The following is a 115,343-nucleotide window of genomic DNA, read 5'->3' on the forward strand; positions in this document are numbered from 1 at the left end:
CACCGAACTTGTGGAACCCTGCGCCAACGTAGACGCACCACGAGAGAATGGCGAGGCCGTAGGGGAACCCGACGTTGCTGAAGGTCGGGAGCATGAAAACGAAGAACTCGCCAAACCAGTTGTTGATCAAGAGGAACGAGAACAGGCCGAGTAGGTAGGGCAGGAAGCGCCGGTAGTCCTGGTGGAGGATGTCACGGGCGATTCCGTTGCGGACGAATTCGTAGATGTATTCGGCGAAAAACTGGCGCCTGGAGGGCTGCACCTTGAGACGACGCGAGGCAAACCACCACAACAGGACCACCAGCAGAGCAGCTATGACAGCCTGCCAGAAAGGCTTGTTCATCCAGGTGGGGGTGCCGGGGATGATGGGAGTGTCGAAAATGAAATCGTTGACACTCGGCGGGGTGTAGCCACCTTCGCCGCCACTCTCCAGCGGAAGAAGCCAGGGATTCACGTTCCGCTCCCGTATCGTTTGATGATCAGGTACGTGCTAGTCACCAAGCCCAGGACCAAGCCCAGTGGCAGCAACCAGGATGTCTTCCAGATTTGATCTCCCAGCCATCCTAAACCTCCGTAGAAGAGCAGGCCTGCCAGGATGTAACTGAGCACGGCCATCCCGTCCTCGGTGCCTCCTCGCTGCGAGGGCTCCTCATCGGGTTTTGGTCTGATGCCCATGTCGAGAGCGAGCCTATCGGAAAAGTCACTGGGCTTCATCATCGCAAACGCTAGTTCCGGCCCTGGTCATGGGCATCATAGATGGGCACTCGCTGCCTCGCGGCCACGACCACGACGCCAGTGGTCCAGGCAAGCACCGTGGCGACAACTGAACCAGCAAGCCAGTCCCTGTCGATTGCCGGGCCAAGTTGTGGATGAGCCATCGCAAGCCAGAACCCAGCCCCGATCCCCACCACCCGGACTGCATAGCTGGCGAGCACCACTCCCAGCCCCTGGACAGGCTCCAGTTCACATGCAACGACCTCAACCGCCTGTCCCACGGAGAAGAAGATGACCACAGCTGCAAACCCCAGGGCGGCCCCGATGAGCGCCTCACGCAAACCCACAGCGATGGCGGTTCCGCACACGGCGAACCCCGCGGCGTGACCCGCTACGAGACCACCCAGCATCATCTGTTTCGCCCGTCGGGTGGCTCCCGTCACCCGACGCTCACCCACGTCCCACCGCCGAGGAGCGCCGCCGCACAGGCACAATCGTGGCCAACAGCAGAAGCAGCACGAAAACGCCCAGAGTCCACCACGTGGCGGGGTGGTTCAGAAGGACAACACAGACCAGTCCACCTGCGATCACACCACCCCAGGCGCACATGATGAAAACAACGCCCCGCTGTGAGTGGCCACGAGCCACTAGTCTGTGATGAAGGTGCTGCTTGTCTGCCTTGAAAGGATGCTGGCCGCGGGCGGTCCGGCGGATCCACGCCAGGGTCAAGTCACTCAGCGGCAGTGCCATGGTCGCGAACGGCAACAGGATCGGCAGCAATGCCGGCAGCACGTCGTCATGATCTCGACTGAGGGCACTCGGGTCCACCTGCCCGGTGAAGGAGATGACGCTCATCGCCATCAGCAACCCCAGCAGCATGGAGCCCGCGTCTCCCATGAACATGTGGGCCGGCTGGAAGTTATGCCCCAGAAACCCCAGGCAGATCCCGAGGGTGGCGACCGTGAGAAGGCTCGCGGTGGTGGCGCGGGCGAGATCCTGTTCGTAGGCGAGTACATACGAGTACGCAAAGAAGGCACCCGCCCCGACCGCTACCAGCCCGGCAGCCAGTCCGTCCAGTCCATCAACGAAGTTGACGGCATTCGCGCAGAGCGCAATGAAGATCACAGTGATCAGGATGCTGCTGGCATCATCGAGGGCAACCACAGCATTCGGTAAGGGGATCCAGTAGATGCGGACCCCGCCGAGCACAGCAGCGCCGGCGGCAAGCACCTGCCCCCCGAATTTCACGATCGGGCTCAGCTCGAACATATCGTCGACCAGCCCGACTACGCAGATCAGGCTGCTGGCCAGAAGCACTGCCATGGCATCGTGGCCGACTGTTGCGAAACGGGACAGAAAAGGCATGTTGATGGCGAGTACCAGGCACACGGCCAGCCCGCCCAGCATCGCAAGCCCCCCGAAATAGGGTTTGGGGCTGGTGTGCACGTCTCGGTCCCGGACCCTCGCCACCGCATTCCAGCGCAATGCCAGCTGACGACACACCGCGGCCAGTAGATAGGTGGCCGCGGCGGCGACGAGCAGCACCAGTAGGTATTCGCGCATCAGTCAGCAGCCTGCAGTCCCGGCACCACCTCGCGGAGCGCATCGATACCGATGGCTCCCTGACGCAGAACACGTCCGTGTTCCTCACCGGTGAAATCAACGATGGTGGAGGCCTCACCACCTGGCGCATCCCCGCCATCCAGATAGACCGCCACCGCATCACCCAGCATGCGCTGGGCCTCTTCGGCAGTGGTTGCTGCTGATTGCCCGGAGAGGTTCGCGGAGCTAACGGCCATGGGGCCCGTGCGGCGCAGCAGAGCGCGGGCCTGGTCGTGACCGGGAACCCGCACCGCCACCGTGCCACGGGTATCCCCCAGCTCCAGGGGTAGGGACCGCTGGGCTGTCACGATGATGGTCAAGGCGCCAGGCCAGAACCGGGCCACCAGTTCCCTGGCGGGCTCCGGCACCGTGGCTGCCAAAGCCCTCAGCATCGAACTCTCCGCGATCAGCACCGGCGGTGGCATGTCACGTCCCCGCTGCTTCGCCGCCAGCAAACCCTTCACCGCCTCAGCATCGAACGCAGCGCACCCGATGCCATAGACAGTATCGGTGGGAAAGACGACACACCTTCCCGCCGCAACAGCCTCCCTCGCGGCCTCCAGGGAGCCGTCAGGATCAGCCTTGAGAGACAACGTCTTCGACCCGGTTTCGCTCACCCGCCAATCCTGCCACGTCTGGCGACAAGGTGCCGGGGCGCCCCGGCCAGGTCCCGTACCGTCCTGAGGCCGGTAAACCCCTCGGAAAACAGTGCCCTCACATCTTGCACCTGGGATTCGTCGTGCTCGACGGCAAGCAGTCCCCCAGGAACTAGGAGCCTGAGCGCCACGGCATGCACCACCCGGACGACGTCAAGCCCGTCCTCTCCACCAAACACAGCCTCCTCAGGATCATGAGTCACCTCGACCGGGAGCTGGCCGCGTCTGGAGCCTGGCACATAGGGCGGATTGGCCACCACCACGTCCACACGGGCATCAAGATCGTGAAAGGCTTCAGCCATGTCCTCCCGTCGGCAGTCGACCTGTAGTCTTTCGAGGTTCTGCAACAACCAGGGCCAGGCCTGGGGAGACCGCTCTACCGCATGCAAGACCAGACCTCCCCGTTCCTGCGCGAGACTACGGGTGATGGCCCCGGATCCCGCACACAGTTCCACAACCTGCCGACCTCCAGGCGGTAGGTCAGCTAGGTAGGTGAGTACCTCATCCACCAGCAGTTCGGTCTCAGGGCGTGGAATGAAAACCCCAGGCCCCACTGATATGACCTCGTAGCGGAACGGAGCCTGGCCGGTGATGTACTGGACCGGTTCCCCGGCAGCCCGCCTTTCCGCCAGCTCCGCTACCAACGCGCATTCTCTCCGCGAGACATCACGCAGAATCAGTTCCGCCGCATCACAGCCCAGGACATGGCACACTAGCCATCGGGCATCCGACGCGGGACTGGCCACGCCCGCGCCAGCAAGCCGCTCAGCAGTTTCCAGGACCAGATCCCAGGCTCTCATCGGTCCGTGCCGGATAGGCGTTCAGCTAGGTCGGCCTCAGCCAGTGCGTCGAGCACGGGTCCCAGCGCCCCAGCCAGCACCACATCAAGATTGTGGGACTTGAAGCCGATCCTGTGATCAGCGAACCGGTTCTCTGGGAAGTTGTAGGTACGGACCCGCTCAGAACGATCCACTGTGCGCACCTGCGACCTGCGGGCGGCAGAAGCCGCCTCAGCCTCCTCTGCTTCACGAATGGCAGCGAGCCTGGCGCGGAGGAGGCGCATGGCCTGTTCACGATTCTGCAACTGAGAACGCTCGTTCTGGCAGCTCACCACCACACCCGTGGGGAGGTGGGTGATCCGCACCGCGGAGTCTGTGGTGTTGACGCCCTGACCACCCGGCCCGGAGGAACGGAAAACATCGATCCGGAGATCAGATTCATTGATCTCCAGTTCCTCTGCCTCGACATCCGGCGAGACCAGCACACCGGCCGCGGAGGTATGGATGCGTCCTTGGGTCTCTGTGACGGGAACGCGCTGTACACGGTGCACGCCACCCTCGAATTTGAGCCGGCCATAGGGGCCGACACCATCGATGCTGCTTCCCTTGACAGCGACGGTAACGGATTTGAATCCCCCCAGATCTGTGACCTGCGAGTCCATCACTTCAAGATGCCAGCCGGCCTGCTCAGCATATCGCTGGTACATGCGCAGCAGGTCGCCGGCAAACAGCGCAGACTCCTCGCCGCCCTCACCGGACTTGATCTCGAGGATCGCATCGGCATCGTCGTTTGGGTCCCTCGGCGCCAGCAACCGGGTGAGCCGGACCGTGATTTGCTCAACACTCGCCCCAAGAGCATCCGCCTCGTCTGCAAAAGACGGGTCTTGGTCCGCGAGCTCGAGGGCAGTCTCATGATCCGCTACCAGTTGCCGGTAGCTGCTCAAAGCCTCGACTATTGGATGCAGAGCCGCATAACGACGGCCGGCCCGGCGCATCAGCACCGGGTCAGCGTGCGTCGCGGGGTCAGCCAGCTGTTCCTCGAGCCGATCATGTTCGGCGATGAGGGGGTCCGCGCTCTCAAACAATTCTGCTGTCTCCTTGGGAACCGCCAATAGTCCCGGCCCCGCCAGCTTAGTTCAGTGAAACCGCGATCTCACTTCTTCTTGTTCTTCGCGTACATGCGTTCGAAGCGGGCGACACGACCACCGGTGTCGAGGATCTTCTGCTTTCCGGTGTAGAAGGGATGGCACTCGGAACACACGTCGGCATTCAGTGTGCCCTTCTTCGAGGTACTGCGAGTGGTGAACGTGTTGCCGCAAGTGCAGTGAACCTGCGTCTCGACGTATTCGGGGTGGATACCCTGCTTCATGGTCTTCTCCTAGGTGTGTTGTTCCCCGGGTCGCCGCGCCGTGGGGCGGGCGTGAACCGGCACAGCGTGCAATTGTGCCAGCGGATGCTGCCGATTCAAAACGGACGCGGCAGCACCGGAGCGGGACGGCCTCAGCCCTCCTGGGCCGGGGTGGTCTTCAGGACACTCAGCAGGAATTCGTGGTTGTTCTGTGTCTTGCGCATCCTAGCCAGCAGTGTCTCCAGGGCCGCTTGGTCGTCGAGACCTGATAGGGCGCGGCGCAGTTTCCAGATGATGTTCAGCTCATCACGGCCAAGGAGCAGGTCCTCGCGGCGGGTTCCGGATGCGTCCACATCGATCGCGGGGAAAATCCGCTTGTCAGCCAGCTGCCTGGCGAGCCGGAGCTCCATGTTGCCCGTCCCCTTGAACTCTTCGAAGATGACCTCGTCCATCCGGGAGCCAGTCTCGATGAGCGCGGTCGCCAGGATCGTCAGAGAGCCACCGTTCTCGATGTTCCGGGCGGCGCCGAAGAATTTCTTCGGCGGATACAGCGCCGCAGAGTCGACACCTCCCGAGAGGATGCGCCCGGAAGCGGGAGCTGCTAGGTTGTAGGCCCGCCCGAGACGTGTGATGCCGTCGAGCAGCACCACCACATCATGACCGAGCTCGACGAGACGCTTGGCCCGTTCGATAGCGAGCTCCGCAACCACCGTGTGGTCCTCTGCGGGTCGATCGAAGGTGGATGCGATGACCTCGCCAGAGACAGTGCGCTGGAAGTCGGTGACCTCTTCCGGACGCTCGTCGACGAGAACCACCATTAGGTGAACCTCGGGATTGTTCGCGGCGATCGCGTTCGCGATGGTCTGCATCACCATCGTCTTGCCCGCCTTGGGCGGGGACACAATCAAACCACGCTGTCCCTTGCCGATGGGAGCCACCAGGTCGATGATACGGCCGGTCAGCTGAGTGTTGACAGTCTCCAGGCGGAGCTTCTCCTGCGGGTACAAAGGGGTCAGCTTCGCGAAGTCCGGGCGCTGCTTGGCCTTGTCGGGCTCATCCCCATTGATGGAGTCGATGCGCACCAGGGGATTGTATTTCTCCTTACGCTCCCCCTCCCGCGGGGTCCTGATGGCGCCTGCAATCACATCGCCGCGGCGCAAACCGAAACGACGTACCATCGCCAGCGGCAGGTAGGCATCATTCGGGCCGGGTAGGTACCCGGTGGTGCGCACGAACGCATAGTTGTCGAGGATGTCGACGATCCCAGAGACTGCCGCGAGTACATCGTCCTCAGAGATGGTGGGCTCGTTCTCGAAACGATCCATGCCACCGGAGCCGCGGCCGCGGCGGTTCTGGCGGTCACGGTTCCGGCGCCTCCGCCCGCGGCGGCCGCCCTCGTTCTCCTCCTCGAAACGTCCCGCTCCGGAATTGGTAGGGGCAAGCACCTGTGCTGTGGATGAGCCACCGGCCTGTCCCAGCGCAGCTGCCAGCCGTTCCCCCACTTCTTCGTTCGTGGCCTCCTGGGTGGCACGGTCGCGTTCCTTGTTGCGTTCGCGCCGGCGTCGGTTGCGGCTCATGCCTTCTCCCTCAGACCGCTGCTGCGTCTGGGGCGCCTCGGGCTCGGCCTCAGTTCTCGCGTTGTCCCTTACGTTGCCGCTGCCGGGGTTCTCAGGGGCCTCAACGGGAAGCTGGGGCTCGGATTCTGTCTTCTTGCGAGTACGGGCAGCACGGGTGGGGGCATCGGCCCTGGCAGAGACGTTTACTCCCCCGGAGATGGCGGCGATCAGGTCGCCCTTACGCATCACAGAGGTCCCCTTGATGCCCATCCCCGCTGCCATCTTTTTAAGCTCTGGGAGCCTCAGGTCTGCCAGGGAGTTTGAACCGGTTTCGGTCACGGATTGCCTTCCTTGCTCAGGAAACCGGCGGCGTCGGAAATTGCTCAGCCGGTGAAGTGTGTAGTCATGGTGCTCATCTCACGGTGGTAAAAGAATCCCCACCGGCGCCATTCAGATGACTGTAAAGAATAATAACACAAAACAGCCGCGTTCCTCCAACAGGCACCTTGGAAAAGCCCCAAGCCGTTCACACCGAAGTGGATTTGCGTCAGCCTCGATCCAGCTGGTCCAGCAGTTGGACACCTTTGCCGATCCCGAGATCACGACGGTGGAAGCCGTCATGCTCCACCGCGCCGGCCGCTTCCAGTTGTTCCGGAAGGCCTATTGCGAAAACCGTGGGGCCTGCCCCTGAGATGGTCGCCGGCACCCCTGAGGCCCGTAGCCGCTGCAGCAGCGCCCAGGAGCTGGGCATCAGCTCTGCCCTGTGGAATTGATGCAGGCGATCTCGTGTGGCGGCCAGCAAAAGATCGGGACGCTGTTCCAGAGCCAGCGGCAAAGAGGCCGCCGCGATTGCCTGCGCCACCGCGTCCTTTCGGGTGACCACATCCGGGAGCACCGCCCGGGCACCGGCGGTCCGCACCTCCAGATCCGGCACGAATGCCAGGCAGCGGAGCTCCCCTGCGGGCCGGAGCCTGATCAGTTCCACCTGCTCGCCATCAATCCACGCCAGGATCGCCCCGCCCCAGACAGCAGCACCGGCGTTGTCGGGATGCCCTTCGAGAAGACTGGAGATCTGGGTCAGCTCGGCCCGGTCGAGTTCCCTGCCGGGAAAGGCGATACCGTGAGCCAAGGCACAGCCCGCCACGATCGCGGCAGCGGAGGAACCCAGCCCACGTGAGTGCGGAATCGTGTTGTGGGCCCTAAGCACCAGCCCTCCTGGCGACGGAACATCCCACCGGCGCAGTGCATGCAGCAGCGACGCCAATACCAGGTGAGACTCGTCTCGCGGCACCTGATGGGCGCCCTGACCCGTTACCTCGACTCTGACACCGCCAGAGTCAGCCACCTCCAGATGCGCCTCGTCAAACCAGTCGACAGCCAGACCAGCACAGTCGAACCCAGGCCCCAGGTTGGCGGTTGTAGCTGGTACGCGGACGGTGAGTCTCACTTGCCCTCAATACGCATGTAGTCGATGGAGTCGCTGGTGAAGGGAGCCTCCCGCAGCGCCCCGATAACGCTTTGAAGATCCTGTTCCCGGGCATCGTGCGTCATGAGGTTCAGCACCGCAGTGAAGCCATCCGTGCGCCCGAGCCCTTCCAGGTAGGACTGCTGGCAGGTCTGGAGGGAGACCTGATGGGCTCCGAAGATGGTCGCGCACTTGGCCAGCACGCCTGGCTTGTCCTGCACCTGGAATCGGATGTAGTAGCGGCTGGTGGAGTCCCCTATGGGCGCCACGCCCCGCTTGGTGTAGCCAGTCCCGAGATGGCTCGCTGTGCCGCGAACCCGGTTCCGGGCCACGGTCACGACATCACCCATCACCGCGGAAGCAGTCGGGGCACCGCCTGCCCCCTGCCCGAGGAACATCAGCTGCCCAGCCTCGACCGACTCAACGAAGATGGCGTTGTAGGCGCCGGAGACGGACGCGAGCGGATGGGTTTTCGGAACCATCGCGGGATGAACCTTGACGATCACCCGGTCGTCCCCAGACAGCTTGGCCACGGCCAGCAGCTTGACGACGCATCCCATCTGGTCCGCGGCCGCGATATCGGCTTCAGTCACCGAGGAGATTCCCTCACAGAAGACCTCAGAGCTATGCACCTCGGTGTGGAAGGCCAGGCCCGCGAGGATGGCAGCCTTCGCCGCAGCGTCCTTGCCCTCTATGTCGGCTGTCGGATCCGCCTCCGCGAAGCCGAGTTCCTGGGCTTGGCGCAGAGCGACGTCGAAGCTCAGGTGTCCCGTCGTCATCTGGTCGAGGATGTAGTTCGTGGTGCCGTTGACGATGCCCATCACGGCACGGATCTCGTCTCCCACCAGCGATTCCCGAAGAGGCCGGATGATCGGGATTGCGCCCGCGACGGCAGCCTCGTAGTACAGATCGACACCATTTTTCTTCGCGGTCCTGCTGAGCTGTCCCAGGTCCTCAGCGAGCAGGGCCTTGTTCGCAGTGATCACGGACGCGCCCGCGTTCATGGCCTGCGTGAGCAGAGTCCGGGCGGGTTCGATACCACCGATGACCTCGATCACGAGATCCAGATCACCGCGCGAGACGAGACCGTGCACATCAGTGGTGAACAGCTCGGGATCGATCCCAGGGCGTTCGACGCCAAGCCTGCGCACGCCAATCCCCACGAGTTCCAGGGGCCGGCCGATGCGCTGCCGAAGTGGCTCTGCCTCCTGGGTCAGGATCCGAGCCACCTGGGAGCCCACAACCCCGGCGCCGAGCAGCGCCACCCTCAACGGCGAAGTCTCCTCAGCCATGCTCACTCCCCTACATCAAGTCGCATCAGGTCCTCCAGGGTTTCCCGCCTCAGCAGTGTCTGCACTTGTCCCTGGGATGCCGCCAGCAAAGGCGGTTTCGGCACCTGATTGTAGTTACTCGCCATGGATCGGCAATACGCGCCCGACCCCGGTACTGCGATCAGGTCCCCTGGTGCGATGTCGCGTGGCAGGAAAACATCGCGGATCAGGATATCCCCGCCCTCACAATGCTTACCCACCACCCGAGCCAGCACAGGATCGGCGTCGGAGGTGCGGTTGGCTAGAGCGCAGGAATATTCCGCCGCATATAGCGCAGGGCGAATGTTGTCGCTCATCCCCCCGTCAACCGAGACGTAGGTGCGGGAGCGCCCGTTCTCCAGCTCCACAGCCTTCACGGTCCCCACCTCGTAGAGCGCTACACCGGCCGGGCCACAGATCGCCCGCCCAGGTTCGATGCTGAGTTCAGGACGCCTCAGCCCGAAGGCCCGGCACTCATGATCGAGGATCTCATCGAAAGCACGTGCAAGCTCGGCGGTGGGCATCGGGGAGTCCGCCTCCGTGTAGGCGATACCGAAGCCGCCCCCAAGATCAAGCTCGGCGAGTTCCACTCCCGTCGCGACACGGAACTGTTCCGCCAGCCGCAACGTGCGACGGATCGCCACCTCGAAACCATGGGTCTCGAAGATCTGCGACCCGATGTGACTGTGGATTCCCCGGAGCTGTATCGACGAAGACGACTGGCAGCGCACGAGGGCCGCCAGGGCATGACCGCCCAGGATGGAAAGGCCGAATTTCTGGTCCTCGTGCGCGGTAGCGATGTACTCGTGGGTATGGGCCTCCACACCAGTGGTAACCCGCACCAGAACCTGGGCCGTTGCCCCAAGCTCCTGGCAGGCTGCCTCAATGCGATCGATCTCGTGAAATGAGTCGACGATGATGCGGCCCACCCCCTGCTCCAGTGCGAAACGGATCTCCTCAAGGGATTTGTTGTTCCCGTGGAAGCCGAGCCGCGCGGCTGGCATTCCCCCTGCAAGTGCGATCCGCATCTCCCCCATCGTGGTCACGTCGAGGCAGAGTCCCTCTTCCATCACCCACCGTGCCACTGTCCGGCTCAGCAATGCCTTGCCCGCGTAGTAGACACGCCAGTCGGCGAAACTGTCACGGAAAGCGCGGGCACGAGCCCGGAAATCCTGCTCATCGATCAGGTAGGCGGGCGTGCCGTGACTGGCGGCGACCTGCGACAATGCGACGCCCCCGATCACAATGCGTCCCTGTGCATCACGCTCGGTCCCTGCGGGCCATAGTTCTGACCGCAGCTGGTTGAGGTCCTCAGGAAGCGTCAGCCACTGCGGCCCCGCCTTGGCGACGTCGGCGTGGATCGAGCCAGCGATGTGAGCGTGAGTCATGGAGTCAAAGCTTGCCAGAAGGGACGTGCTGGTGCCGTTGAAACTCCGGTGCGCCGCGCGAAACAGCGGCCGGCTGCGTCAGCTGGTGTCTCAGCCATTCTCCAAGTTGCCGGGACACTTCGGGTTCGTGCTAGCCTTTCCGTCGTTGATGCCCCCGTAGCTCAGGGGATAGAGCACCGCCCTCCGGAGGCGGGTGCCGAGGTTCGAATCCTCGCGGGGGCGCTTCAGAGCCGGACCGGCCGGCGACCCTAGAGTCCCAGGGGGTCTGCGCTTGACCGCAACCATGCCTGCACCTGCTAGGCAGGGGTCCCGCATGAGGTGGGCCCTGGTCCTGACATCACTGTTCGCCGCCACCCGCGGCCTGAATGTCTGGTTGTGGCAGATCCCCCAAGTCTCCTTCGTACAAAACGACATCAGCTATTACGGCTTCTGGGTGTGGTGCCTGCTCGGCGATGGTAGCGGTAATCCCCAGTGCGCAGCGGCGCTCGCTGGCCCTGGGGTGATGACGGAATACCCACTGCCTGCAGTCTGGTTCCTACAGTTGCTCTACACGCTCGGGGGCGGCCCGCCCTGGACCCCACTGCTAGTGGGGATCATGGTTGTCGGGATCGTCCTCGCAGCGGTGCTGCTCTCCCGTGGGCATCGGCGACTGGCGTTCTATGGAGGCACCGCGCTCATCCTCCTCACCCTTGCCGTGTGGTTCGCCGCGGCGCTGCCCTACCGTTCCGGGGCCTTCAGCACATGGATGCCGGTCTTCGCTTTGTCGATGCTCCTGCTCGATGCGGTGGTCGCCGTCATGTTGTTTCGCCATGGCTCAGTGGGCGCCACGACGTTCTGGATCCTGTTCATCGGGGCCTGCGGCCCCATAGTGTGGTTCCGCTTCGACATGCTGACGGCAGCAGCCGTCGCTCTGGCCTGTTTATGGCTGAACCGGCACCCCACCATCTCGGGTTCCCTGATCGGACTCGGGGCCGCCATCAAACTCTGGCCGGCTCTGCTGATTACCCCCATTGCAGCTCCGTTGCGTCCCGGTGAGGGTCAGCGCCGCGTCACCGGTTTTGTGGCCGCAGGATTTGGTCTCGGACTCGCATCACTGTTACTCGGAGGCTGGGAACGTTCCATCTCGCCGGTAACCTGGCAGTCGAACCGCGGCCTCCAGATGGAGTCCGTCCCAGCAACGGCATTGATCTTCCTGCGTTCTTTCACCAAGGATCCCAGCTGGTCGATGAAACTCAGTGAGTACAACGCAATAGAGCTCTATGGGCCAGCTGTCGAAACCATGCTCAAGGTGTCGAGCATCCTGGTTGCCGGCTCGGTCCTGCTCACTGTGGTGCTCGCCTGGCGGCTGCTGCGCAACTTCCAGGCAGGTGACAAAAACCTGACGCAGGCAATCCTGCTGTCAGTGCTCGCTGTTGTGCTGGCCACCATCATCTCCAACAAGACACTGTCGACCCAGTACGTCCAGTGGCTCGCAGGACCCCTGGCGGCGTTGCTCGCGCTCAAGACCAGTCCCTGGCTACGACGTCCCCGCCGTGTACTGGCCATCGGGCTGATCATCGTCGCGATCCTGACCCAATACACCTATCCGTGGGGGACGTTGGGGATCATGGCGATTCCCAACGGCTCTGGTTTTGAGTCCTCCATCCTGATCGCACGAAATATTCTGCTGGTGTTCCTGACAGGACTCACAGCGGGCCTGGCATGGCGCGCCTCGTCTCGTCCTGTTCCCGGGCGCACTTGAAACCAGTGAAGTGCGCGACCCTACCCACAGAGTGGGGTTGAACATGCTGCTCAGATGTCGCTGGATGAGATAACACCCAAAAACACCCCCGTGTTGCAGGTGCGGCACTGGGAGCCGGGATGGCGCATGGGTATTTGCCGAGTCGGCTGATTCCCATTGGCGGGTCTGCAAGTTCGCTAAGCTGATCACTGGGCGAGGAAGCCTGACGCCCAAGCAGTAGTCTCAAGTAAGGGGATCGTGGCAGCAGCCACTGGCAAAGATGTCGACACCTGACTCAAACGACGCGTTCGGAGCAAACTCCTGGCTGATCGAAGAGATGAGGGAGGCCTGGGAGAAAGATCCATCCTCAGTGGATGAGTCCTGGCGGATCTTTTTCGCGGGAGATACCTCGACCACCGGGAACACATCAACCAAACCAGCAGTCTCAGACTCCCCTCCATCGCAGGAGCACTCCCCCGCTGCAAAGGAACCCGCTGCCACCCGCCAGGAGGGGAACCAGCCAACGGTGGAGTCCGTCAAACCCACCAGCGAGTCACCCTCCACCCCTGGGACTGGCGCAGGCCTATCGGCCAATGCACCCAACCCCTCGCTGCGGCCTGAGCCCTCTGCGGTCGCCCCCCAGCTGACAGTCCTTCGCGGCGCCCCGATGCGCACCGCAAAGAACATGGATGCCTCACTGAGCGTCCCCACCGCCACATCAGTGCGTTCAGTTCCCATGAAGCTCGCGATCGACCAGCGAGCAGCGGTCAACGAATTCCTGAAGACATCCAAGGGCGGCAAGGTGAGCTTCACTCACCTGATCGCCTATGCGATGGTCCAGGCCTTGAAGGCTGTGCCGGCGATGAACAACTCCTATGACGTGATCAATGGCAAGCCCACACTCATCGAGAATCCCACAATCAACCTGGGAATCGCAATTGACCTGAAGAAGCCAGATGGGACCCGCCAGCTTATGGTCCCAAACATCAAAGGATGCGAGAGGCTTAATTTCGCGCAGTTCTGGGCTGACTATGAAAAGATCGTAACCAAGGCGCGAGCCGGCGAACTCACGGTTGCAGATTTCGCAGGCACCACCGCGAGCATCACCAATCCGGGGGGAATCGGAACCAACCATTCCGTGCCGAGGCTGATGAATGGCCAGGGGATGATCCTGGGGGTCGGGAGTATCAGCTACCCGGCCGAGTTCCAGGGCACCTCCCTCTTCAGGGTCGATGATCTGGGGATATCGAAGGTAACCACGCTGACCTCCACCTACGATCACCGCGTCATCCAGGGAGCCCAGTCCGGGGAATTCTTGAAGATCATCCACGAGTTGCTGCTCGGCGAGCAGCGTTTCTACGACGAGATCTTCGAGGCACTGCGCATTCCCTATGAGCCACTGCGCTGGAGTGTGGATGTCTCCGCTCACCGAGAGAACCAGGTGGCCAAGCAGGGAAGGGTGCTGGAGCTCATCAACTCTTATCGTTCGGTAGGGCACCTGGTGGCGGACACAGATCCCTTGGAATACCGTCAGCGCTCACACGAGGATCTGCGGCTGGAAACCCACGGCCTGTCGATCTGGGACCTGGACAGGGAGTTCGCAGTCGGCACCTTCGGTGGGCAGAAACGGGTCTACCGGACGCTGCGCGAAATACTCGCCATCCTCCAGGACTCCTACTGCCGGACCGTCGCTGTGGAGTACATGCACATCGCGGATCCCCGGCAACGTGAGTGGTTCCAGGACCGTATTGAGGTGCCACGCCAGCCTCTCACTCATGAAGAGCATATGCATGCGCTCGACAAGTTGAACGAGGCTGAGGTTTTCGAAACCTTCCTGCAGACCAAGTTCGTCGGACAGAAGCGTTTCTCCCTGGAAGGCGGCGAGTCCGTCATCGTGCTGCTGGATGAGATCTGCCAGCAGGCTGCGAATGAACAGCTCGACGAGGTCTGCATCGGGATGCCACACCGTGGCCGCCTGAACGTCCTGTCGAACATCATCGGCAAGGACTACGCACAGATCTTCCACGAGTTCGCTGGCACCATAGACGTCTCTGGCACTGGTGATGTCAAGTACCACTTGGGCTCGGAAGGCCAGTTCGTCGCTAGCAACGGGGCCACCATCAAGGCCTCTGTCGCGGCGAATCCGTCGCATCTGGAGGCTGTGAACCCGGTGTTGCAGGGCATCGCGCGTGCAAAGCAGGACGTCATCGGGAATGACGACTTCCCGGTCCTGCCCCTGCTACTGCACGGGGACGCCGCCTTCTGCGGGCAGGGAGTCATCTTCGAGACCCTGCAGATGAGCCAGCTGCGTGGATACAAAACCGGAGGCACGATTCACATCGTGGTCAACAACCAGGTTGGTTTCACGACATCGCCCATCGAGTCACGCACCTCCACCTATTGCACGGACGTCGCGAAGGCCATCGCCGCCCCCGTGCTGCACATCAACGGCGATGATCCCGACTCATGTGTCCGGGCTGCGCGTCTCGCCTTCGCCTACCGGCAGCGGTTCCACAAGGACGTCGTGATCGATCTGGTCTGCTACCGGCGTCGTGGCCACAATGAGGGCGACGACCCGAGTTTCACCCAGCCGAAGATGTACGACCTGATAGAGCAGAAACGGTCCGTCAGGCGCCTCTACACCGAAGCGCTGATCGGCCGTGGGGACATCTCCATGTCGGATGCCGAAGACGTCATGAACAAGTTCCGGGCCCGGCTGGAGACCGTGTTCAAAGAGGCACGTGATGCCAAGAACTCCGCAGCAGTCAACGAGGAGTACACTCGCGTCCCGTACTACCCGGCGAAACAAGATCAGCGACTCACACAGATCACCCCGGAGATGATGCGCCGGATCAGTGAAGTGCACACGGTCTTGCCAGAGGGCTTCACACCCCACCCGAAGGTGCTGCCCCAACTGGAACGCCGGGCCGAGCAGATCCTCAACGGACCGGTTGACTGGGCCACAGCCGAGCTGCTGGCCATCGGCTCCCTGCTGATGGAGGGACACCCTGTCAGGCTGGCAGGCCAGGATTCGCGGCGAGGTACCTTTTCCCAGCGCTTCGCAGCCATCGTCGACCGGGTCACGAATGAGGCATGGGTTCCCTTGAAGCATCTCAGCGACGACCAGGCAACCTTCGACGTCTATGACTCTTTGCTGAGCGAGTACGCGGCGCTGGGCTTCGAATACGGTTACTCCGTGGCCAGGCCCAACGCCCTGGTGATGTGGGAGGCACAGTTCGGGGATTTCGCCAACGGAGCACAGATCATCGCAGACGAATTCGTCGTCTCCGGACAGGCAAAGTGGGACCAGAAATCCGGTGTGGTGCTGCTGCTACCCCATGGCTTCGAGGGCCAGGGACCGGACCATAGCTCCGCTCGTATCGAACGCTGGCTGCAACTGTGCGCAGAGAACGCATTCGCGGTCAGCCAGCCATCCACAGCCGCCAGCTATTTCCATCTGCTGCGCCAGCATGCCTACGTGAATTACCACCGGCCTGTCGTGGTGGCGACCCCGAAGTCCATGCTGCGGAACAAGATGGCCGCATCCTCACCGGAGGAGTTCACCACGGGCACCTGGCATCCGGTCCTGGACGACCCCACCATCACGAACCCCGCTGAGGTCACCCGTCTTTTGTTCTGTTCCGGCAAGATCCGGTGGGAGCTCATATCAAACCGTGAGAAGTTCGGTCTCGACGGCAAGGTGGCTATCATCTCGCTGGAGCGTCTCTACCCGTTACCCGGAGCCGAGGTGGCCAAGATCCTGGAGCGGTACCGCCACGTCACTGATATCCGGTTTGTCCAGGATGAGCCCGCAAACCAAGGCCCGTGGCCGTTCATATCGGTGCATCTGCCGAACTCGGTGGCAAACCACACCGACCTCCCATTCCGGCTGCGCCGGGTGGCCCGGCCTTGGTCCTCAGCTCCTTCCGTCGGTTCGCTGAGAGTTCACCAGCAGCAGACTGAGGATCTGATGAACAGCGCATTTGGGGCATAAGCATGATTCTGGGCACAGACTGCGGAATGCACTTTTGGCTGGTCAAACCCACAGGCAAAGGTGGTATTCATGAATGCCGTTGAGAAGCTGGCAGTACGCTACAAAGAGCTGATCGGCTCACCACCGGAGGGAATCTGGTTCGCTCCAGGACGGGTGAATCTGATTGGTGAGCACACTGACTACAACGATGGTTTTGTGCTGCCTTTCGCTCTGGAGCAACGGGCACTGGTCGCTGCGGGGCTGCGTGAAGATGCACGCGTAGTCATGCATGCCCTGGACCTGGGAGAAACCACAGAGCTATCGCTCCCCGAGCTCAGGCCTGGTATCGGAGGCTGGCAGGCCTATCTGAGCGGGGTGCTCTGGGCGCTCCGGGAAGCCGGCAACCAGGTAGGTGGGATCACCATGGTGCTCACCTCTGACGTGCCCTTCGGGGCGGGACTCTCCAGCTCTGCGGCAATCGAGTGCTCGGGCATGGCAGCGGCCTGTGACCTCTTCGGCCTGGACATCGCCCCCATGGACCGGGCCAAGCTGGCGCAACGCGCGGAAAACGTCTACGTCGGGGCGCCCACCGGCCTCCTGGATCAGGCCGCCAGCACATTGTGCCGCGCAGACACCGGGCTCTTCCTGGACTGCCGGACCCTGGAAACCGCCGAGGTGCCTCTACCGCTGCATGAGCAGGGCGTGGAGATCCTGGTGCTCGACACCCGCACCCCACACAGCCATGTCGACGGGGAGTACGGGGAACGCCGGGCTACCTGCGAGCAGGCCGCCCGGCTTCTTGGAGTCTCAGCCCTCCGCGACGTAACGGATCTTGAGGCTGCCCTCGCAGAGCTCCCCGACGAGCGAATGCGCAAACGAGTCCGGCATGTTGTCACAGAGAATGAGCGGACCCGGGCCGCTTTGGAGCTGGCCCGGGCAGGAAAGCTCAGCGCGCTCCCCCCTCTGCTCGACGCCTCCCATGCCTCCATGCGCGACGACTACGAGATCACAGTTCCAACAGTTGACCTGGCAGTGGAGACGGCACGGCATCACGGGGCGCTCGGGGCCCGGATGACGGGTGGCGGTTTCGGCGGCTGCATCATAGCCTGGTGTTCCCTCGGCCAAGCCGTGGGTATCGCAGATGCGATCCAGAACGCCTTCCGAGAGGCTGAATTCCGGGAACCGGCATGGTTCACTGCAAAACCCTCAGAAGGAGCCGGCCGGCTTGCCTGAGTGCAGATAATACATTTTCAAACTTTTTGTGGACTTGAGGGGTTGTCTAACTTTGCCGGGCGGAGTAAGTTCTATCCGCTCGAAAAATCATCTAGCCAAAGGAGTGCCGTTCATGGACTGGCGCCACAGGGCAGCCTGCCTGACTGAGGATCCTGAGCTGTTCTTCCCTGTCGGCAACACCGGCCCCGCACTCCAGCAGATCGAGGACGCAAAAAAGGTCTGCCAAAGCTGTGCTGTCAAGGACCAATGTCTCGACTGGGCCCTCGATGCCGGTCAGGACCATGGGGTCTGGGGCGGCATGAGCGAAGATGAGCGACGCGCCATGAAACGCCGGGCCGCCCGCTCAAGGGTGCGCGCCAGCTGAAGCCACGGAATACTTCCGCCATCGTCAGACAAGTGAGGGAAGCGCCAGGCGAGCACAGGTGCCTTGCCCGTCTGTCCGGTCCCCGATCTCAAGAGCCCCACCGAGGTCACTAACCAGGGTGGAGATGATCGCCAGGCCAAGACTGGTTTGGTTTCCCAGCTTGAAACCATCGGGCAGCCCCACCCCATTGTCGACCACATCGACGGTCATACCCTCTTCAAAGGTCTCGGGCCTCACTTCAATGCAGCCTTCCCCACCTTGGAGGCCGTGCTCGATGGCGTTCTGGCACAGCTCGGTGATCATCATCGCCAAAGAAGTCGCTGCGTCCGCCCTCACCTGACCGAAACTACCAACCCGGACTGCCCGGACCGACCCCGACGTCGCAGCCAGGTCCCCGACCATCAGGAGAATACGATCACAGACACCGTCGAAGGCCACATCCTCGTCAAGGCTGTGACTGAGCATGTCATGAACGACAGATATGGAGGAGACCCTGCGCATCGCATCACGCAACGCGTCACGTCCCTCCTCAGACTCGAGTCTCCGGGACTGCATCCGCAGCAGCGCGGCTACTGTCTGGAGATTGTTCTTGACCCGGTGATGGATCTCGCGGATGGTGGCGTCCTTGGTGACGAGCATACGATCACGGGTACGCAGGTCTGTGGTATCCCGGCAGAGTACCAAAGAGCCCATCTGCTCGCCCTGGACTGCCAGCGGCAGGACGACAACGCGCATGGAGGCCCGCGGCTGCTCGACGTCAAAAACGACGCTGCGCTGCTCCGCGAGGTCTGCCTGTATCGTCTGCCCCATCGACTCCACGCCCCGCATGACGCTCCGGATGAGAGTGCTGAAATCCTCATCAGCGACATCACCCTGAGCCCCGAGACGCCGGAAGGCAGTGATGGCGTTCGGTGATGCATAACTGATGCGTCCACCCACCTGCACTCGCAGCACGCCATCACAGACACGAGGTGCGAAAGCCTTGTCGGACACGGGGGCCAGCGGAAAATGTCCCTCAAGGATCATGCTGGTCAGAATGTCTGCTGCCTCGAGATAGTTCTCCTCCAGCAGGCCTGTGGCACGCATGCCCATCTGGTTTGTGTGACGCTCCAGCACCGCTATGCACCTGCCGCCCCTCAGCACTGGGATGGCCCACACATCCACGGGAATACCGGCGGACAGGGCATTGTCGCTGGTCTCGCTGATCTCATGACTGAGATACGCCACCATGACCTGATGATCCAGCTCATAGGCGATCTGCTCGCCTATGACGTCGTCCTCCAGCGCCGTCGGACCGGTCACAGGGCGGATCTGCGCGATGCAGGTGAAAACCTCACAGTCGGGGGCATCATCCTCAGGAACCCACAGCAGCAGATCCGAGAAGGACAGGTCACTGAGCAGATGCCACTGGCTCTGAAAGGCCAGGAGCCACTCATAGTCAGAAAGCTCATCGGGTGGCTGCGTCCTCACCATGGCCCTACTCTGCCATTGTCGTAGCTGGTGACGCTATGAGGCATCTGGCACAATGGGCCGTCGCAACTTGAAGAAGGAGGCCCCGATGGGCAAGACCGGTCGTAAACGTCGCGCACGTCGCAAGAACAAGGCCAACCACGGCAAGCGCCCTAACGCCTGAGCCGTAGGTACCCAGCGCCCCCGAACCCTCTGCGGTATGGGGGCGCTGGTCTTCCTGGGCTCTTGATCACTTAGAGAGGCAGAGCACCGTCAAACGATTGCGTAGGCCTGCTGGAGCGGCTGTGGCTGGCTGGCTACGGCGGATCATCCTGGTGATGGTGGATTCGATCTCGAAGCTCTCCATACATCGCTCACAAGCCTGGAGATGACGCCTGACTAGGTCTGCGTCAGTCTCAGGAAGTTCCCCGTGCAGGAAAGCATGGACTGCCCTGAGGGCTCGCATACATTCATCCATGTCGTCATGGTCGTGGGTGTGCATATCGGGGTCGGTCATGCCCTGGCACCTCCGATACCGCGGTCAGCGGCATACTCGGCCAGTGCTTTCCGCAGCTGTGAACGACCACGGTTCAGACGTGACATGACTGTGCCGATAGGGGTGTCCATGATGGTGGCTATTTCCTTATAGCTGAATCCCTCGACGTCGGAGAGGTAAACCGCCAGCCGGTAGTTCTCAGCCAGGTCAGCCATGGCAGCAGCCACAGCGGCATCGGGAATGTTCTCCAAAGCCTCCATCTCTGCGGACCGCAGGCCCTGCGAGTCATGGGATGCGGCCCGGGCCAGCTGCCAGTCCGTGACCTCCTCATCCCCACTCATCTGCGGCGAGCGAACTGCCTTGCGATAAGAGTTGATGTAGGTATTGGTGAGAATCCGGTACAGCCAGGCCTTCATATTGGTCCGGGGCTTGAACGAATCACGTCCCCGTAGTGCTTTCACATATGTCTCCTGCACTAGGTCCTCGGCATCAGCCGAGTTACGAGTCATCCGCAGGGCAGCCGAGTAGAGGCGGTCGAGGTGGCTCAATGCCTCATTCTCGAACGCAAACCCAAGTTCCGCGGTATCCAGGAGCGTGGCATCCGTTTCTTCCATCACAGAAGAACATACAGGTGTCCGGTCCCACGCCAAAGGGGGGTCTAGCAACAGGACTGGCCTCGTCATGCTGAGGAAACGCTGTAAGCACCGGGATTATTCCGTTCCGGAAGGAGAAACAAGTGTGGCCTCAGGTCGCCGACAATCCGCACCCGGTCGTTCCAACTGGGGCCCGCTATGGGTAAGTTTGATTACATGAGTCTGTTGCGCTTCCTCGCCCGTAGCCTTTTCGCCAGTGCCTTCGTCGCCGATGGCGTGCGCAAGGTCACCTCGCCAACGGAGTTGGCACCGGAAGCCGAGGCGTTCACGTCTCGCATAGCCCCCGTCGTGCAGCGAGTCGTGCCCTCCGGTTATTCCTCCCATGTACCTGATCGCGCTGAATCCTGGGTGCGAATCTGTGGCGCCGCCGAGGTCGTCGGCGGTGTGATGTTCGCCACCGGCATCGGCCGCAGGATCGGAGCATTGCTGCTTGCAAAGGCAAGCATCCTCAACATCGCGATGTCGCTTCCCGAGAAGGGGGCAGACCCTGACGAGAAGCAGGCACGCCGCCCTGAGGTGCTGAAGAACACCGCTCTGCTCGGTGCATCCATACTGGCAACCCAGGACTTGCAGGGACGCCCCAGCGCTTCTTGGCGTCGCAGGAATGTCTCCCGCCGGGGCCGCCGGACGAAGGCGTTGAAGAAGGCCCGGCAGGCGGTCAGCTCTTGACGGGTTTCCGCCTCAAGACGGTCCAGGCGGCCGTCCGGGGAACTGCTGAGGTGCCCGGTTCAAAGTCTGAGACGAACCGGGCACTCGTATTGTCTGCACTCGCCGAAGCCCCCTCAACGGTGTCGGGGGTACTCGACTCGCGTGACTGCGCCCTCATGATGGACGCGCTGCGTGGGCTGGGCGTGACTATCGACACACCCAGCGCAGGCACGCTACGAATCCAGCCTCCGGCGGGTTTCCGAGGCGTACCTGACGGTATCGACTGTGGCCTGGCAGGCACGGTGATGCGTTTCGCGCCGCCACTGGCTGCTCTGGCCGATGCCCCTACCCGCTTCTTCGGAGATGCACAGGCTACGAAGCGCCCAATGCTGGGCCTGCTAGATGGTCTCAGACAGCTGGGAGCAAAGATTGATGCCAACTCACTGCCCTTCACCCTCTCCCCCGGCCCTTTCGACGACGATGCCGAAGTGGCGGTGGATTCCTCCGCATCAAGTCAGTTCATCTCAGGAATGCTGATGATTGGGGCGCGCTTGCCTTCTGGTCTCCGGCTGCGGCATACCGGGTTGTCTGTCCCATCCCGGCCGCACATAGCGATGACCATCGACATGCTGCGCGCCCGGGGCGTACACGTTGATGAGCCTGACTCCTCATCATGGCGAATCCATCCTGGCCCCATCCGTGCCCTCGATCTGCGTATCGAGCCTGATCTGACAAATGCCGCTGCTTTCCTGGCGGCAGGAGCTGTCACAGGCGGCACTGTGACCGTGCCAGGCTGGCCCTCGTCCAGCCTCCAACCAGGTGCGCAGTTCCTGAATGTGGCTGAGCGGATGGGATGTGTCATTGTCCAGCACGACGACGAGGTGACTGTCACTGGTCCTAGCCGGCTGCAGGGCGTTGACGTGGACCTTCATGGCGCCTCGGAGCTGACGCCCGTCGTCACCGCGCTCGCCTCGGTGGCGGAAGGAAAAACCCGGATCAGAGGCGTGGCTCATATCCGTGGCCATGAGACTGATCGCCTGGCAGCGCTGACAGCCGAATTGGAGAAGCTGGGAGTCGCGGTCACCGAGCATCACGACGGTTTGGAGATCACAGGCGGGCTGGGCTTTCAAGGACCTGTTGAGCTAACCGCCCATGCTGACCACAGGATGGCGCATTTCGCCGCGATAGTGGCTCTCGTAAGGCCGGAAACCAGCATTGATGACATCAGTTGTGTCTCAAAGACCATGCCGGATTTCCCACAGCGGTGGGAACAGCTGGTGAGTCTCTGATGTCACGCTGGCACGACGACCACACGGCCTTTGAACGCCCCCGGAAACGCAGCCGTCCGCGCACCAAGGACCGTCCTGACTACTCGGATGCACCTGACGCCATGGTGGCATCCATCGACCGTGGGCGGTATCGCTGCGTACTACAAGACTCCACAGCGGTCACCGCGACAAAAGCTCGCATCTTGGGACGCAAAGGGGTGATCGTTGGTGATCAGGTGAAGCTGGATGGTGACGTCTCTGGCGCTGCGGGCACTCTCGCACGCATCGTCGAGGTGGCGGAGCGGCGCACCTGGTTGCGCCGCTCCGCTGACGATGCAGACACCTTTGAACGCCCCATCGTCGCCAACGCCGATCAGCTGATGATCGTCACCGCGCTGGCCGATCCAGGGCCGCGTATGGGAATGATCGACCGGATTCTCGTTGCTGCCTACGACGCCCACATCTCACCGCTTCTGTGCCTCACCAAAGCAGATCTGGCCTCTCCCGACGACCTTCGTACCGTCTACGAACCGCTGGATTTCCCCATAGCTGTTGTCCGTCCTGGATGCGATCTCGCCGAGGTCCAAAAGCTTCTGAGGCACCACACCACCGTGCTCATAGGACACTCTGGGGTGGGAAAGTCGACGCTGGTGAACGCGCTGGTGCCAGGTACCGGCCGGACAACAGGAGCAGTCAGTGAGATCACTGGGAAAGGCCGCCACACATCCACCTCGGCGGCCGCCATCGCTCTGCCAGAGGGCGGCTGGATCATAGACACTCCCGGTGTGCGGTCCTTCGGCATCAGCCATGTCCGCCCAGAGTCATTCGTCGGTGCCTTCCCCGATCTAGAGGGACTGGTTGCGGACTGCCCGCGTGGCTGCCATCACGACTCGTCTGCGCCAGAATGCGCACTTGATGAGGCGGTCCGGGCCGGTGTTCTCAGCGCAGAAAGATTGTTTTCCTTCCGCCGGATGGAGCGGGCCTTCGCCTGATGCAGGAGGTCTCGGCTACGTTAGGACCATGGTCGCCAGCAAAGAACTCACCGATGACATCCGCCTGGCTCATGTGATGGCCGACGATGCCGATTCCATCTCGATGAGCCGTTTCAAAGCCCAGGACCTGAGAGTCAAGACCAAGCCGGACTCCACCCCTGTGACTGAAGCGGACACTGCAGTGGAGGAATCGATCCGACGCACCCTTTCTCGTACCCGCCCTCGGGATGCTGTTCACGGCGAGGAGATGCAGGACACCGGGGAATCGAATCGCCGCTGGATCATCGACCCCATCGACGGCACTGCCAACTACCTGCGAGGCGTACCGGTGTGGGCCACCCTGATCGCCCTTGAGATAGACGGACAGGTGGCGGCAGCCGTCGTCTCAGCGCCCGCGCTTGGACGCCGCTGGTGGGCGAGTCAGGGAGGAGGGGCATACACCGGTCGTTCGATTCTGAGCGCAACCCAGATCAACACCAGCCGGGTGGAACAGCTGGCTGATGCCTCCCTGTCCTACTCCAGTATCAATGGCTGGGTGGAGTCAGGCCGTGGCCAGGGATTCGTTGACTTGATGCGTGAGAGCTGGCGTTCCCGCGCCTATGGTGATTTCTGGAGCTACATGCTGGTCGCTGAGGGGGCCGTAGACATCGCCTGCGAGCCAACACTCAACCTCTACGACATGGCGGCACTCGACATCATCGTGCGTGAGGCGGGTGGACGGTTCACCAGTATCGATGGTGAACCAGGCCCCTACCACGGCAATGCTCTGGCCACGAACGGGCTTCTACACGAAGTCGTTCTGGAAAAGCTGCGCCCAGCCGAGGGCGGCTAGGAGAGCGTCTCAGATCATCCGTACCCGGATGCTCTCCTCGAGAGCCTGGAGCTCAGCGAGCAGTCCCTCGTAATGTTGTCCGGAGACATCGGTCACGACGTAGCCATATTCGCCCAAGGTAGACAGAGTTTGGGAGCCGATGTTCATGTTGTGCCCGGCCAAGGTGTGATTGAGGCGCGCCAGTACCCCAGGCACGTTCCGGTGCAGGTGCAGTATCCGCTCTGCCTGCGGGACCGGGACGGAGACCTCAGGGAGGTTCACCGCCATGGAGGTGTTTCCATATGCTTCGTAGTCAGCCAGTTTCCCCGCCACATAACGACCGATGTCCACCTGCGCTTCCAGGGTGGATCCACCAACGTGCGGGGTGAGAATAACGTTCGAAATGCCTTGAAGTGGTGAAACGAATGGCTCATCCTTGCTCTTCGGCTCGTCCGGGAACACGTCGACGGCTGCCCCCGCGATATGCCCTGACTGCAAGGCCGCGGCCAGGGCATCGACATCGACCACATTGCCGCGGCACAGGTTCAGGAACAGGGTGCGGGGCCGCATCTGGGCGAACTCCCGCTCCCCGATCAGGCGTGCGTTGGAGGCGCGGCCATCCACATGTAGCGATATGGTCTCACACGTCTCGAACAGCTCCTGCATGCTGTCCACCCGCGTGGCATTTCCAAGCGCCAGACGGTCCACGACATCGTAGAAGTACACTTTCATGCCCATTGCCTCAGCCAGTACTGAAAGCTGTGACCCGATATTGCCGTAGCCGACGATCCCGAGGGTACGGCCCCTCACTTCGTGGGACCCGTTCGCGGACTTGTCCCAGATACCCGCGTGCATGCTGGCGTTCTTGTCCCCGAGGCGCCTGGCCATCGTGATGATTTCACCCAGCGCCAGCTCCACCACAGAGCGCGTGTTGGAGTAGGGAGCGTTGAAGACAGCTACCCCCGCAGCAGCCGCAGCCGGGAGATCAATCTGGTTCGTCCCTATACAGAAGGCTCCAACAGCCAGCAGCTGCGGATGCGCCTTGAGCACCGTGCCAGTGATATGGGTGCGGGAACGGATGCCTAGCAGCTCCACGCCTTCCAAGGCGTCGGCCAGCTCAGCTTCGCCAAGAGCGCCGGAGCGCAATTCAACCTGATAACCACGGCCTTCCAGGGCACGCACGGCCTCGGAGTGGATGTTCTCTAATAGCAGGGCTTTCACGGCAGGTCATGCTACAGCCGAAACCCTGGCTCACAAGGAGACAGTGGCATCCAGCAGTCTTCGTGTGTACTCATGCTGCGGATCGTCGAAGACCTTTGCCACAGGCCCCTCCTCCACGATCCTGCCGCGGTCGGCCACCACGACCCGCTCGCACAGGTGGCGGACCACGGCTAGATCATGACTGACGAACAGCATCGCCAGGTTCCGTTCCACAACCGCATCCGCCAGCAAGTTCAGGACTTGAGCGCGCACAGAGACGTCGAGGGCCGAGACGGGTTCATCAGCTATCAGGACGTCCGGGGAGCTGACCAGAGCCCGTGCGATCGCCACTCGCTGACGCTGCCCCCCTGAAAGCTCGTGCGGATAGCGTCCCAGCATGGCTGCCTCCAGCCCCACTGCGGTGACGGCTTCAGTGACAGCATGGTCGCGATCGGTTGCCGTTCGTGTCCGCCGCCATGGGGAACGCAGCGGCTCAGCGACAATGTCCTGTAGCTTCATACGGGGGTTGAGAGAGGCATTCGGGTCCTGGGAGACCAGGGACACCCGGCTGCGGATATCTGCGAGTTCCCTATCTGGAAGCCCATCGATACGGCGGCCATCACAACGCACCTCGCCTGCCGCAGGGCGGATCAGGCCGAGTAAAGTACGCAGGATGGTGGTCTTGCCAGAACCAGACCCGCCCACGATCCCCAGCCGTTCTCCTGCTCTGATTGCGAGATCCACCTGGTGAAGAGCCTGGAATCTCGTGCTTCCCCTGCGGAAGATCACATCGACACCTTCAAGCTCAAGCAGCGCGCTCATGTCTCTCCCGCCTGCCAATAGTCGGCAACGGTCTGCAGCCGTTCTCCGGGAGCCACGCCGGACAGGCGTGCAGAAGCAACCAGACCCCTGGTATAGGGGTGCTGTGGAGTGTCGATCACCTCGTCGATAGGGCCATGCTCGACGAGCCTCCCATCAAGCAAAACGATCGCCCGCTGACAGACCTGCCTAACCACAGCAAGGTCATGGCTGACGAAAAGGGCTGCGCGCCCGGAGAACTCAACATCGAGGAGGTCGAGGATCTGTTTCTGCACAATCACGTCCAGGGCGGTGGTCGGCTCATCACAGATGACCAGGGCTGGACGGTTGGCCAGCGCCATCGCGATCAGGGCGCGCTGGCGCTGGCCTCCGGACAGCTGATGGGGGTAGGAGTCGGCGATGCGCTCGGGCTCCGGCAATCCGACACGCTTCAGCCACTCCAGCACGACAGCCCGGATGCCCCCCCCGGCGCTCACTATGATGCAGTGCAACAACCTCACCAACCTGCCGGCCGACGCGCATTGTTGGGTCCAGGGCAGTCATCGGTTCCTGGAAGACCATCGACACCGCGTCACCGCGAAGTTTTCGCAGCTCCTTTTCAGAACGCCCCACGAGCTCCTTGCCGGCCAGGCGTATCGAGCCACTGACCTGAGCATTCTCCGGGAGCAGCCCCATGATGGACAGCGCGATGACGGTCTTGCCCGACCCAGACTGCCCGATGATTCCGAGGCGCTCCCGCTCCCCCAGGGTGAAGGAGACGCCGTCCAACGCTACTTTCCGGCGGCGTCCGAAGACGATCCGCAGTTCCTCGATTTCCAACAGACTCATGTCAGCTCCCGCAGTTTGGGGTCGAGGAGGTCACGCAGCCCGTCACCCAGCAGGTTGCAGCCCATGGTCGCTGCGGCAACGGCCAGGCCCGGCCACAATGCGATCACCGGCGCGATAAAGATCTGGTCCTGCGCCTCACGCAACATACGGCCCCACGTTGGTACATCGGGCCCTGATGCCAGCCCCAGGTAGGACAGACCCGATTCCGCGAGGATCGCAATGCCGACACTCACGCTGGCCTGAACCCCCAGCACGGGCGCTATGTTGGGGAGCACATGCTTGAGTGCGATCTGCCGTCTCGGGGTTCCCGAAAGGCGTGCGGCCTCGACGAAAGCGAGCCCCATCACCTGCATTGTGGCGGCGCGGGCGATTCGCACGAAGGCCGGGACGGTGGACAGCGAGATAGCCATCATCGCAGTCCACGCGGAGCCACCGAGAGCAGCGGCAAAGAGAATAGCCAGCAAGAGGGCTGGGAAACCGTAGAGGACATCGGCTCCACGAGCGATCAGGGCCGAGCCCCAGCCACGGTACATGCCGGCGACCACACCAGCCGGGATGCCAATCAGGCCCGCCCCAGCCACCGACACAAGCCCCACCAGGAGCACCAGCTTCGCGCCTGTCATCAGCCGGCTCATGATGTCGAAGCCAGCACCATCGGTACCCAGCCAGTGAGCAGCTGACGGCGCCTCGCGGAAACCACCCGTTATGGCGGTGGGATCGTAAGGGGTCCAGGCCAGGCCAACCAGAGCCAACAGAACCACAAAAGCCAGCAGCCCCGTGCCGAAAACCAGGTTCGAGCGGCGCATCATGTGACCGTACTCGCCTCCTTCAGCCGTGGGTCGACCGCCTGATACACCGCATCGACGATGAAGTTGATCACCAGGACCGTCCACACGAGGATCAGGACTATGCCCTGCACCAGCACCAGGTCACGCTGGGACACCGCCAGCAGTAGGCGCGAGCCCAGTCCCTGAATGGCGAACACCTGCTCAATGATGATCGCCCCCACCAGGAGGGTGGCCACTTGCAGCCCAATGACGGTCAGGAGGGAGATAGCTATATTGCGCACGCCATGACGACGCAATGCCCCCAGCCTGGACCAGCCGACAGCACGCGCCGTCCGGAACCAGTCCTCGCTGGTTACCTCGATCACGGCACTCCGGACGTACCGCGCCAGCAGGCTGCCCTGCACCAAGGCAAGCGACATCACCGGCAAGACCAGGTGAGAAGCCCAACCGGCCGGGTCACGGCTCAGGGGTACATATCCCCCTGCTGGTAACCAGCGCAGATTCACCGCGAACACGATGACCAGCCACATCCCTGCCCAGAAGGCCGGGATGGACAACCCGATCTGGGAGATGGCGGAGGCTGCGAAACCGCTGGCATGCCGTCGCCGCAGCGCCGCGAAAGATCCAAGTGGGACGGCGATGACCAACGCAAAGATCATGCCCAGAGCAACCAGCCAGGCAGAGACACCGAGTTTCGGCAGGATCTCCCCCAGAACGTCGCGGCCGCCGATCATGGTGGTGCCGAAATCACCCGTGAGGACCCCCAACAGCCATTCCACATAGCGAAGCAGCAGAGGGCGGTTCAAGCCAAGGCGTTCCTCCAGAGCAGCCACCTCCCCAGGACTCGCCTGAGTGCCGAGCACCACACTGGCGACACTGCCCGGAAGGGCATTGGTGGCTAGGAATATCAGCAGTGATGCCACCAGTAAGCTCACCACCAGGCCGAGCAGACGCCGGCCGAAATCCCGGAAAGACACCTCAGCGGCTGGTTGCGACGTGGGTCAGGTCGAACGACAGGCCAGTGGTGTTCGTCGCAACCCCAGAGATCTCGGTGGTGGTGACCACCAGGTTGGGCAGCAGGAACAGCCAATCGGCAGCAGCGTCGTCAGCCAGCACCTTTGCTGCCTGCTTCAAGGTGGCCTCCTGCTCCTTACTGGTTGAGGCCGCATCGGCCTTGTTGATCAGCTCCGTGAACTGCTGGTTATTGTACCGCCAGTAATACTCGGGGTTGGCGAAAGACGATATGTCCCAAGGCTCAACGTGCGCCACAACAGTCATGTCGTAGTCGTGCTGTTTGTACACCTGCTCCAGCCAGGTGGAGAACTCAAGTTCATCGACGCTGACCTCGATGCCGACCTCACGCAGCTGCGCAGCGACGATCCGCGCTATGGGAGGCCCATAGGGCAGATTCGGAACCCGCAACCGCAGCGTGAGCCCACTCGCATAGCCCGCTTCCTCAAGCAACTGCTTCGCTTTCGCCGGATCATACGGGTAGGTGTTGGAGAGGTCTTCGTACCAAGGATCGGTGGGAGGCACCATCGACCCGATCAACGTGCCCTTACCACCCCAGGCACTGTCCATGAGGGCTTTCCGGTCAATCGCGTGGTTGATGGCCTGCCGGACCTTGAGGTTCGAGAGAGCCTCGTTGCTGTGATTGAACCCCAGCACCACCTCACCGTTGGAGGTGCCTTCGAGCACCTTGAACCGGGATGTGTCCGAAAACTGGCCCACCGACTGTGGAACGGTCAGGTTGGAGACGATGTCGAGCTGACTTGAGAGCATCGCAGTCACCATGGCATTCGCGTCCGCGTAGTACCTGAAGTTGACCTCCTCCACGCGAGGACCGGTCCCCCAGTACTTCTGGTTGCGCACCAAAGACACCATTGACCCGACCTCATGCCGGGAGAAGATGTAAGGACCAGATCCTGCGGGCTGTGCATTGAGATCCTGCCCTGTTGACAGGTCGTAGATGATCCCCGCCGTGGAGGTGATGTCGTAGAGCCAGCGCTGGCTGGGCACAGACAAAGTGACCTCAACAGTATGGTTGTCGACAGCCCGCATATCCTTGATGCGGCTCATCTGGGACTTCAGCACACCAGTGGTGTTCTCACCGTCACGGGTCCGCCCGAAAGAGGCTATGACCGCGGCTGCGTCCACCGGTTTACCGGAGGCAAAAGTGGCGTTGGGTTCCAGTTTAAACGTATAGACACTCCCCTCAGAGTTAGCGCTCCAGGAGCGGGCCAGCAACGGCTTGATCTCACCCTTTTCGTCGATACGCACCAGAGTCTCATAAACGTTGTAGAGAAGCACGAAAGGCGTCCCCGCCCCCGTGGTGGTAGCCGGATCCAGCCCGGTCGGCTCAGCCGTCGCCCCGACATTCAGGACCACAGGATCTGCGGCTCCTCTCCCACCTTGTGGGGAACAGGCAACCAGTGTGAGGCTGAACCCCAGCAGCATGGCGATCATGATCGTCAGGCGACGGAGAGGTCGGTTGGTTCTCATGTCTACGTTTCTCCCGTATGGACGGCGATGCAAGACCCCGGCAATCCTAACCTGCAAGTCCTCCCCAGCCATGCAGCTTAAAGCTCACCACCCGATTTGGCATCAGTTGCCCAAGCATGTAGAGTTGATCAGGCAACGCGGGGTGGAGCAGTTCGGTAGCTCGCCGGGCTCATAACCCGGAGGCCACAGGTTCAAATCCTGTCCCCGCTACTAATGTGTTCGATCACAATCAGCCTGAGGTACCTCACCAAAGGCATTTGCCAGAAGCGCTGGGATCCGTCCCAGCGCTTTTTGCATTTCCCTGTGAACTGGGTGTCGGCAGTGAACCCTCGGCTCCCCCGCAGACACTATCGCCACACTCAACCACACCCACCATTCTGGCCACCGCACAGCCTCCCCCAATGAATCATCCCCACCCCTGATCGACCAGACCGGCCCAACTGGCCAGCTGAACTGGATGCACGCGCCAGCACAAGGGTGCAGCGCGCTGCGCCCAGCACCGCACGAGCGGAAGTAAGCCCGGTCTTCTCAGGGTCATTAAGACACCCATGATGTTCAGCCCCCAGGCCAAACCGCCGGGTTTGCCGACCACGCCTCGAGGCAGTCCCAGGCTGTGACAGCTCACAACCGTCTTGGGCGAGGACCCCTCAACCGCTCATCATTCTTAGTTAAATCTCAACCAAACCCCTCAAACCTCAACCAACCTGTGCGTTTCCTGTGAAAAATTTAGACAAAACCCGTAGTCAAAGCAGATTATCTTCGCCTCAGTTCCCGTGAGCATCTATGAAACCCTGAAGGAAACTTGAGATTAACCTGAGAAACCTTCAGGATTGACGACATCTTCCAACCGAAAGGACCGACCATGGGATTCTTGAAATCCACTCAGCCCCGCCGTGGCTGCGCTGCCTTTGGTCCGGGAGCCATCCCGCGCCGGGCGCTCCCCAAGCCGCCTGCGCCCTGGCGCCGTCCCCTCACCGCTCTGGTGGTCGCTGGCAGCATAGGAACAATCGGCCTGGCCGCCACCCCCGCGGCTGCCGCCGAGTCCGGCCACCGTGATGCGGCCACTGACTCAGCAAGGCATACCCGAGCTGCCCGTAGCACCGCTGCCTCCGACAGCTCGGCCCAGCAGAACTCCGCTTCTGCAACATCAAGCAGCAAGAGCCGCTATACCTCCCGCGCCCAGCAGACTGAGCGCCCCAAGCGAGCCGCAAACACTGACCGCGACTGTGACGAACAGCATTCTGTGGCTCGCCGCGCCGTCGCAGAAACCAGTGGGCAGGATTCCACCTCAACTAAGAAGAGCCAGAGCTCCACGGGGAAAAAGTACCGCAGCTCCTACAAGAAGGCGGGCTACAACAACAAGAAGCAGAGCACTTCCAAGAGCTCCAACTACAGCGGCAAGAGCTCCAAATCCAGCAGCGGCAAGTACTACAACGGTTCGACGACCTCGGGCAAGAAGTCCTCGTCCGGCAGCAGCTCAAGCTCAGGCAACTACTCCTACACGAACAAGGCCGCGTCGTCAGGCTCCTCAAGCACCCCGGCCACCGACGCTGCGGCTTCCAGCGGTAGCACCACGGTCGTCGATGGAGCTGCGGCGCCTCTGGCGAAGGGAACCTACAAGCTCAGTGCTGGTTTCGGCGCGACCGGAAGCTGGTCCCGCTACCACACGGGCCAGGACTTCTCTGCCAGCAGCGGCACCCCCGTGTATGCCGCAACCTCCGGCACCGTCGTCAGCGGGAACGTTGGCTCCTGGGCCGGCAACTACGTGGCCATCCGCGCAGCCGATGGCTCGTCAACCCTATACGCCCACCTGAGCAGCACGGATGTGAAGGTGGGACAGCAGGTCACCGCCGGCCAGAAGATCGGCAACGTGGGCACCACGGGCCGCAGCTTCGGGGCACACCTGCACTTCGAGTACTACCCCTCCGGGGTCACTCCCGGAGACGTGTACTCGGCATCGAATCCGATGAGTTATCTCCGCTCGATCGGTGTTTCTATGTGAGGGATCTAATTCTGCCGTTCCTCAGCTGCGAGGCGCCGAGTTTGTTACTCGGCGCCTCGCAGTCTCAACAAGGCATTGGTTGCAGAATCAAGGTCCGTCGTGCGCCAGAATCCCGGTAGAGAACTCGACAGGAAAGCACCGTAACGGGCTTTGACAACGCGAGGATCAAGGATTGCGACCACACCCCGGTCGCTCTCACGGCGAATCAGACGTCCAGCCCCCTGCGCCAGCAGCAGGGCCGCGTGGGCGGCAGCGATCGTCATGAAACCATTGCCGCCCGCATCATCCACAGCCTTCTTGCGGGCCTGCATCAAGGGATCGTCGGGGCGCGGGAAGGGAATTTTGTCGATGATGACCAGCTGGCAGGTCTCACCTGGCACATCAATGCCCTGCCACAACGACATGGTGCCGAACAGGCTCGTGGCCGGGCGCTCTGTGAAGTTTCGCTGAAGCTCAGAGAGCTGGGCATCGCCCTGGCACAGGAACTCCAGTTCCGGCAGCACCTGTCGGCAATGAGCGACGGCCTGCTCGGCATTACGGCGCGATGCGAACAGCCCGAGGGTCCTCCCACCAGCTGCCCACACCAGCTGGGCGACCTCATCCAGCAGCGCCTCCGTCAGCCCGTCACGCCCCGGGGACGGCAACCCAGCGGCGGCATAGAGGATTCCCTGCCTGCCATAGTTGAATGGCGAACCGACGTCCAAGCTGCGCCAACCCGTCCCTGCTGCCGGTGTCTTCCTGCCATCGATCAGCTCATCTTCCTGCACCAGCCCGATACTGGTGGCGAAGGTCCGGAAATTGCCGCCCAGGGTAAGTGTCGCCGAGGTGAGGATCGTGGTGGCCTGCCCGAAAACCTCCTCGCGCACCAGCCCCGCGACCGACAACGGAGCCACGTGAGCCCTGTCTCCTTGCTGATCTGAATGGCTGACCCACACGACATCCTGGTCAGCCAGGCGCGCAATTCTCTCGGCGATATCGAAAACTTCGGTCAAGGCACCCATCGCCTGGGAACGTTCAGGGCTCTCCTTGTCCTTGTCCAGCTCGCTGATGGCTTGCCGCGCGGCATCACGGAGTCCAGCACAAGCCTTCGGAAGCAAGGCACCGGCCCCGGTGATGCGATCTGCCGGGCTGTCGGCCAGCACATCGCGCAGCTCCTCTGCCGCGTCCAACATGTCCGATCCCACGTCGTCTCCCAGCCAGGACAGACAACGCTTGACCACCCGATCGACAACACCGGGACTCAGCTCATCGGTGGCGGCAGTGGTGAGACGGCTCGTGAGTTCATGGGCCTCATCGATGATCAATGCTGTGTGCTCTGGCAGGGCGGTGCCGCCATGCATCGCGTTGATCGCGACCAAGGCATGATTGGTGACTACAAGGTCAGCATTGCGCGCCGCCTCCCGTGACTTCTCCACGAAGCATTCCACGCCGAAGGGGCAGCGGGCAGCCCCTGGGCATTCCCGGGTCGGAATCGACACCTGCTGCCAGGCAACCGAAGTGTGGGGTGGAGCGTCATCGCGATCCCCTGTACCACCGGCTGCCAGCTCCTCCTCCACCCATTCTCGTAACGCCAGAACCTCGACACCGAGTGTGGAGGGCGAGTCAGGACTCTGGGATTCACTCAGTTCTCCTGCACTAAGAAGTGTGCCCTGTCCGCTGGTGAGCGCTTCGTCACGAGCGCGGTAAAGACAGGCGTAGTTGTTACGTCCTTTCAACACCGAGGCCTGGGGACGTCTTCCCGTGACTTTTTCCGCCGCATCTAGTGCTGCCGGAATATCTGCTCCAGCGAGCTGCGTTTGAAGCGCCAGGGTAGCCGTCGCAACCACGATGGTCTCACCATGCTCTATGACCCGCGCTAGCGCCGGAGCCAGGTATCCCAGCGACTTGCCGGTTCCGGTACCGGCCTGGACCAGTAGATGGGTCCCCTCCCCCAGCGACTCCTTGATGGCTGTGGCCATGGCCGCCTGGCCAGGTCTGTCACCTCCACCTATGCCAGAGACGGCCCGTTCAAGGATCCGCTCCGAAAGATCAGACACTGTAGCTGCTCAGTTCCTCCGCAAGCCCAGGACGTACATGGGCGCGTACCCTGGTGCCTTCACTGGTGTGCTCCAGCACCTCGATGGAGCCCGTGCGATGGATCCGGTCAATCAGGTCGCCTCGCTCGTAGGGCACGAGTGCCTCAATCTCCACATCGGGGTTGGGAAGGCGCTCCTCGATGGCATCAACCAGCTCCTCCAGGCCATGTCCCATGCGGGCAGAGACCACAACGCAGTCAGGATGATTGGCACGCACGGCCAGCATCATGGTTTCCTCCGCCTGATCCGCCTTGTTGCAGACCAGCAGCTCCGGGACACCGCTGGCACCGATTTCAGCCAGCACCTGTCGCACCGCCGTTATCTGCCCCTCGGGATCGGGGTCAGAGACATCGACAACATGAAGCAGGAGGTCAGCAGTGGCCGATTCCTCGAGAGTCGAGCGAAATGCCTCCACGAGATCATGGGGCAGATGCCGGACGAAGCCCACCGTGTCGGTCAGGGTGAATACCCGCCCATCACGGGTCTGGGTGCGGCGGGTGGTGGGATCCAAGGTGGCAAACAGGGCGTCCTCCACGAGGACACCTGCCCCCGTCAGCCTGTTCAACAACGAGGATTTGCCCGCATTGGTGTATCCGACGATTGCGACACTCGGCACCTGGTGACGACGACGCTCGGTGCGTTTACCCTCTCTGGTGGCATCCATCTCACGGAGTTTGCGGCGAAGCCGCGCTATCCGGTGTTGGATGCGGCGGCGGTCGGTCTCCAACTTCGTCTCGCCGGGACCCCTGCCACCGATACCCGCTCCGCCCGCGGCACGTCCACCAGCCTGTCTCGAGAGGTTGCCTCCCCATCCCCGTAGGCGTTGCCTCAGATACTGCAGCTGCGCCAGCTCGACTTGCGCCTTGCCTTCAGCTGACTTCGCGTGCGAGGCGAAGATGTCCAGGATCAGCGCGGTCCGGTCAACCACCTTCACCTTGACGCGATCCTCCAGGTTCCGTAGCTGCGCAGGCTGTAACTCCCCATCACAAATAACGGTGTCGGCCCCGGTGGCACGTACCACCTCCGCGACCTCATCCACCTTGCCGCGGCCGATGTAGGTGGCGGCATCAGGCTGGCTGCGTCTTTGCACAAGAGCCTCAAGTACCTCGGAGCCCGCGGTTTCAGCCAGCAACTTCAGCTCAGCCACCGCATTGTCGGCATCCGTCTGCGTTCCTGATGTCCACACGGATATCAGGACCACGCGTTCCAACCGAAGCTGCCGATACTCGACCTCAGAGATGTCCTCCAGCTCGGTACGCATTCCTGCGACCCGCCTGAGCGAATGCCGCTCAGCAAGCTCGACCTGGTCTCCGTCATAGTTTGGCTGCATGTCAAGGGGTGTAGTCATCGTCGGACTATTCTGACAGGGCCGGGAGACAAAATATGTCAGTTCCAGTATTCACCGCGCGCGACGATGACGGCAGGGCCCGTCAGCCAGGCTTGATCACCCTCGAAGGTGACAGTCAGGTCGCCACCGCGCACGTGTACCTGGATGGGAGCATCGAACCCGCTGCGAGCACGATAGGCAGCGGCGGATGCCACCACTCCAGTGCCACAGCTGAGGGTTTCCCCGCAACCGCGCTCATACACCCGCATCAGCAACTCACCCGGCATGACCTCATGGACAAACTCGATATTCACCCCCGAGGGAAAAGTTCCGGTAGGTTCCCACGACGGGGCTTTCGTGAGATCCAGCTGTTGCAGGCGCTCCTGGTCTGTGAACACGACTGCATGGGGATTGCCCACATCTGCTGGTTGAGCAGCGAACTCCTGAACCCCATGGGTGATGGTGATGGGTTCGGGCCCCAGGCCGACCTCACCCAGATTCACCGCGATCAGGCCACCACGCGCTACTCGCACCTGTTTCAGGCCTGCGCGGGTGGCTACGGTGAACTCACCGCTTTGGACCAGTTGGTCATTCAGAAGATGACGAGAGAAGAGCCGCAGCCCATTGCCGCACATCTCCGCCAGCGAGCCATCGGAGTTGCGATAGTCCATGAACCACAGCCCGGGATCGAAATCATGGCCTGGCACCTGCCCAGCTCTCACTACCCTCAACACGCCATCCGCCCCGATACCGGTGTGCCGATCACAGAGCTCAGCGACCACTTCCGCAGTCAGCTCCTGCATGCCATGTGGATCGTCGATGATGATGAAGTCGTTGCCGGTGGCATGACCCTTGACAAACGTGTACCGGAACAAAGTGTCCACCTATCCTTCTAGCCCCCAATCCTATAATTCTACGTCCCGGAGTTTTCCAGTATCCGTCCGGGGTTGCCTGGGTCGCCCGCGGGCAGCCATGTGATTCGCGGATCTCGCCGGTACCAGCTGAGTTGTTTGCGGAAGAAACGGCGGGTTGCCCGTTTGATCTCCTCCCGGGCCTCGTCCTCGCTGCATTCCCCGCTCAGGAAAGCTAGGACCTGCCTGTAGCCGATGGCACGAGAGGCGGTCTTCCCCTGCCTAAGCCCGAGTGATATCAATGCCTGGACTTCTGCAACGAGACCTTGGCGCCACATCTCGTCGACCCGGGCATTGATGCGCCTGTCCAGTTCGGAGCGGTCAACTTCGAGACCGAACTGATGGACCCCCTCAAGTTCGTAGCGCCATTCCGGGAGCATCGCCTGATGCCCGCCGGTCAGTTCGTGAATCTCCAGGGCCCGGATGATCCGCCGCCCATTGCCTGGCTCGATGTGGGCAGCTGACTCCGGCGCCACCATTGCCAGGCGGGCATACATCTCCTCCACTCCGATATGTTCCAGCTCTGCCTCCAGCCGACCTCTGAGGCCTGGGTCAGAACCTGGGAACTCGAAGACGTCAGTGACAGCCCGCGTGTAGAGAGCAGATCCACCGACCAGGAGCGGAACGACACCACGATTCCGCAGATCCGCTATCACTGCCCGGGCACGAGCCTGGAAATCAGCCACCGAAGCCGTCTCAGTGACCTCCATGATGTCGATCAGGTGATGGGGAACACCGCTGCGCTCAGCCTTGGAAGGTTTCGCCGTCCCGATGTCCATGCCTCGATAGACCAACATGGAATCAGCATTGACTATCTCCGCTGCCCTCCCCCGGCGGTCGAGCTCTTGAGCAAGCGAGACAGCAAGCGCCGATTTGCCCGTGGCGGTAGGACCAACCAGCACTATGAGAGGCGGATGCATGGGCACCATCCTGCCAGCCTCGATGCGGAAACTCGCTTGAGCAGGCATGATAGACGCCTATGGTGCATCAGGCACCCGGACCAGAAGGCAATCACATGGGAATCTTCGACAACATCGGTGAGCAGGTGGCCCAGCATGGCGAGGCCATTGACCAGGCGATCGAAAAGGGAGCTGGTTTCATCGACGAGAAGACCGGCGGCAAACACAGCGACCAGATCAGCCAGGCCGCTGATTTCGTGAAAGACAAGGTCGACGACCTGGCTCACAAGAAGGAAGGCGAATAGGGATAGGGGAATCCGCCGGTAGGAACCAGATGGCTTGAGACCATGCCCCTACCGGCGGCGTCTCCAGGCTGGAGACAATCTCGGGGATCCTGGTGACTATGCCGCCACCTCGGCCTATCGCAGTGGGCGGCTCACGCCAATTGGTTTCCCACACAGGCTGGCCGTCCCGCGAGCCAGTAATCCCTTTAGGGACGCCGCAGGCTCGGTATGCCCAGCAAAACGCCTTTCGGCGCAGGGGCATCGGTGTGTGCCACCTCCCAGGCGTCACCGCCACGGGTTCTTCGCAGCGCTCTGAGGGGGGCATCGGAGTTGAGGTGGTGCGGCGCCGCGTGAGTGATGGTCGCATAAGCGATGTCTCCAGGGCGTGGACGCTGGGTAGGGTCATCGCTGGTTGCCACGTGTACCAGCCTGTTGTCGCGGGCCCGACCACTCATGCGATTGGTAGCAGAGTCCTTTCGCCCCTCCCCCAGAGCAAACATGACTTCAACCTCCTGCCCCTCGAAGGAGCGGTTCTCCTCCCAGGCAATATCTCCCACCAGCTCTGCGAGCCTTTCGTAGCGTTCCTGAACGACCTCGCGGGCTACCTGATCTGGCATCTCAGCAGCCGGGGTCCCAGGACGTTTCGAGTACTGGAAGGTGTAGGCAGCGGAGAACCGGGCCTCGCGGACTACCTCCATGGTGGCCTCAAAATCAGAGTCAGTTTCCCCCGGAAAACCAACGATGATGTCTGTGGTGATCGCCGCATGCGGCATGGCTTCGCGGACCCGGCTGAGAATCCCGAGAAAACGTTTCCTGCGATAGGAACGCCGCATTGACTTGAGCACCGTGTCCGAACCGGACTGGAGGGGCATGTGCAGTTGCGGCATGACATTGTGGGTTTCGGCCATTGCCGCTATCACATCATCGGTGAAGTCCTTCGGGTGAGGGGATGTGAAACGCACCCTCTCAAGCCCATCGATCTCGCCACAGGCTCGCAGAAGCTTCGCAAAGGCCTGCCGGTCACCGAATTCAACCCCATAGGCATTCACGTTCTGCCCCAACAGGGTGATCTCCTGGACCCCTTGGCCCACCAGCATCCTTACCTCGGCGAGGATGTCGCCTGGACGGCGGTCCGTCTCTTTGCCGCGAAGCTGCGGCACGATGCAGAAGGTGCATGTGTTATTGCAGCCAACACTCACCGACACCCATGCCGAGTATGGGGATTCCCTGCGGCTAGGGAGATTGCTGGGGAAGGTCTGGAGGGCCTCGACGACCTCCACCTGGGCTGCCTCCTCCACACGGGCCCGTTCGAGTAGCACAGGCAGGCTCCCTACATTGTGAGTGCCGAATACCACATCCACCCAGGGAGCCTTGCGAAGAATCACGTCCCGATCCTTCTGGGCCATACAGCCCCCCACGGCAATCTGCATGCCAGGATGCTGCGCCTTGATGGCTGCCATATGCCCAAGGTTCCCGTAAAGACGATTGTCCGCATTCTCACGAACCGCGCAGGTGTTGAACACCACCACATCGGCACCCGCCCCGAGGACCGGTTCAGCTGGCTCGGGTGCCCTCCTCATGCCGGCCTCCTCCAGAAGGCCCGCGATCCGCTCGGAATCATGGACATTCATCTGGCAGCCATAGGTGATGACGTGATAAGTGCGCGAACTCATGGTGGCCCAACTCTAGACACCTGAGCCTTCACACACGAAAACGGCGGCACCAAACTAGTGTTGGTCCATGATCTTCCCAACGGGTGAGCAATACGAGATTAGCGCTGGGAGCTACGGCGCCGTCATCACCGAAGTGGGCGCCAGGTTGCGGAGCCTGACCTTCAACGGCCAGGAGCTGCTGACAACTCACGGCGCCGAACAGGCCCCGAAAGGCTGGGAGGGGGCACATTTGCTGCCGTGGCCCAACAGGCTCCGCGACGGCCGATACAACCTGAGTGGCCAGGAATTCCAGCTCCCCATCAACGAACCGACCAGGAATAACGCAAATCACGGCCTGAATGTGGGACTGCCCTGGGGATGTCTCACCCACCTGAGCACTTCAGTGCGGCAGCGAACCGTCCTCTGGCCTCGTCGCGGCTGGCCTGGGATCCTCGCAGTGGAAATCCTGCACCGGCTTGATGATCAAGGTCTCACCGTAGAGGTAACGGCCACCAATATCGGCACGACCACAGTCCCCTGGGGATATGGGGCGCATCCCTACTTCCACTTCGATGACCTCACGGATGTGGAGCTGAGGATTCCGTTCGACTCAGAACTCATGGTGGATCCGGAACGGCTACTGCCGGTCCGGCTTGGTCCTGTGAGCCCCGCACATGACTTCACTCAGCCCCACACGATCGGTGAGACGACCTTGGATACCGCCTTCACCGACCCTTTCACCAGGGATTGGGCCGTCACTCTCAGCGGGAAAGACCACACCATCGAGGTCTGGGGTGAGGCCACCACCCAGTGGGTACAGGTGTTCACAGCACCACTGCGTGATGGCGTGGCGGTGGAGCCGATGACGTGTGGACCGGATGCTTTCAATGAAGGACCAACCTACCGGGACCGGATCCTGTTGCGGCCTGGAGATTCCACCCACGCGCTATGGGGTGTCCGCGCCGGTTAAACAGGTTGAGCATGTCAATGGGCCAGCTCAGTGGCACGTGACTCACGCACAACGGTGATACGGATTTGCCCTGGATAGGTGAGATTGGTCTCCACCTCGGTGGCGATCTCGCGTGCCAGGACCTGACTCATCGCATCATCCACAATCTCAGGCGCCACCATGATCCTGACCTCCCGGCCTGCCTGCATGGCATAGGCACGCGTCACCCCCTCATGGGCCATTGCGATGGACTCGAGGTGCTGCATCCGTTCCACATAGGCTTCCAACGACTCGCGGCGCGCCCCAGGCCGGGAACCGGATATGGCATCCGCTGCCTGCGTAAGAACGGCTTCGACGGTATGGGGCTCGACCTCGTTGTGGTGAGCCTCTACGGCATGGACAATGTCGGGGTTCTCCCCATGCCGGCGCAGCAGATCAGCTCCGACGATCGCATGTGGCCCCTCAGACTCGTGCGTCAGGGCCTTCCCAATGTCATGCAGGAAGGCAGCGCGCTTGCACTGCGCCACGTCAAGTCCCAGTTCAGCTGCCATGACCCCGGCCAGGTGGGCGCATTCGATCAGGTGAGCAAGCACGTTCTGGCCAAAGCTGGTCCGGTAGGCAAGAGAACCGATGATGGGCAGCAGGTCCGGGTGCAAATCCGCGATACCCACCTCCAGCAACGCCTCGCTGCCAACCGTCTTGATGCGCTCGTCCAAGAGCCGCAGGCTCCGGGCGTGCACCTCTTCTATGCGTGCAGGATGTATACGCCCGTCAGCGACCAAGTCTGTCAGGGTCAGCCGGGCAGCCTCACGCCGCACCGGATCGAAGCAGCTCAACAGCACCGTCTCCGGGGTGTCATCCACCATCACATTAACGCCTGTGATCTGTTCAAAGGCCCGTATGTTGCGGCCCTCACGCCCGATGATCCGCCCTTTCATATCATCCCCGGGAAGATCGACGCTGGAAACCACAGACTCGCTAGTCTGCTCAGCCGCGCATCGCTGGATCGCCGTGACCACTATCGATCGAGCCCGCCTATCAGCTTCAGCTCTCGCGCTCTCCTCTATGTCCCGGGCCAGGGTTGCTGCGGCAAGCCGGGCTTGCCGCTCCGCCTCGGCCATCACCTCGGAGTGCGCAGCAGACACCGTCAGCCCCGCCACCCGCTCAAGCTCTATCCGGGCACGCTCCTGCTCCCCCGCGATTTCCTCACGCTTCCTGCGCAGTTCCACGCGCTGCTGCTCCAGCAGTTCCGCCCGCGTTGCCAGGCCTTCAGCCTCCGCCGCCAGGCGGTCCTCTCTCTCATGAAGACGTTCCTCATGACGCTCCTGGGCACTGCGTTGTTCGCGCAGCTCAGCCCGCTGAGCAGCAATGGCAGCCTCCAAGTCGTCACGACGCCTATCGATGTCCGCAGCAGCTTCGCGTGACCTCTCCTGGGCCTGTTCGAGGGCTCGCTCCGCATCAGTCCGCAGCTGCTCCGCGGCCTCCATGGCCTGTTTTCTTATGGAGGCGGCATCCGACCGGCTTCGGCGCTCGATCCTGGCTTTTTCCTGTATGAAGGATAGCGCGGCTCGTCGTTGCCGCCACGTGAGAACGGTCAGGACGATGCCCAGCAACCCGGCAATTACCCAGCCCAGCCATTCCATGCGGCTACCCCTTTGCACCTGACAACATGACCCGGAGGTTCAGGGCATTCGCACCCCCTGCTGAGGAGCGGGTACGACTGCGTCATGTCAGGGTGACGCAGACCCGAGGGATCAACGAAGATGTCTCGAACCGCGGGTCAATGACCCTACGACCGCCAAGGTTATTTCACAAGGGTGTTGTCGTCCGTGTCGGGGGCTGCTTCACCGAGTACGTCGTCCACCGCCGATGAGACCACGGCAACCTGGAACCCCCTGCGCGCCAGAGCCGCGGTAAGACGACGGCGCGCCACCTGGGGATCCAGTCCTGCCAGCCGATGGGAACGCCGCCGCGCAAAGGCCAGTGCAGCCTCCAGCTCCTCTTCGTAACCCACCTGGCCCAGGGCCTCCGCTACCACATCCTCAGCCACACCGCGGCGGCGTAGCTCCGCACGAATGCGTGTGGCTCCGTACCGGTTCACTTGCACGCATGTTTGGGTGAGTGCATCCGCGAAAGCAGCGTCGTCGACCAATCCGACGTCGCGGAAGCGCCCGATCAGCTCCTGACAGATCTCATCCGGGACACCGCGTGATGTGAGCCGATCCCAGAGCTCGGCCTCCGACCTGCTCCGGGAGTCCAGCAGCCTGAGCGCAATCTGTCTGGCGAATTCCAGCTGTTCATCGTGGCTCAGATCAGAAGTCAACCTTTACCTCACCGGTGTCTGGATTGATGGCTTCCTTGGAGCCCTCCTCGTCGGTGACCCCAAGCGCTGCCCGGATCCGGCCGTCAATTTCGTCAGCGATCTTGGGGTTATTCCGGAGGAAGTTTCTAGCGTTTTCCTTACCCTGTCCCAGCTGGTCGGACTCATAGGTGAACCAGGCACCTGCCTTCCGAATGATTCCATTAGCAACTCCCATATCGATGAGGCTGCCTTCCCGGGAAATGCCTTCGCCATAGATGATGTCGAATTCAGCCTGCTTGAAGGGTGGCGCCACCTTGTTCTTGACCACCTTCACCCTGGTACGGTTACCCACCATCTCAGAGCCGTCCTTCAGCGTCTCAATCCTCCTGACATCAAGACGGACTGAGGAGTAGAATTTCAGCGCACGCCCACCCGTGGTGGTCTCCGGCGAGCCAAACATCACCCCGATCTTCTCACGAAGCTGGTTGATGAAGATGGCAGTCGTACTAGCAGACTTCAGGGCGCCGGTCATCTTTCGCAGCGCCTGGCTCATCAAACGCGCCTGGAGACCCACATGGGAGTCGCCCATCTCGCCCTCGATCTCCGCCCGGGGTGTCAAAGCCGCCACCGAGTCGATCACAATGAGCGACAGCGCACCGGAACGCACAAGCGTGTCGGCGATCTCAAGAGCCTGCTCGCCATTGTCGGGCTGGGATACCAGGAGTTCGTCAGTGTTGACACCGAGCTTGTTCGCATAGTCGGGATCCAGAGCATGCTCTGCGTCGATGAAAGCACAGATACCCCCCTCCGCCTGCGCATTGGCGATGGCGTGGAGGGCCACGGTGGTCTTACCTGAGGACTCAGGGCCGTAGATCTCGATGATGCGGCCTCGAGGCAGGCCACCGATCCCCAGGGCAACGTCCAGGGCAACGCTCCCAGTCGGGATGACGTCTATGGGCAAGCGGGTGTCCTCCCCCAGACGCATCACTGACCCCTTGCCGTGCACCTTTTCAATCTGGGCAAGGGCGGCCTCGAGTGCCTTGGCGCGATCCGCAACAGCCATTGTGTGGTTCCTTTCGACTCCCTGAGCCGTTCCCTGAGGGTTCAGCTCAACCTTCACCCTCACTCTAGGAATCTGGGGTGACAAAAATTCTGGCGTGCCCCAGGCTGTGGAAAACCCGGCGACAGCAACAGTCTACCCGAACATTTGTTCGATTGCCTCGGGGCGCGCCAGTTCCTCGGCCAGGCTCAGCGCATCGACTCCGGCAGTTCCAGCGCGATCCACACGGCACGCCAGATCTCCTTACACGGAACCCCGGCGGCCAGGCCCTCATCCACCGTCCGGCTGCCGAGCTCCTGCAGAGCGACCGTCGATGCCCAGCTCCTGGCATAGCTTTCCCCGAGGGCAGCCTCAAGCCTCGACCACAATTCAGCTTCACGCATACGGGCAACCCTATTCCAGGGCCTACAGCAAAATGATGAGCTTTCTCGTACACTGACCCACAAACATGATCAACAATTGACCAGGAAATGCACGAAGGAGTCGACATGAACGCTGCGGGTACACATTCCCACAAGCGCTCCGATCGAATGCTCGCAATGCTTGCGCTGCTCCAGGAGAATGGTCAGATGTCGCTATCCCTGCTTGCCACCGAGCTGGGAACCTCCGAAGCCACCATTCGACGCGACGTGGCAGTGCTGGCAGCCCAGGGGCTGCTCGACCGGACACACGGCGGGGCACGGCCAATTCAAGGTAGCCGGGAACTCCCGGTCAGGCTACGAGATGGGCGCAATCAAGCAGCGAAATCACGTATCGCGGCAGCCGCGGCCAAACTGGTCCCAGAAGGGAAACACGCCATCGGCCTCAGTGGTGGCACCACCGCGGCCGAGGTGCTTCGCGCCCTTCACCACCGCACCGACCTGACCATCATCACCAATTCCCTGAGCATCGGCCTCGAGGCAGCCGAGCAGGGGCAAGGCCGCGTTCTCATAGCCGGTGGGGTGTTGCGGTCCAACTCACTAGAACTCGTCGGCTCCCTTGCTGAGGCAACACTTCGCCTCGTCAACGTGGGAACCGCCCTGGTGGGGGCTGACGGGATCAGCTCCACAGGCGGCATGACGACACATGACGACATAGAGGCGCGCACAAACCACACCATGATCGAGCGGGCCCAACGAGTCATCGCCGTCGCAGACGCATCGAAGATCGGTCATGTTACATTGGCGAAGATGGCCGATCTGAGCGAGATTGACGTCCTGGTCACCGATTCCAACGCCCCAGAGGAGGAATTGGAGCACATCCGGGACCTGGGGGTCGAGACAGTGCTCGTCCCGGTACCGTCAACTGCCGACGCGAAGACAAACTTGTAGGAACTCCCTGTTCAGTCCGCAAGAAGATCCTGCTTCCGGGCCCTGGCACGCATCCGGATCGCCTCACGGATGTAGTCGACGCCAGTCACCAGGGTAAGGATCAGGGCGGCCCACATCAGCGCCCAGGCCAGTACCTGCAGCGGTCCCGGCAGCCCAGGCAGCCAAGCCAGCATGGCGACCAGCGCCAGCGTCTGCGTGGCTGTTTTCAGCTTGCCGCCACGGTTGGCAGCCATGATCCCGTACTTGGCGATGACGGCACGCAACCAGGTGATCCCCCATTCACGCACCAGGATCAAAACTGTGAAGAACCAGGGAAGCTCACCTAGCAGGCTCAAAGATATGAAAGCCGCTCCCGTGAGCGCCTTATCGGCAATGGGATCCCACAGCTTCCCGAAGTCTGTGACCAGGTTGTAGCGGCGGGCAATATAGCCATCGGCCAGGTCCGTCAACATGGCCGCAACGAAGATACCTGTGGCGACGAATCGCCAGCTTTGGCTTGTCGGCTGCCAGAACAGTACCGCCACAAGCAACGGGACCATGATGATCCGAAGCACCGTAAGCACATTGGGCACGTTGAGATTGTCCGGTCGTATATCGCTCATCGGAGCTCCCCTTCAGGCATGCCTCCACCCCTCCCGGGTACCTCGCTGATCCTTATCTTTATCTTTTTCCCTCATGCTCTTCCCCATGCCGCTCATCCGGGCTCGCGAAGGGAGGCAAGAAGATCGCTGAGGTCATCGGGTTTGACCAGCACCTCACGAGCCTTGGAGCCCTCGGAGGGTCCGACCACACCACGAGACTCAAGGATGTCCATCAGGCGTCCCGCCTTGGCAAACCCGACGCGGAGCTTACGCTGCAGCATCGAAGTGGAGCCAAGCTGGAGCTCCACAACCAGACTGGCGGCATTCAGCACCAGTTCGAGGTCGTCGCCGATGTCATCGACCACTTTCTTCTCGGCGGCGGCGGTCGTCACATCCTCCCGGTAGGTGGGCTGCAGCTGCTCAGAGATATGGGTGACGATTTCACGGATCTCAGATTCATTGACCCACGCGCTCTGAACCCGGATCGGTTTCCCAGCCCCCATCGGGAGGAACAGGCCATCTCCCTTGCCAACCAGTTTCTCCGCGCCTGGCTGGTCGAGGATGACCCTGGAATCAGTCATGGAGGAGGTGGCGAAGGCAAGCCGGGAGGGTACGTTCGCCTTGATCAGACCTGTGACGACGTCTGTGGAAGGACGCTGGGTAGCTAGCACTAGATGAATCCCAGCGGCACGTGCGAGCTGCGTGATCCGCACCACGGACTCCTCGACGTCCCGGGGGGCGACCATCATGAGGTCGGCAAGCTCATCGACCACCACAAGCAGGTAGGGATACGGCGCCAGAACCCGTTCGGAGCCCTCCGGAAGCTTTACCTGGCCTGCCCGCACCGCTTTGTTGAAGTCATCGACATGCCGGAACCCGAAGGCAGCCAAGTCGTCGTAGCGCATGTCCATCTCACGGACCACCCAGGCCAGAGCCTCGGCAGCCTTCTTGGGATTCGTGATGATGGGGGTCACCAGGTGAGGTATCCCCTCGTAGTGGTTGAGCTCCACTCGTTTGGGGTCCACCAGAAGCATCCGCACCTCCTCTGGGCTGGCCCGCATCATGATGGAGGTGATCAGGGAGTTGATGAAACTTGACTTGCCGGACCCAGTCGCGCCTGCCACCAGCAGGTGTGGCATCTTAGCCATGTTGGCCAGCACGAAGCCACCCTCGACGTCCTTGCCCAGGCCGACGGTCAGCGGATGGTGATCGGTACGGGCTTTGGGAGAACGCAGCACATCCCCGAGGCTGACCACCTCTTTGTCGAGGTTCGGGATCTCGATCCCGATGGCGGATTTCCCGGGGATCGGGGTCAGGATGCGGATCTCGTTGCTGCCGACCGCATAGGCGATGTTGTCTGCCAGGCCTGTGATCTTCGAGACCTTGATGGCGTTGCCGAGCTCTACCTCGTAACGGGTGACTGTGGGGCCGCGTGTATAGCCGGTGACCCGGGCGTCGATGGCGAACTCCTCCAGGGTCGCGCTCAACTGCGCTACCACCCGATCTGATGCCTCCGTGCGCTGCTTCGGGCGCGTCCCTGCCGCGAGCAGGGATTCATCCGGCAGCTGGTACATGACATCGCCACTGAGCTGCAGCTGCTCAGCACGCCCTGTCATGGGGGTGTGGGCTGGCGGCGGCAGGTCGGGCCTCTCCCCCGGCTGGGGTGCCGCCTCGGCGCGGGGCTGCGTCTGCTCCTTCTCCAGGGGATAATCCTCGTCAGTCGCATAGTCGTAGACCGACCCGTCATAGGAGGACTCCTCCTCGTAGGCAGGCTCCTCATCCGTGATGAGCGGCGTGTCATAGGGTACAGCGACGCCAAGCTCCAGTTTTTCCTCCTGCGGCTCATCTGGGCGCTCCACCAGTGAGGCAAAGGCATTCCGGATTCCCGCCAGGACAACGCGGATGGGCTTGCCGATCACGAACAGGAGTCCTGCGATCGTGACGATAAGAAGCACTGGGACCGCTACCCAGGTTGAGCTGAGATCAGCGATGAAACTACTTGCCAGGAAGCCGAACACACCACCAGCGCGCCGCAGTTCCTCCATTTGCTCTGGTCGGTCTGGGTCTGGCCGGGGCAGGCCGCGGGAGAGATTGATCAGCCCAAGCCCACCCATGGTGACCAGGAGCCACCCGAGCCCGGTGCGGGGCGCTGCCTCGACATCCCTGGGATGCCTCAGGACACGCCAAGCCCCATACAGCAGAACGGCAGGAACCAGCGGTGCCGCCATCCCGAAGAGAGTCGTTATGGTGACTCCGATGACCTCTCCAACGATCCCCGGCAGCATGAACCACGACCGGGAAGCGATCAGAAGGGCCAGGACCAGCATGAACAAACCAATGCCGTCACGCCGCCGTTCAGGCTCAACCTCAGTCTCCACCCCGCCGAAACTCCTTGCCAGAGTCCCTAAACCATGGGCCAAGCCCCGGAGCATGCGTCCCAGGAACTGGAAGACCGGATTGGGGCCCGAAGGCTGGATGCGAGTGGGAGCGGTCCGCGTGGTCGATGAGCTGGAGGCCGGTTTCCGCCCCCCCCGACTTCTTCGATCCACTTCGTGATGCGGTGCTCGATTTCCTGGTCCGCTGCCCGGCACCCGACTTGCTGGAAGAACTCCTGGCAGAGGAAGAGCCGCGTGTCGCCATGGTCCCAAATCTAGTCCAGAGGCTGGTCTGGATGCGAGAACCACCCCGGCAGGCTGTTGTCAAAGGTGCCTGGATTGTCTCAGTCCGGAATGCCGACCATCACCGAAGAGGCCTTGATCACGGCGACAGCCTCCGCCCCCACTTTGAGACCGAGTTCCTCGATGGCCTCATTGGTGATCGAAGAGCTGATGACGAGTCCTGGCGCGAGTTCAATCCGGACGATGCCATTGACGGCTCCCGGCTCCACGGCGGCGACAGTCCCCTGAGCTGGTTGCGGGCGCTGAGTCTCATCTGTTTTCCTTTCAGGCGAAATGATCCCAGCCGACGTTACCTTGCCACGGCTCTCCGTTGACAACCACTTCCGCACCTGAGGTCACACCACCGATCCTCAGCCATCCTTGCGGCAGCCTCGCATCTGCGGGGAAAGTCGCGGCCAGTGCATGGTCCTCCCCACCGGAGAGCACAAATCCCAGCGGGTCCTTGCCGGTGGCAGCAGCAAGACGGGCCAGTCCCTCAGGGATCTCTAAGGCCTCGGTTTCCAGGTCCATGCCAACCCCAGAACGCTCACAGATGTGTCCGAGGTCCTGCAAGAGACCATCGGAGACATCAATCATCGCGGTGGCGCCAGCCGAGGCAGCGATCTTTCCCTGCCCATACGGGACCGCCGGGCACTGCTGTTCGCGGACCAGCTCCTTGGGCGACCCGAAGCCTCGCTGCAGGACCAGGAGTCCGCCGGCCGACCACCCAAGCCGGCCGCACACGGCAACCTGGTCACCAACTCGTGCGCCTGCCCGGGTCACGGCAGCACGCTCAGCCAGGTTACCGAGTGCTGTCACAGCGATGACCACCTGTGGTGCCGAGGATAGGTCGCCTCCAACCAGGCTGATCCCCACCCTGGCGCACTCCTCGACGACGCCTTCCTGGAAGTCGCTGATCCAGCGCCCCTCCAGGTTTCTAGGGAAGGCCAAGCCGATCACAACAGCGCTGGGATCTGCCCCCATGGCCTCGACATCGGAGACATTCACCGCAACGGCTTTGCGACCGACTTGGAAAGCAGGCGACCAGGAACGCTTGAAGTGGATGTTCTCTACCAGGACGTCGGTGGTGACGACGACGTCTCCCCGGGGCGCCAGCACAGCAGCATCATCGCCAGGCCCCAGGAGCACGTCGCCGCCAATGGCCAGGCCGTCCGTGATCTCGGAGATCAACTCGAATTCGGACATCATCAGCGCAGGCCCAGTGGACGATCCAGGGCCAGCTCGATCAACCGAGTCACGAGCTCCGGGTAATCGACCCCCGAGACCCGCCACAGAGTCGGATACATGGAGATCTCCGTGAATCCCGGCATCGTGTTCACCTCATTGATCCAGGCTCCCGTCTCATCGACGAAGAAATCAGCGCGGAGCAGCCCCTCCCCGTCTATGGCGTTGAAGGCGCGGCAGGCCAGTGAGCCCAGCTCACCAGCGAGCTCCGGACTGATGTCTGCCGGCGCAAAGAGAGCCGCCCCGTTGTCGTCGAAGTATTTGGTCTCGTAGTCGTAGAACCCGTCTTCCGCGCGAACTTGAATCTCCCCCACGACCGAGGCCCGGCAGCCTTCGGGAGTATCCGGATCTCCCAGAACCGCGACCTCCAGTTCCCGGGCACCAACGAAACCCTGCTCGAAGATCACCTTGGGATCGTGCCGTTGTGCCTCCGTGATTGCCGCATCCAGCTGAGCGAGGTCTGAGACCCGGGTGATTCCGATAGAGGAACCACCGCGGGCGGGCTTGACGAAGATCGGGAGATCCAGCTTGGCGACCTCGCCGAGCACGAGGTCTCTTTCACAACGCAGACGGCGCCCCGATGCCGCGACATAGGGGCCCACAGGAAGTCCGGCGGCCTCGAAGGCGATCTTCATCAGGTGCTTATCCATGCCGACCGCGGAGGCGAGCACTCCGGAGCCGACATAGCGGACACCCGCCATCTCGAACATGCCCTGGATGGTGCCGTCCTCACCGTAAGGGCCATGCAGCAATGCGAACGCGACATCCACTTCATGAAGGTCGAGAAGCCGCTCACCGACCCGAGTCGCGAGTTCACTGCCACGCTCACCAACCAGCCACACCGCGTCGTGTTCTGGCTCAGCGACTTCCGGCGGGACTCCGTCGACGATGCGGAGGCTGGCAACCTCCTCCAGTGGCACCTGGGTCCACCGGCCGCTTTTGGAGATGCCGATGGCGACGACGTCGAACCGCTCACGATCGATTGCGCCAAGGACACTAGCTGCCGTCAGGCAGGAGATGCCGTGTTCAGGCGATTTACCACCGAACACCAGGGCGATCTTGGCGCGTTTCGACACTTTTGGGCCTCCTGAACTCGACTGCTGGGTAATCTTACTGGCCGGTGAGCGAGCAGATCAGGATGGCTGATGGCCCGCGTCAGCGAGGATCTCGGTCAGCTCTGCGCCGGTCAGCTCGTAGTGGTAGAAGACTGAATAGAACTCACGTACTTCCTTCGGAAGATCGAAGTTGTATACGTCAGGATAGATGCTCTCCGCGGCCCAGACCGCGCCGATCACCTGGTTCACCGATGGAGGCCCATCCACCCACCCCCAGGGAGCCTGCGGTGCCACCAGCACATGGCCTTGGGCGACAGCCTGCAACGGGCTGAAAGCTTCAGTCTTTGCCACGTCCTCGCCGCTCTTGGCAGGTGTTGCGATGATCCAGTCCGGATTCCACCCGAGAAGCTGCTCCGCATTCACATCCACGCGACCTGAAGGTTTATCAGCTGCTCCGTACACATTCCTCGCTCCGATGGCGTCTATGACCTGAGCATGGATGTTACCGCTGCCTGCGGTGGAAAGCCCCTCATCGCCCGCCGCATAGTAGACAGAGACGCGTTGCGCGTCGGTGATCGTGGCAGATCCACGTTCCAGTTCGGCATTTATTCTCTCGATATACGTTGCCAGCTGCTCACCGCGGGATTGATCCCCGAAGACCCGGCCCAACAGACGGTAGGACTCGGGTAATCTCTCCAACTCTGTGGCAAGCTGCACTACCTGGATCCCGCTCTGCTTCTCTAGGTCGTCGTCGATCTTTGCGTATTCAGAGGAGACTTCACCCACGTCGAGGATCACGTTGACACCTCGGCCCAGCAGGGTCTCGGCATTGAATGTGCCATCCTTACCATTTGCCCTCCCCAGGACAGGTAGGTCTGCGACCTGGGAAGGTAGGTATTTTGCAGTCTGTTTGCCGACCTGGGAGTTCCAGCCGGCCAGTTTGTCAGCTTCGAAGGTGTAGATCATGACAGTCCCAGGTGGCCCAGCTCCAAACGCTTGGCTGGCCGGCGCTGACAGTTCAGTATCACGCCCGCCCATGTCCTTGAAGCTCAGCGCCCCAGGTGAGACGGAATCCGGGATAGTTGGTGTGGTAGCGGGATCGGAGGAACTGCTGCATCCTGCAATGAGCAGGGTTGCCGCCATCAGAGCTGTCAGCAGCGGACTCCACGGCGATTTCATGGTTTGCTCCTTATCTTGCGGTTGAACATCCGAAGCCCAGGACGCGCCTCCGCCATGCCACCTCCGAGGCTGACGGCTCGCCGGACATAGGCAGAATCACTCACCAGGGAGCCGCCGATCTCGACCACACAGGCCGGCAGCACCTCAGGAGCGAAGGGGACGCTGGGTCCGACGAGGATCACCTTGGCCCCGGCGCATAGCTGAAGCAGGCGGGGCAGGGTCTTATTGGTCAGTGCAGATCCTGTGATGAAAACAAGGTCACGATCAGCCAACAGATACTCAGCAGCCGGATCTGGGAAGTCAGAGCCTGAGGGCTGCCTCTCCAGAATAATGAAATCACACCCATCTGCATACTTCTCTATATCGCCGAAATGCCCGATGGCGGCAGCCCTCAAGCCAGTCAAAGTGCCACGATGAAGTTCGAAGGTGGTCTTCTCAGAGCCTTCCGGACCGGGTACTACGCCGACCCGTTCCTCGGTGGTCAAGTAAGAGTTGATGGCCGCAGTCCCAAGAGCCGCAAGTTCCAGGTCCCATGACTTGACGCTGGCTGCTGCATCACGCAGGTCGCGGCCGATGATGTCTCGCGCACCAAACCCAGCCCTGGGACCACCGCTATAGGTCATAGCCACCCCCGTGCCAGCCTCAGAGCTTACGCAGGCCCAGTTACCCGCGCAGGCGTCCAACACCTTGATTCCAGCTGGGATGAGATCGATCAGATCGTCATAAAGCTGCCATGGACTGGGTGGTGTCATAGGGTCGTAGCAACAGTGTTTGTTAGGGAGGGGTTGTTGGTGCGGCGGTTGTTGACGGTGACGGATCGGGCTGGGATCGCGAGGGGTTTGGCGGAGGGGTGTGGGTTACGTGAGATTGCTCGGCGGATTGGTAGGGATGTGTCGGTGGTTTCGCGGGAAGTGGCCCGGAATCAGGGTGAGACGGGGTACAAGTGTGTGGCTGCTGATGTAGCTGCGCAGCGGCGGCGTGCCCGGCCCAAGCTCCGCAAGATTGATGCTGATCTGGTGTTGAAGCAGCGGGTGATTGCTGATCTTCGGAGGTCTCGTACACCACGTCAGATCGCGGGAAGATTACGTGCTGAGGCTGGGGGTGACAGGCTTGAACCGTGTCAGGGTTCCCCCACGGCCCAAGGAGCGAGCGTGTCTCATGAAGCGATCTACACCTGGATTTATGCGATGCCGAAGAAGACGCTGCGGGAGCACGGTGTCATGCTCGGGTCGAAACGCACTAGCCGTCAGTCCCGGCGTCGTTTGGGTGAGCGGAAATCCCCGATTGTGGGAATGGTCAGTATCGATCAGCGGCCTCAGGAGGTTACAGGACGGAAGGTTCCCGGTCATTGGGAAGGAGACTTGATCATCGGCGCCTACGGCAGAACAGCCGCGATCACCCTCGTCGAACGAACCACCCGGTTCGTCACGATCCTCGCCCTGCCGAAGGGCAAGAACGCAGACGGGGTGTGTGACGCCCTGATCGACCACATCACTGGGCTGCCCGAATTGATGAAGGGCACCCTGACCTGGGATCAGGGCTCTGAGATGGCCCGGCACGCCGCGTTCACCATGGCCACCCAGATGCCGGTGTACTTCGCCCATCCCCACTCTCCCTGGGAACGCGGCAGCAATGAGAACACCAACCGACTCATCCGTGACTACCTGCCCAAAGGCACTCCCATCCCCCAACACCAGCCCTATCTCACAGCCATCGCCGAAGAACTGAACGAACGCCCCCGAGCCACCCTCGGCTACCTCACCCCACGAGAAGCTTTCCAGAAACTACTCGTTGCTTCCACCACTTGACACCGCCCTGCTCATTGCTCTCCTTCAGGATCGGGCTGGGTTACGCACAGACGGAGCCCTGGCACCTCTGCCGGGGTCACCACCCGCATGGGAAGTTCGTAAAGCTGGCTCAGATCATTCCCTGTCAAGTCCCCAACAGGTTTGAGTCCTGGACTTTTACCATCTTTGAGAAGCAGTACGTCATCAGCGAACTCAAAGGCGTGGTTGGGTTGGTGCGAGCTGAGCAGAATGCTCAGGCCCCGGCGGTCAACAAGCTGACGGAGCCTTCTCAACACCCGGCTCTGGTTTCCTGCATCGAGAGCGGAGGTGGGCTCGTCCAGGACAAGAAGACGCCCACCTTGGCACAGCGCCCGGGCAATCAGGACGAGCTGCCCCTCACCGCCACTGAGTTCCTGAATACCGCGGTTCGCATGCTCCCCCAGCCCGACTGCCTCGAGTGCCGCCTCAGCCGCACTCCAGTCAGTATTCCGGGGGCTCGCGCGCAGTCCTCTACGCGCCACGCGTCCGAGCACCACCGTGTGCAGAACGGAGAAGTTGAACGACATCTCAGTGGACTGGGGAATGTAGCTGATGGCCTCGGCGAGTCCAGCTGGCCCGTAACTCTCAAGACGGCTCCCGAAGACCTCGACTTCTCCTGAGTCAGCGCGCAGCAGCCTGAGCAGAATCCGGAACAGTGTTGACTTCCCCGAGCCGTTCGGCCCGAGCACGAAGGCCAAGCGGTGTTCCGGCAGTTCAAAGCTGAGATCATCGAGGGCTGGGGTCTCACGTCCGGGATACCGAAGGGCAAGACCGCGGATCGCAAGCGCATTTACCATGATCGGCCCCTGATCATCAGCCAGGCCAGGAAAGGCGCCCCCAGCAGGGATGTGAGAATCCCCAACGGGATCTCAGCCTCAAGCAGGGTGCGGCTCACTGTGTCCACGCCCATGAGGAAGAGGGACCCCAGCAGGAAGGACACCGGGATCAGGAGCTGGTGCCGCGGGCCAAAGAGCATCCGGGCCAGGTGAGGCACGATCAGCCCTACCCAGCCGATCACTCCCGAGATGGCCACGGAGACCGCGGTCAGGATGGTCGCACAGACGATCACCCCAGTCCGGACCCATGTGACACTGACCCCGAGAGCCTTCGCGGTGTCCTCTCCGAAGGTAACGGTGTCAAGTTGCCAGCGCAGCAGCCACAACATCGCTGAACAAGCAATGACCGGGATGGCCAGGGGTAACAGGTCCACTTGTCGCACCCCGTTCAGGCCACCCATCAGCCAGAAGGTGATGGCCGGAAGCTGGCTGTCTGGATCAGCCAGATACTTCAGGATCGAGATACCCGCTGAGAACACCGCACTCGCGACGATACCGCCGAGCACCAGGGTCACCACCGGATCCCTGCGGCTCAAGCTGGAAATCACCCAGGCCCCGAGCACGGCAAGCATCCCGAAGACAAAGGCAAACCCCTGCAACCCTGCGACCCCGGCACCCAGCACAATGGCCAGTGAGGCGCCAAAACCTGCCCCTGTGGAAACACCCAGCACACCGGGTGAGACGAGGGGATTACGGAAGAGGCCTTGATAGGCAGCCCCCGCGACGCTGAGAGCCCCACCAACCAGGAAAGCAACGAGCAGGCGTGGGAGACGGATGTTCCAGATCACATGCTCGATCTCCGGATCTCCAGTCCACTGGCCTCCGAGCACGCGGGACCCTAGATAGTCGAACAGGGTCTTGATGCTGATGGGAAACCTTCCCAGCATGAAAGCACCCGCCAGAGCAGCTAGATTGCCCGCGGCCAACATGAGCAGCAGCACCGCCATTCGCCGTCGGCTCATCTCAACAGGCATGAGGAGATCCTAGCCAATTGACCGCATAAGCGGATCAAAACCGTTCTTCATTCCGTTTCTGCGAATATGGCGAGTCTGGGATCCATCCTCGGCAGGAGGCTGGCTGATAAACGGCACCTAGACAAGATGTCCAAGAGATCCCCCGCCCGCAGGAGATCAGGTGCTGCAAGAGACATCCAGCTGCTGCCATCGCAAGGCGTAGGGAAGAGTGCGGTTCGTACGCTGATGGACAATCCGCAAGCCAGGAATGATACCTGGAACACGCCAGGCCACGGTCCTTCTCAGGAGGACTCCCAGGGCTCGCCGGTCTTCCTGAGTAGACTAGCTCAGGAACTGTCCCGACACTTTGAGCATCGTTGCCTGGAATGGATCGTTGATGATCGACTCCCTGCCCCAGCCCCGTACCACTGATCCAGCTGCCGTCCCCAGCCTCCGCTGGGGCGTGATCGGCACCGGCTGGATCGCCGACCAGTTCGTCACCACGGTGACCCGTAACACCTCCCAGCGGGTCGTGGCGGTCGGCTCCCGCAGCCTGGAGCGCGCCCTTGAGTTCGCTGAGGGGCACGGCATCCCTACGGCCAGCAGCTCCTATGAAGACCTAGTGGCCGAGGACGTCGATGTCATCTATGTCGCGACAGGCCACCTGGATCACGCCGCCCACGCACGTCTGGCTCTGGAGGCAGGCCGTAACGTGCTCGTCGAGAAACCTATGACCCCCACTGTCTCCGCCACACAGGAATTGATCAGTCTGGCCCGCCACAAAAGATTGTTCTGCATGGAGGCATTGTGGTCGCTCGCACTCCCCCGGTTCGACGTGGTGAGACAGATCCTGCAGGCCGGCCTTCTGGGACGCATCGAGGCCGTCACCGTGGATATGGGAGAGTATCTGGTGGATCACCACCGGGCAATGGACCCGAGCCAAGGCGGCGGGGCCATGAACGACCTGGGAACCTACCCGTTGATGTTCGCAAATTGGGTCCTACCCGAGGCCGAGGTCGTCGCGGCCATAGGGTCCCGGCACGCGACAGGTGCCATCGGGCAATTCATAGCGCTGCTGGAGGACCAAGAGGGACGGCAGGCAAACACCCTCACTTCAATGCTCACCAACACCCCAAGCACCGGGGTGATCGGCGGCAGCGAGGCCACCTTGATACTCGATGGCCCGTTCTACCGTCCAGGCCCAGTCGAGGTGAGATTCCGAGACGGCAGGGTGCTGGCCCATGATGAGCCACGCATCCATCACGAGGGGCTCTTCCACGAGGCTGTCGAAGTGGCACGCTGCATCAATGATGGCCTGGCCGAGTCCCCGATACGCCCCCTGGAGGCGACCCTCGCCACCGTGAAGCTGATGGAACAGGCCCGCTCTCTGATGGATGATCCAGCATAAGGATCACTGGGGAACCCGACCTCCAGCCCGCATGTCCCAGCGCCCTTCTGGGGCAGGTTCTCCCCTGAGCTGGGCGACCACCTCGGTCATGGCGTCCATGATGACGATGGTGGCGCGTTCCACATCCTCTCGGGAGGGGTCATCCCCTACTGGGAAAGCACTCAGGTCGACAGGCGGGCCTGCCTGCACCGCGACAGGGCGCCTACGCATCGAGAATAGCCTCCGGAATTCGAGCTTCTTCCGGCCGAGAAGGGCATCGGTACCCACCTGACACACCGGGATCACCGGGGCTCCCGTGGTGAGCGCCAGGCGGGCCGCTCCCAAGCGGCCGGTCATGGGCCAGCCATCGGGATCGGCGGTGATGGTTCCCTCGGGGAAGATGGCGACACACTCTCCCGCCTCCAGCGCGGCGCGGGCATGCACAAGTGAGTCCTTGGCCTGCTCAGAGTGGCGCACCACCGGGATCTGACGGCATTCACGAGCGAACCAGCCGACCACAGGGACCTTCCAGATCTCAGATTTGCCCAGGTACCGGGGCCATCGCCCAGACCAGATCAAAAACTCCCCTGTGGCAGGTACATCGAAGTTCGACAAGTGGTTGGAAACCACCAGCGCTCCCCCAACCGGGATGTTGTCCTGCCCCTGCCAGGTCCGCCGGACAAGCACTCCTAGGAATAGATGGACCAGCCGGGCTAGAAAACGATAGGCGCGGGGCGCTGGCTCATGGTTCGCCTGGCGCAGAGGACGCCGCCAGGGAAGTTTCTCAGGTTCCACGGGCTAGGAGAATACCGGGGGAAGGGGCATCGCCGCTGACCCAGCGGATCAGGACACAGTGTCGGCGGTGCGCACCGGAAGCGTCTTGGGCTTGAACCCCGGGCGGCGTAACTCGTAGGCCTCGATCTCGTCAGCGTGCTGCAGGGTCATGGAGATGTCATCCAATCCGTTGAGGAGACGATGCTTGGTGTATTCATCGATCTCAAACCTGATCGCAAGATCTCCCCGGGTGATGACCTGGGAGGGCAGGTCCACCGTCGTCAGCTCGCCGGGACGATCGTCAATCGCCTCCCAGAGCCGGTCCCGGTCCTCCTCGCTGACGAGTGCGACCAGCAACCCTGCCTTGCCAGAGTTGGAGCGGAAGATGTCCCCGAAACGGGTGCCAATGATCACTTTGAAACCATAGTTCTGCAGTGCCCAGACAGCGTGCTCACGCGAGGACCCAGTCCCGAAGTCGGGACCAGGGACCAGGATGGTGCCGCCGTTGAAGGGCTCACGGTTCAAGACGAACTCGGGGTCACCTCGCCAGCCCGCAAACAGTCCGTCCTCAAACCCAGTGCGGGTGATGCGTTTCAGGTAGACAGCGGGAATGATCTGATCAGTGTCGATGTTGCTGCGCCGGAGCGGGACAGCGATCCCGGTGTGGTTGGAGAAGGCGTCCATAGTCAGACTCCGATCAGGTCGGCGGGAGAGGTCAGGCGACCGGTGATGGCAGTGGCCGCTGCGACGGCAGGGCTGACGAGATGTGTACGTCCCCCCTTACCCTGGCGGCCCTCGAAGTTGCGGTTGGAGGTGGAGGCGGAACGCTCTCCTGGAGAAAGCTGGTCGGGATTCATCCCCAGGCACATCGAGCACCCAGCCGCCCGCCATTCCGCCCCTGATGCGAGGAACACCTTGTCCAGCCCCTCGATCTCCGCCTGGAGACGCACCCGGGCCGACCCGGGAACCACCAGCATGCGTACCCCCTCGGCTATCTTGTGGCCTTGAAGCACGGAGGCAGCCAGCCGCAGATCCTCAATGCGCCCATTGGTGCAGGAGCCAATGAAGATGGTGTCCACAGCGATATCCCGCATCGGGGTCCCAGGAACCAGGTTCATATATTCGAGCGCCCGGCGAGCCGTGGCCTGCTCCACCTCTGACTCGAAGTCCTCGGGGGCCGGCACCACACCGCCCAGGGGGACACCGTGGCCGGGGTTGGTTCCCCAGGTGACGAAGGGGGTGATCTGGGTCGCGTCGATATCGACCTGCGCGTCGAAATATGCGTCGGGATCTGAGCGCAAAGTCTTCCAGTACTCGACGGCAGCTTCCCAGTCATCGCCTACCGGAGCGTGCGGACGGTCCTTCAAGTAGGCGAAGGTGGTCTCGTCGGGAGCAATCATGCCGGCTTTCGCACCCCACTCGATGGACATGTTGCAGATGGTCATGCGACCCTCCATCGAGAGCTGCTCGATGGTGCTGCCCCGATACTCGACGATGTGTCCCTGTCCCCCACCCGTACCGACTTTGGCGATCAAGGCCAAGACGACGTCCTTGGCAGTCACCCCGGGTGACAGGGTGCCATTGATGTTGACGGCCATCATCTTCGGTTTCTTCTGCGGCAGGGTCTGGGTAGCGAGAACATGTTCCACCTCAGAAGTGCCGATTCCAAAGGCCAGTGCGCCAAAAGCACCGTGGGTCGATGTGTGGGAGTCTCCGCAGACAATGGTCATGCCGGGCTGTGTCACTCCCAGCTGGGGCCCGATGATGTGCACCACACCCTGGTCACGGTCCCCCAGCGAATGGATGCGCACACCGAATTCGGCTGCATTCCGGCGCAGGGTCTCCACCTGGGTACGCGAGACGGGATCCGCGATCGGAGAGAGGATGTTCAGCGTGGGGGTGTTGTGATCCTCGGTCGCCAGGGTCAGGTCCGGGCGACGCACTTTACGACCGTTCATCCGCAGGCCCTCGAAGGCCTGTGGGCTAGTGACCTCATGCACCAGGTGCAGGTCGATGTAGAGAAGATCGGGTTCGTCATCGACAGAACGCACAACGTGCGCATCCCAAACCTTCTCGGCCAGGGTCTTCCCCATTTTCACGCTTCCTTATTACGATCGCTCGATGAGAGCGAGCTTGCAGACTTGGCGACACTTTATCTTGCGTGTCCAACATTTGAAACGATAATCTCGAGATATGGACGAAGAAGGAAGCGGGGTAGGAGTCCTCGACAAGGCGGCAGCGCTGCTGACCGCCTTGGAGACCAGCCCTCTGACGCTCGCCGGCCTGGTGGGCGCCACCGGGCTGGCGCGACCGACGGCACACCGGCTGGCAGTCGCCCTGGAGCATCATCGTCTCGTCACCAGAGACCTCCAGGGACGTTTTGTCCTGGGCCCACGACTCGTCGAACTGGCAAGTTCAGCGGCCGAGGATCCCCTGCTGGCCACAGCTGGCCCCATCCTCACGCGCCTGCGGGACATCACCGGAGAGTCAGCGCAGCTGTTCCGCCGCCAGGGAGATGTACGTATCTGTTCCGCAGCCGTGGAACGTCCCTCGGGACTGCGTGACACCGTCCCCTTGGGATCACAGCTGTCAATGACGGCGGGCTCGGCCGCCCAGGTCTTGCTGGCATGGGAAGAGCCAGAGAACATACCCCGGCTCGTCAAGGATGCCACGTTCACCATGGTCTCCCTGCAACAGGTGCGCAGGCGAGGTTGGGCACAGTCGGTGGCCGAGCGCGAGCCAGGCGTGGCCTCGGTGTCCGCTCCTGTCCTGTCGCCTTCGGGAAAGATCATCGCAGCGGTGAGCGTCTCCGGTCCCATCGAGCGCTTGAGCCGGCAGCCAGGCCGGGTCCATGCACCGGCCGTGATGGCTGCGGCTGAACGCCTGAGCGAGGTGCTTCGCCACAACGGCGCAAACTGACAGGACACCGGGGAAGCGGCTCGCCCCGGCCGGTTGCATCGGTGTGCAGGTCCTGTGGGAATCCACCGGAATACATAAAGAAGGCCCTAGTCAAATGCGCATTTGACTAGGGCCTCGCCCTGGTAGCCCCGACGGGATTCGAACCCGCGCTACCGCCTTGAGAGGGCGGCGTGCTAGGCCGCTACACAACGGGGCCAGGTGATGGATACGGCCTTCTTATGAGGCCCTCTCCGCAGGGGTACCTGGACTCGAACCAAGACTAACTGAACCAGAATCAGTCGGGCTGCCAATTACCCCATACCCCTTGGCGCTCTCCCGAGCACGGAGAGAAACAGTACACGGCCTGCATCAGGTGCGCAACTTGCAGTTCTCTTCCTCGCGGCATTTCAGGACAAGCTCTGGCACGACAGCAACCAGCCGCTTTGATGAGACTATGAGAGACCGCGTGAGCAGGGGCGTTCTTGCGCTTCTCATCGGGCGAGGGCTTCTGACAGCTCGGAGCTGATACGCACCTCCCCGGGGCTGCTTGTCACCGGATGTCCCAGGCGTGTGAGGATGGCGTCCATCACCTCAAACCGCCCACGCCCGGCGCCATCGGAGATCTTCACGGCCACTCCGATGCCCTCTGGCAGCCCCACGGCGAGGATTCCCTCCGCGCCCACCTTGCCAACGGCGCCGGGCACTTGCTGCATGAGCCGGACCACCGGATGAGTGGTGGAGGATGTGTACTCGGGATACCGGCGGAAGGCATCCGCGAGGCGTTTACCAGGCCCTTCCTGTTCAGCTGCCCAGCACGCAAAGCCTCGGGCGAGGCCAGGCAGGGTGGTGACGAAAGCCGGTGCCGTGCATCCGTCCACCACCGGTTCTCCGATCACCCCACAGTATTCCTCGATGGTCGCTCTGATGAGTCGTTGCAGGGGATGCAACGGATCACGGTAGCCATCGGTCGGCCAGCCTGCGATCAGGCAGGTACGCAGCATCGCTGCATGTTTGCCGGAGCAGTTATGGGCCAGCGCCTCCTTGCCACGGCCAGAGGCCAGCCAGGCCCCCAGCGACGCCGGGTCACCGGGAAAGTCTGCGGTGTGCTGGAAATCAGATGTGCCCAGGCCACTCAGCTCAAGGATACGAAGTGCCCCTTCTGTGTGGATCGACTGGCCAAGATGCGAAGCTGCGGCCAAGGCCAACAGCTGATTCTCCAGGTCCAGCCCACCGCGCAGCATCGCGATCGCCTGAAAGGGTTTCACAGCAGACCTCGGCAGCGTCGGCACCCCCATATCTCCCAGTGCCAGCAGTATCCTCCCGTCTTTCCGGACGACGCTGACCCGGCCACGATGATGACTCTCAGCTACCCAGCCCCGACCAACGACTCCCAGAAGCACATCCATCATGCAGGGCAGTTTAGGAGACGAGGATGCCGTCAAGTGCCCTCATCTAGTGCCCTCATCTGCGGCCCGGCTAGGGTGTGAGGATCGCCACCCTCAGCCTTAGTCCAAGCCACCATGCGATGGAGCCGAAGACTGCAAAGCCAACAAGATCAACCAGTGCCACACCCCAGGAGATGGCTGTCATCGCCTTGAGCGCAACGATGCCGCCTGTGAACAGAGAATAGGTGAAGGCGAAGACGTTATTGACCACGTGAGCGGCAATCGCTGCCTCCAGCCCACCGGTGGCCCACACCAGGACTCCTGCGATCAGGCCGAATCCAAGACGGTGGACGAACAGGGCCGCGTTCTGTCCGCCATGCAGGACAGCGAAGACAAGCGCGGAGGAAACGATTCCAACCCAGGATCGCCCCGTCAGGGAACCGATGGTCTGCTGCAGATAGCCACGGAAGAAGAACTCCTCTGCAGCCGCCTGGAGCGGCGAGGTGATCAGCACGAGGAGCAGATAGACGGACCAGCCAGGCTGGGGCTCACTCCAGGCCATGTCGCCGCCTCTGGCCAGCCACAGGCTGGCGTTGAACACGACTGCCGCCACCACGAAGCAGATCAGCAGATAACGCCAGCGTCCCCCGGGCTGGACGGAGATCACCCACTGGTGCTGCCTGCCATGCCAATACCTATAGATCAGAAGAACCACCAGCAGCAGGCTCCCGATGCCCAGGTGAGTCGCGACGAGCCCGTCGGGAAGTTTGTAGGCCAGTGCCTGGGAGCGGTACTGCGAGAAATCCGGCTGGCCCCGGAGGAGCCATCCGGCTCCCAGCACAGCCTGAGCCACCAGCTGCACCGCGACGAGAAACGCCAGCAGCGTGGCGGAAAGACCGAGCGTCAACCGGAGCGGATCCTCGCCCCGCAGAGCCAGCGGATGCCTGAGCCCAGGCCCGGGAGGCCAACTGTTCACGCGGAGGTCACGGGATTGCTGAGCACCCCGAGTCCATCGATCTCCACAGACACCACGTCTCCGTCTGCCATCGGCCCCACCCCAGCGGGAGTGCCTGTGAGAATGACGTCCCCTGGAAGCAGAGTCGTGAAAGAGGAGATGTAGGTGACCAGGTCAGAGATGCCCCTGACCATCTGGGCGGTGTTCCCACGCTGAAGCACCTCGTCACCGAGCCGGGTCTCGATCGCAAGATGACCAGCCTCTGCCAGAGTAAAGTGGGTATTGATCCAGGGTCCGAGAGGACAGAAGGTATCACTGCCCTTGGCCCGGAACCACTGGTCTCCTTCCCTCTGCCAGTCGCGCGCAGTCACGTCATTGGCGATGGTGTACCCGAACACCACATCCGCGACCCGCTCCTCTGGCACCTGCTTACAGATCCTTCCGATGATGATGGCGAGTTCCCCCTCGTAGTGCAGGTCTTCGCAGCCATCAGGACGCACTATCGGCTCATTGGGCCCAATCACGCAGGTATTCGGTTTGAGGAAGAGCATCGGCTCCGCTGGAACAACCGCCCCCTGCTCAATGGCATGGTCAGCGTAGTTGCGCCCAACTGCCACGATCTTGCTGCGGGGAATGACCGGAGCCAGCAGCCTGACATCGGAGAGGTCGTGCCTGGCTCCCGTGTAGTTGACGGGCACCCCTGCCAGAGGGTCCCCCGTTATCGCTGCGATGGTCTCGGGGTTCTCCCCGCCGTCGACCTCCAACTCGATGATGCCATAGGCAGGATCCTTGCCGGCAGCGGCGAAACGGGCTATACGCATGCCGCCAGCCTAGCGATAGGAATGGGGTTTCATGACATGTGAACCTGCGCAGCAGAGCATCAGGGCATCTCGAAGCTTGGGAAACAGATCGTTTCCCGTCAAGACACCGCCTACGCTTCCCGCATGGCAAAACAGACCTTGGCAGTGATCGGTGGCGACGGCATCGGACCGGAGGTGACCGCCGAGGCGCTCAAGGTGCTTGAGGCCGTGGCCGGGGCCGATACTTTCCACAAGGTCCACTTCGATCTCGGAGCGGAGAACTGGCTGCGCACCGGAGAGGTCCTTCCCAACTCGGTCCTGGAGGAGCTCAGAACTGCTGACGCCATTCTCCTAGGGGCTGTGGGCGCCGCTCCTGGTTCTCACACTATTCCGAGCGGCCTCCTGGAACGGGGGTTGCTACTGAGGCTGCGTTTCGATTTCGACCACGCGATCAACCTGCGCCCATCACGTCTCTACTCCGGTGTGCCCACTCCCCTATCCTCTGAGGTGACAGCCAAGGGCGAAATCGATTTCATCGTCGTGCGTGAGGGAACAGAGGGGCTCTACTGCGGGAACGGCGGGGCCGTGCGCCCAGGAACGCCCCAGGAAATCGCCACCGAGGTGTCAGTGAACACTGCCTTCGGTGTGGAACGGGTACTTCGTGACGCCTTCCAGAGGGCTCAGGCGCGGCGTGGCAGGCTCACCCTGCTCCATAAGCACAACGTCCTGGTCAACGCGGGTGGTCTGTGGAGACGCCTGTTCGATCAGCTCGGCGAGGAATTCCCTGGCGTCGAGCGCAGCTACCTGCACATCGACGCGGCCATGATCGCGCTGGTGGTTGATCCATCGCAGTTCGACGTCATCGTCACTGACAATCTGTTCGGTGACATCGTCACGGATCTAGCGGCGGCAGTCACGGGCGGCATCGGACTAGCCGCCTCGGCAAACATCAATCCGTCCGGAGAATATCCATCGATGTTTGAGCCTGTCCATGGTTCCGCGCCAGACATCGCAGGCCAGGGCATCGCCGATCCGACCGCAGCCATCAGCTCTGTCGCCCTACTATTGGCTCATCTTGGCTACCCGGAGCTGGCCAGGCGTGTTGACGACGCGGTTGCCATTGACATCGCCTCACGCCGTCCCGGCCCCGTCCGGACTGCTGAAGTCGGCGACCGGATTGCAGCGGCAGCTGCGAGCTGAACCCCGGACACATGAATGCCGGGCCCGGATGGGCCCGGCATTCACTCACAGCGTTGATCAGTCGGCGGCCTCACCCTGGAGCACGTCGTCCGTCACGCGGCCACGCAACATGTCCAACAGGTCGATGCCGGTGGTGTTCTTAATCATCTCGACGGTCTGCAACACGTTGTCATTGACCTGCCGGGGCAGCGCGGCCGCCCCTTCCGTGGAGACGACAGTGAGCTTGTCGATGCTGCCCATGGGAGCAGCGACCTTCTCGGCGACCTGCGGCAGGACCTCGATGAGCATCTGTAGCACCGCGGCCTCGTTGTAGTTCGCGAAGGCAGCTGCCCGTTTCTCCATGGCCTCGGCCTCGGCCGTACCGACGGCGAGGGCTGCGGCAGCCTTTGCCTCGCCTTCTGCGCGGATGGCATCAGCTTCGGCGATACGACGTGCCTTCTCAGCCTCACCACGGCGGGCACCCTCGATAGCCTCGGCCTCAGCGAGTGCCGCACGGCGTTGTTTCTCACCCTCACCGGTGAGGCGTGCGGTCTCGGCCTGGGCCTCAGCATTGGCAATGGCAGCAGCCTTGCGAGCCTCGGCCTCGAAGATCTCGGAGTTACGCCGTCCCTGGGCGGCGGTCTCGGTCTCGTACCGCTTCGCATCGGCGGGCTTGCGGACTTCGGTGTCGAGCTGGCGGTCCTTCAACGCGGCCTGGCGCACGGCGACCTTCTCCTGCTCGGTGAGGATTGCCTGGTCGCGGTCTGCCTGGGCCAGTGGTCCGGCCGCATCCGCCTGAGCGCGGGCAGCATCCGTCTCGGCCTTGATCTCGGCCTCCTTCAGCACCAGCGCTCGTTCCGAGATGGCGATCTCCTGTTCGGCCGCGAGCCTCGCCTGCTCAGCCTCACGCCGAGCATCGGCCTCAGCAATGGCTGCGATCTGGCCAACCTTGGCGGACTCAGGACGTCCCAGGTCTGACAGGTAGGAGCCGTCATCGGTGATGTCCTGGATCTGGAAGGTGTCGAGTACCAGACCCTGGCCGGTCAGCGAGGCCTCGGACTCATCAGCCACCCGCTGCGCAAAAGCTGCGCGGTCACGGATGATCTGCTCTACGGAAAGACCACCGACGATGGAGCGGAGCGCACCCGCAAGGGTCTCCTGCGTAAAGGTTTCGATCTCCTCCTGCTGCATCAGGAAACGCTGGGCGGCAGCGCGGATGGAGTCCTCATTGCCACCCACCTTCACTATGGCGACACCGTCAAGGTTCAATTTAATGCCCTGTCCGGAGACCGCATTGCGGATCTGGACCATGATACGACGGCTGGACAGGTCGAGTACGTGCAAACGCTGGATCAGCGGGATCACAAAGACGCCGCCACCCATGATGACCTTCTGACCGGACAGGTCGGTGGAAACCAGACCGGTCTCGGGGTTGGTGACCGCCTTGCCCTTCTGGCCCGTGATGATGTAGGCCTCGTTCGGACGAGCCACCCGGTACCTGCTGGCAATCAGCCAGATCACCAAGGCGACCAGTAGAACTATGCCGCCTACTCCGGTAACCAGGGAGGAGAAATTATTCATGGATGTGCGAACCTTTCTGTTCAGTACTGGGGAGGTTCATCGGCGGTGGGACGAACCTCAACGGCTGTGGGGGACAGGACACCGGAAACCCAGACCGGGGTTCCCGCGGGGATCGGCAGTTCAGCCCGCGCCGCACGCTTGTGGGTGCCGATCCGGATTTCACCAAAACCACCTTCCGGAATGTCCGTGATGACGCGGGCCTCCGCCCCGACCAAGTGGTCGCTGCGAAGCGCCTGCCCGGTTTCCGCGCGTTTCAACCAGCGGGTGAGGGCCACCGCTCCCCAACCGGCCAGGCTTCCTGCGACCAGACCGACCAGGGAGGCCAGCCACACGCTGTCCGTGAATTCATGAACGGCCACCCCGCCGAACCCGAAGGCCCCGACGAAAGCAGCGATGACCGAGGTGGAGAAAACCTCGGAATCCAGACCGTCGAAGTGAAGGGCGGAATCCAGCAGATCCCCCAGGATCAGGGACACCAACAGGACCATGACCCCTGCGATCCCGAGGATCAGGAAAACGCTCACCGTTGTCCCTTCCTGTTTTGTCCAGCGACCCAAATTTACCAAATCAGGGGTGCAGGCCAGAGTGCGTGCCACCCCGGGGCAGAGCGGGTGAAAAACGGCCGACCTCCCCGTCCGAATGGTTTTCCCACACCCCGAGGTTCCCGTGTACCAGCCAGACCGGCCTAAAGGACCCCTGCCAGCGGGGCCTCCCCCGCGCAGGCGGATCGGGTCTGGTGGCGCGGTCGCGAGAATCACCGTCTTCCCAAACATCTTCCAGGCAAATCGCCGATCCCGAGGGCTCGCAAGAAGAACCAGGGATGGCGCTCATTCCCAGTGCAGACGAATCGCCGAGGTGAGCCGCCACGGGTCGATGTCGCGCACCGCTCGCGTGATGCCCTCACCCTCGGGGCTGCGGGCGTACCGGACCTCCCCCTCCCCCACCCATCGCCGCCAGGCGAGCAGATAGGCGTCGGCCCGGTCCCTGTTGGAGGCGAGCACGCTCGGGACCGGATGCCAGGTTTCCAGAACGGTTTCCCGCCCGATCAGGCCGAGTCTCAACACGTCCCGGAGCCGGGGCGGGTCGGCGGTGAGGCGGGAGATCAGGTATCGGGGTCGGGAAACGGGTTGCAACGCTTCGTCCAGCGCCTCCGCAAACCCGGCCGATTCCTCCGCGGGCACCCCGGACAGCCGGCAGCGCAGTTCCTGTCCTCTGATCTCCACCGCGACCGCCCCGGCTCCCGCACTGACCAGCCCGCGCGCCTGGAGGGCATCGGCAACCGCCCTGGCCACCCTGCCAACACCGACGTTCGCCGCCAGCCCGGTGAGCCTGCGTCCCGCCCGGATCACCCGGATCAGCAGATCCACTCCCGTCAACACCAGTGCGGCGGCCGCCCACCAGGACAGCCCCAGCACCGCCAGCACCAGGGCCGCGCCCAGCGCCCAGGGCCACAGCACGGGCCCCAGCCTCCGGGGCGCCGCCTCCCCGAAGCCGCTTCCGGTCAACGGTTCCTTCGCCCTGGAACTCACCCGCACCACCGACACCTCCCGGCCGGTCCTGATCCGCGGGTCGTTCCATTGCTCCGTAACCCGGTCGCGTTCCCGGGAACGCCGGGCCGCAAGAACGTTGGCGGCCTCGATCCCGTCCGATTCCGGAGTCCGGAACTCGCTGAACCCATCGGCCAGGTGCGCCACCCCGTCCACCAGATCGCCCTGCTCGTCCGGGGCGAGGTAACCACGGTGCTTGCGCACGAGACGACGCCAATCCGCGTCCCCCATCACCCCGTCGGCGACGCAGGCCACCGACCAGTTGATCGCGACCTTAGCCGGATTCTCCGGATCGCGTCGTAGGCTGCGCCCGCGAAGCTGAACCACGGCACCGGGCGTGGTTGCGCTGGTCAGGTCCACCAAGCAGTTGACGCCCGGGGCGTCCCATCCCTCCCCCAGCAGCCCACGGGTGCCGATCAGGAGCCTGGTGCCACCCATCTGGAAGAAATCGGTAACCACCGGCACCCACTGGCGGACATTCCAGCCGAGAACCCGCACCAACCCCTCCTCCTCCGCGGTATCCAAGGAGTGCCCGGGAAGCCGATCCGCGGCGAAGTCCATCAGCGCCCGGGAGCTCGACGGGGTTCCCGCGACAACCCCAGCGGTGACGAGCAACGGTTCGAGGCGCTGCCCGACCGGGTTCTCGGCCAAGGCCTTCAGGGTCTGCCAGGCCGATCCCGAATCCGCGGTCACCACGTCGCGCAGACCGTGTGGCAGCGCGGCCGCCCGCTCGAAATCGCACACCACCAGGGCGCGCAGGTCAGCGCCGAGGTTCTCCTCCTCCAGAGCCACTATCTCGGCCGCGGCGAGGGCCTTGGATGCGCTGCGGGCCAGTACCCGGTCCATGGTGGAGGCGGCCGCGCTGATGCCTCGCCGGGTCCAGCGGTAACCGATGGAGGGAAGAACCTCCCGGACCTCCAGGATCAGGGCGTGGTCCCGCGGGTCGGGGCTGTCGACCAGCGGAAGGAGCCACTGGTTCAGTACCGCCACCCAGTCCTCGATCCCGGGATCGCGTCGGTGACGCTCGCCGAACGCAACTCCGATGGGTGGTTCGGCGTAACCCGCGTGGGCGAGGCGCAGCAGGGCATCGGTCAGGCGTTCATCCGTGGCCGCGAGTTCCTCCCAGGAAACGTTGGCCTGCAGGTTCGCCACCGCCTCGAAGAATGGAACGCTCGCCCTGTCCGGGGCGCTGAGATGGGTGAGCAGTTCCTGGACCCTCCCCTGCTGCTCTCCCAGCCAGTCGCGTTCAGCGGCAGTGGGGTTCGTCAGCCAGCCGAGTTCCTGATAAGGGACCAGGTCCCCGGCCGCCACCACTTGGGGAATGTTCGCGGAATACGTGATCTCACCGAAGAGTTCGTTCTCCAAGGTGGCCTCCGCTCCGGTCAGGGCGGTTGCCGGGGTGGCCGTGAGACCCAGCACGACGGCGTCGGGCAACAGTCCGAGCACCTCGGCCAGCAGCCGGCCCCACGTCCGGAGCAGGTGATGGCATTCGTCCAGGACGATCATCAGGTTCTCCGTGGCTGCGAGCTCGGCCACCAAGGCTCTTCCGTTCGGGTGCAGACGAGCCAGCTGCGTGCTCCCACCGGGGTCGTCCCCGAAATTGGCAAGTGCTTGATAGGTCAGGCAGCGAACCTCCGGCGCAGCGGCCTGCCACTGGCCGCGAATGGCGATGTTCGGGCTGAAAATCACACCGGTGCGTCCTGACTCGCGGATCGCCCGCACACCGACCATGGTCTTGCCGGCGCCCGGTGGCAGGACGATCCAACCCCTGGAAACCCCCGCCGAGATGCTCCGACGCCAAGCGTCGAGAGCCTCCCGCTGGTGCAATCTCAAAGGCATCAAGGTTCCGGAACGCTCTCTACGCGCCCGTCGGTGCACTGCTTCCAGGCCCGGCCCATGTCAATCGATCCCGGCGTCGCGTTTCTCGGGAAGCAGGAAAGCGGCGCCCGCGGCCAGCGCGAAGGAAACCGCGAAGACCGCGAAGGTGGTCACGATGCCTCCGCCGCCCATCAGCACCGGGACGAGCAGAGGTGCGATTATCGACGCGAGCCTGCCCACCCCGGCCGCCGCCCCGGTACCGGTGCCGCGCAGCGATGTCGGATACAGTTCGGGGCCGATGGCGTACAGCGCACCCCACGCACCCAGGTTGAAAAACGACAGGGCACATCCGGCTGCGATGATCGTGCCCTCCGTTCCCGCGACCGCGAAACCCAGCGCGGAAAGGGCCGATCCGGCGAGGAACAGCGCCAGGGTCAGGCGGCGGCCGATGACCTCGATCAACCAGGCCGCCACGGCATATCCGGGAAGTTGGGCCAAGGTGATGATCAGGGTGAACTCGAAGGACTTGACCAGGGTAAAACCCTGCTTCACCAGCAGCGATGGAATCCAGATGAAGGCCCCGTAGTAGGACAGGTTGATGCAGAACCACACCAGCCAGAACGCCAGGGTGCGGCGCCTCAGCTGCTTGGAGAACAGAGTGAGCCCGGTCGTCTCGATCGTCTCTCCCCGGTGTTTCGCGGCCTGCTCGGCGGTGTCGATCGTGGGGCCGTCGTAGGAGGTTTTCGCCGACTTCTCGAAACGCCCGACCGTCGCCTCGGCCTGCTCATAGCGTCCTGCGGTCTCCAGGTATCGCACGGATTCGGGGGTGCCGAGCCGGATCAGCAGCGCCCACAGGGCTGGCACGGCACCCAGTGCCAGGGCCCAGCGCCATCCCTGTTCGGAGCCGGCCACCACGAAGTACCCGATGATCGCCGACAGGATCCAGCCCACGGCCCAGAACGCCTCCAGCCAGATCACCACGCGGCCCCGGATTCGCCGGGGGGCGAATTCCGAGATCAGGGTGGAGGCCACCGGGAGTTCGGCGCCGAGCCCCAGACCCACCACGAAACGCAGCAGCAGCAGGACGGCCACCGAGGACACAACGGCCGTGGCCCCGGTCGCCAGCCCGTAGACCAGGAGTGTGAGCGCGAACACGGAACGACGACCGATCTTGTCGGCGAGCAACCCGCCGAATGTGGCGCCCAGGGCCATGCCGACGAATCCGATCGAGACGACCCACGATTTGGTGGCGTCATCCAGTCCCCACTGCTGCCCGAGCGCGACGATGACGAAGGAGATCAGGCCCACATCCATCGCGTCCAGGGCCCATCCGACCCCCGAAGCGCCCAGTAATTTGCCGTGTTCGCGCGTCATGGGCAGTCGTTCCAGGCGTTCTGTCCTGGTCAGCATTTCAGTTTTTTCCTCCGGATCTAAACAACGGGTGCCCGCCGACGACAACGGGCACCCGTTGTCGGCGTTGGGATCAGCGAGCGGCCGTGCCCTCCACGTAGTCATCGGTGCCGTGGTCCTTGACCCAGCTCATGAGCCTGCGCAGCTCACGGCCGGTGGCCTCGATCGGGTGGGCCTCACCCTTGGCGCGCAGCTCCTTGAACTCGGGGGCCCCGGCCTCCTGGTCGTCGATGAAGCGCTTGGCAAAGGCTCCCGATCGGATGTCAGCGAGCACCGCTTTCATGCTGTCCTTGACATGGGAGTCGATGATGCGGGGCCCGGAGACGTAGTCACCGAACTCGGCGGTGTCAGAGATGCTCCAGCGCTGCTTGGCGATACCACCCTCGTACATGAGGTCAACGATCAGCTTCATCTCGTGCAGGCACTCGAAGTAGGCCACCTCAGGCTGGTAGCCGGCCTCGACGAGAGTCTCGAAACCCGACTGGATGAGGGCTGAGACACCACCGCAGAGCACAGCTTGCTCGCCGAACAGGTCGGTTTCCGTCTCCTCGGTGAAGGTCGTCTTGATCCCACCTGCACGCAAGGCACCGATGGCCTTCGCGTAGGAAAGCGCCAGGGGCCAGGCATTCCCTGTGGCATCCACCTCGACAGCAATGATGGCCGGCACTCCCTTGCCCTCGGAGTACTCGCGGCGCACCAAGTGTCCTGGCCCTTTGGGGGCCACCATGCAGACGTCGACACCCTCTGGCGCCTCGATGTAGCCGAAACGGATGTTGAAACCGTGCGCGAAGAACAGGGCATCGCCGGGAACCAGGTGGGAAGCGATCTCTTCTGCGTAGAGTTTGCGCTGCACCTGGTCTGGGGCGAGGAGCATAACAAGGTTGGCCTCCTCGACGGCCTCCGCGACGGGAAGAACACGCAGCCCCTCTGCCTCGGCCTTCGCGATGGACTTGGAACCAGGGCGCAGGCCGACGCGGACATCGACCCCGGAATCACGCAGGCTCAATGCATGCGCATGTCCCTGGGAGCCATAGCCGATCACGGCGACGCTTCGGTCCTGGATGACAGACAGGTCGGCATCTGAGTCGTAGAACATCTCAGCCATTTTCTGTTTCCTCACTCTTTCTGGTGAATTATTTGGATTTGTGGTCGGCAAGGGTCCTGACACCGCGGCCCAAGGCCACCTGCCCGGACTGCACGAGTTCCTGAATGCCGTGTGGGGAAAGCATCTCCAGTAAGGCGGCAAGTTTCTCGGAGCTTCCGGTGGCCTCGATTGTCACGGACTCAGGGCTGACATCCACGGCCTTCCCCCGGAACAGATTCACCACGTCGATGACCTGGCTGCGCGTATGCACATCGGCACGGACCTTAACAAGCACCATCTCACGGCACACCGTGTTCGGCCCGAGCTCCAGGACCTTCCGGACCTCGATCAGCTTGTTGAGTTGCTTGACTATCTGTTCCAGGGCGGAGTCATCCTCAACTGACGCCACCACCGTCATCCGGGAGATCTCCGGACGTTCAGTCGGCCCGACGGCCAGCGAGTCGATGTTGAAACCGCGGCGGGAGAAGAGCGCTGCGATCCGGGTAAGGACACCTGGCTTGTTGGAGACCAGGACTCCAAGGGTGTGCGTGCTCACAGTTCTTCCTCTTCCCACACTGGGGCCATGTTACGGGCCACCTGGATTTCATCGTTGCTGACCCCTGCCGCCACCATTGGCCACACCATGGCGTCCTTGTGGACGGCGAACTCCACCACGACGGGGCGGTCGTTGATTTCCAGGGCCTTGGCGATGCATTCGTCCATCTCGGTCTCATTGGTCGCACGTAGCCCGGCACATCCCATCGCCTCGGCCAGCATCGGGAAGTTCGGGAGGTGCTCGGTGTTGAGGTCGGTGTTGGAGTAACGGGAGTCGTAGAAAAGCGTCTGCCACTGCCGGACCATGCCTAGGGTGTGGTTGTTGATGACCGCGATCTTGATGGGTATCCGGTTGAGGGCACAGGTGACCAGTTCCTGATTGGTCATCTGGAAACAGCCGTCGCCGTCGATGCCCCACACCACTTTGTCGGGCTGCGCGACCTGGGCGCCCATGGCCGCGGGCACACAGAATCCCATGGTTCCCGCACCCCCGGAGGTGAGCCATTTCATGGGCTGTTCATGGGGAAGGAAATGGGCAGACCACATTTGATGCTGACCGACCCCTGTGACGTAGATGCTGTCAGCCGGGCTGAGTTGTCCGATGCGCTGGACGACCTCCTGCGGAGACAGTTCACCGTCTGGCGCCTCCTCCCAGCAAGGCTGGTAGCGCTCCTTGACCTTCTCCAGCGTTTGCACCCAGGCGGCATCGTCGGGGACGCGATCGATTTCATCAGCCAGCAGGGCGAGCGTCTGGCGGCAATCGCCCACGATGGGGACATCCACCGTCCGGTTCTTGCCGATCTCGGCGGGGTCGATATCGGCGTGGATGACTTTCGCGCCAGGCGCGAAGGAGTCCAGTTTGCCTGTGACCCGGTCGTCAAAGCGGGTGCCGACGGCAATGATCAGGTCTGAACGCTGCAGTGCACCCACCGCAGCGACGGTCCCATGCATCCCCGGCATCCCCATGTGCAGAGGATGGGAATCCGGGAGGGCACCACGAGCCATCAGCGTGGTGACGACGGGGATCTGGGTCTTGTCCACCAGGGCAGCAAGTTCCTTGAAGGCCTCGGCCCTGACAACCCCGCCACCGACGTACAGGACAGGCCGCTTCGACTGGGAAATCAGTTTCGCAGCAGCCCGGATCTGGCGGATGTGTGGCTTGACGGTGGGTTTGTACCCCGGCAGGTCGAGCGCCTCAGGCCAGTGGAATGGGGCTTTGGCTGCGAGTGCGTCCTTTGCGATATCGACCAGCACGGGACCGGGACGTCCCGTGGAGGCGATGTGAAAGGCCTCTTTGATGGCCAGTGGAATGTCTTTTGTGTGCTTTATCAGGAAGCTGTGTTTCGTGATGGGCATCACGATTCCGCGGATATCGGCCTCCTGGAAAGCGTCAGTGCCGATGGCCGTGGAGTTCACCTGACCGGTGATGGCCACGAGTGGCGTGGAGTCCATGTAGGCGTTACCGATCGCAGTCACAAGATTCGTCGCCCCCGGGCCGGAGGTGGCGAGGCAGACCCCAACCTTCCCGCTCGCGATGGCGTAGCCTTCAGCGGCATGCCCGCCGCCTTGTTCGTGGCGCACCAGGATGTGCTGGATCTTCGAGTTGAACAGCGGGTCGTATGCGGGCAGGATCGCCCCGCCGGGGATACCGAAGGCTACCTCCACCCCGACGCGCTCGAGAGACTCGACGAGCGCTTGCGCACCCGTCAGCAACTGGCCGTCTGCCCTGGACATCGCTCTCCCTTCGGTTGCAGCCCGGAACTGCTTCGTTCAACAAAAAACCCTCGGTGCCATCGGGCACGCGAGGGAACGTCTCGACAAGAAGTCGAAACGTTGTCAGACGATTACGAGCTGACTACTGATCATGCATCCAAGGATTGCGGGATGCTGGACTGCTGTCAAGCTGCGATGCCCACGCGTCCTGAATGCTGAGACCACCCCGCATCTCGAAGTTGACTCCGGACCGGTTAGCTCCTCAGGGGCAGCCAGGGGAACGCCAGTGCCCAGCTGCCGCCCGTTCCGGCAGCACCCAGGACATCTGAGCACGCGTAAACCCTGAACCTCGAGCACCGCTAGAGGGTTTCCGGCCCCCTCACAGGATTTAGAGAACCACGTTTTGACTAGGGATTATCCGTCAATGGGACGAATCGCCCAACATTTCTTGCTTGAGACCTCAGCCATCGGTTTCCTAACGTTCCACACTGCCCCAGTCCAGTTCCATGAGAAAGGGCGAAAGATGACCGCTTCCCCACGCCTAGGCCGCACCCTGAGGCTGCTGCGCGACTCAACGGCAGGTTTGGCACTGACCGCCCTGTTGACGGTTGCGATGCCTGCCGTATTCCCTGACGACCGGGCTGAGGCAGCTGCCGGCAACAGCATCACCGCGAAGGTGGCTGTGAACATCCGTTCCGGTCCAGGCACTGACCATTCCCGTCTCGGGGTGCTCTACCGTGGCGAGTCCCTGACTGTCCGCGGCTCTGCGTCGAACGGCTGGATTCCCGTCACCTGGCGGGGCGAGAAAGCCTGGGTGGCGGCTGCCTACGTCGCCACTGCCCAGGAGGTCCGTGAGTCTGCCTCCCGCCCTGGCGCAAGTGGTTCTGCCTGGACGACGACACGGCTCAATGCCCGCAGCGCGCCCAGGCTCACCGGGAGCATTCAGACGGTCCTGTCGAAGAGCACCCAGGTGACTCTCACCGGCCAGGTCTCCGGACAGTGGAGCCAGATCACCTGGGGAGACGGCACAGCCTGGGTGGCAAGCCGCTACCTAAGTTCAACCGAACCCACCCAATCCACTTCCCCCACCCCCAGTCCTGAATCTGTCTCCCCCACCACCACGCCTGAAACCATTGGGTCCCGCTGGGCAACCAGCGACCTCAACCTGTGGACAGGGACGAGCGGAAACCGATTCGCAGGAATGGCGCCGAAGGGTTCTGAGGTCAAGGTCACAGGCACCGTCTCGGGTGGCCGCGCCCAGATCGTGTGGCAGGGGGCGGTGCGCTGGGTCACTGCCCGCTACCTGTCGGAGACCGCACCCACCGCATCCTCCTCGGGAGGGGGTGGCGAGACCTGTCAGGCCTCGTTCTACAGCGATGACTCAGCCACTGCCTCCGGCGAGTCCTTCGATCAGTGGGCGATGAAGGCCGCCCACAAGTCGCTACCCTTCGGCACCAAGCTGAGGGTGATGAACCTGTCCAACGGCAAGACCGTCGACGTGACGGTGAACGACCGCGGCCCGTATGTGTCTGGCCGCTGCCTCGACCTGACCACCGGCGCATTCAAAGCCATAGCAGACACCCGGCAAGGAGTAGCGAAGATCAGCTATCAGATCATCAGCTGAGATCAATCCTGCCCGGCAGTAGGCAGATCGGGGCTCAGGGAGGATAGTTGAGCCCATGGTAGAAACCACAGCAAACGCCGCCATCAACCTCCGGTTACACCTGTTGGGCCTGCGGGTGCCGGAGGCCGTAGGAGACGCCGGGGAACCCGGCCTGGTGCAGCCGATACTCGCGCGGCAACGAGAGCTGGACCGGCGGTTGTCGCATAGGTTGCCCGCGGTCGACGGCAGAATCCAGGCTTTCCTGGACTCATACCTGGAGGGCACAGACACCTCGCCGAGGCTTCCCAGGCAGACCTTCGTACTGGATCAGCCTGGCCTGGCCAGGGCGATGTCTCTGCCGGTGGGAGAGGATCAGTTCTCGTCGGAGTACCTGAGTAGCTATCGGTTGGTGAACGGCGTGCTGCACAACCCCCGCAATGACCGGCGCACCACCAAAGGGGTGTTTCACGTCGCTGAGGGTGGTATCGCTGTCCAGGACGACAAGCTGGCTGTTCCGCGGGCTGTCTATGGCCGCCTGCTTGAACACGCTTTGAATCCGCCCGCGGATGCGATGATCCTCCCCTACTGTGCGGCCGACGAGGAGCCCTCCCGCGCCTGGGTGTCGCTGTTGTTGCGTCCCGTGGTGGTCCCCCACGTCCCCGGATTCGCCCGGGAACGCAGCCTGGAGGTGCGGTTCTTCGCCCCCGGGACCCTGGTGGCGAACCTCGATTTCGTGGAAGGTATCTTCGGCAATGGTGGCGATCCCTACCTGCCCGAGAACGACGCATCCCTGAGGCCCAGGGGCTGGACTGGGCACACCGGCGCAGTGATCCTGGCCCCGCACCTGACGAAACTCACCAAACGGGAGCTGGGGCTGCCGCACTTCGACGACGCAACGGCTAGGCACCGTCGCGACGGCATGTGCTGGAAAGACCCCGAGGAGCTCTACAACGGCGGCAGTGCCTTCAAGGTGTGCGCCCGCGACGAGCGCGGCGTGATCGTCACCATCATCGCGGACAACTACTTTGGCTACTGCAAAAAAGAGGTGAAGGCCCAGATCAGCTACTCGGCCAACCTGCTTGGCCTGGTAGAGGAAGAGCACGCGGGAGGGGCCATCTGTTTCCCGCGCTACAACCTGGGCCAGCAGTTCACCGACAACTATGCGGGTCCTAGCTACCAGCTGGCCGACATCGTGGCCCGTGACCCCGGACGTTTCATCCCCCAGCCCGAAGGACATGCCCTGGACAACGAGAACGAGCACATTGTGCTGGTTCCCGGGCGTTCGACCTATAGCCTGCGTGACCAGTCGGTCACCTGGGAGGTGGACGGCGTGGCGGGCCGGATCCCGCTGCATGCCGACAAGACGTACGTCGGCCCAGACGGCTACCTGGTCCAGCTGCATCACCTTGAGGCTGACGGCGCCCAGTGGACTCTCGTCGGCACAGCCCCCCGTTCCACGCACTGCCACAAACCGGCGACGGTCTCGGGTGGCGGCAAATCGGAGATCTCCAAGGCCATCACCGATGCATTTATCGCAGGCAATGCCTACGTACGTGACTTTGATGAAGATATGGCCGCGGTGAGCCGCATCCTGGAGCATGATTTCAGTCACCGTTTCGCAGATCCGGCTAGGAACGGCCATGACGCCCGCCCGGTGCTGTCCGACAAACGTTCCGTGGGCTCGGTGATCAAGCTCCTGACCCCCAGCCGCGATTACAACGACGACTACAACGCCTGGCTGGACGCGATTCCTCACCACATTAAGGAACTCGTCTTCGTGGTGAAACGGTTCTACGATCCTGCCTGGGGCAAGGACTGGGCCAGTCACTTCACAGTTGGCATCATCAACGGCCGTCAGGGAAGTTCTCTGCGTCTCGATGGTGAAAAGATCCGGGTCAACATGCTGCGGGTGGGTTTTGCCCCCGACGGTGCCTGGCGGCTGTTTGGGCTGCGCCACGATTTCCATCCCGCGGCGAAGGTGCAGACCGAGGACGACATCACCGCCAGCATCGTGGCTCCCCCGCGGGCGTCAGATGCGGCCTTCTCCCGGAAATTCGTCACCAACTGCGAACAGCTGCTGTTCCAGCGACCTGATGACGCGATTCACCGCGGCTATGACAAACAGGCGGAACGGGATATCGCACAGCCCGGCACGTTCCTGTCCAACTTCGAACCGCTCTCCCGGGAGGACGCCCAGGCTCTGGTGGACAACGCGGTTGAATTCAGCCAGTTCACAGCTCCCATGCAGGAGCTGATCCGTTCGTTCGCGGCCTCACCCGAGTCATCGCCCGCGTGGGTTGTCAGCTCAGCTCACACACGCCTGGTTGATGGTGGGCGTTCCAAGAATCCCCGTTACCTACAGCAGCGTCCTGATGTGGCCGATCCAAAGCGCACCGCGGAGGCTGAGCTGGCGGCCCGCCTGTACCGGAAACTGCCCATGGGCCAGGACCTACGGCTGCCGGTCGATGTGGTGGCGGCAGGCCGCCGGAACAACGCTGCTGAGGAGAACATCCCGCCGTTGTGTGCCTATTCCCCGCTGCACTACATGGAACTCCCAGAGCTGTTCATGGAGTTCATCAGTTCCATGACTGGCAAGTCGCCTTCCACGACGGGAGCCGGCTCAGAGGGTGCTATGACGAAGGGGCCGTTCAACTCGCTGCCCTCCGTCATTGACCTGAATGCTGCCTTCTTGTCTTTTGCGCTGACCGGGTATGACGGCTGGCTCTCCAGCGCAGGTGTGGTGGGACCGCACGTCCGCGTCGATCACGACATCAGCCTTCTCGTGCCGGAGGTGTTCTCACGGATGTCGGATTCAGAGCGTTCAGCGGTGAATCTCCTCGGGGAGGGATGCCTGGAGCGCGTCCAGGACTATGAGATCGATGGTGAGTTGATCCTCGCCTCCCGCCTGGGTTACCGAATGACGGAGAAGTTCGCAACCAAGTACTTCGGGCGGATCTTCATGCACCCACACGTCGTCTTCACTCCCGAGATGCTCCGACCCGAACTGCAGGACCCCGAGGTGTTCGCGGAATCGGTGCGCACCATCTCGGCCACGCACGCCCGGGTTGCCAAGGCCTACCTCGATGACGGGACCATCGCCCTGGCGGTTCCCCCAGTGCGGGCCCTGCTCGAGATCATGGCCACTGGACGCACCGCTGAGGGCCTGAGCCTGGATGACGCCCGGTTCCGGAAGATGTTCGCATGTGATGACGTACTGGACTCGGGCTGGTACGCCGAGCGCGTGGCGGCGCTCCGGGAGGTTGAACTGGCTCGTCTAGAAACCGCCCTTGGCGCGATCGACGCCTTCACCTCCAACGAGCTGCATGAGACCACCGCACATCGCCTAGGACTTGCCGAACGACGCACCTCGGTGTTGTCTCGCATTGAAGAGTTGTCCCAGGATCCCAAATTGCTGTGGGGAACGATCGGAAGGCAGGTCGCCTGGCGGCTGTGACCTGGGCAGGATCCCGCTGATAGGGGTCACCCCTATCAGCGGGACCGCCAAACTTTGGTAGCTGACAATTCATTGTCCGATCGGCGCTGCGGCTTTCTGCGCAGTACTGGGCAGACCAGGACGGACATGCCACCAGGCGAGGTTGATGTGGCATTGCAGCTAGCCAGAGCCCGGCTGGATCAGCGGTCTCGTCTCGGCAGTCGCCATCCTCCATCTGAGAACCCAAGCCAGCCCAGCTCCGTGAGTTCTGCTGCGGCAGCGATCACCTCGGGGACTGTCATCCCCGTGGCGACCGCGAGCTCGGCCGCCCCCATAGCCGCTCCCGCAGGGATGGCTTCTCTGACAGATCTGAGAGCAGGGGAAAGGGTGTCGATGGGTTGGTCATCACCACGCAACGGCAGCTCCTCCTGAACCCCCAGCGGCGACAACAGCGCTGTCACGTCTGAGGCTGATGTGACCAGTGTCGCCAGACCTTCCCGGATCAGATGATGCGGGGCCAGAGACAAAGACGAGGTGACGGGTCCCGGCACTGCCATCACGACACGTCCCAGCTCCGCGGCCCAGGACGCGGTGTTCCGCGCTCCAGACCGAGCACCTGCCTCCACCACCACGGTTCCTGCGCTGAGAGCAGCGATCAACCGGTTACGGCCAAGAAAACTGGCCCGCAGCGGGCGAGTCCCGGGAGCCAGCTCCGTGACTACCACGCCGCTGGCCTGGATCTGGTTCCGCAGTCCGCTGTGGTTGGCAGGGTAGGTCTTGTCTATTCCCGTGGCCATCACCGCGAGGGTCGGTCCTCCGATCCCTAAAGCGCCACGATGTGCGGCACTGTCGATCCCGAAAGCCAGTCCTGAGACCACCGGCCACCCGGAAGAACTCAGGTCTGCTGCAAGTTCCCCAGCAACGTGTGAGCCATAGCTGGTCGCGGCGCGTGACCCCACCACGGCCACAGCCCGTGAGCTCACCAGCAGTTCAGGATTCCCCGCCACCCAGAGCCCCATTGGCAGCCCGCCTTGGTCCCCGAGCTGGCACACGCCAAGGTCTGCGAATCCCTGAGGCCAGTGCTGGTCACCTGGGATGAGGAAAGTGGCGCCTACGTGAGAGGTCGCGGTCTCCAGGACTGCTGGATCCACGGCCTGAGCCCGGCGTCCCAAGGCTGTGGAGTCGCCCTGCCTGCGGATGGCCTCCCATACCTCGGAGGCTCCATGGATCTCAACCAAGTGTGCTAGCTGAGGATCAGCAGTGATCTGCAATGCACACAGGGCCATGCGGGCCAGTCGTTCTCCGCCATCCATCACGCGGCCTCCTGCAGGGTTCCCTGCCGCAGCTGCATGGCCACCCGCAGCGAGGACGCAGAAATCTGGTCCTCTTCCGCAAGATCCGTGATGGTCCACGCCAACCGCAGCACCTTGTCAACGCCACGGGTACTGATCAGGCCCCGGTTCAATGCTCGTTCCAGCGGGGAGACATCCCTAGGCAGCGGCAGTTGCGAACGAAGCCAGGGGCCAGCGACCTCGCCATTGGTCCGCCAGGGCGTGCCGCTAAGACGCCTCAATTGCCGGTCCCGCGCTTGGAGGACACGAGCGGCGATATCGGCGCTGGACTCTGGCTGGTCCTCAGCATCACCCAGGAACGAGCGATGCTGAGGCAGCATGTGGTGCCGGATGTCAATGCGGTCCATGATCGGACCTGACAGCCGCTCCTGGTAGCGGCGAACCATCATCGGCGAGCAGCGGCATTCACGGCCCACCACCCCGTGGAAGCCGCAGGGGCATGGATTGGCGGCCAGCACCAGCTGGAACCGAGCCGGATAACGCACCTGCACAGCCGCCCTTCCGATGGTGACCCAGCCGGACTCCAGTGGTGTGCGCAGCGCATCAAGGATGCGAGCGCCAAATTCCGGGGCCTCATCGAGGAACAGCACTCCCCGGTGGGCCAGGGAGATGGAGCCAGGACGTATTAGTCGCGCTCCCCCGCCGATAATCGAGGCCGGCGATGAAGAATGGTGTGGGTCCGCGTAGGGCGGATCGATGAGAAGCCCTCCGCTCAGGTCCATCCCGGCAAGTGAGTGCAGAGCTGATACCTCGACCGCCTCCTCCCCGTCGAGGGAAGGCAGGATGCTGGTCAGCCGGGCAGCCAGCATGGTTTTACCCACTCCGGGAGCACCATGCAGAAAGACGTGATGCCGTCCTGCGGCAGCCACTTCCATTGCCCACCGGCCGTCGAGGTGCCCCTGGACTTCCCGGAAGTCCAGCGTGGGCCGCTCCCAGGGGCCCTGATCTTCTTCAACCGGCGCGTCCCAGCCACCCATCGGTGGTTCCCCGTTGAGCACTGCGACGAGATCTTTGAGATGCCCAACCGCCCATACCGTGATGCCCGGCACCAGACCAGCCTCAGCCTCCTGGCTTGCGGGAACGATGGCTTTATCGAATCCGTTCCTGGCAGCCGCGAGCAGGGCGGGAAGGATTCCCGGGACCCGGCGCAGTCTGCCGTCCAGTCCCAGTTCACCGAGGCACACGTGGCTCTTCGCTGCTTCCAGCGGCACTTTGCCGATAGCCGCAAGGACAGCCGTGGCGATGGCTAAATCGTAATGAGTGCCGGTCTTGGGAAGATTCGCGGGAGACAGGTTGATGGTGACCAGGCCGCTTGGCCATGGCAGCGAGGCCCCTGTCACCGCGGCTCTGACCCGTTCCTTCGCCTGCGACAACGCGGCATCCGGGAGTCCAACGAGCACCGTGCGGGGCAGGCCACCGCCGTCGGCCACCTCTACCTCGACCATCGCGCCCTCCAGTCCGTTGAGCGCCACCGACCAGGCCAGTGCGGTGCTCATTCGTCTATCCCCTGGGCATGGCTGAGCACAGGCTTCCGCCCGGGCTGCAACAACACGCCTATCGCATCGATGCGCAACCGGTCTGCCCGAAGCCTGTGCTCGGCGAGCCACAGCAGGCTGAGCTGCCTGATCTTGCTGCGTTTGCGCCACGTGACTGCCTCAAGCGGATCCCCGAATCCAAGCCCTGAGCGGCATTTCACCTCGACAAACACCAGAGCACCAGCATGTGGGTCATGGGCGACGACATCAAGCTCACCCTCGTTGCAACGCCAGTTCCGGTCCAGCACCTGCCAGCCAAGACCCACGAGATGCTCAACGGCCCGCTCCTCCCCGATCTGACCGATGGCACGGGCTTTTCCACGAACAACCACAAGATCACCTCCTGCCCACACTCTGGGCAGGAGGTGAGGTTCAACGAACGCTTTCCACAGGGTCAGTTCTGGTCGGGAACCGAGAAGTCGGAATGGGCGATCTCCTCAATGGAGACGTCACGGAAAGTCAGGACCTTCGCGCTCTTGACGAAACGTGCTGGACGGTACATGTCCCACACCCAGGCATCGCCCATGGAGACCTCATAGTAGACATCACCACCCTCAGTCCGCACTTTCAAATCCACTGCATTACACAGGTAGAAACGCCGCTCGGTCTCCACAGCATACGTGAAGATACTGACTACATCTTTGTACTCGTGATAGAGATCAAGCTCCAGCTTGCTCTCGTACTGTTCCAGGTCTTCCGCGCTCATGGTTCTCACACTCTAGCCGCATCTGGCACACACGAGTAGCTGAGCCGGTGGATAGGGGTGGGTCCCAACTCTTTCAGAGCTCTCTTGTGAGCAGCCGTGCAGTACCCCTTGTGCACCCAGAAGCCATAGCCAGGGTATTCCTGCTCGTAGGCCATCATGATCGCATCGCGCTGAACCTTGGCGACGATGGAGGCTGCGCTGATGCAGGCAACCACCTTGTCACCCTTCCAGACGCCCAGCCCCGGCGCACCGAGGCCATTGACAGGGAAACCGTCAGTCAAGACGAATCCCGGTCGTATCTCCAGCCGGGCGACAGCCCTCCGAAGCCCCTGCAAATCGGCCTCGTGCATCCCCAGGGAGTCGCAATCAGCAGGCTCGACCCGGCTCCAGGCGACAGCGGCTGCACGCTCCAGTATCAGGTCACAGAGTCCGGCACGGCGTTTTGGACTAATCGCCTTGGAATCATCGAGTCCCGCGATGGGGCGCGCCGGATCCAAGACGACGGCAGCAGCCACCAGAGGACCTGCGCAGGCACCTCGCCCTGCCTCATCTGCTCCGGCGACCGGTCCAAGCCCGGTTGCTACCAGTAGCCTCTCGTAGCTGTCCAGACCCGCTAGCACCCGGCTGGGGCCTCGATGATGGTCGGTTCCGCGGGGACTTCCCGCTCAGGTTTGGGGATCTTCGAGAAAGCCTCTGGCACCCGGAACGTCGATAATCGGTCCAGAGGAGCGACAACAGCCACTGTCGCTCCGACCACTTTGCTGGTGGGCACGAACGCCGCAGTGCCCGGGGTACCACCATCTGATGTGTCTCTCAGATGGCAGCGGGAATCCGCTGATGCGTTGCGATGATCTCCCATGACGAAGATACGGTCAGCCGGGACGATGACGTCGAATGGAACATTCGACGGGGCGACCTGTGCCCCATTCTCGGAGTAGAGATACTGCGACTCGTCCAGAGCCACGTTGTTCACGGTGATGGCACCCTCAGCCGTGCAGCAGGTCACACGATCCCCTGGCATGCCGATTGCCCGTTTGATGAGGTATCCGCCTCCTGGGTTCGGCAGGATGCCGATGAACTCCAGCGTCTTCTCGAATGCGCTGTGCTCAGGCTGCGGTCCCGACAGCCAATGCGCTGGGTCCTCGAAAACCACCACGTCGCCTCGCTGGAATCCACCGAACTTGGCGACTAGAACCCTGTCACCCACCTTGAGAGTGTTCTCCATGCTGCCGCTTGGGATACTGAACACCTGGGTGACGAACCCTTTCACCAGGGTTGAGATCAAGAGCGCGCCGACAAGAATGATGGCAATCTCGCCCACTCCACTGAAGAGCCTGCGTGCGAAAGATCGTGGTTTCTCCTGAGCGGCCTCAGTGCTGGATTCTTCGGTGTTGTCCAACGCAATAGCCTTCCTGAAAAATGCCAGCGGCCCGCGCCGCCGGGAATCACCCTACATGCGCGGGCCAAACCCTCAGGAGCGCTTTTCCTTGATCTTGGCCGCCTTACCGCGCAGGCCACGCAGGTAGTACAGCTTGGCGCGGCGCACGTCGCCCCGGCGCTCGACCTCAATCTTCTCGATGATCGGACTGTGCAGGGGGAAGGTGCGCTCCACACCGATGCCGAAGCTCACCTTGCGAACGGTGAAAGCCTCCTGGACACCACCTGCGTTGCGGGCGATCACAACACCGGCGAACACCTGGATACGCGAGCGGCTGCCCTCAATGACCCGCACGTGCACGCGTACAGAGTCGCCCGGACGGAAATCAGGGATGTCGGTTCGCAGGGCTGCCTGGTCGACGGCCTTGATCAGCGGATTGGTCATGATGTGTCCTCGTCAGTGCCACAGGTCACCGCGGTAGTGGTTCCTGCCCGCGCTCCACCAGTGACCCCCTGTGGCAGGAACCAGCGCAGCGTGGGTTGCCCGATGGGCAACGAGAAAAGAGTATGCCATACCAGGCCCAGGACGCTGAAAACCATTAATGCTACCGGCGGCCCAATGCCTCAGCGCACAGCCACGACATCGGAGTTCTCACCGGCCATGCTGACCCTGCCTGCCAGGTTGGTGACACGCCATTGACGCATCCATGGACCACACGTAGCGTCAAGTTCACGTGATCGTGTACGTGAAAATCAAAGGGGGTTACTTGCAATGGCAATGATTCGCAACTCAATCACAGGGAAAATAGCACTGGTAGTGGCGCTTCTTAGCACCAGTTTCCTGCCACGACCAGCATTAGCTGACACCGCTGAAGAACCGCTGCAGGCAACGCCAGTCGGCATAGATTCCTCCGGTGAGCCACTCAATGCCCCGGCATCGGATGATCAGCCAGAATCCAGTGACGATTCCGGCTATACGCTGCCGAACATCAAGGGGGACACGCCCTCCAGCATTATCGGTGATGACGGCCGAGTGCACCTGACCGACACCACGACCTTCCCAAACTCCGCCGTGGTCTACATCAGCCACGAGGACCAGCCCCATTGCACTGGCTGGATGATCTCCAAGGACACGCTCGTCACCGCAGGGCACTGCCTCTACAACCCCAAGAAGAAGGCCTGGTACTCCGGACTCCAGTTCAGCCCGGGAGCAAACGGTGCTGAAAGGCCCTTCGACACCGCACAGGCTGTTGAGAGGTGGAGCGACGCCAAGTGGGTCTCCGACGGCGACAGCCGACTCGACTGGGGTGTTGTGAAACTGGACCGCTCGGTCGGGGATGAGACTGGCTGGTTCGGCCTGATGTGGCGCCAGGCAGGCTACGACGGCGACCCGACTGAACTGCACGGTTACCCCGGTGACAAGCCCGCGGGAGAGCTCTGGGGCATGGCCGGCCCGGTGAAGACGAGCCAGCCGAACCAGCTGTGCTATTACACGGATACCATCGGGGGCCAGAGCGGATCACCTGTGTACCTTCAGAATCGCTTCTTCGCGATAGCGATCCACGCCTATGGCGTCGGCGAGAGGGGCAGCAATGACCTGTGCCCCGCTGAGTACAACGCCGGCACCCGGATCAGCGAAAGCCTTTACAGCGTGATCCTGAACCTCAGGTGAGGCTCCCCTCATGCGAGCCAAAGCGCTGGTCGCTGGATTATTGCTCGGCTATTGCCTGCTGGGAATGGCTGGCTGCTCGCGAGAGGCCGTCCCGGCCAAGGAACCGGAACCTGTTGAGGCAAGCCCGGTCAGCGACACGAATTCTCCCCTGCCGACTGGACCGCGCACTGCCGCAAGCCTGGTGGGCACTGTCGTCGACGAGACCGGCGCGGCAGTCGAACACTGCATGATCACCATCGCGGGGGACAGCAGGGAGCTGGCTATCATGACCAACTCCTCGGGAAACTTCGAGGCATGGCTGAGATACGGGACCCAGCAGCTCACCATCACCTGCGACCCGCAGGTCTATCAGGTGGCAGAGGCCACGGTGGAGGTGCCTCAGGCCGACAGGTTCGAGCAGACATTCACCGTCCACAAGCTGTAGGCAATTTTCCCTATCCGCTGAGAAAGCTGGTGCCGGGCATCCATCAGATGCCCGGCACCAGCTTTGAACTCACGATCTACTTGCCGTCGCCCTTGAACAGCGACTTGATCAGGTCTCGGTTCAGCTGGGAGATGGACTCCAGCGGGATGCCCTTGGGGCAGACCGCGGCGCACTCACCGATGTTGGTGCAGTTGCCGAAACCTTCCTCATCATGCTGCGCAACCATCGACTTCACCCGCCGGTACCGCTCGGGCTGACCCTGCGGGAGCATCGCCAGGTGTGTGATCTTCGCCGAGGTGAACAGCATCGCCGAGCTGTTCGGGCAGGCCGCCACGCAGGCACCACATCCAATGCAGGTGGCGTTGTCGAAGGCCTTGTCGGACTCGCGCTTCGGAGCCGGTGTCGCGTGGGCATCGGGGGCAGAACCCGTGTTGGAGGAGATATACCCGCCCGACTGGACGATACGGTCCAGAGCCGTGCGATCTACCGCGAGGTCCTTGATGATGGGGAAAGCCCCGGCACGCCACGGCTCGATCTCGATCGTCGCGCCATCAGCGAAGGAACGCATGTGCAGCTGGCAGGTTGTGGTTGCGGAACCTCCGTGGGCGATGCCGTTGATCACGACACCGCACATGCCGCAGATGCCCTCACGGCAGTCATGGTCGAAGGCAATCGGCTCCTGGTTCGCATCTGTGAGCTGCTCGTTGAGCATGTCCAGCATCTCGAGGAAGGACATGTCCGGAGACACGTTGTCGATGTCGTAGTCAACCATCGCCCCCTTGGCCTTGGGGCCGGCCTGACGCCAAATACGCAGCTTGAGTTTCACTTGTAACTCCGTTGCTTCAGTTCGATTGCCTTGTAGATGAGGGGTTCGCGGTGCAGGATCGGTTTGTTGCCCTCACCGGTCCATTCCCAGGCCGCGACGTAGAGGAACTCGTCATCGTGACGTAGCGCCTCACCCTCCTCGGTCTGTGACTCGGCGCGGAAGTGACCGCCGCAGGACTCTCGGCGATGCAGGGCATCGATGCACATCAGCTCGCCCAGCTCGAAGAAGTCCGCGACCCGCCCAGCACGTTCGAGGGCTTGGTTGAAGTCCTCGTTGATGCCAGTCACGCGCACGTTGCGCCAGTACTCCTCACGGAGTTCACGGATCAGCCCGATGGCTTTGATCAGTCCCTCCTCGGTGCGGTTCATACCGCAGTACTCCCACATGATCTGGCCCAGCTCCTTGTGGAAGGAGTCCACAGACCGGGTGCCCTGGATGCTCAGCAGCTTGTAGACACGGGCCTTGGCGGTCTGCACCGCGTCGATGACCGCCGGATGGCTGTCTGAGATCTTCTCGAAGGGGCCGTCGGCTAGGTAGTCGTTGATCGTGTTGGGAAGCACGAAATAGCCATCGGCGAGCCCCTGCATCAGTGCCGAGGCACCGAGCCGGTTCGCGCCATGGTCGGAGAAGTTTGCCTCACCCGTGACGTACAGGCCGGGAATCGTGCTCTGCAGGTCGTAGTCCACCCAGACCCCGCCCATGGTGTAGTGGACTGCCGGGTAGATCCGCATGGGAACCTCGTATGGATTCTCACCGGTGATCTGCTGATACATGTCGAAGAGGTTGCCGTACTTATTCGACACCCCCTGCTTGCCCAGGCGGTTGATGGCATCGGAGAAATCGAGGTAGACGCCACGCCGGACCTGCCTGGTCGAGCCGTCCGCCTGCTTCTCAGCCACCGCGGGACCCACACCGCGGCCCTCATCGCACATGTTCTTGGCCTGGCGGGAGGCGATATCACGCGGCACTAGGTTGCCGAACGCTGGATAGATGCGCTCCAGGTAGTAGTCGCGATCCTCCTCGGGAATCTGGCGGGGATCCTTCGTGCAGTCCTCGGCCTTCTTCGGCACCCAGATGCGGCCGTCGTTACGCAGCGACTCCGACATCAGGGTCAGTTTGGACTGCGTGTCACCGTGGACGGGGATGCAGGTGGGATGGATCTGCGTGTAGCAGGGGTTGCCGAAGAAGGCACCCTTGCGGTGCGCCCGCCAAACAGCGGTCGCGTTGCACCCCATGGCGTTGGTCGACAGGAAGAAGACGTTGCCGTAGCCGCCGGTCCCAAGGACGACGGCGTCGGCGGTCCAGGCTTCGATCTCACCGGTGACCATGTTGCGGGTGACGATGCCGCGGGCACGGCCGTCGACGACGATCAGCTCGACCATCTCGTGACGCGAATACATTTTGACGGTACCGGCCTCAATCTGGCGCTCCAGCTGCTGGTAGCAGCCGATCAGCAGCTGCTGCCCCGTCTGGCCACGGGCGTAGAAGGTGCGCTGCACCTGCACACCACCGAAGGACCGGGTGTCCAGGAGGCCGCCATACTCACGTGCAAAGGGGACGCCCTGGGCAACACACTGGTCGATGATGTTGGCGCTGACCTCCGCCAAGCGGTAGACGTTCGTCTCGCGGGCCCGATAATCGCCACCCTTGACGGTGTCGTAGAACAACCGGTAGGTGGAGTCGTTGTCGTTGCGGTAGTTCTTCGCCGCGTTGATACCGCCCTGGGCCGCGATGGAATGGGCACGCCTGGGGCTGTCCTGATAGCAGAAATTCAGGACGTTGTAGCCGGCCTCACCGAGCGTCGCGGCGGCAGCGCCGCCAGCCAGGCCGGTGCCGACGATGATGACGCTCAGCTTACGCCGGTTCGCGGGGTTAACGAGCCGGGCCTGGAATTGGCGGGTCTGCCAGACCTTGTCAATCTCGACCGCAGGCGCCTTGGTGTCGACGATGTCGTCGCCGTCGATCCAGTAGTCGGAGGGAATGAAAGTCGTGGTCGTCATCGTGCTGCTCATTTCAGGATTCCGAACTGGACACACAGGGGCATGATCATGAATCCGGCGTAAAGCGCAACGGAAACGACCAGGGCGATGATGTTGAGCCACTTGCGGGAGATGGCGGAGAGATTCACGCCCAGTGTCGCAAAAGCACTCCACAGGCCGTGACGGATATGCATGCACACGAGCAGGATGGAGAAGGCGTAGAACGCTGTTATCCACCACTGCTGGAATCCGGCCAGCACCATGGTGTGCGGATGGTTAGCGTGCCCGCCCAGGATCCCGGGGACGATGGTGAACTGGATCAGGTGGAAGATCACGAAGACCAGGATGATCACGCCGCCCCAGCGCATGGTGCGGGCAGCGTAGGTCTGGGCTTGGCGCTTGGTGACCTGGTACTTGTCGCCGCGGTTCTTGATGGTTTTGGCAGACAGCGTCGCAGCTGACCAGATGTGCAGGACGATGGCCAGGAGCAACGCCGCCCGGAACACCCAGATGAACTGTCCAGCAGGCATGACTGGGTAGAGGATGCCGCCGTCGCTGCTCTTGCCCTTCAGCCATTCGGCGTAGTGATCGAAGGCCTCATAGCCCACGAACATCTTCAGGTTGCCGTACATATGCACAAGCAGGAAGGCGATCAAGATCAGGCCAGTGACCGCCATCAGGGCCTTCCGGGTAACCGTCGACCTCAACGCTCGTTGATGGATAGTGAGTGATGTTGCCACGAGGGTCACTCTAGCTGCCCTTGAATGTGATTTCGCACTCCGGGTCCGATTAAGGGTCGCCCCGTCGCAAAACTGTGCGAGACCCTCGGCTCAAAGGGGTTTTACGCTACTTTGAGGGTGCGAAAATAAGCCCCTCAGAAGTCGTCTTCGAGCAGCTCGGGACGGCGCGAGCGGGTACGTTCCAGAGCCTGTTCCCGACGCCATGTCGCGATGGCTGCGTGGTTGCCGGAGAGCAGGATCTCAGGGACCTCACGGCCCCGCCAGCGCGGGGGTTTGGTGTAGTTGGGGTATTCCAGCAGCCGGTGTCCCGGCGCGTGTGATTCCTCGACGAGCGAGTCAGGATTGCCGAGCACCCCCGGGATGAGCCGGACCACGGCCTCCGTGATGGCCAGCACCGCTGCCTCACCGCCGTTGAGCACATAGTCCCCGAGACTGACCTCCACGAGGTCATAGGTGTCGGCGCAGTGGTCGAGCACCCGCTGGTCGATGCCCTCGTAGCGCCCGCAGGCAAAGACCAAGCGCCGACGCGCACTCAGCTCGTGGGCGAGGTCCTGGTTGAAGACCCGCCCGGCCGGGGTCGGCACCACCACCGTCATGGGGGCGGGATCGAGATCCTCCATGGCATCCAGGGCCTCACCCCAGGGTTCGGGTTTCATCACCATCCCCGCTCCCCCGCCGTAGGGGGTGTCGTCTGCAGTGTGATGCCTGTCGTGGGTCCAAGCCCGGAGGTCATGAACTGCCAGGTCCACGACACCCGACTCGATGGCCTTACCCACCAGCGACAAGGACAGCGGGGCCAGGTAGCCGGGAAAAATGGTGATGACGTCAATCCTCATGCGAGGTCCTCCAGCAGGCCGCCCACGTCGGCAAGCTGCACCTCACCCGCCTCGAGATCAACGCGGGGAACCAGAGCCGACACGAAGGGAACAAGACGCCTACCCGCACCGGTCTCAACAACAAGGCAGTCCTGTGCGGGCAGGTGAAGCACCTCCACCACCTCACCGGCATGTTTCCCCGCGGCATCCAGTACGCGAAGCCCGGCGAGCTGCCGGTCGAAATACTCCTCCGGCTCACTCGGACGCTCATCGCCTGGGACGTCGACGAACAGTTTCTCGCCGCGGAGCGACTCCACCGCAGTTCGGTCCGGGTATCCCTCAAAGGCAACAACGGGGCGTCCGCGATGCCATCGGACCCGTTCCAGGGTGAGGTGTTTCCCAGAGCTGAGACGAAGCCCGGACCCCGGCTGGAACCGGCGCCCGGGCTCATCCGTGCGTACATCGATGAAAGCGTCACCGCGGATGCCGTGGGCACGCCCGACTATCCCGACGAGCACCTCAACCAGGCCGGCCAAGGCGGGCTCCCGCTCAGCGGCGGCGCGGCCGGTCGACATCCACGAAATCGACGCGAACCTGTTCGTTGCCTGCGAGCGCGCCAACCACGGTGCGCAGTGCGCTCGCAGTCCGGCCCTGCCTGCCAATCACTTTGCCGACGTCCTCAGGATGGACGCGCACCTCCAGCAGGCGGCCACGGCGCAGTTCCTTCTCCCGCACGGTCACATCGTCCGGATTGGAAACGATCCCTGCCACCAGGTGCTCCAACGCGTCGGCGAGCACGACTCAGGCCTCCTGCTCGGAAGCCTCGTCACCAGCCGAGGCCTCAGCAGCCTTCTTCGCCTTCGAGATGGCGGGGGCCACAGCATTACCGTCCTCGGCCAGGGCCTTGGCGAACTCGGCCTCACGGTCACGCGGCTCGGGCTGCGGCAGGATTCCAGAGGGGGTCTTGTCGCCGGTGAACTTCTGCCAGTCACCGGAGCGCTTGAGGATGGCGATCACGGCCTCAGTCGGCTGGGCGCCCACAGACAGCCAGTACTGGGCGCGTTCAGAGTCCACGCGGATGAAGGAGGGGTCGTTCTTCGGGTGATACAGGCCGATCTCCTCGATAGCCTGACCATCCCGCTTCGAGCGGGAGTCCATGACGACGATGCGGTAGTGAGGGGAGCGAATCTTGCCGAGACGCTTCAGACGAATCTTGGTAGCCAAGTCCGGGTTCTCCTGTTGCTAGTTTTGTCTGAATACCAGACGAGATCGGATGGCGGGCAGACCGTACGTGTGGGGCACGCCCGGGGCCAGCCGGATGAACCATGCTCGCCGGGGTGAGAGGGCGCCAGCGACAGGTGCGGAAGTATTCTGCCAGATTTTTCCAGACAGTCCCAATGCCGCCCGCATATTCATAAGGTCGCTATGAAGGCTCATGGTGCCGCGAGCGACATCCAGGTGCCGTCATGACGGGACATCGGCGAGAATGCACGGTGGATGCGTACGTCGAAGAATCCGCCGCCAAGGTGCCCACAGACAAGGTGACCATCTGAATGCCGTGAGTCAATCGATCCCTCTCGGCGGGATCTCTAAGATCAGTCATGTGGACATCAGCGAAGAGGACTTCGACGCACTGGTGGAGGAGGCTCTTGAGGCCCTGCCTGAGCAATTCCTGGCTGGCCTGGACAATGTCGCGATAGTGGTGGAGGACGAGCCTGAGGACGGGTCTGACACCCTGGGATTCTACGAGGGCATCGCCCTGACAGAACGCGACGACTCCTGGTTCGGAGCGCTCCCGGACCGGGTGGTGCTGTTCCGTGGTCCCCTGTCCCGGATGTGCAGCGACGAGGATGAGCTGTTCGACGAGATCGCCATCACCTTGGTCCATGAGATCGGCCATTATCACGGTCTCGACGAGGAGAAGCTCCACGAATTGGGCTGGGGCTGATCTGCCTATTCCCACGGATCCCACAGACAGGAGTCGTCACCGGCCAGGCAGTGCCGGTTCCCGGACCATCACTGACCCGCAGGTCATCAGGAAATCAGGCGCCCGCGCAGTACCCGGGCCACCGGAGTTCGCAATACATCCGTATTTGTCCTGGGATCGGTGCCGGTGACGATCAGGTCAGCGCTCGCACCCTCCGTGAGGGAGTCAGCTCCGAGCCAGTCCCGGGCTCCCCAGCTGGATGCCGCAATCGCGAAGGCGCCGCCACCGAGCGAGGCCAGCTCGGCGACCTCGGAGAGGATCTCGCCGTGCGGTACGACCGTACCGGCATCGGTGCCCGAGTGGACCTCGATCCCAGCTTCGATGGCTTTCCCGATGGTCTGCCGCCGACGCGCGTAGAGGGCCATCATGTGGTCTGCGAACACCGGGTATTTGTCACGCCCTGGCTCCGCATACTGGGGGAACCGGTTCAAGTTGATGATGGTGGGCACCAGCGCAGTACCATTCTCAGCCATCTGCTGGATCACGTCGTCGCTCATGCCGGTGCCGTGCTCAATGCAGTCAATCCCGGCGGCCACGAGCTCCGCCACAGACTGCTCCCCGAAACAGTGAGCCGTCACCCTGGCGCCTTCCTCGTGCGCGACTGCGATCGCTTCGGCGGCCAGATCAGCTGGGAATGAGGGCTCTAGGTCCCCAGTGGAGCGGTCGATCCAGTCGCCCACGAGCTTCACCCAGCCGTCGCCGTCGCGTGCCTCGTGCCGCACCTGCGCGAGCAATGCCTCGGGTTCCACCTCCACGGCCAGGTGCCGGATATAGCGACGGGTGCGAGCCACATGCCTTCCTGCCCGGATCAGCTGCGGCAGCATGTCGTCGTGCTGTACCCAGCGGGTGTCGGCGGGGGAGCCGGCATCACGCACCAGCATGGTCCCCGCGGCCAGGTCAGCCAGTGCCTGCCGACGCGTCTCCTCAACGCTGACCGCGCCCTGCACACCGAGCCCGATGTGGCAGTGGGCGTCTACCAGACCGGGGATGACGAAGGCGTTCCGGGCCAGCGTGCGGGCCCCAGCGACGGGTTCACCGGTGAGCTTGCCCTCGACGATCCAGAAGTCGCGGGGCTCCTCCTGAGGCAGGAAGGTGCCATGGATGTGCATAGGCTCGGCAGTCATGCAGGAAAGCATAGAGACTCCGCCCGCCGGGAAAGACTTCACCACCCCCATTGCCCGCGAAGTCGAGGGCCTCTTGGTGGTCAGCCTTCCTGATCGTCAAGAACCTGCTGGACCTCGAGGATCAGAGCCTGCTCGGGGAACATGTCGGGTGGCGTGAGGCCTACGTTCGCGAGTATGGCGCCGGTGGCGACTATCCCGCTCAGGTCATCGCCAAACCACGGCGGAGGTATCAGCCCAGCTGGCGGATCTCCAAGCAGCCGCGGCTGAACGCGATACCGGTTCTGCGGAGCCAGCCCTGGTAGCCGCAGGCGTCCCTGCAGCCCGAAAGGCCCATGTTGATGAGTATAGAGCTCGTAGCAGGCACGGCGTTGGTCCTGGCTCACCACGCCGTGTAGCCAGAGCGAATCGTCGCCCACCACATCACGCACCATCCGCCCGTTCAGCAGCAGATCACGATTGGCCTTGAAGTAGGCGACCCATTCCCTGAGTGCAGCCAGCTCCCCCGGACTCGCCGAGGTCAGGTCCCATTCAACCCCCATATGCCCCCACAGGGCAGTGGTGGCCCGGAAGGCCAGGTCATGCCGCCGGCCTGTCGTATGGCTACGCCCGGAGGCCACATGGGTCCCCAGGTATTCGGCCGGTACCAGTTGCGTCGTCCAGCGGAACATGGCCTGCCGCTCGTGTGGGTCTATGCAGTCCGAGACCCAGAAGCGCTGGGCATGCCGCACCATCTCGAGATCTATGCGCGCACCACCCGAGGAGCAGCTCTCGATCTCCAGGCCCGGATGGTCAGCACGCAGCCGGTCCATCATCCGGGCCACCGCACACATCTGTTCCTTGGCAACAGCCCGGCCGCCACGCAGCTGGGACCCGGCGTCGAAAGTGTCACGGTTGCAGTCCCATTTGATGTAGGCGATCGGATACTCCCGCAGAAGTGCATCAATCCGTGACCAGACATGCTCCCAGGCATCAGCGATGGTCAAGTCCAGGACTTGCTGATTCCGCCACGGCAACGGCCACTGAGGCCCAGCCGCGAGTATCCACTCTGGATGCCTGCGGGCCAGCTGTGAGTCAGCGTTGATCATCTCGGGCTCAAACCACAGCCCGAACTCCATTCCCAGCCCGCGCACATGATCCGCCAGGGGGTGCAGGCCATCCGGCCACACCTCCGGGTCCACCTCCCAGTCCCCCAGCCCAGCGGTGTCGTCACGTCGCCCGAGGAACCAGCCGTCGTCCAAGACGAAGCGTTCGACACCGATCCCGGCTGCGGCATCAGCCAGCGCAAGAAGCTTGTCAAGATGATGGTCGAAGCCGACAGCCTCCCAGACATTCAGCGTCACGGGCCTGTCGGCTCCCGGTGCCGCAGGCTGTGCCCGCACCCACCGATGCATCCGATTCGCTGCCTCGTCCAAGCCATCACCATGGACCAGGTACAGCACAGGCCCCTCATAGCGCTCACCAGGCTGCAGGGTGATCTCACCAGGCAATAGCAGCTCTCCACCTGCAAGCACCTGCTGACCCTCGGGCAACCGCTCCACATAGCACCGGGAGTTGGACCCGGTACCGACATGCAGGCCACGGACCTCTCCCCTGCGGAAGGTGAATCCTGGATACCCGCACAGCAGCAGCGTGCTTGCGTCGAAACCAGGACGCCCCCTCCTGTGCTCGCGCAGGTGACATCCCATGGTGAGCTGATGCCGCTGGGGCACGCGTTCCTTACCCCAATGGCCCGTAAAGTCGAGGATCTCGGTGGCCTCCAGCGGAACCGGGAAGGCGAGGGTCATCTCCTCCAGGTGGTAGTCATCCGTTCCCGTATTGGTCACACTCGCCTGGGCCGAGATAACTCCTCCGGACTCGATGGCCAGCTGGATGGCAGCGTCGAGGCCACTGGCTGGATCGGTCAGCTCAAAAACGAGTTTCTCTGACCCCAGGGAGTACTCCCCCGGTGCCAGACGGCCCGGTTCCTGACCGGGCCGTTCACTCACAACTGCCACCGTGCGGAGCCGGGGCGACCAGTTGACACCCCCTCTCCGGTAACCGGTCAGCCCCGGCCTGCCTGACCAACCAGTCCAGGCAGCGGGCATGAGGCCTGCCTCCAGGGGAATGTCGGGCACGTTGTCCACGTCCATCCGTTGCGTGGCGACGCTGGCACAACGCATGTCCTGGCCAGTCATCTGCCCCCAGTCCTGACCCCAGTGCAGGACTGTCGGCATGCCGGAGGCACCCACATCGATCAAAAGGGCAGTGTCATCTCCTCGCAGGTGGACTCTCCACCGCGGCTGTTGTTCCATTGGGTGTCTTTTCTATTCAGTGGACTGGCGCGCTACCAGGCGCGGCTGCAATATCACAGGTCCGCCGTGGGGGTCGCCGTCGAGTTCCGCAAGCACCATCTCGGTGGCGGCTATCGCAAGCTCCCGCCATGGGTTCGTGATGGTGGAGAGAGCGGGAACCGTGCCCTTCGCGATCTCGGCGTCATCAAAACCGATCACGCGCACCTGTCCGGGGATCGTCTTGCCGTGTGCGGTCAGAACCGCCATGGCAGCGGCTGCCATGTGGTCCGAGGCCACGAACAATCCGTCGAAGTCGTTTTCATCGCGGAGCAGCTCCAGGGTCTGAACCTGGGCTGACTCTGGTTCAAAGTTTCCGTGGTACACCCCGACGGGTTCCAGCCCGGCCTCGGCAAGCGCCTGCTGGAATCCGTCCAGCCGTTCCCGCGCGGAGGCGACATCCATCGGACCGGTGATGGTCGCTATCCGGCGACAGCCCTGCCCCACCAAATGCTGGCCTGCGATGCGCCCGCCGACGACGTTGTCCAGGTCGACGAAGCGCTCCGCCACGGAGTATCCACGATCCATGCGCTCGCCCCGGGCGGGACGCCCGAGGAAAGCACACGGAATGGCCACCTCTTCAAGCAGCGTCGCCAAGAGATCGTCATCATGGTGCGAGACCACCAGGACCGCGTCCACCGTGCCGCCACGCAGGAACTGCTCCAGCTTCTGCCGGTAGCCGCCATAGGCGAGATACAAGGCCATCTGCCAGTCTGTCGGCTCCAGTCTCTCAGCCACCCCCGCCACCGAGGTGGCGAAGAAGGGGTCCCGGAAGACCCGGGCATGCGGCTCGGAGACCACGACCGCGATGGTGTTGGACCGGCGCATCGCCAGCGAACGCGCCACCTGGTTCGGCACATACCCGAGTTGCTTGATGGCCTCGGCTATGGCCTGCCGGGTATCACCGCTGACCAGGTGCCCACCCCGCACCGCCCGGGAGACAGTGGCGCGGGAGACGCCGGCGACGCGTGCAACGTCATCCAGCGTCGGCGCGCTGCGGCGAGCGACCATGAGGGGGTTCCTCCATTCCCGGGGGTCGGTCAGTCGATGTCGAGTTGGTGTGATCCTGCCACACCTGCGTACCAACGGGCACTCGCTTTAGGAATACGCTCAAGTGTGTCGTAGTCGACCCGCACGATACCGAACCGGCGGCTATAGCCGAAAGACCATTCGAAGTTGTCCAGCAAGGACCAGACCAGGTAGCCCCTTACATCGGCTCCCTCAGCCATCGCCTGGTGCACCGCCGCGATGTGATCCCGGATGTAGACCAGGCGGTCCTTGGAGTCATCGACGTAGCCTGACGCGTCGGGAACGTCATCGTATGCGGCACCGTTCTCGGTGATGACCATCGGGATGCCCGCCGGACCGGTGTAGTCCCGTTGCAGCCGGACCAGCAGAAGGCGCAGATCATCCGCCTTGACCTCCCACCCCATGGCGGTGAGGGGCAGGTCACGGGCGACAGGCCGCACCGTCTCCGAACCGACCATTGGGGCGGCAGCCGGATGCCCGCCCTCGGTGATACGGATCTCGGGCTTGGCCCCCGGCAGCGGGGCGGCATGGGCCGCACCGTTGTAGAAGTTCACACCGAGCACATCGATCGGGGCGCTGATCAGCTCCATGTCACCATCGCGCACGTCACTGCCCAGTCCGGCCTCGGCCATGTCCTCGATCACGTCGGCGGGATACTCACCTTTGAAGATCGGGTCGAGGAAGATCCGGTTGAACCCACCGTCGATACGGCGCGCGGCATCAACATCACCCGGGTTGTCAGGATCGGCAGGATGCGAGTAGGTCGTGTTGCAGGTGATGCCCACCGTCAGGTTCTGTTCCGCCTCACGGAGCACCTGCACACCAAGTCCGTGCGCCAGCAGCAGGTGGTGTGCCGCCGCCACCGCCTCCCTCGGCGAGGTGTGGCCCGGGGCGTGATCCCCTCCGGCGTAGGACAGGAATGAAGAGCACCAGGGCTCGTTCAAGGTGGTCCACACCTGGACACGGTCCCCCAGCGCATCAACCATGTGCCTGGTGTATTCGGCGAACAGATAGGAGGTGTCACGATTGGTCCAGCCGCCCCTCTCCCCCAGGGCCTGTGGCAGATCCCAGTGATAGAGCGTCAGCCATGGCTTGATCCCGGCGGCCAGCAGCTCGTCAACGAGCCGGGAATAGAAGTCCAGGCCGGCGGGGTTGAGGGTCCGGCCGTCGGGGCACACACGGGCCCACGAAGTCGAGAACCGGTAGGCGTCCAAGTTCAGTTCGCGCATCAGGGCGACGTCCTGGGGCATCCGATGGTAGTGGTCACACGCCACCATCCCGTTGGAGCCGTCGCTGATCCGGCCTGGGACCTCACAGAAGGCGTCCCAGATCGAGGGTCCCCGCCCATCGGCATCGCCTCCACCCTCGATCTGGAAGGCCGCGGTGGCCGACCCAAACAAGAAATCGGGGGGGAATTGCAGTGTGGTCATCCTTTTACAGCTCCTTGCATGATGCCGGAGACCAGTTGTCTGCCGGCGACGATGAAGACCAGAACCAGCGGGATCGTGGAGATCACCACACCGGACATGATCAGTGAATAGTCTTTGAAGTGAGTGGCCTGCAACAGTTGCAGGGCGACTGGAAGTGTCGGATTGTCCGCGCCGAGGATGATGAAGGGCCAGAAGAAAGTGGTCCAGGATCCGACGAAGGTGAACAGGGCCAGCATCGACGCAGCGGGGCGCGCGGCAGGCAGGGCGACGTGCCAGAAGGTGCGCAGCATGGAGCAGCCGTCGACGCGAGCCGCCTCGATCAGCTCGTAGGGCAGGGCGCCTCGCAGGTACTGGGTCATCCAGAACACCCCGAAGGCAGAGAACATGCCTGGCAGGATCACGGCTATCAGGGAACCGTTCCATCCCAGCTCTGTCATGACGATGAACAGGGGGACGACCCCGAGCTGACTCGGCACGGCCATGGTCGCGATCACGAACACCAGGAGGGGTTCTCTGCCCCGGAACCGCAGCTTGGAGAACGAGAAACCGGCCAGTGTGGAGAACAGCACCACGGACAGGGCGGTAACGCAGGAGACAATCACCGAGTTCCACACCGCAGGCCAGAAGTTGATGCCTGATTCCAGCACCTTCTGGATGTTGGCCAGCAGGTTGCCCTCCGGGATCAGCGACGGAATCGGGTTCTGCGCGATCGTGGCGGCATCCGAGGAGGCTAGGAGCACTGAATACCAGATCGGATAGAACGAGATCACCAGGACCATTCCGAGCAGCGCATAGGTCACCCATCCGGGTCGCCGGTTCGCTCCCCCAGCTCTGGATCCTGGGATCTCTCCCCGGCTGACAGCACGACGGCGCGCGGCCCGGGCGGCTCCCTTACCTGCCGTCTGCTCAATGGCGGCAAGCGACATGGTTCCACCTGACTTCGTCATTTCTTCCCACCCTTGGTCTCAGTCGAGGAGATCTGGCGCGTGATCAGGAAGTTGATCAGAGCAAAGACCACGATGATCAGGAACAGCAACCATGCGACGGCCGCAGCACGCCCGAAGTTGTGTTGCGGACCCCACCCGGACTCATAGAGGTACATAGTGACTGTCATCCACTGGCGATCGGCGCCACCCGACCCGGCGTTGTCGTACATGCGGGGTTCGTCGAAGATCTGCAGGCCGCCGATGGTGGAGGTCAGGACCACGAAGATCAGGGTGGGGCGAATCATCGGGATGGTGACGTGGAAGAACTGCCGCCACCGGCTGGCGCCGTCGATGATCGCCGCCTCGTAGAGCTCCCGGGGGATGGCCTGCATAGCGGCCAGCACAATCAGGGCGTTGTAGCCAGTCCACCGGAAATTGACCATGGCTGCGATGGCGAAATGCGAGGCCAGGGTGTCGCTGTGCCAGCCGACGGGTTGCATGCCGATGGAGGTCAGGAGCGTGTTCACGATCCCAGAGTCGTCGGCGAAGATCTTGCCGAAGATCAGGGAGACCGCCACGGGCGTAACCACGAAGGGCAGCAGCACGCCCATTCGCCAGAAGGTCTTAGCCCGTAGGTTGGCATCCAGCACGGCCGCGATGAGAACCGCCGCTACCACCTGTGGCACCGAGGAGAGCACAAAGATGGAGAACGTGTTGCGGACAGCCTGCCAAAACCTGGGCTGCTGCAGGACCTCTATGAAATTCTGCAGGCCGACGAAGGGGCCCTGCCCATTGATGAGATGCCATTTGTGCATGGCGACGAAGGCCGTGTAGAGCACCGGGTAAAGCCCGACTATCGCGAACAGGATGAAGAACGGCGCGATGTAGAGATACGGGGAGACCTTGACATCGAGCTTCCCGAATCGCGTCCGGCGCGCCTGCCTCCTGGCCTCCCGGATCATGTTTTCTTCCACTGTTACCACCTTGTTGCAGATGGTGGAGGTGCTGGAGAGCACCTCCACCATCAATCAGTCACTCAAGCCCGAGGTCGTCGTAGCCCTGCAGCGCCTTCTGCCAGGATGCGTCCGCATCATCGACGCCTGTCTCCACACGGGTCAGGGCATCACCGACTACCTGACGGATCGCCGCATAGTGCGGGCCACTGTAGACCCTGACCTGCACGGCCTTCGCCCGGTCCACCAGGATGGAGCCGACGGGGGCATTGTTGAAGAACTCGTTGCTGTACTCCTTGAGCGCCGGATCCTCAAGTGCCTTGACCTGGCTCGGGAAATTACCCTTGGTCTTGAACGCCTTGATCTGCTGCTCCGGGGCAGTCAGCCAGTCCGCAAAGGCCTTGGCCTCGTCAGGATGCTTGGACTGCTTGGGGACCATCAGGAACGAGCCACCGGAGTTGGACCCGCCACCGGGGAACACGTTCGCGACATCCCAGCCGGTCTTGCCAGCCGCGTTGCCCTCAACGACACCGAGCATCCAACTCGGGCACAGGATGGTGCCAAAGCCGTCCTTCTGGAAGGCCGCGGTCCAGTCCTCACTCCAGGCGCTGTACTTGGCCGAGATGTCGAGGGTGCCGAGGATCTTGTCGTAGATCCCCTTGACCTGGGTGTTGTCCTTCAGCGGGATGGGAGTGCCGTCGCTGTTCTCGAAGGCGTTGGCGACCTGCGAGAGCATTCCCTCATAGATGGAGTTCGTGGAGTCGTACCACGGGATGCCGGAGGCTGCGGTGAACTTCCTGCCAACCTCGAAGAAGTGGTCCCAGTCGCCATCGAGGAGTTTCGCAACCTCCTCACGGTCGCTCGGCAGACCAGCTTTCTCGAAGAGGTCCCGGCGGTAGCACACCGCGGTGGGACCGCTGTCGGTGCCATAGCCCAGCAGGTGTCCCTCGGCATCAGTGGCCTGGGCAGACTTCCAGTCCAGCCACCGTCCCTCGACGCTGGGGCTGGTGAGGTCGACGAACTTGTCCGGGTACTGCATCAGCTCAGGGAGCCAGCTTCCCTCCGCCGCGACGACGTCGGAAAGCCCGGATCCCGCGGCCATTCGCGTGTTCAGGTCGTTGCGGGCTTCGTCGGCCTTGGCGGCTTTGCGATGCTCGATCTTGATGTTCGGATGGGCCTCCATGTACTCGTTGAAGAGGTTGTCGTAGCCGAACTCGTTGAAGGTTGAGATGGTCAGGGTGACCTGACCACCGCTTTCTGTCGATGACTCATTTTTGTTGGGTGAACTGCAAGCAGCGAGCGGGAGGGTGAGCGCCGCCGCAATGGAGAGTGCGGCGACCCTGCGTGACATGCTCACGATTACTCCTTTGGGTCGTGGACGCCACGATGTGGTTGTGGCGAGTCTGGGAAAGAAGCGTTCCCGGTGTTCTCCGAAGAACTATGAGAGCGCTCCCATTCCCTGTTGAAATTGTATCTAGATACTATCGCCAGGCCCCCTGATGTCAAGGATCTGACTATCGGCGGATAACGCCGCGAGCCCAAGGCCGGCCTACCCCTTGCCCTGCTGCTTCTCGAACATTTTCTGAAGCTCGGGGGGTAGCTGGAACTCGTCCATCGTCTGTGGTTCCATGGATGATTTCGCGGCCTTGGCCCCCAGCGCGCGCCCGGTTTCCTGCTGCTTGCGCTTGGCCGAGCTGCCGGAGGACTTCCGGCCGCTCTTCTTGGACTTGCTCTTTTGCTTGCGTGCCGCACGGCCACCACCACCCATGCCCGGCATGCCGGGCATCCCACCCCCGGCCATCTGTTCCATCATCTTGCGGGCCTCGACGAAGCGGTTCACGAGTTTGTTCACATCCGAGACCTGCACACCGGCGCCCTTGGCGATCCGCGCGCGGCGAGACCCGTTGAGGATGCTGACGTCATCACGCTCGGCTGGGGTCATCGAGAAGATGATCGCCTCGATACGGTCGACCTCCCTCTCGTCGATCGAGTTGATGGCGTCCTTGAACTGCCCGGCACCGGGGAGCATCCCGAAGATCTTGCTCAGCGGCCCCAGCTTCCGGAGCTGCTGCATCTGCGCGAGGAAGTCCTGGAGCCCGAAGCGTCCCTTGCCCGCGCTGAGTTTCTCGGCTGCCTCCCGGGAGGCCTCAGCGTCAAAGTTCTTCTCGGCCTGCTCGATCAGGGTCAGCACATCGCCCATGCCGAGGATGCGCGAGGCCATCCGGTCTGGATGGAAGACGTCGAAGTCCGCCAGGGTCTCGCCGTTGGACGCGAACAGAATGGGCTTGCCGATCACGCGGGCGATCGAGAGCGCCGCGCCACCGCGCGCATCGCCGTCGAGCTTGGTGAGCACCACTCCGTCGAAACCGATGCCCTCGTCGAAGGCCTTCGCGGTGTTGACGGCGTCCTGGCCGATCATGGCGTCAACGACGAACAGCACCTCGTCGGGGCTGGTGACTGCTTTGATGTCGGCGGCTTGCTGCATCAGCACCTCATCGATGCCCAACCGGCCAGCTGTGTCGATCACCACCACGTCGTAGAGACTGCGCTGCGCGTGTTCGATGGCCCGCTGGGCAACTTGCACCGGATCGCCCACGCCGTTGCCGGGCTCGGGTGCGAAGACATGGACCCCGGCCCGCTCCCCCACGATCTGCAGCTGGTTGACCGCGTTGGGGCGTTGCAGGTCACAGGCGACCAGCAGCGGACTGTGCTTCTCGGACTTCAGCCAGCGCGCCAGCTTCCCTGCGAGGGTGGTCTTTCCAGCACCCTGAAGACCGGCGAGCATGATGATGGTCGGCGGTTTCTTGGCGAACCGGATGGGGCGGGCCTGCCCACCCAGGATCTCGATGAGCTCCTCATTGACGATCTTGATGATCTGCTGCGAGGGATTGAGCGCCCGGCTGACCTCGATGCCGACGCAGCGTTCCTTGACTGCCGCGATGAACTGCTTGACCACCCCGAGGTTGACGTCTGCCTCCAGCAGCGCGATGCGGATCTCACGCATCGTGGTGTCGATATCCGCCGAGGTGAGGCGCCCTTTGGACCTGAGGCCCTTGAACACATCTGCGAGGCGGTCCTGAAGTGTGTCGAACAAGTCCGTGTCTCCTTGGAATCCGAGGCGATGCGTGCCAAGAATACAGGGGAAGGTCAGTGAATGTAGGCGCTCGGCCCGCCAACTGACGCCGCCTCGCTCTCCGTGTGGGGCAGCTCGACGGTCACCACCCAGTCGTCTTCCTCAGGACCCGCGGTGAATTTGCCTCCGGAAAGGTCGACACGCTCCCGGATCCCGGCCAGGCCGAAGCCAAGCGAGAGCTTGGACCCACGTTTACTCGCCGACAGTTTGCTGCGAACGCAGAGCCGGACGGTGTCCTGCGTGATGTGAAGCTCCACCAGGCACCGGCCACCTGGCTTCGCATAGCGGATGATGTTGGTCACGCCCTCCTGCATGGCTCGCGTGATGGTGCGCTGGGTGATCGGGGGCAGCTCGTCGGCGTCCTGGTCGATCTTGAAATCGGCGGGGAAATTCGATCCCGCGAGGGTGCTCTTGAGGCGCTTGGCCACCGTGGTGGGACGCACCAGGGCGGGCATCTGCCCCTCCTCGCCCTCGGACATGACGCTGGTGAGCAGCGCAAGTTCGCCCTCTGCCCCTTCGAGGGATTTGGCGATCCGGTCCAGGGCGAGCCGGACCTCGTCGGCCTCGTCGCTCTCCCCGTAGGCCATGCACTGCAGCAGGATGACGGAGAGGTGGTGGGCCAGCACGTCGTGCAGCTCCCGCGCCAAGAGGTTGCGCTCCTCGGTCCGGGCGGCGTCTATGGCCTCCACCAGGGCGCTCGTGCGCTCGGCCTGGCGGGAGCGCACCGTCTGGTACTGGCGGATCAGGGTGAATCCGATCAGGCCCACGAACATCATGAGGACTCCCACCCGCAGCTCCAGGCTGGCAGTAACCCCATCAAGGTTGGACCCCCATAGACCCGCTATAGCAAAGGCCCCCGGGATGATGCTCCAGTAGCGATTCCGGAGCCGGGTGACCTTCCAGCACAGCATGAGCAGGACGGCCGACAGCGCGACCGGGGTCTGCTCGGGGGTCAGGAGCATGCCGGTCACAGACACAATCGCGAGGATTCCGCCGGGAAGGAGCTGCCAGTAGAGGATCGCTGCACTCAGGTAGCCAAGCCCCGCCCAGGCCAACGGCCAGTCCAGCGGCTGGGTGCGATAGGTCCACAGGGCCATCATGAACAGTGCCAGCATGGGCAGGGCCACGCTGACGGCCCGCAGCCAGGGGGATCGTTCCGGTTCATCCCCCGCTGCACTGTCCTGCGAGGTAATCAGGGACTCGGGGAGGGAGAAGCTGAGCCGGCTTCCCCGCCGGGTGCTCACCGAGCTGAAGCTACCCCCCAGGGCCTGCACCCGCTCCCGGATGCGCGCGAGTGCGGCCGTGTCCTCCGGGCGGGGCTTCCGGGAGGTGACGAGCTCTCCCGTCATGCGGACCTCCCCCGGCGGGTAGGTGACCTTGAGCCGCAGCGGGTCGGGCCGCAGGGCCTGGGAAGAGTCCTGCAGCAGCTGGGCCACCCGGCTGATCGTCAGCTGGGTCACCGGGCTACTCTCATCGAGCCGGCCGGGAAGCTCCAGCTCCACCTGGAGGCCCTGAGCGCGCAGGGTCTGCGCCATCCGGGCGAGCACCTCACGAGGCCGGGCCACCGCCAGGGACTCGTCGCTGCCATCGGCCACCGGGTCCTCACGCAACATGCCGACCAGCGCCCGCACCCGGGTCACCGCATCCAGGCAGGCGGCCTGCACCCGCTCCAGGGCCTCCCGAAGGATCCAGGCGTCGGAGGTGTGGCGCGGGGCGCGCTGCCCCGCCCAGGCCTGGGCCAGGCGCTCGCTGACCGCAGAACGCAGCTCACCGGCCAGCCGCAGGCGCTCGCCGGAGCGGATCTCAGTGACATCCGCAGCCAGCACGGCGAGCTGGGCCTCACCACGGTTGAGGATGCGCAGAAAAACTCGTAACAGCAGCCCGAGGAGAATGCCGAGCAGCGCGCTGAAGCTGTAAATGAAGACTGAGTCTCTCAGTAGAGGGAACAGCCCTGGCTTGAATAGACAACGCACCGCCCCATAGCCCGTTCCCAGAAGGGCAACCGGGAGAATCATCATCGGTCCGGCACGAAAACATACGGTGGCTGACGCCAGAATGCAGAATATGGAATCAGCGTCCATATCCCCAAAGGCCACCGTGAGCCCCAGCGGCAGGAGGCCAAGGCCAAGACCAAGCCAGGGACGCCACAGCAGGAGGATGCAGGCCGCCACCTCGCCAAGCTGTGCAACCACGACGACAGGCAAGGGGATGGTTTCACTGTGCCTAGGCCATCCCAGGAGATTAGGAATGAAGTTGAAGGCGATTATGGCGACAATAGCCCAGCGCCCGGCGCCCACGTTAGTGGACGCCGGGCGCTGGACTTCATCTTCTAGGTTCATGTTCCCCCCATAGGACTCAGACCCACCCCGAACCAGAAAAAGCTGACCTTAGCTCACCACCGGCACGCAGAGCGCCACCCGAGGTAGTTCCTGAAAAGGCACCCAATAAAGCCCTCAGCGTGAGCCTGGCCACTTCCCTGAGTGGAAACAGAAACCCCCTTGGCGACCGGCTCAGCGGTGTTGGCGCTCGCAGGAACCGCGGTCAGGGCGAAACAAGAAGCCGCTGCAAAGGCGGCGGCAGCGAGGCGCATTTTCATGGCTTTCCTCCAGGTTTCAATGATCGTGAGCAGCTTCGGAACAGCAACTGAATCGTACACTTGAAAGGGCGAATGGTACACGTTTTGTGGCGCGTCGCAATCAATGTGCCTCGCCCAGTTCGTTCAATGCCGGAAACATCTCCGGTCCCAGACCCGCCTCAAGGGGCGGCCCGCCCCACGTGGCGCAGCGAGACGACGAGCGGATCGTGGCTTTGTGGAATATTGTTTCCCCATGACCAATCTCTGCCGCGTACTCGTAGTTGATGACGACCCCATGGTCCGCGAGGCATACCGTATGTTCCTGGCAAGGCACAATGACCATGAGGTGGTTGGCGAGGCCCGGAATGGCCGGGAGGCCGTGGAGGCCTATGAGGAGCTGAGCCCCGATGTGGTCCTGATGGATCTGCAGATGCCTGAGATGTCGGGGGTGGATGCCATCCGCGAGATCAACAGAAAACATCCCGGAGCCTGCATAGTGGCCCTGACTACCTTCGGCACCCAGGAGTACATCGTCTCCGCGCTGCGGGCCGGCGCCTCCGGCTACCTGATGAAGGACTGCGGCGGCCCAGCCCTGCTGACCGGCATCCAGCAGGCCCGGGACGGCGACATGCCGCTGGCCCCGGGCGTCCGGCGCGAGCTGGTGACCGACCTGCTCTCCGGCCATCCCCGGACCCTGGTCGACGATGCTGCGGCCAGTGGCCTGGCGCCGCGCGAGAAGGAGCTGCTGATCTGGCTCGGCCAGGGCATGACCAACGCCCAGATTGCAACGAAGATGTTCATCTCGGAAGGTTCTGTGAAGCAGTACCTGTCACACATCGGCGACAAGATGGGGCTGAAGTCCCGCACCCAGATCCTGGTGCGGGCCATTCAGCTGGGTCTGGTGGATCCGACCCTCATGACTCCCGGGATACCCTCCTGAGCCTTCTGGTCACTCTCCGAGGATTCCCGCCACGAATCCCTCGGGATCGAAGGGAGCCAGGTCATCCACTCCCTCACCCAGGCCAACCAGCTTGACCGGCACGCCGAGTTCCCGCTGCACCTGGATCACGATCCCACCCTTCGCGGAGCCGTCGAGTTTGGTCAACACGATTCCGGTGACGTCCACCACCTCGGAGAAGATCCGAGCCTGGGTCATGCCGTTCTGCCCCGTGGTGGCGTCGAGCACCAGCAGGACCTCACCGACGGGTGCCTTCTTCTCGATGACGCGCTTGACCTTGCCGAGCTCGTCCATCAGCCCGACCTTGGTGTGCAGCCGCCCAGCGGTGTCGACCAGGACGACGTCGATGCCCTCGTCCTTGCCCTTGGCGACCGCGTCGAAGGCCACGGAGGCCGGGTCGCTGCCCTCTGACGAGCTCACCGTCTCGACACCGACCCGCTCACCCCAGGTCGCGAGCTGCTCAGCGGCTGCCGCGCGGAAGGTGTCGGCGGCTCCCAGCATGACGGAGCGTCCCTCGGCCACGAGCACCCGGGCGAGCTTGCCCACGGTCGTGGTCTTGCCGGTGCCGTTGACCCCGACCACCATCACGACAGCAGGATCACCCTCGGCGGCGGAGAGATTCAGGCTCCGGTCCAGGCCTGGGTCAACCAGCTTGAGGAGTTCAGCACGCAGCACCTGACGGGCGCGTTCGGGATCCGAGACCCCGTCGATGCTGAGTTCCCGGCGCAGCGCCTCGGTGAGCTCCGACGTGGGACCGACGCCCAGGTCCGAGGCGATCAGCGTGGCCTCGAAGTCATCCCAGGTCTCGGAGTCGATCCGGTCGACGCTGAGCAGCTCCCCCAGCGCCCGAGCAAGCACGTTGTTGCTTGAGGCCAAGCGGCGGCGTAGCCGGGCGAACCGGGAACGCGGCTCCTCGGGCTGGTCCAGTATGGGCTCAGTCGGTTCAGGCTCGGGAAGCTCGGAGACCGGAGGTTCCTCCTCGGCAACCGGAGTCTCTTCCCCGGCGACCGGAGAAGCCTCTTCTTCGGTGGGTGTCTCCTGCGGTGCCTCGATGGCCTCTCGCGGCTCGCCCGGCGGCAGTTCCTTCTTGCCGTACCTAATGATGAGCGTCGCCGCCACCAGGGACAGTCCGACCACCGCGACAACTATCCAGAAAATCACATCTGCCACGGGACCAATCCTAGAGGCCTGGAGTTGTGTGCCTGGCGAGGCTGCTCAGCGAGATGGGACGGGTCAGCAACGGCACTGGCCTAATCCCGCTGCTGCAGGCGCTGGCTGACCACGGTGGAGATGCCGTCTCCCCGCATGGTGACCCCGTACAGGCTGTCGGCGATCTCCATGGTGCGTTTCTGGTGGGTAATGACCAGCAGCTGGGAGCTCTGCCGCAGTTCCTCATAGATCGCGAGCAGACGTCCGAGATTAGCGTCGTCAAGGGCCGCCTCCACTTCGTCAAGGATGTAGAAGGGGCTCGGCCGCGCGATGAAAAGGCTGACCAGGAAGGCCACAGCCACCAAGGACCGCTCCCCGCCCGACAGCAGTGAAAGTCGCTTGACCTGCTTACCAGCAGGCCGGGCCTCAACATCGACGCCCGTCTCAAGCCAGTTGCCGGGCTCGGTCAGCACCAGTTTCCCCTCACCGCCCGGGAAGAGCCGCTCGAAGACCTTCCCGAAGGTGCGCTCCACATCGCGGTAGGCGGCCTCGAAGACCTCCTGGACGCGCTGGTCGACGTCATCGATCAGCGCTAGCAGGTCGGCCCGGGTCTGTTTCAAGTCGGCAAGCTGCTCCGCCAGAAAGGCATGCCGGATTTTCAGGGCCTCGAACTCCTCGAGCGCCAGCGGGTTTACCCGGCCGAGGGCCGCCAGCCCGCGTTCGGCGCGGCGGAGCCGTTTCTCCTGTTCGGCGCGCACGTAGGCGACCGGCTCAGGCACCTCGTCGTCGGGGCCAAGCGCCGACCCGTCCGGGCGGGTGAGGACCGCAATGGGCTGCTCAGGGCCATACTCAGCGACCAGCTGGTCCCCCTCCAGCCCCAGCTCGCCCAGGCTCCGCTCCTCCAGCTGCTCGATCCGCATCCGGTGCTCGATCCGGGCCAGCTCATCGCGGTGAGCGCCCCGCATGAGTTCTTCCAGACGCTGCCCCGCCGCCCTGGACGCCTGTCTGGCTGCCACCGTGGCGGCTTCAGCTGCGCGGCGCCGGGACTCCGCGGAATCACGGCTGGCCGCGGCTCGCTCCATGGTGGCCTCAACCGCTGCGGACAAGCGCAGCGCGGCCTCGTGCACAGTCTTGCCCACCGCGGCCTCACGCCGCAGCTGCTCAGCCCGGGCCCGGGCGCGTGCCCGGGACTGGCGTTCCGCGGCGGCGGCACGCAACAGCCCATCGGCCCGGCCTGCCAGAGACCGGGCCTGCTCCTCGGCGGTGCGTAATCGCAGCCTTGCCTCCATCTCGGCCTGCCGGGCCGCCCGCGCCGTCACCGCCAGCTCGTCGCGCCGTGCGGGGTCAGGGTCGGCCAGTTCCTCGTCGCTCGCGGCGGAAAGCCGTGCCTGCAGTTCAGCCAGCTTTCCCTCATGCTCCGCCCGGCCCTCCTGGGCCGCGGCGATGGCGGCACTCAGGCGGTCGGCCTCGCGGGTCGCGGCGGCCTGCGCCTGTCGGTGAGCACCGAGCTCATCCGAGACTGCGGTGAACTGCGCATCGGACTCGTGCAGAGCGGCCAGGGCTGCCGACTCCTCGTCGCGGGCCTGCTGCAGGTCGCTGCGGGCGGCCTCCAGGGCGAACCTCTGCCGATCCGCTGCTGCAGCGGCCTGCGCCAGGTGCTCCTCGGCTTCTGCGAGCTCGGCGTTCAGGGCCAGCAGTGAGGGTTTCGCGGCAGACCCGCCTTCAACCAGCCAGCCGGACAGCCGATCCCCTGCCCTGGTGACAGCGACCAAAGCTGGACTGTCTGCGACACTGGCCCTGGCAGCGGCGAGGTCCTCGACGGCGACGACACCGGCCAGCAGCCGGCTCAAGGCACCCTCTAGCTCTGTCGGCGCGGTGATCAGGTCGAGCAGCGGCACCTTGTCCTGCGCCGCCGCGCCGGCCACCACCACGGGAGCCCGCCCCAGGTCCTGCTCAGTCAGGTGCGCGATGGCGGCCAGGGCATCGTCAAGCCCGGCTGCCACGACCGCCTCGGCCGCGGCTCCAAGCCCTGCCGCGACGGCCTGCTCCCAGCCGGGGGCCACCTGGATGAGGTCTCCCATCCGTCCCAGGATCCCGCGCTGCCCCAGCAGGTCGGAGGAGCCGTCACGCTGCTGCGTCGCCAGGCGCAGGGCCTCCGCACGTGCGGTGAGAGCGGCTTTCTCCCGCGCGGTGCGTGTCTCCTGCTCCACCAGCCCTCCGACTTCGGCCTCACGCTCTGCGACAGCCTTGCTGGCCCTCTCCCAGGTAGCGTCCAGGCTCGACTCGTCGGTGCCCAGCCCGGCGAGGGTGTTCTCGGCCTTCCGGTACCGGTCCGCGGCCTCCCGCGCCCGCGCGAGGGCCTCCTCCCGGCGGCCGGCTAGGCGCTGCTCCTCGCCCTGGCCGGCTTCAAGGCGGGAACGCACTGAGGCCACCTGTCCTTTGAGCCGGGCCAGCCCCTCCCGCCGATCGGCAACCGCGCGCAGTGCCGCGGAGTAGGCCTGCTCGGCCTCGGAGTGCTGGGTCTCCACCTCGCCCCGATGCCCGGAGGTCTCCCGCAGCGCGGCCTGCGCCTGCTCGATGTCCTCAGCCAGCTCAGCCTCGCGTGCCCTGACCTCGCGGGCCTCGGCCTCCAGGGACTCGGGATCCCGGCTGGACGTGTCGATGGCGGGCTGGGCGTCGCCGTGGCGCATCCGCTCGGCCGCCACCGAGAGCGTCGAGGACACCCGCTCCCTCAGGGCCGCCAGCGCATACCATCGCTCCTGGCAGCGGTCGAAGTGCTGCGACGCCTCCTTCAGCTCCTGCTCCGCTGCCTCCTCCGCATCCAGGGCCGCCCGGGCCTCAGCCTCTGCACGTTCTTTGGCCTCGGCTGCTGCGGCCTCGTCGGCGAGGTCGGCAGCTAGGGCCTCCCGGGCGCTCTGGAGGTCATCGGCGAGCAGGCGAGCCTTCGCGTCGCGCTGCTCCGCCTGGATGATGGCGGCCCGACGGGCGGTCTCGGCCTGACGGCCGAGCGGTTTGAGCTGACGCTGCAGTTCTCCGATCAGGTCCTGAAGCCGTTCCAGGTTTGCCTTCGTCCCTTCCAGTTTCCGGACGGCCTTCTCTTTGCGCTTGCGATGTTTGAGGACCCCGGCGGCCTCCTCAATGAATCCTCTCCGGGACTCAGGAGTGGCCTGGAGGATGGCGTCGAGCTGGCCCTGCCCGACGATCACGTGCATTTCGCGGCCGATGCCGGAGTCGCTCAGCAGCTCCGTCACGTCCAGCAGCCTGGAGGGGATGCCGTTGATGGCATACTCGGAGCCGCCGCTGCGGAACATGGTGCGGGTGATCGTCACTTCCGAGTACTCGATGGGCAGTGCGCCATCGGAGTTGTCGATGGTCAGCTGCACTTCCGCCCGTCCCAGCGGGGCGCGTTTGGACGTGCCCGCGAAGATGACGTCCTCCATCTTCCCGCCGCGCAGGCTTTTGGCCCCCTGTTCACCCATCACCCAGCTCAGGGCGTCGACCACATTGGACTTGCCGGACCCGTTGGGTCCGACGATGCAGGTGATGCCCGGCTCGAAGTCAAGGGTGGTGGCCGAAGCGAAAGACTTGAATCCCCTGAGGATCAGCTGTTTGAGGTACATGCAGGCTGTTCCGCCTGTTCCGTGGGGCTCCCGGACTCACGGACGGCTCGGAAGGTCCAGAACTTGTTGACCAGGAAGGCAACAGGAATAGTGCAGATGATGGAGATCAGTTGCGCCCAGTACTGGCGGCTCCGCAGGCCTGAGGAACCGTCGAGGATGTCCGTGGGAAGGGCCACCGGGGAGTGTGGGTGCATCAGGGCCGTCATGATCACCAAGCCGGCGGCCTGGGCGACGAGCCCGACGGTCAGGAAGGGCCAGTACTCGCGGAACCATCCCGCAATTCTGTGGGATTTGAAGGTCCACCAGCGGTTGAGCTGGAAGTTGAACAGGTTCGCCACCAGAAAGGCGATCGTGGCCATCACGTGGTACCAGCGGATGTTGAACTCGGTTCCCGGGATAGCCAGCCACACTCCCTCACCCTCGGGGATCGCTGCACTCGGCCAGACCACCGGAAACAACTTCCTACACAGAATGACCACCCCCATGTTCACCAGCACGCCGAGACCACCGACAATCCCGAAACGGAAGAGTTGCCACAGGGAGTCCCGGTTGTTGCGAAGTAACTTGCCGATTGCACTCATGAATCATCCTGACGGCTTGGGCAGCCGCTGGCACCTCGGGCACAGAAAGCTGCTGCGGTTGGTGAATCGCCGGCGCACCATCGGCGTGGCACAGCGGCGACATGGCTGGTCCTCGCGCCCGTAGGCATCAAGTCCACGTTCAAAATAACCCGACTCGCCGTTGATATTGACGTACAGCGAGTCGAAGGATGTGCCGCCGGCGGTCAAAGCCTCCGACATGACATCGCGGGCATGCTTCAGCAGTGATATGGCACGGGCCTGGGCGAGGCGTGCAGTGGGGTGGTCGAAATGCAGCTTCGCACGCCACAGGGACTCGTCGGCGTAGATGTTGCCGATCCCGGAGACGAGGCCCTGATCGAGGAGGGCCCGTTTCACCGTGGTGTGTTTTGCCCTCATTCTCCGGGCGACCGTGCTGGGGTCGAAAACCGGGTCGAAGGGATCGAGGGCGATGTGCGGCACCGGGCACCGGCCACCAGCCGGGACGAACTCGAGATGCCCGAACATCCGCTGGTCGATGAACCGCAGCTGGGCGCCATCGTCCAGATCGAAGAGCACGCGCGTGTTCCGGAGTTGCGGATCCCCGGGCTGGTTCACGCGAAACTGTCCGCTCATCCCCAGGTGGGCGATCATGGCATCATCGCCCAGCACCAGCCACAGGTATTTTCCGCGGCGCGCGACGGCGTCGACGCGGCGCCCGGTGATCTCGGAGGTGAATCCCTCCGCGCCAGCCGGGTGGGCACGCACAGGCCGGGGATGAAGAACCGTCACCGCCTCAAGGCGGCGTCCGGTCAGGTGATTCTCCAGGCCCCGGCGCACCACCTCAACCTCCGGGAGCTCAGGCATTGGGCAACAGGCTCCGGCATGCCTCGTGGGCTGCGAGTTGCTCGGCGCGTTTCTTACTTGATGCCACCCCGGTGCCTGCCGGACCACCACCGATGATGACGGTGGCGGTGAAGGTGCGCTGATGGTCCGGTCCCTCACCCACGATCTCGTATCGCGGCGGTTCCAGGTCATTGTGTGCGCAGTATTCCTGCAATGCGGTCTTGTAGTCGGTGTAATGCCCCTCAAGCTCGCTCGCAGCAATCCGCCCGTCAAGAAGAGCGTGCACGAAGCTCGCAGAGGCCTCAGCACCACCCGAGAGATGAATCGCGCCGATCACAGCCTCCATCGTGTCGGCCAGGATGGAGGTCTTGTCCGATCCGCCGGTGTTGATCTCCCCCTGGCCCAACCGGATCAACTCCCCCAGCTCAAGTTCACGTGCCACATCAGCCAGGGCATGAGAACTGACGACCGAAGCCCGTAGTTTCGCGAGCTGCCCCTCGGCAAGCTCGGGAAAAGAAATGAAGATGTGCTCAGTCACCACGATCTGCAGCACGGCATCGCCCAGGAACTCCAGCCGTTCGTTGCTGGGGATACGTCCATGTTCAAAGGCGAAGCTGCGGTGGGTGAAGGCCAACTCAAAGAGCTGGGCGTCCGGCTGGACGCCCAGCTTGTCAAGGAGGGCAACTAGCTTGCTCAGGCCTCGACGACCTGACGGCGAGCGCCCTTGGGACCGTACTGGCCGCACGAGGGGCAGGCGGTATGGGACAGGTGTGGTTCGCGGCAAGCCGGATTCACGCAGGTGACGGTGGGGACGACGGACGTCTTCCACTGCGCACGGCGCGAACGGGTGTTGCTGCGCGACATCTTGCGCTTCGGAACGGCCACGATCTTCTCCTCGAACTTATGAACTCACTGGCCGGGCACGGCAAAGAACCGGTCAGTGCCCTCTTCTCTTGGTCTCAGTTGTCGCTGCGAAGATCAAGCCCAGCCAGCTTCTCCCAGCGTGGGTCCACCTTCTCGTCGTGCCCGTGACCGGGATCGTTGTTCAGGTTGAACCCGCACTCCTGGCACAGTCCCAGGCAGTCGGGATCACATAGGGGCGTGAACGGCAGCTCCAGCACCACAGCGTCCCGCAAGGCCTCCTCCAGGTCGATCGCATCGTCAATGACGAGGCTCTCTTCCTCATCCACCTCGTTGCCGGGGTAGAAGTAGAGTTCCTGCAGTTCGAAGGACTTCTCATCCTCGATCTGACTCAGACATCGGGCACATTCACCGCGAATCTCCGCGTGAACCGTCCCCGTAGCCAGCACCCCTTCGACGACGGCCTCAAGTTTGAGGTCCAAGCCGACTTCGGAGTCCTGTGGTACTGCGATCACCTCGTAGCCGAGATCAACCGGAGCAGGGACGCTGGTCTGAATCTCCTTCATCGCCCCCGGGCGCCGCCCCAGCTCCAGCACGTCAAAGACATACGGACGGCGGCGGTCCAGATGGTGATGCACGGAGTTCATGGCAGCCA

The 115,343-nt window shown here is 63.0% G+C and carries 102 protein-coding genes, 4 tRNA genes and 2 pseudogenes (1 of these 108 only partly in view); 25 read left to right on the forward strand and 83 right to left on the reverse strand.

The window, feature by feature from the left end; translation table 11 throughout:
• From atpB to lysA, 11 genes are all read right to left on the reverse strand, one after another.
• Positions 1–454, reverse strand: partial view of a F0F1 ATP synthase subunit A gene (gene atpB, locus SK1NUM_RS08315; protein WP_212321087.1) — the 5' portion only. The gene continues 350 nt to the left of window position 1, outside the view; 454 of the gene's 804 nt are visible here — the first part of the coding sequence; its start codon is at positions 452–454; its stop codon lies beyond the left edge, outside the window.
• 271 nt (positions 455–725) lie between these two features.
• On the reverse strand, positions 726–1,172 hold the full coding sequence (locus SK1NUM_RS08320; protein WP_212321089.1) for a hypothetical protein: 447 nt from the start codon (positions 1,170–1,172) through the stop codon (positions 726–728).
• Positions 1,165–2,277: an MraY family glycosyltransferase gene (locus SK1NUM_RS08325; protein ID WP_212321091.1), complete on the reverse strand. Its 1,113-nt coding sequence runs from the start codon at positions 2,275–2,277 to the stop codon at positions 1,165–1,167. Before SK1NUM_RS08325 ends, SK1NUM_RS08320 begins: the two co-directional genes overlap by 8 nt.
• The gene (locus tag SK1NUM_RS08330) at positions 2,277–2,933 is read right to left on the reverse strand and encodes an L-threonylcarbamoyladenylate synthase (protein ID WP_212321093.1); all 657 of its coding nucleotides are present in this window, start codon (positions 2,931–2,933) and stop codon (positions 2,277–2,279) included. The genes SK1NUM_RS08325 and SK1NUM_RS08330 overlap by 1 nt, the downstream gene beginning before the upstream one ends.
• On the reverse strand, positions 2,930–3,772 hold the full coding sequence (gene prmC / locus SK1NUM_RS08335; protein ID WP_212321095.1) for a peptide chain release factor N(5)-glutamine methyltransferase: 843 nt from the start codon (positions 3,770–3,772) through the stop codon (positions 2,930–2,932). The genes SK1NUM_RS08330 and prmC overlap by 4 nt, the downstream gene beginning before the upstream one ends.
• A complete protein-coding gene (gene prfA, locus SK1NUM_RS08340; protein ID WP_212321097.1) occupies positions 3,769–4,836 on the reverse strand; it encodes a peptide chain release factor 1 in 1,068 nt (355 codons plus the stop codon). The genes prmC and prfA overlap by 4 nt, the downstream gene beginning before the upstream one ends.
• A gap of 68 nt (positions 4,837–4,904) precedes the next feature.
• Positions 4,905–5,120: a 50S ribosomal protein L31 gene (gene rpmE, locus SK1NUM_RS08345; protein WP_212321099.1), complete on the reverse strand. Its 216-nt coding sequence runs from the start codon at positions 5,118–5,120 to the stop codon at positions 4,905–4,907.
• A 131-nt stretch (positions 5,121–5,251) separates the two neighbouring features.
• Positions 5,252–6,937 (reverse strand): transcription termination factor Rho, encoded by a 1,686-nt coding sequence (gene rho, locus SK1NUM_RS08350; protein ID WP_244980221.1) that lies wholly within the window; start codon positions 6,935–6,937, stop codon positions 5,252–5,254.
• Positions 6,938–7,202: 265 nt separating this feature from the next.
• On the reverse strand, positions 7,203–8,102 hold the full coding sequence (thrB, locus tag SK1NUM_RS08355) for a homoserine kinase (protein ID WP_212321101.1): 900 nt from the start codon (positions 8,100–8,102) through the stop codon (positions 7,203–7,205).
• Complete coding sequence (locus SK1NUM_RS08360) at positions 8,099–9,412, reverse strand: homoserine dehydrogenase (RefSeq protein WP_212321102.1); 1,314 nt, start codon at positions 9,410–9,412, stop codon at positions 8,099–8,101. Before SK1NUM_RS08360 ends, thrB begins: the two co-directional genes overlap by 4 nt.
• A gap of 2 nt (positions 9,413–9,414) precedes the next feature.
• Entirely contained in the window at positions 9,415–10,818 is a 1,404-nt protein-coding gene (lysA, locus tag SK1NUM_RS08365) for a diaminopimelate decarboxylase (RefSeq protein WP_212321103.1), read from the reverse strand.
• Positions 10,819–10,968: 150 nt separating this feature from the next.
• Between lysA and SK1NUM_RS08370 the strand changes: the two genes are divergently transcribed.
• From SK1NUM_RS08370 to SK1NUM_RS08390, 5 genes are all read left to right on the forward strand, one after another.
• Positions 10,969–11,040, forward strand: a tRNA-Arg gene (locus tag SK1NUM_RS08370).
• A gap of 91 nt (positions 11,041–11,131) precedes the next feature.
• Positions 11,132–12,559 carry a glycosyltransferase 87 family protein gene (locus SK1NUM_RS08375; protein ID WP_212321104.1) on the forward strand — a complete coding sequence of 476 codons (1,428 nt, stop codon included), beginning with the start codon at positions 11,132–11,134 and terminating at the stop codon, positions 12,557–12,559.
• Positions 12,560–12,818: 259 nt separating this feature from the next.
• Positions 12,819–16,532 carry a multifunctional oxoglutarate decarboxylase/oxoglutarate dehydrogenase thiamine pyrophosphate-binding subunit/dihydrolipoyllysine-residue succinyltransferase subunit gene (locus SK1NUM_RS08380; RefSeq protein ID WP_212321105.1) on the forward strand — a complete coding sequence of 1,238 codons (3,714 nt, stop codon included), beginning with the start codon at positions 12,819–12,821 and terminating at the stop codon, positions 16,530–16,532.
• A 69-nt stretch (positions 16,533–16,601) separates the two neighbouring features.
• Complete coding sequence (galK, locus tag SK1NUM_RS08385; RefSeq protein ID WP_212321106.1) at positions 16,602–17,744, forward strand: galactokinase; 1,143 nt, start codon at positions 16,602–16,604, stop codon at positions 17,742–17,744.
• 112 nt (positions 17,745–17,856) lie between these two features.
• Entirely contained in the window at positions 17,857–18,108 is a 252-nt protein-coding gene (locus SK1NUM_RS08390) for a WhiB family transcriptional regulator (protein ID WP_212321107.1), read from the forward strand.
• Between the two features lie 24 nt (positions 18,109–18,132).
• Here SK1NUM_RS08390 and SK1NUM_RS08395 read toward each other — a convergent pair whose 3' ends face one another.
• Positions 18,133–19,581, reverse strand: a complete 1,449-nt coding sequence (locus SK1NUM_RS08395; protein WP_212321108.1) for a sensor histidine kinase — start codon at positions 19,579–19,581, stop codon at positions 18,133–18,135.
• 85 nt (positions 19,582–19,666) lie between these two features.
• Between SK1NUM_RS08395 and SK1NUM_RS15460 the strand changes: the two genes are divergently transcribed.
• Positions 19,667–19,741: a 50S ribosomal protein bL37 gene (locus SK1NUM_RS15460; protein ID WP_390620223.1), complete on the forward strand. Its 75-nt coding sequence runs from the start codon at positions 19,667–19,669 to the stop codon at positions 19,739–19,741.
• Between the two features lie 66 nt (positions 19,742–19,807).
• Here SK1NUM_RS15460 and SK1NUM_RS08400 read toward each other — a convergent pair whose 3' ends face one another.
• Both SK1NUM_RS08400 and SK1NUM_RS08405 read right to left on the reverse strand, forming a co-directional pair.
• Positions 19,808–20,074, reverse strand: a complete 267-nt coding sequence (locus SK1NUM_RS08400) for a zf-HC2 domain-containing protein (protein WP_212321109.1) — start codon at positions 20,072–20,074, stop codon at positions 19,808–19,810.
• Positions 20,071–20,736, reverse strand: coding sequence for a sigma-70 family RNA polymerase sigma factor (locus tag SK1NUM_RS08405; protein WP_396020907.1), 666 nt, complete (start codon positions 20,734–20,736; stop codon positions 20,071–20,073). Before SK1NUM_RS08405 ends, SK1NUM_RS08400 begins: the two co-directional genes overlap by 4 nt.
• A 126-nt stretch (positions 20,737–20,862) precedes the next feature.
• Between SK1NUM_RS08405 and SK1NUM_RS08410 the strand changes: the two genes are divergently transcribed.
• Genes SK1NUM_RS08410 through SK1NUM_RS08425 form a run of 4 tightly spaced genes read left to right on the forward strand, consistent with a single transcriptional unit; the run spans position 20,863 to position 24,446 of the window.
• Positions 20,863–21,375, forward strand: a complete 513-nt coding sequence (locus SK1NUM_RS08410; protein ID WP_212321111.1) for a DoxX family protein — start codon at positions 20,863–20,865, stop codon at positions 21,373–21,375.
• Positions 21,372–22,643, forward strand: coding sequence for a 3-phosphoshikimate 1-carboxyvinyltransferase (gene aroA / locus SK1NUM_RS08415; RefSeq protein ID WP_212321112.1), 1,272 nt, complete (start codon positions 21,372–21,374; stop codon positions 22,641–22,643). Before SK1NUM_RS08410 ends, aroA begins: the two co-directional genes overlap by 4 nt.
• On the forward strand, positions 22,643–23,614 hold the full coding sequence (rsgA, locus tag SK1NUM_RS08420) for a ribosome small subunit-dependent GTPase A (RefSeq protein ID WP_212321114.1): 972 nt from the start codon (positions 22,643–22,645) through the stop codon (positions 23,612–23,614). Before aroA ends, rsgA begins: the two co-directional genes overlap by 1 nt.
• Positions 23,615–23,642: 28 nt before the next feature.
• On the forward strand, positions 23,643–24,446 hold the full coding sequence (locus tag SK1NUM_RS08425; RefSeq protein ID WP_212321116.1) for an inositol monophosphatase family protein: 804 nt from the start codon (positions 23,643–23,645) through the stop codon (positions 24,444–24,446).
• Positions 24,447–24,455: 9 nt separating this feature from the next.
• On the opposite strand, the gene serA is transcribed toward SK1NUM_RS08425, so the two are convergent.
• From serA to SK1NUM_RS08455, 6 genes and pseudogenes are all read right to left on the reverse strand, one after another.
• Complete coding sequence (gene serA / locus SK1NUM_RS08430) at positions 24,456–25,646, reverse strand: phosphoglycerate dehydrogenase (protein WP_212321118.1); 1,191 nt, start codon at positions 25,644–25,646, stop codon at positions 24,456–24,458.
• Positions 25,647–25,676: 30 nt separating this feature from the next.
• Positions 25,677–26,447, reverse strand: a complete 771-nt coding sequence (locus SK1NUM_RS08435; protein WP_212321120.1) for an ABC transporter ATP-binding protein — start codon at positions 26,445–26,447, stop codon at positions 25,677–25,679.
• Positions 26,444–27,272: pseudogene (locus SK1NUM_RS08440) on the reverse strand (ABC transporter ATP-binding protein). Before SK1NUM_RS08440 ends, SK1NUM_RS08435 begins: the two are co-directional and overlap by 4 nt.
• Positions 27,269–28,078 carry an ABC transporter permease gene (locus SK1NUM_RS08445; protein ID WP_212327610.1) on the reverse strand — a complete coding sequence of 270 codons (810 nt, stop codon included), beginning with the start codon at positions 28,076–28,078 and terminating at the stop codon, positions 27,269–27,271. Before SK1NUM_RS08445 ends, SK1NUM_RS08440 begins: the two are co-directional and overlap by 4 nt.
• On the reverse strand, positions 28,078–29,037 hold the full coding sequence (locus SK1NUM_RS08450; RefSeq protein ID WP_212321124.1) for an ABC transporter permease: 960 nt from the start codon (positions 29,035–29,037) through the stop codon (positions 28,078–28,080). The genes SK1NUM_RS08445 and SK1NUM_RS08450 overlap by 1 nt, the downstream gene beginning before the upstream one ends.
• A 1-nt stretch (position 29,038) precedes the next feature.
• The gene (locus SK1NUM_RS08455) at positions 29,039–30,562 is read right to left on the reverse strand and encodes an ABC transporter substrate-binding protein (RefSeq protein WP_212321126.1); all 1,524 of its coding nucleotides are present in this window, start codon (positions 30,560–30,562) and stop codon (positions 29,039–29,041) included.
• A 136-nt stretch (positions 30,563–30,698) separates the two neighbouring features.
• Here SK1NUM_RS08455 and SK1NUM_RS08460 point away from each other — a divergent pair.
• Together SK1NUM_RS08460 and SK1NUM_RS08465 are read left to right on the forward strand one after the other, a co-directional pair.
• Positions 30,699–30,772: transfer RNA gene (locus tag SK1NUM_RS08460), tRNA-Met, on the forward strand.
• Between the two features lie 652 nt (positions 30,773–31,424).
• Positions 31,425–32,564, forward strand: a complete 1,140-nt coding sequence (locus SK1NUM_RS08465) for a M23 family metallopeptidase (RefSeq protein WP_212321128.1) — start codon at positions 31,425–31,427, stop codon at positions 32,562–32,564.
• A gap of 44 nt (positions 32,565–32,608) precedes the next feature.
• Here SK1NUM_RS08465 and SK1NUM_RS08470 read toward each other — a convergent pair whose 3' ends face one another.
• The 4 genes from SK1NUM_RS08470 to miaA are packed head-to-tail and all read right to left on the reverse strand — an operon-like array spanning position 32,609 to position 37,845.
• Positions 32,609–34,600, reverse strand: a complete 1,992-nt coding sequence (locus SK1NUM_RS08470) for an ATP-dependent DNA helicase (protein WP_396020908.1) — start codon at positions 34,598–34,600, stop codon at positions 32,609–32,611.
• Positions 34,593–35,987, reverse strand: coding sequence for a GTPase HflX (gene hflX / locus SK1NUM_RS08475; RefSeq protein ID WP_212321130.1), 1,395 nt, complete (start codon positions 35,985–35,987; stop codon positions 34,593–34,595). The genes SK1NUM_RS08470 and hflX overlap by 8 nt, the downstream gene beginning before the upstream one ends.
• A gap of 38 nt (positions 35,988–36,025) precedes the next feature.
• On the reverse strand, positions 36,026–36,850 hold the full coding sequence (gene dapF, locus SK1NUM_RS08480; protein WP_223927434.1) for a diaminopimelate epimerase: 825 nt from the start codon (positions 36,848–36,850) through the stop codon (positions 36,026–36,028).
• Positions 36,851–36,879: 29 nt separating this feature from the next.
• Positions 36,880–37,845, reverse strand: coding sequence for a tRNA (adenosine(37)-N6)-dimethylallyltransferase MiaA (gene miaA, locus SK1NUM_RS08485; RefSeq protein ID WP_212321132.1), 966 nt, complete (start codon positions 37,843–37,845; stop codon positions 36,880–36,882).
• A 47-nt stretch (positions 37,846–37,892) separates the two neighbouring features.
• Between miaA and SK1NUM_RS08490 the strand changes: the two genes are divergently transcribed.
• Positions 37,893–38,081 carry an antitoxin gene (locus tag SK1NUM_RS08490; protein WP_212321134.1) on the forward strand — a complete coding sequence of 63 codons (189 nt, stop codon included), beginning with the start codon at positions 37,893–37,895 and terminating at the stop codon, positions 38,079–38,081.
• Positions 38,082–38,266: 185 nt separating this feature from the next.
• On the opposite strand, the gene miaB is transcribed toward SK1NUM_RS08490, so the two are convergent.
• Positions 38,267–39,733, reverse strand: a complete 1,467-nt coding sequence (miaB, locus tag SK1NUM_RS08495) for a tRNA (N6-isopentenyl adenosine(37)-C2)-methylthiotransferase MiaB (protein ID WP_212321136.1) — start codon at positions 39,731–39,733, stop codon at positions 38,267–38,269.
• Positions 39,734–39,800: 67 nt separating this feature from the next.
• Between miaB and SK1NUM_RS08500 the strand changes: the two genes are divergently transcribed.
• On the forward strand, positions 39,801–40,682 hold the full coding sequence (locus SK1NUM_RS08500) for an aldose epimerase family protein (protein WP_212321138.1): 882 nt from the start codon (positions 39,801–39,803) through the stop codon (positions 40,680–40,682).
• A 14-nt stretch (positions 40,683–40,696) separates the two neighbouring features.
• Here the strand turns inward: SK1NUM_RS08500 and rny are convergent, their stop codons facing one another.
• The 4 genes from rny to SK1NUM_RS08520 form a co-directional block, all read right to left on the reverse strand.
• Complete coding sequence (gene rny / locus SK1NUM_RS08505; protein WP_212321140.1) at positions 40,697–42,304, reverse strand: ribonuclease Y; 1,608 nt, start codon at positions 42,302–42,304, stop codon at positions 40,697–40,699.
• 161 nt (positions 42,305–42,465) lie between these two features.
• Positions 42,466–42,984 (reverse strand): regulatory protein RecX, encoded by a 519-nt coding sequence (locus SK1NUM_RS08510; RefSeq protein WP_212321142.1) that lies wholly within the window; start codon positions 42,982–42,984, stop codon positions 42,466–42,468.
• Positions 42,974–44,026: a recombinase RecA gene (gene recA, locus SK1NUM_RS08515; protein WP_212321144.1), complete on the reverse strand. Its 1,053-nt coding sequence runs from the start codon at positions 44,024–44,026 to the stop codon at positions 42,974–42,976. Before recA ends, SK1NUM_RS08510 begins: the two co-directional genes overlap by 11 nt.
• 185 nt (positions 44,027–44,211) lie before the next feature.
• Positions 44,212–44,406 carry a DUF3046 domain-containing protein gene (locus SK1NUM_RS08520; RefSeq protein WP_212321147.1) on the reverse strand — a complete coding sequence of 65 codons (195 nt, stop codon included), beginning with the start codon at positions 44,404–44,406 and terminating at the stop codon, positions 44,212–44,214.
• Positions 44,407–44,553: 147 nt separating this feature from the next.
• Here SK1NUM_RS08520 and SK1NUM_RS08525 point away from each other — a divergent pair, with 147 nt between their 5' ends.
• Positions 44,554–45,333, forward strand: coding sequence for a DeoR/GlpR family DNA-binding transcription regulator (locus SK1NUM_RS08525; protein WP_212327616.1), 780 nt, complete (start codon positions 44,554–44,556; stop codon positions 45,331–45,333).
• A gap of 11 nt (positions 45,334–45,344) precedes the next feature.
• Here SK1NUM_RS08525 and pgsA read toward each other — a convergent pair whose 3' ends face one another.
• From pgsA to SK1NUM_RS08560, 7 genes are all read right to left on the reverse strand, one after another.
• Complete coding sequence (pgsA, locus tag SK1NUM_RS08530) at positions 45,345–45,935, reverse strand: CDP-diacylglycerol--glycerol-3-phosphate 3-phosphatidyltransferase (RefSeq protein WP_212321149.1); 591 nt, start codon at positions 45,933–45,935, stop codon at positions 45,345–45,347.
• A 92-nt stretch (positions 45,936–46,027) separates the two neighbouring features.
• Positions 46,028–48,241 (reverse strand): FtsK/SpoIIIE family DNA translocase, encoded by a 2,214-nt coding sequence (locus SK1NUM_RS08535; protein ID WP_396020934.1) that lies wholly within the window; start codon positions 48,239–48,241, stop codon positions 46,028–46,030.
• Between the two features lie 392 nt (positions 48,242–48,633).
• Positions 48,634–48,801, reverse strand: coding sequence for a TOBE domain-containing protein (locus tag SK1NUM_RS15225; protein ID WP_244980161.1), 168 nt, complete (start codon positions 48,799–48,801; stop codon positions 48,634–48,636).
• Between the two features lie 55 nt (positions 48,802–48,856).
• The gene (locus SK1NUM_RS08545) at positions 48,857–49,780 is read right to left on the reverse strand and encodes a thiamine-phosphate kinase (RefSeq protein ID WP_212321153.1); all 924 of its coding nucleotides are present in this window, start codon (positions 49,778–49,780) and stop codon (positions 48,857–48,859) included.
• A complete protein-coding gene (locus SK1NUM_RS08550; protein ID WP_212321155.1) occupies positions 49,780–50,892 on the reverse strand; it encodes a D-alanine--D-alanine ligase family protein in 1,113 nt (370 codons plus the stop codon). Before SK1NUM_RS08550 ends, SK1NUM_RS08545 begins: the two co-directional genes overlap by 1 nt.
• Before the next feature lie 57 nt (positions 50,893–50,949).
• Positions 50,950–52,050, reverse strand: a complete 1,101-nt coding sequence (locus tag SK1NUM_RS08555) for an ABC transporter substrate-binding protein (RefSeq protein WP_212321157.1) — start codon at positions 52,048–52,050, stop codon at positions 50,950–50,952.
• Positions 52,047–52,802 (reverse strand): Rossmann-like domain-containing protein, encoded by a 756-nt coding sequence (locus tag SK1NUM_RS08560; protein WP_212321159.1) that lies wholly within the window; start codon positions 52,800–52,802, stop codon positions 52,047–52,049. Before SK1NUM_RS08560 ends, SK1NUM_RS08555 begins: the two co-directional genes overlap by 4 nt.
• A 57-nt stretch (positions 52,803–52,859) precedes the next feature.
• On the opposite strand from SK1NUM_RS08560, the gene SK1NUM_RS08565 reads away from it, so the two are divergent.
• Positions 52,860–53,858, forward strand: a complete 999-nt coding sequence (locus tag SK1NUM_RS08565) for an IS30 family transposase (protein ID WP_223927976.1) — start codon at positions 52,860–52,862, stop codon at positions 53,856–53,858.
• A gap of 11 nt (positions 53,859–53,869) precedes the next feature.
• On the opposite strand, the gene SK1NUM_RS08570 is transcribed toward SK1NUM_RS08565, so the two are convergent.
• Positions 53,870–54,673 carry an ABC transporter ATP-binding protein gene (locus tag SK1NUM_RS08570; RefSeq protein ID WP_212321163.1) on the reverse strand — a complete coding sequence of 268 codons (804 nt, stop codon included), beginning with the start codon at positions 54,671–54,673 and terminating at the stop codon, positions 53,870–53,872.
• A complete protein-coding gene (locus SK1NUM_RS08575) occupies positions 54,667–55,686 on the reverse strand; it encodes a FecCD family ABC transporter permease (RefSeq protein ID WP_223927438.1) in 1,020 nt (339 codons plus the stop codon). Before SK1NUM_RS08575 ends, SK1NUM_RS08570 begins: the two co-directional genes overlap by 7 nt.
• Positions 55,687–56,062: 376 nt before the next feature.
• Between SK1NUM_RS08575 and SK1NUM_RS08580 the strand changes: the two genes are divergently transcribed.
• Positions 56,063–57,073 carry a Gfo/Idh/MocA family protein gene (locus SK1NUM_RS08580; RefSeq protein ID WP_212321164.1) on the forward strand — a complete coding sequence of 337 codons (1,011 nt, stop codon included), beginning with the start codon at positions 56,063–56,065 and terminating at the stop codon, positions 57,071–57,073.
• Between the two features lie 3 nt (positions 57,074–57,076).
• Here the strand turns inward: SK1NUM_RS08580 and SK1NUM_RS08585 are convergent, their stop codons facing one another.
• The 3 genes from SK1NUM_RS08585 to leuC are packed head-to-tail and all read right to left on the reverse strand — an operon-like array spanning position 57,077 to position 59,919.
• A complete protein-coding gene (locus tag SK1NUM_RS08585) occupies positions 57,077–57,847 on the reverse strand; it encodes a lysophospholipid acyltransferase family protein (protein ID WP_223927440.1) in 771 nt (256 codons plus the stop codon).
• A gap of 48 nt (positions 57,848–57,895) precedes the next feature.
• Positions 57,896–58,510, reverse strand: a complete 615-nt coding sequence (gene leuD / locus SK1NUM_RS08590; protein WP_212321165.1) for a 3-isopropylmalate dehydratase small subunit — start codon at positions 58,508–58,510, stop codon at positions 57,896–57,898.
• Between the two features lie 2 nt (positions 58,511–58,512).
• Complete coding sequence (leuC, locus tag SK1NUM_RS08595; protein WP_212321166.1) at positions 58,513–59,919, reverse strand: 3-isopropylmalate dehydratase large subunit; 1,407 nt, start codon at positions 59,917–59,919, stop codon at positions 58,513–58,515.
• A gap of 100 nt (positions 59,920–60,019) precedes the next feature.
• Between leuC and SK1NUM_RS08600 the strand changes: the two genes are divergently transcribed.
• Positions 60,020–60,745, forward strand: coding sequence for an IclR family transcriptional regulator (locus SK1NUM_RS08600; RefSeq protein ID WP_212321167.1), 726 nt, complete (start codon positions 60,020–60,022; stop codon positions 60,743–60,745).
• Positions 60,746–60,865: 120 nt separating this feature from the next.
• On the opposite strand, the gene SK1NUM_RS08605 is transcribed toward SK1NUM_RS08600, so the two are convergent.
• From SK1NUM_RS08605 to SK1NUM_RS08625, 5 genes are all read right to left on the reverse strand, one after another.
• Positions 60,866–60,941 (reverse strand) — tRNA-Glu (locus tag SK1NUM_RS08605).
• Between the two features lie 37 nt (positions 60,942–60,978).
• Positions 60,979–61,050 (reverse strand) — tRNA-Gln (locus SK1NUM_RS08610).
• Between the two features lie 165 nt (positions 61,051–61,215).
• Positions 61,216–62,133: an asparaginase gene (locus SK1NUM_RS08615; protein ID WP_212321168.1), complete on the reverse strand. Its 918-nt coding sequence runs from the start codon at positions 62,131–62,133 to the stop codon at positions 61,216–61,218.
• Positions 62,134–62,200: 67 nt separating this feature from the next.
• Positions 62,201–63,085, reverse strand: a complete 885-nt coding sequence (locus SK1NUM_RS08620) for a CPBP family intramembrane glutamic endopeptidase (protein ID WP_212321169.1) — start codon at positions 63,083–63,085, stop codon at positions 62,201–62,203.
• Positions 63,082–63,885, reverse strand: a complete 804-nt coding sequence (locus tag SK1NUM_RS08625; protein WP_212321170.1) for a fumarylacetoacetate hydrolase family protein — start codon at positions 63,883–63,885, stop codon at positions 63,082–63,084. Before SK1NUM_RS08625 ends, SK1NUM_RS08620 begins: the two co-directional genes overlap by 4 nt.
• A 123-nt stretch (positions 63,886–64,008) precedes the next feature.
• On the opposite strand from SK1NUM_RS08625, the gene SK1NUM_RS08630 reads away from it, so the two are divergent.
• The gene (locus SK1NUM_RS08630; RefSeq protein ID WP_212321172.1) at positions 64,009–65,064 is read left to right on the forward strand and encodes a 3-isopropylmalate dehydrogenase; all 1,056 of its coding nucleotides are present in this window, start codon (positions 64,009–64,011) and stop codon (positions 65,062–65,064) included.
• A gap of 57 nt (positions 65,065–65,121) precedes the next feature.
• Here the strand turns inward: SK1NUM_RS08630 and SK1NUM_RS08635 are convergent, their stop codons facing one another.
• From SK1NUM_RS08635 to SK1NUM_RS08665, 7 genes and pseudogenes are all read right to left on the reverse strand, one after another.
• Positions 65,122–66,624 carry a flotillin family protein gene (locus SK1NUM_RS08635; RefSeq protein WP_212321174.1) on the reverse strand — a complete coding sequence of 501 codons (1,503 nt, stop codon included), beginning with the start codon at positions 66,622–66,624 and terminating at the stop codon, positions 65,122–65,124.
• A gap of 20 nt (positions 66,625–66,644) precedes the next feature.
• Positions 66,645–67,148, reverse strand: a complete 504-nt coding sequence (locus tag SK1NUM_RS08640) for an NfeD family protein (protein ID WP_126377598.1) — start codon at positions 67,146–67,148, stop codon at positions 66,645–66,647.
• 303 nt (positions 67,149–67,451) lie between these two features.
• Entirely contained in the window at positions 67,452–70,010 is a 2,559-nt protein-coding gene (locus SK1NUM_RS08645) for a DEAD/DEAH box helicase family protein (protein WP_212321176.1), read from the reverse strand.
• Positions 70,011–70,070: 60 nt separating this feature from the next.
• Positions 70,071–71,399, reverse strand: a complete 1,329-nt coding sequence (locus tag SK1NUM_RS08650) for an MFS transporter (RefSeq protein WP_212321178.1) — start codon at positions 71,397–71,399, stop codon at positions 70,071–70,073.
• Between the two features lie 73 nt (positions 71,400–71,472).
• Positions 71,473–72,504 (reverse strand): ketol-acid reductoisomerase, encoded by a 1,032-nt coding sequence (ilvC, locus tag SK1NUM_RS08655; RefSeq protein WP_212321180.1) that lies wholly within the window; start codon positions 72,502–72,504, stop codon positions 71,473–71,475.
• A gap of 28 nt (positions 72,505–72,532) precedes the next feature.
• Positions 72,533–73,039 (reverse strand): acetolactate synthase small subunit, encoded by a 507-nt coding sequence (gene ilvN, locus SK1NUM_RS08660; RefSeq protein WP_212321182.1) that lies wholly within the window; start codon positions 73,037–73,039, stop codon positions 72,533–72,535.
• Positions 73,036–74,775, reverse strand: a pseudogene (locus SK1NUM_RS08665) (acetolactate synthase large subunit); the annotation flags it as partial. The gene ilvN and the pseudogene SK1NUM_RS08665, both read right to left, overlap by 4 nt.
• Positions 74,776–75,274: 499 nt before the next feature.
• Here SK1NUM_RS08665 and SK1NUM_RS08670 point away from each other — a divergent pair.
• On the forward strand, positions 75,275–76,375 hold the full coding sequence (locus SK1NUM_RS08670) for an SH3 domain-containing protein (protein WP_212321186.1): 1,101 nt from the start codon (positions 75,275–75,277) through the stop codon (positions 76,373–76,375).
• 55 nt (positions 76,376–76,430) lie between these two features.
• Complete coding sequence (locus tag SK1NUM_RS08675; protein ID WP_212321188.1) at positions 76,431–79,808, forward strand: hypothetical protein; 3,378 nt, start codon at positions 76,431–76,433, stop codon at positions 79,806–79,808.
• A gap of 179 nt (positions 79,809–79,987) precedes the next feature.
• On the opposite strand, the gene dprA is transcribed toward SK1NUM_RS08675, so the two are convergent.
• From dprA to rplS, 7 genes are all read right to left on the reverse strand, one after another.
• A complete protein-coding gene (gene dprA, locus SK1NUM_RS08680) occupies positions 79,988–81,100 on the reverse strand; it encodes a DNA-processing protein DprA (RefSeq protein WP_223927978.1) in 1,113 nt (370 codons plus the stop codon).
• Positions 81,100–82,635 (reverse strand): YifB family Mg chelatase-like AAA ATPase, encoded by a 1,536-nt coding sequence (locus SK1NUM_RS08685; RefSeq protein ID WP_212321192.1) that lies wholly within the window; start codon positions 82,633–82,635, stop codon positions 81,100–81,102. The genes dprA and SK1NUM_RS08685 overlap by 1 nt, the downstream gene beginning before the upstream one ends.
• Positions 82,632–83,006 (reverse strand): YraN family protein, encoded by a 375-nt coding sequence (locus SK1NUM_RS08690; RefSeq protein WP_212321194.1) that lies wholly within the window; start codon positions 83,004–83,006, stop codon positions 82,632–82,634. Before SK1NUM_RS08690 ends, SK1NUM_RS08685 begins: the two co-directional genes overlap by 4 nt.
• Positions 83,007–83,068: 62 nt before the next feature.
• Positions 83,069–83,380, reverse strand: a complete 312-nt coding sequence (locus SK1NUM_RS08695) for a DUF2469 domain-containing protein (protein WP_212321196.1) — start codon at positions 83,378–83,380, stop codon at positions 83,069–83,071.
• A gap of 5 nt (positions 83,381–83,385) precedes the next feature.
• A complete protein-coding gene (locus SK1NUM_RS08700; RefSeq protein WP_396020935.1) occupies positions 83,386–83,988 on the reverse strand; it encodes a ribonuclease HII in 603 nt (200 codons plus the stop codon).
• Positions 83,989–83,993: 5 nt separating this feature from the next.
• Positions 83,994–84,779, reverse strand: a complete 786-nt coding sequence (lepB, locus tag SK1NUM_RS08705; protein WP_212321200.1) for a signal peptidase I — start codon at positions 84,777–84,779, stop codon at positions 83,994–83,996.
• Positions 84,780–84,851: 72 nt separating this feature from the next.
• Positions 84,852–85,202, reverse strand: coding sequence for a 50S ribosomal protein L19 (gene rplS / locus SK1NUM_RS08710; protein ID WP_212321202.1), 351 nt, complete (start codon positions 85,200–85,202; stop codon positions 84,852–84,854).
• 372 nt (positions 85,203–85,574) lie between these two features.
• On the opposite strand from rplS, the gene SK1NUM_RS08715 reads away from it, so the two are divergent.
• Together SK1NUM_RS08715 and SK1NUM_RS08720 are read left to right on the forward strand one after the other, a co-directional pair.
• Positions 85,575–86,429 (forward strand): trypsin-like serine peptidase, encoded by an 855-nt coding sequence (locus SK1NUM_RS08715; RefSeq protein WP_212321204.1) that lies wholly within the window; start codon positions 85,575–85,577, stop codon positions 86,427–86,429.
• 10 nt (positions 86,430–86,439) lie between these two features.
• Positions 86,440–86,853 carry a peptidase associated/transthyretin-like domain-containing protein gene (locus tag SK1NUM_RS08720; RefSeq protein WP_212321213.1) on the forward strand — a complete coding sequence of 138 codons (414 nt, stop codon included), beginning with the start codon at positions 86,440–86,442 and terminating at the stop codon, positions 86,851–86,853.
• Between the two features lie 76 nt (positions 86,854–86,929).
• Here the strand turns inward: SK1NUM_RS08720 and SK1NUM_RS08725 are convergent, their stop codons facing one another.
• From SK1NUM_RS08725 to rpsP, 7 genes are all read right to left on the reverse strand, one after another.
• A complete protein-coding gene (locus SK1NUM_RS08725; RefSeq protein ID WP_212321215.1) occupies positions 86,930–87,679 on the reverse strand; it encodes a succinate dehydrogenase/fumarate reductase iron-sulfur subunit in 750 nt (249 codons plus the stop codon).
• A complete protein-coding gene (locus tag SK1NUM_RS08730) occupies positions 87,676–89,691 on the reverse strand; it encodes a fumarate reductase/succinate dehydrogenase flavoprotein subunit (RefSeq protein WP_212321217.1) in 2,016 nt (671 codons plus the stop codon). Before SK1NUM_RS08730 ends, SK1NUM_RS08725 begins: the two co-directional genes overlap by 4 nt.
• The gene (locus SK1NUM_RS08735; RefSeq protein ID WP_396020936.1) at positions 89,688–90,335 is read right to left on the reverse strand and encodes a succinate dehydrogenase cytochrome b subunit; all 648 of its coding nucleotides are present in this window, start codon (positions 90,333–90,335) and stop codon (positions 89,688–89,690) included. The genes SK1NUM_RS08730 and SK1NUM_RS08735 overlap by 4 nt, the downstream gene beginning before the upstream one ends.
• 197 nt (positions 90,336–90,532) lie before the next feature.
• A complete protein-coding gene (gene trmD, locus SK1NUM_RS08740) occupies positions 90,533–91,234 on the reverse strand; it encodes a tRNA (guanosine(37)-N1)-methyltransferase TrmD (RefSeq protein WP_212321218.1) in 702 nt (233 codons plus the stop codon).
• Positions 91,231–91,788 (reverse strand): ribosome maturation factor RimM, encoded by a 558-nt coding sequence (gene rimM / locus SK1NUM_RS08745; RefSeq protein WP_223927444.1) that lies wholly within the window; start codon positions 91,786–91,788, stop codon positions 91,231–91,233. The genes trmD and rimM overlap by 4 nt, the downstream gene beginning before the upstream one ends.
• Positions 91,763–92,011: an RNA-binding protein gene (locus SK1NUM_RS08750; protein WP_212321221.1), complete on the reverse strand. Its 249-nt coding sequence runs from the start codon at positions 92,009–92,011 to the stop codon at positions 91,763–91,765. Before SK1NUM_RS08750 ends, rimM begins: the two co-directional genes overlap by 26 nt.
• A 3-nt stretch (positions 92,012–92,014) precedes the next feature.
• Entirely contained in the window at positions 92,015–92,437 is a 423-nt protein-coding gene (rpsP, locus tag SK1NUM_RS08755) for a 30S ribosomal protein S16 (protein WP_212321223.1), read from the reverse strand.
• Between the two features lie 334 nt (positions 92,438–92,771).
• Here rpsP and SK1NUM_RS08760 point away from each other — a divergent pair, with 334 nt between their 5' ends.
• A complete protein-coding gene (locus SK1NUM_RS08760; RefSeq protein WP_223927446.1) occupies positions 92,772–93,161 on the forward strand; it encodes a metallopeptidase family protein in 390 nt (129 codons plus the stop codon).
• Between the two features lie 86 nt (positions 93,162–93,247).
• Here the strand turns inward: SK1NUM_RS08760 and SK1NUM_RS08765 are convergent, their stop codons facing one another.
• The 9 genes from SK1NUM_RS08765 to SK1NUM_RS08805 all read right to left on the reverse strand — a co-directional run bounded on the left by SK1NUM_RS08765 (position 93,248) and on the right by SK1NUM_RS08805 (position 106,314).
• Positions 93,248–94,324, reverse strand: a complete 1,077-nt coding sequence (locus tag SK1NUM_RS08765) for an amidohydrolase family protein (protein WP_223927448.1) — start codon at positions 94,322–94,324, stop codon at positions 93,248–93,250.
• Positions 94,325–94,404: 80 nt separating this feature from the next.
• Entirely contained in the window at positions 94,405–96,552 is a 2,148-nt protein-coding gene (locus SK1NUM_RS08770) for an alpha-galactosidase (protein ID WP_223927980.1), read from the reverse strand.
• Positions 96,553–96,627: 75 nt separating this feature from the next.
• Positions 96,628–97,662: a LacI family DNA-binding transcriptional regulator gene (locus SK1NUM_RS08775; RefSeq protein ID WP_212321225.1), complete on the reverse strand. Its 1,035-nt coding sequence runs from the start codon at positions 97,660–97,662 to the stop codon at positions 96,628–96,630.
• A 29-nt stretch (positions 97,663–97,691) separates the two neighbouring features.
• The gene (locus SK1NUM_RS08780; RefSeq protein WP_212321226.1) at positions 97,692–99,110 is read right to left on the reverse strand and encodes a GH1 family beta-glucosidase; all 1,419 of its coding nucleotides are present in this window, start codon (positions 99,108–99,110) and stop codon (positions 97,692–97,694) included.
• Positions 99,107–100,057 (reverse strand): carbohydrate ABC transporter permease, encoded by a 951-nt coding sequence (locus tag SK1NUM_RS08785; protein ID WP_223927451.1) that lies wholly within the window; start codon positions 100,055–100,057, stop codon positions 99,107–99,109. The genes SK1NUM_RS08780 and SK1NUM_RS08785 overlap by 4 nt, the downstream gene beginning before the upstream one ends.
• On the reverse strand, positions 100,054–101,010 hold the full coding sequence (locus SK1NUM_RS08790; protein ID WP_223927453.1) for a carbohydrate ABC transporter permease: 957 nt from the start codon (positions 101,008–101,010) through the stop codon (positions 100,054–100,056). The genes SK1NUM_RS08785 and SK1NUM_RS08790 overlap by 4 nt, the downstream gene beginning before the upstream one ends.
• Positions 101,011–101,068: 58 nt before the next feature.
• A complete protein-coding gene (locus tag SK1NUM_RS08795) occupies positions 101,069–102,340 on the reverse strand; it encodes an ABC transporter substrate-binding protein (protein ID WP_223927982.1) in 1,272 nt (423 codons plus the stop codon).
• 198 nt (positions 102,341–102,538) lie between these two features.
• Positions 102,539–104,083, reverse strand: a complete 1,545-nt coding sequence (gene ffh / locus SK1NUM_RS08800) for a signal recognition particle protein (RefSeq protein WP_212321228.1) — start codon at positions 104,081–104,083, stop codon at positions 102,539–102,541.
• A 53-nt stretch (positions 104,084–104,136) separates the two neighbouring features.
• Positions 104,137–106,314 (reverse strand): sensor histidine kinase, encoded by a 2,178-nt coding sequence (locus SK1NUM_RS08805; protein ID WP_212321229.1) that lies wholly within the window; start codon positions 106,312–106,314, stop codon positions 104,137–104,139.
• 636 nt (positions 106,315–106,950) lie between these two features.
• Between SK1NUM_RS08805 and SK1NUM_RS08810 the strand changes: the two genes are divergently transcribed.
• Complete coding sequence (locus tag SK1NUM_RS08810) at positions 106,951–107,637, forward strand: response regulator (protein WP_212321230.1); 687 nt, start codon at positions 106,951–106,953, stop codon at positions 107,635–107,637.
• Between the two features lie 9 nt (positions 107,638–107,646).
• On the opposite strand, the gene ftsY is transcribed toward SK1NUM_RS08810, so the two are convergent.
• The 7 genes from ftsY to SK1NUM_RS08845 form a co-directional block, all read right to left on the reverse strand.
• Positions 107,647–108,825: a signal recognition particle-docking protein FtsY gene (gene ftsY / locus SK1NUM_RS08815; RefSeq protein WP_212321232.1), complete on the reverse strand. Its 1,179-nt coding sequence runs from the start codon at positions 108,823–108,825 to the stop codon at positions 107,647–107,649.
• An 80-nt stretch (positions 108,826–108,905) separates the two neighbouring features.
• A complete protein-coding gene (gene smc / locus SK1NUM_RS08820) occupies positions 108,906–112,424 on the reverse strand; it encodes a chromosome segregation protein SMC (RefSeq protein ID WP_212321234.1) in 3,519 nt (1,172 codons plus the stop codon).
• The gene (locus tag SK1NUM_RS08825) at positions 112,406–113,005 is read right to left on the reverse strand and encodes a GtrA family protein (RefSeq protein ID WP_212321236.1); all 600 of its coding nucleotides are present in this window, start codon (positions 113,003–113,005) and stop codon (positions 112,406–112,408) included. Before SK1NUM_RS08825 ends, smc begins: the two co-directional genes overlap by 19 nt.
• Before the next feature lie 3 nt (positions 113,006–113,008).
• Entirely contained in the window at positions 113,009–113,848 is an 840-nt protein-coding gene (gene mutM / locus SK1NUM_RS08830; RefSeq protein ID WP_212321238.1) for a bifunctional DNA-formamidopyrimidine glycosylase/DNA-(apurinic or apyrimidinic site) lyase, read from the reverse strand.
• Entirely contained in the window at positions 113,841–114,572 is a 732-nt protein-coding gene (gene rnc, locus SK1NUM_RS08835; protein ID WP_223927456.1) for a ribonuclease III, read from the reverse strand. The genes mutM and rnc overlap by 8 nt, the downstream gene beginning before the upstream one ends.
• The gene (rpmF, locus tag SK1NUM_RS08840) at positions 114,521–114,712 is read right to left on the reverse strand and encodes a 50S ribosomal protein L32 (protein WP_212321240.1); all 192 of its coding nucleotides are present in this window, start codon (positions 114,710–114,712) and stop codon (positions 114,521–114,523) included. Before rpmF ends, rnc begins: the two co-directional genes overlap by 52 nt.
• A gap of 74 nt (positions 114,713–114,786) precedes the next feature.
• Complete coding sequence (locus SK1NUM_RS08845; protein WP_212321242.1) at positions 114,787–115,335, reverse strand: YceD family protein; 549 nt, start codon at positions 115,333–115,335, stop codon at positions 114,787–114,789.
• Between the last annotated feature and the right edge of the window lie 8 nt (positions 115,336–115,343).

The organism is Arachnia rubra (assembly GCF_019973735.1).
Classification (GTDB): domain Bacteria; phylum Actinomycetota; class Actinomycetes; order Propionibacteriales; family Propionibacteriaceae; genus Arachnia; species Arachnia rubra.

What these genes read in the sequence shown, in the direction of transcription:
- SK1NUM_RS08325 (WP_212321091.1), bottom strand. Translation starts at nt 2,277, where the DNA reads ATGCGCGAATACCTACTGGTGCTGCTCGTCGCCGCCGCGGCCACCTAT.
- prmC (WP_212321095.1), bottom strand. Translation starts at nt 3,772, where the DNA reads ATGAGAGCCTGGGATCTGGTCCTGGAAACTGCTGAGCGGCTTGCTGGC.
- rpmE (WP_212321099.1), bottom strand. Translation starts at nt 5,120, where the DNA reads ATGAAGCAGGGTATCCACCCCGAATACGTCGAGACGCAGGTTCACTGC.
- rho (WP_244980221.1), bottom strand. Translation starts at nt 6,937, where the DNA reads ATGGCAGCGGGGATGGGCATCAAGGGGACCTCTGTGATGCGTAAGGGC.
- SK1NUM_RS08360 (WP_212321102.1), bottom strand. Translation starts at nt 9,412, where the DNA reads ATGGCTGAGGAGACTTCGCCGTTGAGGGTGGCGCTGCTCGGCGCCGGG.
- lysA (WP_212321103.1), bottom strand. Translation starts at nt 10,818, where the DNA reads ATGACTCACGCTCACATCGCTGGCTCGATCCACGCCGACGTCGCCAAG.
- SK1NUM_RS08375 (WP_212321104.1), top strand. Translation starts at nt 11,132, where the DNA reads ATGAGGTGGGCCCTGGTCCTGACATCACTGTTCGCCGCCACCCGCGGC.
- SK1NUM_RS08380 (WP_212321105.1), top strand. Translation starts at nt 12,819, where the DNA reads ATGTCGACACCTGACTCAAACGACGCGTTCGGAGCAAACTCCTGGCTG.
- galK (WP_212321106.1), top strand. Translation starts at nt 16,602, where the DNA reads ATGAATGCCGTTGAGAAGCTGGCAGTACGCTACAAAGAGCTGATCGGC.
- SK1NUM_RS08390 (WP_212321107.1), top strand. Translation starts at nt 17,857, where the DNA reads ATGGACTGGCGCCACAGGGCAGCCTGCCTGACTGAGGATCCTGAGCTG.
- SK1NUM_RS08395 (WP_212321108.1), bottom strand. Translation starts at nt 19,581, where the DNA reads ATGGTGAGGACGCAGCCACCCGATGAGCTTTCTGACTATGAGTGGCTC.
- SK1NUM_RS08400 (WP_212321109.1), bottom strand. Translation starts at nt 20,074, where the DNA reads ATGACCGACCCCGATATGCACACCCACGACCATGACGACATGGATGAA.
- SK1NUM_RS08405 (WP_396020907.1), bottom strand. Translation starts at nt 20,736, where the DNA reads ATGACGAGGCCAGTCCTGTTGCTAGACCCCCCTTTGGCGTGGGACCGG.
- SK1NUM_RS08410 (WP_212321111.1), top strand. Translation starts at nt 20,863, where the DNA reads ATGAGTCTGTTGCGCTTCCTCGCCCGTAGCCTTTTCGCCAGTGCCTTC.
- rsgA (WP_212321114.1), top strand. Translation starts at nt 22,643, where the DNA reads ATGTCACGCTGGCACGACGACCACACGGCCTTTGAACGCCCCCGGAAA.
- SK1NUM_RS08425 (WP_212321116.1), top strand. Translation starts at nt 23,643, where the DNA reads ATGGTCGCCAGCAAAGAACTCACCGATGACATCCGCCTGGCTCATGTG.
- SK1NUM_RS08435 (WP_212321120.1), bottom strand. Translation starts at nt 26,447, where the DNA reads ATGAGCGCGCTGCTTGAGCTTGAAGGTGTCGATGTGATCTTCCGCAGG.
- SK1NUM_RS08445 (WP_212327610.1), bottom strand. Translation starts at nt 28,078, where the DNA reads ATGCGCCGCTCGAACCTGGTTTTCGGCACGGGGCTGCTGGCTTTTGTG.
- SK1NUM_RS08455 (WP_212321126.1), bottom strand. Translation starts at nt 30,562, where the DNA reads ATGAGAACCAACCGACCTCTCCGTCGCCTGACGATCATGATCGCCATG.
- SK1NUM_RS08465 (WP_212321128.1), top strand. Translation starts at nt 31,425, where the DNA reads ATGGGATTCTTGAAATCCACTCAGCCCCGCCGTGGCTGCGCTGCCTTT.
- hflX (WP_212321130.1), bottom strand. Translation starts at nt 35,987, where the DNA reads ATGACTACACCCCTTGACATGCAGCCAAACTATGACGGAGACCAGGTC.
- miaA (WP_212321132.1), bottom strand. Translation starts at nt 37,845, where the DNA reads ATGCCTGCTCAAGCGAGTTTCCGCATCGAGGCTGGCAGGATGGTGCCC.
- SK1NUM_RS08490 (WP_212321134.1), top strand. Translation starts at nt 37,893, where the DNA reads ATGGGAATCTTCGACAACATCGGTGAGCAGGTGGCCCAGCATGGCGAG.
- miaB (WP_212321136.1), bottom strand. Translation starts at nt 39,733, where the DNA reads ATGAGTTCGCGCACTTATCACGTCATCACCTATGGCTGCCAGATGAAT.
- SK1NUM_RS08500 (WP_212321138.1), top strand. Translation starts at nt 39,801, where the DNA reads ATGATCTTCCCAACGGGTGAGCAATACGAGATTAGCGCTGGGAGCTAC.
- rny (WP_212321140.1), bottom strand. Translation starts at nt 42,304, where the DNA reads ATGGAATGGCTGGGCTGGGTAATTGCCGGGTTGCTGGGCATCGTCCTG.
- recA (WP_212321144.1), bottom strand. Translation starts at nt 44,026, where the DNA reads ATGGCTGTTGCGGATCGCGCCAAGGCACTCGAGGCCGCCCTTGCCCAG.
- SK1NUM_RS08520 (WP_212321147.1), bottom strand. Translation starts at nt 44,406, where the DNA reads ATGCGTGAAGCTGAATTGTGGTCGAGGCTTGAGGCTGCCCTCGGGGAA.
- SK1NUM_RS08525 (WP_212327616.1), top strand. Translation starts at nt 44,554, where the DNA reads ATGCTCGCAATGCTTGCGCTGCTCCAGGAGAATGGTCAGATGTCGCTA.
- pgsA (WP_212321149.1), bottom strand. Translation starts at nt 45,935, where the DNA reads ATGAGCGATATACGACCGGACAATCTCAACGTGCCCAATGTGCTTACG.
- SK1NUM_RS08535 (WP_396020934.1), bottom strand. Translation starts at nt 48,241, where the DNA reads ATGCTGGTCCTGGCCCTTCTGATCGCTTCCCGGTCGTGGTTCATGCTG.
- SK1NUM_RS08545 (WP_212321153.1), bottom strand. Translation starts at nt 49,780, where the DNA reads ATGATGTCCGAATTCGAGTTGATCTCCGAGATCACGGACGGCCTGGCC.
- SK1NUM_RS08555 (WP_212321157.1), bottom strand. Translation starts at nt 52,050, where the DNA reads ATGAAATCGCCGTGGAGTCCGCTGCTGACAGCTCTGATGGCGGCAACC.
- SK1NUM_RS08560 (WP_212321159.1), bottom strand. Translation starts at nt 52,802, where the DNA reads ATGACACCACCCAGTCCATGGCAGCTTTATGACGATCTGATCGATCTC.
- SK1NUM_RS08570 (WP_212321163.1), bottom strand. Translation starts at nt 54,673, where the DNA reads ATGGTAAATGCGCTTGCGATCCGCGGTCTTGCCCTTCGGTATCCCGGA.
- SK1NUM_RS08575 (WP_223927438.1), bottom strand. Translation starts at nt 55,686, where the DNA reads ATGCCTGTTGAGATGAGCCGACGGCGAATGGCGGTGCTGCTGCTCATG.
- SK1NUM_RS08580 (WP_212321164.1), top strand. Translation starts at nt 56,063, where the DNA reads ATGATCGACTCCCTGCCCCAGCCCCGTACCACTGATCCAGCTGCCGTC.
- leuD (WP_212321165.1), bottom strand. Translation starts at nt 58,510, where the DNA reads ATGGACGCCTTCTCCAACCACACCGGGATCGCTGTCCCGCTCCGGCGC.
- leuC (WP_212321166.1), bottom strand. Translation starts at nt 59,919, where the DNA reads ATGGGGAAGACCCTGGCCGAGAAGGTTTGGGATGCGCACGTTGTGCGT.
- SK1NUM_RS08600 (WP_212321167.1), top strand. Translation starts at nt 60,020, where the DNA reads ATGGACGAAGAAGGAAGCGGGGTAGGAGTCCTCGACAAGGCGGCAGCG.
- SK1NUM_RS08615 (WP_212321168.1), bottom strand. Translation starts at nt 62,133, where the DNA reads ATGATGGATGTGCTTCTGGGAGTCGTTGGTCGGGGCTGGGTAGCTGAG.
- SK1NUM_RS08625 (WP_212321170.1), bottom strand. Translation starts at nt 63,885, where the DNA reads ATGCGTATAGCCCGTTTCGCCGCTGCCGGCAAGGATCCTGCCTATGGC.
- SK1NUM_RS08630 (WP_212321172.1), top strand. Translation starts at nt 64,009, where the DNA reads ATGGCAAAACAGACCTTGGCAGTGATCGGTGGCGACGGCATCGGACCG.
- SK1NUM_RS08635 (WP_212321174.1), bottom strand. Translation starts at nt 66,624, where the DNA reads ATGAATAATTTCTCCTCCCTGGTTACCGGAGTAGGCGGCATAGTTCTA.
- SK1NUM_RS08645 (WP_212321176.1), bottom strand. Translation starts at nt 70,010, where the DNA reads ATGCCTTTGAGATTGCACCAGCGGGAGGCTCTCGACGCTTGGCGTCGG.
- SK1NUM_RS08650 (WP_212321178.1), bottom strand. Translation starts at nt 71,399, where the DNA reads ATGCTGACCAGGACAGAACGCCTGGAACGACTGCCCATGACGCGCGAA.
- ilvC (WP_212321180.1), bottom strand. Translation starts at nt 72,504, where the DNA reads ATGGCTGAGATGTTCTACGACTCAGATGCCGACCTGTCTGTCATCCAG.
- SK1NUM_RS08670 (WP_212321186.1), top strand. Translation starts at nt 75,275, where the DNA reads ATGACCGCTTCCCCACGCCTAGGCCGCACCCTGAGGCTGCTGCGCGAC.
- SK1NUM_RS08675 (WP_212321188.1), top strand. Translation starts at nt 76,431, where the DNA reads ATGGTAGAAACCACAGCAAACGCCGCCATCAACCTCCGGTTACACCTG.
- dprA (WP_223927978.1), bottom strand. Translation starts at nt 81,100, where the DNA reads ATGGATGGCGGAGAACGACTGGCCCGCATGGCCCTGTGTGCATTGCAG.
- SK1NUM_RS08685 (WP_212321192.1), bottom strand. Translation starts at nt 82,635, where the DNA reads ATGAGCACCGCACTGGCCTGGTCGGTGGCGCTCAACGGACTGGAGGGC.
- SK1NUM_RS08695 (WP_212321196.1), bottom strand. Translation starts at nt 83,380, where the DNA reads ATGAGCGCGGAAGACCTGGAACAGTACGAGAGCAAGCTGGAGCTTGAT.
- rplS (WP_212321202.1), bottom strand. Translation starts at nt 85,202, where the DNA reads ATGACCAATCCGCTGATCAAGGCCGTCGACCAGGCAGCCCTGCGAACC.
- SK1NUM_RS08720 (WP_212321213.1), top strand. Translation starts at nt 86,440, where the DNA reads ATGCGAGCCAAAGCGCTGGTCGCTGGATTATTGCTCGGCTATTGCCTG.
- SK1NUM_RS08730 (WP_212321217.1), bottom strand. Translation starts at nt 89,691, where the DNA reads ATGAGCAGCACGATGACGACCACGACTTTCATTCCCTCCGACTACTGG.
- SK1NUM_RS08735 (WP_396020936.1), bottom strand. Translation starts at nt 90,335, where the DNA reads ATGGCGGTCACTGGCCTGATCTTGATCGCCTTCCTGCTTGTGCATATG.
- trmD (WP_212321218.1), bottom strand. Translation starts at nt 91,234, where the DNA reads ATGAGGATTGACGTCATCACCATTTTTCCCGGCTACCTGGCCCCGCTG.
- rimM (WP_223927444.1), bottom strand. Translation starts at nt 91,788, where the DNA reads ATGTCGACCGGCCGCGCCGCCGCTGAGCGGGAGCCCGCCTTGGCCGGC.
- SK1NUM_RS08765 (WP_223927448.1), bottom strand. Translation starts at nt 94,324, where the DNA reads ATGACTGCCGAGCCTATGCACATCCATGGCACCTTCCTGCCTCAGGAG.
- SK1NUM_RS08775 (WP_212321225.1), bottom strand. Translation starts at nt 97,662, where the DNA reads ATGGTCGCTCGCCGCAGCGCGCCGACGCTGGATGACGTTGCACGCGTC.
- SK1NUM_RS08780 (WP_212321226.1), bottom strand. Translation starts at nt 99,110, where the DNA reads ATGACCACACTGCAATTCCCCCCCGATTTCTTGTTTGGGTCGGCCACC.
- SK1NUM_RS08785 (WP_223927451.1), bottom strand. Translation starts at nt 100,057, where the DNA reads ATGACGAAGTCAGGTGGAACCATGTCGCTTGCCGCCATTGAGCAGACG.
- SK1NUM_RS08795 (WP_223927982.1), bottom strand. Translation starts at nt 102,340, where the DNA reads ATGTCACGCAGGGTCGCCGCACTCTCCATTGCGGCGGCGCTCACCCTC.
- SK1NUM_RS08810 (WP_212321230.1), top strand. Translation starts at nt 106,951, where the DNA reads ATGACCAATCTCTGCCGCGTACTCGTAGTTGATGACGACCCCATGGTC.
- smc (WP_212321234.1), bottom strand. Translation starts at nt 112,424, where the DNA reads ATGTACCTCAAACAGCTGATCCTCAGGGGATTCAAGTCTTTCGCTTCG.
- SK1NUM_RS08825 (WP_212321236.1), bottom strand. Translation starts at nt 113,005, where the DNA reads ATGAGTGCAATCGGCAAGTTACTTCGCAACAACCGGGACTCCCTGTGG.
- mutM (WP_212321238.1), bottom strand. Translation starts at nt 113,848, where the DNA reads ATGCCTGAGCTCCCGGAGGTTGAGGTGGTGCGCCGGGGCCTGGAGAAT.
- SK1NUM_RS08845 (WP_212321242.1), bottom strand. Translation starts at nt 115,335, where the DNA reads ATGAACTCCGTGCATCACCATCTGGACCGCCGCCGTCCGTATGTCTTT.